107 protein-coding genes, 2 tRNA genes and 2 riboswitches (1 of these 111 running past the window's edge) are annotated in these 115343 nt (G+C 40.1%); of the genes, 89 read left to right on the top strand and 20 right to left on the bottom strand.

Going from position 1 to position 115343, the window contains the following annotated elements:
• Together larA and VAHSUH02_RS08205 are read left to right on the top strand one after the other, a co-directional pair.
• Nucleotides 1-342: the final stretch of a nickel-dependent lactate racemase gene (larA, locus tag VAHSUH02_RS08210; protein ID WP_038149074.1), read on the top strand. It extends 933 nt beyond the left edge of the window; the window shows 342 of its 1275 coding nt (coding positions 934-1275); its start codon lies beyond the left edge, outside the window; its stop codon occupies nt 340-342.
• A 60-nt stretch (nt 343-402) separates the two neighbouring features.
• Nucleotides 403-1200, top strand: a complete 798-nt coding sequence (locus VAHSUH02_RS08205; RefSeq protein WP_005384667.1) for a sulfite exporter TauE/SafE family protein — start codon at nt 403-405, stop codon at nt 1198-1200.
• A gap of 284 nt (nt 1201-1484) precedes the next feature.
• Here VAHSUH02_RS08205 and VAHSUH02_RS08200 read toward each other — a convergent pair whose 3' ends face one another.
• Together VAHSUH02_RS08200 and VAHSUH02_RS08195 are read right to left on the bottom strand one after the other, a co-directional pair.
• A complete protein-coding gene (locus tag VAHSUH02_RS08200) occupies nt 1485-1577 on the bottom strand; it encodes a type II toxin-antitoxin system YafQ family toxin (protein WP_369759942.1) in 93 nt (30 codons plus the stop codon).
• An 18-nt stretch (nt 1578-1595) separates the two neighbouring features.
• Entirely contained in the window at nt 1596-1877 is a 282-nt protein-coding gene (locus tag VAHSUH02_RS08195) for a type II toxin-antitoxin system RelB/DinJ family antitoxin (protein ID WP_005378172.1), read from the bottom strand.
• A 525-nt stretch (nt 1878-2402) separates the two neighbouring features.
• Between VAHSUH02_RS08195 and VAHSUH02_RS08190 the strand changes: the two genes are divergently transcribed.
• The 4 genes from VAHSUH02_RS08190 (at nt 2403) to VAHSUH02_RS08170 (ending at nt 7755) form a co-directional block, all read left to right on the top strand.
• The gene (locus VAHSUH02_RS08190) at nt 2403-5225 is read left to right on the top strand and encodes an FAD-binding and (Fe-S)-binding domain-containing protein (RefSeq protein WP_038149073.1); all 2823 of its coding nucleotides are present in this window, start codon (nt 2403-2405) and stop codon (nt 5223-5225) included.
• Nucleotides 5226-5477: 252 nt separating this feature from the next.
• Entirely contained in the window at nt 5478-6104 is a 627-nt protein-coding gene (locus VAHSUH02_RS08185; RefSeq protein ID WP_038149072.1) for a tetratricopeptide repeat protein, read from the top strand.
• Between the two features lie 51 nt (nt 6105-6155).
• Nucleotides 6156-6569 carry a hypothetical protein gene (locus VAHSUH02_RS08180; RefSeq protein WP_005384662.1) on the top strand — a complete coding sequence of 138 codons (414 nt, stop codon included), beginning with the start codon at nt 6156-6158 and terminating at the stop codon, nt 6567-6569.
• A gap of 286 nt (nt 6570-6855) precedes the next feature.
• Nucleotides 6856-7755 (top strand): DUF3829 domain-containing protein, encoded by a 900-nt coding sequence (locus VAHSUH02_RS08170; protein WP_005384658.1) that lies wholly within the window; start codon nt 6856-6858, stop codon nt 7753-7755.
• Nucleotides 7756-7856: 101 nt separating this feature from the next.
• Here VAHSUH02_RS08170 and rarD read toward each other — a convergent pair whose 3' ends face one another.
• Nucleotides 7857-8753, bottom strand: coding sequence for an EamA family transporter RarD (gene rarD, locus VAHSUH02_RS08165; protein WP_038149071.1), 897 nt, complete (start codon nt 8751-8753; stop codon nt 7857-7859).
• 202 nt (nt 8754-8955) lie between these two features.
• A riboswitch (cobalamin riboswitch) is annotated at nt 8956-9131 on the top strand.
• Between the two features lie 283 nt (nt 9132-9414).
• On the opposite strand from rarD, the gene VAHSUH02_RS08160 reads away from it, so the two are divergent.
• The 7 genes from VAHSUH02_RS08160 to VAHSUH02_RS08130 all read left to right on the top strand — a co-directional run bounded on the left by VAHSUH02_RS08160 (nt 9415) and on the right by VAHSUH02_RS08130 (nt 18230).
• A complete protein-coding gene (locus tag VAHSUH02_RS08160; protein ID WP_005384655.1) occupies nt 9415-11577 on the top strand; it encodes a methylmalonyl-CoA mutase family protein in 2163 nt (720 codons plus the stop codon).
• A gap of 4 nt (nt 11578-11581) precedes the next feature.
• Nucleotides 11582-13771: a methylmalonyl-CoA mutase gene (gene scpA / locus VAHSUH02_RS08155; protein ID WP_005378012.1), complete on the top strand. Its 2190-nt coding sequence runs from the start codon at nt 11582-11584 to the stop codon at nt 13769-13771.
• On the top strand, nt 13764-15017 hold the full coding sequence (meaB, locus tag VAHSUH02_RS08150; RefSeq protein WP_005384654.1) for a methylmalonyl Co-A mutase-associated GTPase MeaB: 1254 nt from the start codon (nt 13764-13766) through the stop codon (nt 15015-15017). The genes scpA and meaB overlap by 8 nt, the downstream gene beginning before the upstream one ends.
• A 180-nt stretch (nt 15018-15197) precedes the next feature.
• Nucleotides 15198-16088: a DUF3829 domain-containing protein gene (locus VAHSUH02_RS08145; protein WP_005378072.1), complete on the top strand. Its 891-nt coding sequence runs from the start codon at nt 15198-15200 to the stop codon at nt 16086-16088.
• Between the two features lie 318 nt (nt 16089-16406).
• Nucleotides 16407-17012, top strand: coding sequence for a MotA/TolQ/ExbB proton channel family protein (locus VAHSUH02_RS08140; RefSeq protein WP_005378212.1), 606 nt, complete (start codon nt 16407-16409; stop codon nt 17010-17012).
• Nucleotides 17009-17413, top strand: a complete 405-nt coding sequence (locus VAHSUH02_RS08135) for an ExbD/TolR family protein (protein ID WP_005378118.1) — start codon at nt 17009-17011, stop codon at nt 17411-17413. Before VAHSUH02_RS08140 ends, VAHSUH02_RS08135 begins: the two co-directional genes overlap by 4 nt.
• Before the next feature lie 61 nt (nt 17414-17474).
• Nucleotides 17475-18230, top strand: a complete 756-nt coding sequence (locus VAHSUH02_RS08130; protein ID WP_005381157.1) for an energy transducer TonB — start codon at nt 17475-17477, stop codon at nt 18228-18230.
• Nucleotides 18231-18381: 151 nt separating this feature from the next.
• Here the strand turns inward: VAHSUH02_RS08130 and VAHSUH02_RS08125 are convergent, their stop codons facing one another.
• Nucleotides 18382-18789, bottom strand: coding sequence for a hypothetical protein (locus VAHSUH02_RS08125; RefSeq protein WP_005384652.1), 408 nt, complete (start codon nt 18787-18789; stop codon nt 18382-18384).
• 234 nt (nt 18790-19023) lie between these two features.
• Between VAHSUH02_RS08125 and purB the strand changes: the two genes are divergently transcribed.
• From purB to VAHSUH02_RS08085, 8 genes are all read left to right on the top strand, one after another.
• The gene (purB, locus tag VAHSUH02_RS08120) at nt 19024-20319 is read left to right on the top strand and encodes an adenylosuccinate lyase (protein WP_005384651.1); all 1296 of its coding nucleotides are present in this window, start codon (nt 19024-19026) and stop codon (nt 20317-20319) included.
• A gap of 563 nt (nt 20320-20882) precedes the next feature.
• Complete coding sequence (locus VAHSUH02_RS08115; RefSeq protein ID WP_005384649.1) at nt 20883-22034, top strand: MFS transporter; 1152 nt, start codon at nt 20883-20885, stop codon at nt 22032-22034.
• A 413-nt stretch (nt 22035-22447) separates the two neighbouring features.
• Entirely contained in the window at nt 22448-22666 is a 219-nt protein-coding gene (locus tag VAHSUH02_RS08110) for a hypothetical protein (protein WP_005384648.1), read from the top strand.
• Nucleotide 22667: 1 nt separating this feature from the next.
• Nucleotides 22668-22940: a helix-turn-helix domain-containing protein gene (locus VAHSUH02_RS08105; protein WP_005381259.1), complete on the top strand. Its 273-nt coding sequence runs from the start codon at nt 22668-22670 to the stop codon at nt 22938-22940.
• Nucleotides 22941-23025: 85 nt separating this feature from the next.
• Entirely contained in the window at nt 23026-24309 is a 1284-nt protein-coding gene (locus VAHSUH02_RS08100) for an adenylosuccinate synthase (protein ID WP_005381154.1), read from the top strand.
• A 218-nt stretch (nt 24310-24527) separates the two neighbouring features.
• Nucleotides 24528-24872, top strand: coding sequence for an ArsR/SmtB family transcription factor (locus tag VAHSUH02_RS08095; protein ID WP_005377990.1), 345 nt, complete (start codon nt 24528-24530; stop codon nt 24870-24872).
• Nucleotides 24873-24874: 2 nt separating this feature from the next.
• Nucleotides 24875-26275 (top strand): DNA polymerase IV, encoded by a 1401-nt coding sequence (dinB, locus tag VAHSUH02_RS08090; RefSeq protein WP_248841647.1) that lies wholly within the window; start codon nt 24875-24877, stop codon nt 26273-26275.
• Nucleotides 26276-26365: 90 nt separating this feature from the next.
• Entirely contained in the window at nt 26366-26650 is a 285-nt protein-coding gene (locus VAHSUH02_RS08085) for a hypothetical protein (protein ID WP_005381175.1), read from the top strand.
• An 85-nt stretch (nt 26651-26735) separates the two neighbouring features.
• Here VAHSUH02_RS08085 and VAHSUH02_RS08080 read toward each other — a convergent pair whose 3' ends face one another.
• Nucleotides 26736-27620 carry a hypothetical protein gene (locus tag VAHSUH02_RS08080; RefSeq protein WP_005384644.1) on the bottom strand — a complete coding sequence of 295 codons (885 nt, stop codon included), beginning with the start codon at nt 27618-27620 and terminating at the stop codon, nt 26736-26738.
• 104 nt (nt 27621-27724) lie between these two features.
• Here VAHSUH02_RS08080 and VAHSUH02_RS08075 point away from each other — a divergent pair.
• Nucleotides 27725-27801 (top strand) — tRNA-Arg (locus VAHSUH02_RS08075).
• 28 nt (nt 27802-27829) lie between these two features.
• Nucleotides 27830-28198 (top strand): hypothetical protein, encoded by a 369-nt coding sequence (locus VAHSUH02_RS08070; RefSeq protein ID WP_005384643.1) that lies wholly within the window; start codon nt 27830-27832, stop codon nt 28196-28198.
• Between the two features lie 56 nt (nt 28199-28254).
• Here VAHSUH02_RS08070 and VAHSUH02_RS08065 read toward each other — a convergent pair whose 3' ends face one another.
• Nucleotides 28255-28731: a hypothetical protein gene (locus VAHSUH02_RS08065; protein ID WP_038149068.1), complete on the bottom strand. Its 477-nt coding sequence runs from the start codon at nt 28729-28731 to the stop codon at nt 28255-28257.
• A 273-nt stretch (nt 28732-29004) separates the two neighbouring features.
• On the opposite strand from VAHSUH02_RS08065, the gene VAHSUH02_RS08060 reads away from it, so the two are divergent.
• The 10 genes from VAHSUH02_RS08060 to VAHSUH02_RS08015 all read left to right on the top strand — a co-directional run bounded on the left by VAHSUH02_RS08060 (nt 29005) and on the right by VAHSUH02_RS08015 (nt 39206).
• On the top strand, nt 29005-31809 hold the full coding sequence (locus VAHSUH02_RS08060; RefSeq protein WP_005384639.1) for a DNA methyltransferase: 2805 nt from the start codon (nt 29005-29007) through the stop codon (nt 31807-31809).
• Nucleotides 31810-32384: 575 nt separating this feature from the next.
• Nucleotides 32385-33596 (top strand): ATP-binding protein, encoded by a 1212-nt coding sequence (locus VAHSUH02_RS08055; RefSeq protein ID WP_005384638.1) that lies wholly within the window; start codon nt 32385-32387, stop codon nt 33594-33596.
• 137 nt (nt 33597-33733) lie between these two features.
• Nucleotides 33734-34564: a DUF6630 family protein gene (locus VAHSUH02_RS08050; protein WP_005384637.1), complete on the top strand. Its 831-nt coding sequence runs from the start codon at nt 33734-33736 to the stop codon at nt 34562-34564.
• A 51-nt stretch (nt 34565-34615) separates the two neighbouring features.
• A complete protein-coding gene (locus VAHSUH02_RS08045) occupies nt 34616-35431 on the top strand; it encodes a DUF2262 domain-containing protein (protein WP_005384636.1) in 816 nt (271 codons plus the stop codon).
• Nucleotides 35432-35451: 20 nt separating this feature from the next.
• Nucleotides 35452-35883, top strand: a complete 432-nt coding sequence (locus VAHSUH02_RS08040) for a hypothetical protein (protein ID WP_005384634.1) — start codon at nt 35452-35454, stop codon at nt 35881-35883.
• A gap of 71 nt (nt 35884-35954) precedes the next feature.
• A complete protein-coding gene (locus tag VAHSUH02_RS08035) occupies nt 35955-36635 on the top strand; it encodes a hypothetical protein (RefSeq protein ID WP_005384632.1) in 681 nt (226 codons plus the stop codon).
• A 35-nt stretch (nt 36636-36670) separates the two neighbouring features.
• Nucleotides 36671-37213 (top strand): hypothetical protein, encoded by a 543-nt coding sequence (locus VAHSUH02_RS08030; RefSeq protein WP_005384631.1) that lies wholly within the window; start codon nt 36671-36673, stop codon nt 37211-37213.
• A gap of 25 nt (nt 37214-37238) precedes the next feature.
• Entirely contained in the window at nt 37239-38045 is an 807-nt protein-coding gene (locus VAHSUH02_RS08025; RefSeq protein ID WP_005384629.1) for a hypothetical protein, read from the top strand.
• 38 nt (nt 38046-38083) lie between these two features.
• Nucleotides 38084-38677, top strand: a complete 594-nt coding sequence (locus VAHSUH02_RS08020) for a hypothetical protein (protein ID WP_038149086.1) — start codon at nt 38084-38086, stop codon at nt 38675-38677.
• A gap of 22 nt (nt 38678-38699) precedes the next feature.
• Nucleotides 38700-39206, top strand: coding sequence for a YfbM family protein (locus VAHSUH02_RS08015; RefSeq protein WP_005384625.1), 507 nt, complete (start codon nt 38700-38702; stop codon nt 39204-39206).
• Between the two features lie 150 nt (nt 39207-39356).
• Here VAHSUH02_RS08015 and VAHSUH02_RS09710 read toward each other — a convergent pair whose 3' ends face one another.
• Nucleotides 39357-39887 (bottom strand): hypothetical protein, encoded by a 531-nt coding sequence (locus VAHSUH02_RS09710; RefSeq protein ID WP_005384618.1) that lies wholly within the window; start codon nt 39885-39887, stop codon nt 39357-39359.
• A 144-nt stretch (nt 39888-40031) separates the two neighbouring features.
• Here VAHSUH02_RS09710 and VAHSUH02_RS08005 point away from each other — a divergent pair, with 144 nt between their 5' ends.
• Nucleotides 40032-40325 carry a DUF2695 domain-containing protein gene (locus tag VAHSUH02_RS08005; RefSeq protein ID WP_005384616.1) on the top strand — a complete coding sequence of 98 codons (294 nt, stop codon included), beginning with the start codon at nt 40032-40034 and terminating at the stop codon, nt 40323-40325.
• A gap of 112 nt (nt 40326-40437) precedes the next feature.
• Nucleotides 40438-40935, top strand: a complete 498-nt coding sequence (locus tag VAHSUH02_RS08000; RefSeq protein WP_005378017.1) for an ECF transporter S component — start codon at nt 40438-40440, stop codon at nt 40933-40935.
• Nucleotides 40936-41336: 401 nt separating this feature from the next.
• Here VAHSUH02_RS08000 and VAHSUH02_RS07995 read toward each other — a convergent pair whose 3' ends face one another.
• The gene (locus VAHSUH02_RS07995; RefSeq protein WP_005384614.1) at nt 41337-41717 is read right to left on the bottom strand and encodes a carboxymuconolactone decarboxylase family protein; all 381 of its coding nucleotides are present in this window, start codon (nt 41715-41717) and stop codon (nt 41337-41339) included.
• A 66-nt stretch (nt 41718-41783) separates the two neighbouring features.
• Here VAHSUH02_RS07995 and VAHSUH02_RS07990 point away from each other — a divergent pair, with 66 nt between their 5' ends.
• The 9 genes from VAHSUH02_RS07990 to VAHSUH02_RS07950 all read left to right on the top strand — a co-directional run bounded on the left by VAHSUH02_RS07990 (nt 41784) and on the right by VAHSUH02_RS07950 (nt 48627).
• Nucleotides 41784-42143 carry a MerR family transcriptional regulator gene (locus VAHSUH02_RS07990; RefSeq protein ID WP_005384612.1) on the top strand — a complete coding sequence of 120 codons (360 nt, stop codon included), beginning with the start codon at nt 41784-41786 and terminating at the stop codon, nt 42141-42143.
• Between the two features lie 89 nt (nt 42144-42232).
• Nucleotides 42233-42397 carry a type II toxin-antitoxin system HicA family toxin gene (locus VAHSUH02_RS07985; protein WP_005384611.1) on the top strand — a complete coding sequence of 55 codons (165 nt, stop codon included), beginning with the start codon at nt 42233-42235 and terminating at the stop codon, nt 42395-42397.
• Nucleotides 42398-42464: 67 nt separating this feature from the next.
• On the top strand, nt 42465-42863 hold the full coding sequence (locus tag VAHSUH02_RS07980; RefSeq protein ID WP_005384610.1) for a type II toxin-antitoxin system HicB family antitoxin: 399 nt from the start codon (nt 42465-42467) through the stop codon (nt 42861-42863).
• Between the two features lie 112 nt (nt 42864-42975).
• Complete coding sequence (locus tag VAHSUH02_RS07975; RefSeq protein WP_005378010.1) at nt 42976-43320, top strand: zinc ribbon domain-containing protein YjdM; 345 nt, start codon at nt 42976-42978, stop codon at nt 43318-43320.
• Between the two features lie 99 nt (nt 43321-43419).
• Entirely contained in the window at nt 43420-43932 is a 513-nt protein-coding gene (locus VAHSUH02_RS07970) for a phosphatidylglycerophosphatase A family protein (protein ID WP_005378081.1), read from the top strand.
• Between the two features lie 3 nt (nt 43933-43935).
• Nucleotides 43936-44481: a cysteine hydrolase family protein gene (locus tag VAHSUH02_RS07965; RefSeq protein WP_005381176.1), complete on the top strand. Its 546-nt coding sequence runs from the start codon at nt 43936-43938 to the stop codon at nt 44479-44481.
• A gap of 57 nt (nt 44482-44538) precedes the next feature.
• Nucleotides 44539-44645, top strand: a riboswitch (TPP riboswitch).
• 79 nt (nt 44646-44724) lie between these two features.
• Entirely contained in the window at nt 44725-46029 is a 1305-nt protein-coding gene (gene thiC, locus VAHSUH02_RS07960) for a phosphomethylpyrimidine synthase ThiC (RefSeq protein WP_005378177.1), read from the top strand.
• 162 nt (nt 46030-46191) lie between these two features.
• Nucleotides 46192-46821 carry a superoxide dismutase gene (locus tag VAHSUH02_RS07955; protein ID WP_005378042.1) on the top strand — a complete coding sequence of 210 codons (630 nt, stop codon included), beginning with the start codon at nt 46192-46194 and terminating at the stop codon, nt 46819-46821.
• A gap of 249 nt (nt 46822-47070) precedes the next feature.
• On the top strand, nt 47071-48627 hold the full coding sequence (locus tag VAHSUH02_RS07950) for a DUF438 domain-containing protein (protein ID WP_005381244.1): 1557 nt from the start codon (nt 47071-47073) through the stop codon (nt 48625-48627).
• 74 nt (nt 48628-48701) lie between these two features.
• Here the strand turns inward: VAHSUH02_RS07950 and VAHSUH02_RS07945 are convergent, their stop codons facing one another.
• Complete coding sequence (locus tag VAHSUH02_RS07945) at nt 48702-49895, bottom strand: MalY/PatB family protein (protein ID WP_105112058.1); 1194 nt, start codon at nt 49893-49895, stop codon at nt 48702-48704.
• Nucleotides 49896-50180: 285 nt separating this feature from the next.
• On the opposite strand from VAHSUH02_RS07945, the gene VAHSUH02_RS07940 reads away from it, so the two are divergent.
• Together VAHSUH02_RS07940 and VAHSUH02_RS07935 are read left to right on the top strand one after the other, a co-directional pair.
• Nucleotides 50181-51539 (top strand): NAD(P)-dependent oxidoreductase, encoded by a 1359-nt coding sequence (locus VAHSUH02_RS07940; RefSeq protein ID WP_005381238.1) that lies wholly within the window; start codon nt 50181-50183, stop codon nt 51537-51539.
• 211 nt (nt 51540-51750) lie between these two features.
• Nucleotides 51751-52053, top strand: coding sequence for a helix-turn-helix domain-containing protein (locus VAHSUH02_RS07935; RefSeq protein ID WP_005381161.1), 303 nt, complete (start codon nt 51751-51753; stop codon nt 52051-52053).
• Here the strand turns inward: VAHSUH02_RS07935 and VAHSUH02_RS07930 are convergent.
• Nucleotides 52050-52727: a lactate utilization protein gene (locus VAHSUH02_RS07930; RefSeq protein WP_038149066.1), complete on the bottom strand. Its 678-nt coding sequence runs from the start codon at nt 52725-52727 to the stop codon at nt 52050-52052. The two genes, VAHSUH02_RS07935 and VAHSUH02_RS07930, sit on opposite strands and share 4 nt — an antisense overlap.
• 353 nt (nt 52728-53080) lie before the next feature.
• On the opposite strand from VAHSUH02_RS07930, the gene VAHSUH02_RS07925 reads away from it, so the two are divergent.
• From VAHSUH02_RS07925 to VAHSUH02_RS07895, 7 genes are all read left to right on the top strand, one after another.
• Nucleotides 53081-54295, top strand: a complete 1215-nt coding sequence (locus tag VAHSUH02_RS07925; RefSeq protein ID WP_038149065.1) for an ATP-binding protein — start codon at nt 53081-53083, stop codon at nt 54293-54295.
• Nucleotides 54296-54351: 56 nt separating this feature from the next.
• Nucleotides 54352-55350: a phosphate acetyltransferase gene (gene pta, locus VAHSUH02_RS07920; RefSeq protein ID WP_005378201.1), complete on the top strand. Its 999-nt coding sequence runs from the start codon at nt 54352-54354 to the stop codon at nt 55348-55350.
• A gap of 172 nt (nt 55351-55522) precedes the next feature.
• On the top strand, nt 55523-56317 hold the full coding sequence (locus VAHSUH02_RS07915; protein WP_005384604.1) for a hypothetical protein: 795 nt from the start codon (nt 55523-55525) through the stop codon (nt 56315-56317).
• A 276-nt stretch (nt 56318-56593) separates the two neighbouring features.
• Nucleotides 56594-56950, top strand: a complete 357-nt coding sequence (locus tag VAHSUH02_RS07910) for a winged helix-turn-helix transcriptional regulator (RefSeq protein WP_005384603.1) — start codon at nt 56594-56596, stop codon at nt 56948-56950.
• A gap of 352 nt (nt 56951-57302) precedes the next feature.
• A complete protein-coding gene (locus VAHSUH02_RS07905; protein ID WP_005378070.1) occupies nt 57303-58004 on the top strand; it encodes an MBL fold metallo-hydrolase in 702 nt (233 codons plus the stop codon).
• 104 nt (nt 58005-58108) lie between these two features.
• Complete coding sequence (locus tag VAHSUH02_RS07900; RefSeq protein ID WP_005384602.1) at nt 58109-59344, top strand: DUF445 domain-containing protein; 1236 nt, start codon at nt 58109-58111, stop codon at nt 59342-59344.
• The gene (locus VAHSUH02_RS07895) at nt 59341-60651 is read left to right on the top strand and encodes a DUF445 domain-containing protein (RefSeq protein ID WP_005384601.1); all 1311 of its coding nucleotides are present in this window, start codon (nt 59341-59343) and stop codon (nt 60649-60651) included. The genes VAHSUH02_RS07900 and VAHSUH02_RS07895 overlap by 4 nt, the downstream gene beginning before the upstream one ends.
• 132 nt (nt 60652-60783) lie before the next feature.
• Here VAHSUH02_RS07895 and VAHSUH02_RS07890 read toward each other — a convergent pair whose 3' ends face one another.
• The gene (locus VAHSUH02_RS07890; protein ID WP_005384600.1) at nt 60784-62187 is read right to left on the bottom strand and encodes a sensor histidine kinase; all 1404 of its coding nucleotides are present in this window, start codon (nt 62185-62187) and stop codon (nt 60784-60786) included.
• Complete coding sequence (locus VAHSUH02_RS07885; RefSeq protein ID WP_005378137.1) at nt 62165-62839, bottom strand: response regulator transcription factor; 675 nt, start codon at nt 62837-62839, stop codon at nt 62165-62167. Before VAHSUH02_RS07885 ends, VAHSUH02_RS07890 begins: the two co-directional genes overlap by 23 nt.
• 890 nt (nt 62840-63729) lie before the next feature.
• Between VAHSUH02_RS07885 and VAHSUH02_RS07880 the strand changes: the two genes are divergently transcribed.
• The 22 genes from VAHSUH02_RS07880 (at nt 63730) to VAHSUH02_RS07775 (ending at nt 90397) form a co-directional block, all read left to right on the top strand.
• Nucleotides 63730-65448: an FAD-binding protein gene (locus VAHSUH02_RS07880; protein WP_038149064.1), complete on the top strand. Its 1719-nt coding sequence runs from the start codon at nt 63730-63732 to the stop codon at nt 65446-65448.
• 1 nt (nt 65449) lies between these two features.
• Nucleotides 65450-66412: a succinate dehydrogenase/fumarate reductase iron-sulfur subunit gene (locus VAHSUH02_RS07875; RefSeq protein ID WP_005384576.1), complete on the top strand. Its 963-nt coding sequence runs from the start codon at nt 65450-65452 to the stop codon at nt 66410-66412.
• Nucleotides 66412-67287: a CoB--CoM heterodisulfide reductase iron-sulfur subunit B family protein gene (locus VAHSUH02_RS07870; RefSeq protein WP_005378080.1), complete on the top strand. Its 876-nt coding sequence runs from the start codon at nt 66412-66414 to the stop codon at nt 67285-67287. Before VAHSUH02_RS07875 ends, VAHSUH02_RS07870 begins: the two co-directional genes overlap by 1 nt.
• Nucleotides 67288-67454: 167 nt before the next feature.
• Nucleotides 67455-68201, top strand: a complete 747-nt coding sequence (locus tag VAHSUH02_RS07865; RefSeq protein ID WP_038149063.1) for a BUD32 family EKC/KEOPS complex subunit — start codon at nt 67455-67457, stop codon at nt 68199-68201.
• A 186-nt stretch (nt 68202-68387) separates the two neighbouring features.
• Entirely contained in the window at nt 68388-68981 is a 594-nt protein-coding gene (locus tag VAHSUH02_RS07860) for a DedA family protein (protein ID WP_005378047.1), read from the top strand.
• Nucleotides 68982-68991: 10 nt separating this feature from the next.
• Nucleotides 68992-70629, top strand: a complete 1638-nt coding sequence (locus VAHSUH02_RS07855) for an ArnT family glycosyltransferase (protein WP_005384571.1) — start codon at nt 68992-68994, stop codon at nt 70627-70629.
• A gap of 304 nt (nt 70630-70933) precedes the next feature.
• On the top strand, nt 70934-71887 hold the full coding sequence (locus tag VAHSUH02_RS07850) for an ABC transporter substrate-binding protein (RefSeq protein WP_005384569.1): 954 nt from the start codon (nt 70934-70936) through the stop codon (nt 71885-71887).
• 10 nt (nt 71888-71897) lie between these two features.
• Complete coding sequence (locus VAHSUH02_RS07845) at nt 71898-72650, top strand: ABC transporter permease (RefSeq protein WP_005384567.1); 753 nt, start codon at nt 71898-71900, stop codon at nt 72648-72650.
• An 11-nt stretch (nt 72651-72661) separates the two neighbouring features.
• Nucleotides 72662-73435 (top strand): ABC transporter ATP-binding protein, encoded by a 774-nt coding sequence (locus VAHSUH02_RS07840; RefSeq protein ID WP_105112057.1) that lies wholly within the window; start codon nt 72662-72664, stop codon nt 73433-73435.
• Between the two features lie 165 nt (nt 73436-73600).
• Nucleotides 73601-74392, top strand: coding sequence for a uracil-DNA glycosylase (locus VAHSUH02_RS07835; protein WP_005384561.1), 792 nt, complete (start codon nt 73601-73603; stop codon nt 74390-74392).
• A gap of 31 nt (nt 74393-74423) precedes the next feature.
• Nucleotides 74424-75500 carry a DUF805 domain-containing protein gene (locus tag VAHSUH02_RS07830; RefSeq protein WP_038149062.1) on the top strand — a complete coding sequence of 359 codons (1077 nt, stop codon included), beginning with the start codon at nt 74424-74426 and terminating at the stop codon, nt 75498-75500.
• Between the two features lie 384 nt (nt 75501-75884).
• On the top strand, nt 75885-78101 hold the full coding sequence (locus tag VAHSUH02_RS07825) for a ribonuclease J (RefSeq protein WP_072137532.1): 2217 nt from the start codon (nt 75885-75887) through the stop codon (nt 78099-78101).
• Between the two features lie 194 nt (nt 78102-78295).
• Nucleotides 78296-79255: a DUF2232 domain-containing protein gene (locus VAHSUH02_RS07820; protein ID WP_005384554.1), complete on the top strand. Its 960-nt coding sequence runs from the start codon at nt 78296-78298 to the stop codon at nt 79253-79255.
• 16 nt (nt 79256-79271) lie between these two features.
• The gene (locus VAHSUH02_RS07815) at nt 79272-81293 is read left to right on the top strand and encodes a DHH family phosphoesterase (protein ID WP_005384546.1); all 2022 of its coding nucleotides are present in this window, start codon (nt 79272-79274) and stop codon (nt 81291-81293) included.
• 2 nt (nt 81294-81295) lie between these two features.
• Complete coding sequence (gene rplI, locus VAHSUH02_RS07810) at nt 81296-81742, top strand: 50S ribosomal protein L9 (protein ID WP_005384538.1); 447 nt, start codon at nt 81296-81298, stop codon at nt 81740-81742.
• A 111-nt stretch (nt 81743-81853) separates the two neighbouring features.
• A complete protein-coding gene (gene dnaB / locus VAHSUH02_RS07805; protein ID WP_005384537.1) occupies nt 81854-83215 on the top strand; it encodes a replicative DNA helicase in 1362 nt (453 codons plus the stop codon).
• 233 nt (nt 83216-83448) lie between these two features.
• Entirely contained in the window at nt 83449-84732 is a 1284-nt protein-coding gene (locus VAHSUH02_RS07800; RefSeq protein WP_005384536.1) for a Y-family DNA polymerase, read from the top strand.
• Between the two features lie 47 nt (nt 84733-84779).
• Nucleotides 84780-85103, top strand: a complete 324-nt coding sequence (locus VAHSUH02_RS07795) for a YolD-like family protein (RefSeq protein WP_005384535.1) — start codon at nt 84780-84782, stop codon at nt 85101-85103.
• Between the two features lie 213 nt (nt 85104-85316).
• Nucleotides 85317-87446, top strand: coding sequence for a heavy metal translocating P-type ATPase (locus VAHSUH02_RS07790; protein ID WP_038149060.1), 2130 nt, complete (start codon nt 85317-85319; stop codon nt 87444-87446).
• Nucleotides 87447-87599: 153 nt separating this feature from the next.
• The gene (locus tag VAHSUH02_RS07785) at nt 87600-88553 is read left to right on the top strand and encodes a magnesium transporter CorA family protein (RefSeq protein ID WP_005378032.1); all 954 of its coding nucleotides are present in this window, start codon (nt 87600-87602) and stop codon (nt 88551-88553) included.
• A 148-nt stretch (nt 88554-88701) separates the two neighbouring features.
• Nucleotides 88702-88790 (top strand) — tRNA-Ser (locus VAHSUH02_RS07780).
• Nucleotides 88791-89170: 380 nt separating this feature from the next.
• Nucleotides 89171-90397, top strand: a complete 1227-nt coding sequence (locus VAHSUH02_RS07775; protein WP_038149058.1) for an MFS transporter — start codon at nt 89171-89173, stop codon at nt 90395-90397.
• Nucleotides 90398-90481: 84 nt separating this feature from the next.
• On the opposite strand, the gene VAHSUH02_RS07770 is transcribed toward VAHSUH02_RS07775, so the two are convergent.
• Entirely contained in the window at nt 90482-91465 is a 984-nt protein-coding gene (locus VAHSUH02_RS07770) for a hypothetical protein (protein WP_038149057.1), read from the bottom strand.
• Between the two features lie 130 nt (nt 91466-91595).
• Between VAHSUH02_RS07770 and VAHSUH02_RS07765 the strand changes: the two genes are divergently transcribed.
• A complete protein-coding gene (locus tag VAHSUH02_RS07765) occupies nt 91596-92144 on the top strand; it encodes an SGNH/GDSL hydrolase family protein (RefSeq protein ID WP_005378074.1) in 549 nt (182 codons plus the stop codon).
• 79 nt (nt 92145-92223) lie between these two features.
• Here the strand turns inward: VAHSUH02_RS07765 and VAHSUH02_RS07760 are convergent, their stop codons facing one another.
• A complete protein-coding gene (locus tag VAHSUH02_RS07760; RefSeq protein ID WP_005377971.1) occupies nt 92224-93219 on the bottom strand; it encodes a hypothetical protein in 996 nt (331 codons plus the stop codon).
• Between the two features lie 288 nt (nt 93220-93507).
• On the opposite strand from VAHSUH02_RS07760, the gene VAHSUH02_RS07755 reads away from it, so the two are divergent.
• Together VAHSUH02_RS07755 and addA are read left to right on the top strand one after the other, a co-directional pair.
• Nucleotides 93508-97038, top strand: coding sequence for a PD-(D/E)XK nuclease family protein (locus VAHSUH02_RS07755; RefSeq protein ID WP_005384527.1), 3531 nt, complete (start codon nt 93508-93510; stop codon nt 97036-97038).
• Nucleotides 97028-100849 carry a helicase-exonuclease AddAB subunit AddA gene (gene addA, locus VAHSUH02_RS07750; RefSeq protein WP_005384522.1) on the top strand — a complete coding sequence of 1274 codons (3822 nt, stop codon included), beginning with the start codon at nt 97028-97030 and terminating at the stop codon, nt 100847-100849. Before VAHSUH02_RS07755 ends, addA begins: the two co-directional genes overlap by 11 nt.
• 75 nt (nt 100850-100924) lie before the next feature.
• Here the strand turns inward: addA and VAHSUH02_RS07745 are convergent, their stop codons facing one another.
• Nucleotides 100925-101845: a diacylglycerol/lipid kinase family protein gene (locus VAHSUH02_RS07745; RefSeq protein ID WP_005384520.1), complete on the bottom strand. Its 921-nt coding sequence runs from the start codon at nt 101843-101845 to the stop codon at nt 100925-100927.
• A 201-nt stretch (nt 101846-102046) separates the two neighbouring features.
• Between VAHSUH02_RS07745 and VAHSUH02_RS07740 the strand changes: the two genes are divergently transcribed.
• Nucleotides 102047-102769 (top strand): GntR family transcriptional regulator, encoded by a 723-nt coding sequence (locus VAHSUH02_RS07740; protein ID WP_005384516.1) that lies wholly within the window; start codon nt 102047-102049, stop codon nt 102767-102769.
• Nucleotides 102770-103001: 232 nt separating this feature from the next.
• On the opposite strand, the gene VAHSUH02_RS07735 is transcribed toward VAHSUH02_RS07740, so the two are convergent.
• Entirely contained in the window at nt 103002-103310 is a 309-nt protein-coding gene (locus VAHSUH02_RS07735) for a helix-turn-helix domain-containing protein (protein WP_255308923.1), read from the bottom strand.
• 209 nt (nt 103311-103519) lie between these two features.
• Between VAHSUH02_RS07735 and crcB the strand changes: the two genes are divergently transcribed.
• From crcB to VAHSUH02_RS07705, 6 genes are all read left to right on the top strand, one after another.
• Nucleotides 103520-103897 (top strand): fluoride efflux transporter CrcB, encoded by a 378-nt coding sequence (gene crcB, locus VAHSUH02_RS07730; RefSeq protein WP_038149054.1) that lies wholly within the window; start codon nt 103520-103522, stop codon nt 103895-103897.
• A gap of 99 nt (nt 103898-103996) precedes the next feature.
• A complete protein-coding gene (locus VAHSUH02_RS07725) occupies nt 103997-104971 on the top strand; it encodes a molybdopterin-binding protein (protein ID WP_005384510.1) in 975 nt (324 codons plus the stop codon).
• 178 nt (nt 104972-105149) lie between these two features.
• Complete coding sequence (locus tag VAHSUH02_RS07720) at nt 105150-105521, top strand: hypothetical protein (protein WP_005384508.1); 372 nt, start codon at nt 105150-105152, stop codon at nt 105519-105521.
• A gap of 205 nt (nt 105522-105726) precedes the next feature.
• Complete coding sequence (locus VAHSUH02_RS07715) at nt 105727-106146, top strand: hypothetical protein (RefSeq protein ID WP_005384507.1); 420 nt, start codon at nt 105727-105729, stop codon at nt 106144-106146.
• A 362-nt stretch (nt 106147-106508) separates the two neighbouring features.
• Nucleotides 106509-107933 carry a hemagglutinin repeat-containing protein gene (locus VAHSUH02_RS07710; RefSeq protein ID WP_255308922.1) on the top strand — a complete coding sequence of 475 codons (1425 nt, stop codon included), beginning with the start codon at nt 106509-106511 and terminating at the stop codon, nt 107931-107933.
• Between the two features lie 12 nt (nt 107934-107945).
• Nucleotides 107946-108323, top strand: a complete 378-nt coding sequence (locus VAHSUH02_RS07705) for a hypothetical protein (protein WP_105112056.1) — start codon at nt 107946-107948, stop codon at nt 108321-108323.
• A 207-nt stretch (nt 108324-108530) separates the two neighbouring features.
• On the opposite strand, the gene VAHSUH02_RS07700 is transcribed toward VAHSUH02_RS07705, so the two are convergent.
• From VAHSUH02_RS07700 to VAHSUH02_RS07690, 3 genes are all read right to left on the bottom strand, one after another.
• Nucleotides 108531-108761 (bottom strand): hypothetical protein, encoded by a 231-nt coding sequence (locus VAHSUH02_RS07700; RefSeq protein WP_005378024.1) that lies wholly within the window; start codon nt 108759-108761, stop codon nt 108531-108533.
• 68 nt (nt 108762-108829) lie between these two features.
• A complete protein-coding gene (locus VAHSUH02_RS07695; protein ID WP_005384502.1) occupies nt 108830-109639 on the bottom strand; it encodes a metallophosphoesterase in 810 nt (269 codons plus the stop codon).
• 51 nt (nt 109640-109690) lie between these two features.
• Entirely contained in the window at nt 109691-110461 is a 771-nt protein-coding gene (locus tag VAHSUH02_RS07690; RefSeq protein ID WP_005384501.1) for a DUF4931 domain-containing protein, read from the bottom strand.
• A gap of 109 nt (nt 110462-110570) precedes the next feature.
• Here VAHSUH02_RS07690 and VAHSUH02_RS07685 point away from each other — a divergent pair, with 109 nt between their 5' ends.
• The 4 genes from VAHSUH02_RS07685 (at nt 110571) to VAHSUH02_RS07665 (ending at nt 114644) form a co-directional block, all read left to right on the top strand.
• The gene (locus VAHSUH02_RS07685; protein WP_005384500.1) at nt 110571-111092 is read left to right on the top strand and encodes an 8-oxo-dGTP diphosphatase; all 522 of its coding nucleotides are present in this window, start codon (nt 110571-110573) and stop codon (nt 111090-111092) included.
• A 52-nt stretch (nt 111093-111144) separates the two neighbouring features.
• The gene (gene mutY, locus VAHSUH02_RS07680; RefSeq protein WP_005384499.1) at nt 111145-112245 is read left to right on the top strand and encodes an A/G-specific adenine glycosylase; all 1101 of its coding nucleotides are present in this window, start codon (nt 111145-111147) and stop codon (nt 112243-112245) included.
• 69 nt (nt 112246-112314) lie between these two features.
• A complete protein-coding gene (locus VAHSUH02_RS07675; RefSeq protein ID WP_005384498.1) occupies nt 112315-113496 on the top strand; it encodes a metallophosphoesterase in 1182 nt (393 codons plus the stop codon).
• Between the two features lie 725 nt (nt 113497-114221).
• Nucleotides 114222-114644, top strand: a complete 423-nt coding sequence (locus VAHSUH02_RS07665; RefSeq protein ID WP_005384496.1) for a barstar family protein — start codon at nt 114222-114224, stop codon at nt 114642-114644.
• 175 nt (nt 114645-114819) lie between these two features.
• On the opposite strand, the gene istB is transcribed toward VAHSUH02_RS07665, so the two are convergent.
• Nucleotides 114820-115343 (bottom strand): IS21-like element helper ATPase IstB (gene istB / locus VAHSUH02_RS07660; RefSeq protein WP_105112024.1); only part of this gene is annotated, 524 nt, incomplete at its 5' end.

Below are 115343 nucleotides of genomic sequence, written 5' to 3'. Positions count from 1 at the left end.
GTTATCATCATCGCTGCTTCCTGTAAAGAAGGACATGGGGGACAAGCATTATATGAGGCTTTCAAAAATATGGAAAGCCCTCAAAAAATCCTAGATGATATCCATGGCGTACCGCGTAATGAAACTAAACCATACCAATGGAAAATTCAAATTTTAGCGCGTATTTTGAATCACTATAAGGTTATCGTTGTGACTCAAGATTGCGATCATCAAGTCATTCGCGATATGCACATGACGCCTGCGTCCACATTAGATGAAGCATTGTGCATCGCCCGTGGCATTATGGGCGAGGATGCATCGATTACTATAATCCCTAATGGATCTACAGTGATTGTAGAATAGTTACATCTATTGTATTTGTACAATGGCAAGTTCTTTACGTGGTAGTGTAGGAGTGCGATTATGTCTGATAATATAGTTTTGTTTTACTTATTTTTTATTGTAGTTGGGTTTTTTACCGCTATGTTTGGAACGATAATTGGAGCGGGTGGAGGCCTTGTATTTGTACCATTATTTATGTATTGGTTCCCAGAATGGTCTCCATCTATGATTGTGGGAACATCGCTATTTTCTGTTATGTGTAATGCCATCTCTGGGTCATTAGCATATTTACGGCAGAAAAAGGTGTATGTTAGCGCTGCACTTATATTTAGTATTTCCACATTCCCAGGTGCTATTTTAGGTGCTCGTATGTCTGGATGGTTCACTGGTAATGGATTTATGTTTGCCTTTGGCTGTTTTATGCTATGTGCTTCATTCTTGATTGGTTTTAAGAACTTTGGTAAAAAAGGAGAGCGTAAAGAAGAATCTTTGACTAAAGATCAGGTGACGTACAATAAACCAATCGGTATTGCCATTAGTGTTATCGTTGGTTTCATCTCTAGTATTTTCGGTATCGGCGGTGGGCTAGTACACGTGCCTGCTCTGATTTACATCATGGGATTTCCCACACATTTAGCAACCGCTACAAGTCATGCTATTTTGGCTGTGTCGACTGCCGTTGGTGTTATTACACATCTTATAGAGAATCATATTGTATTTAACATTGCTATCCCTGCCAGTATCGGTGCCATATTTGGGGCCCAAGCAGGCGCTCAAATAGCAAAACGCCTCAGAGCTAAGGCTATCTTGGCACTTATGAGCATCGGCGTATTTGCATTGGCGATTAAATTGATTATTAGCTCTGGGATATTGTTTTAAGTAGGATAGATATTCATATACATTGCTTTTTAAAATTAGTACAGGCCTGTTCTAATTTATATGGAGACCTATATGTGAGGCTTTTAGAATTAGAACACGCCTGTTCTAATTTATAAGAGCACTTAAATATGATGCTTTTACAAATAGAACACGCCTGTTCTATTTTACAAGAGTACCTGTATAGTCTAAACATAAGAAAAATATATAAAAGGGCTGTAACAAAAATAGTTTTACCACATTTTTGTTACAGCCTTTTTGCTGTTTTTCATAGCCATATATGTTGTTTAAAATAAATCTGCATGTGTTCCAGTTCGGAATAGAAATAATTCAAGTACATCTGTATCTTTTCGATAAATTAATAGCCAATCTGGTTCTATATGGCATTTTCAACAATCTTAAGTTTCATTTTCAACATCCTTAAGTAATTCTGCAAAACTACTATACCGTTTGTATTTTTCCGGATGAGCTTTCATAGTTTCATATTCTGCTAAGGCTTGTATTGTTTCTGTATTTGGTTTTGCACGTTTTACTTCGAATGGGATACCATCATGATTTAATGCAGATTTTAAGAACATAGTGATAGCAGATGACATGCTGAGGCCTAAGTCATTAAACAATGCTTCGGCATCTTTTTTTAACAATTCGTCAACTCGTATATTGATATTAGTTGTAGCCATAATTATCACCTCTTTTTACAAATATTATATCAATTTGTAAAACAAAATCAAGCAAAAGCATTTATATGTTTTACAAATATTGAGGCGTGATAATAATAGATTACTATTAAAAATCGAGCAAACAGTAGATCTATTCCTAAAACGCATAACTAATTTATATTGATAATTCCTAATGTGGAATATACAGGATACTAGGAAAATTCACATAAATATTCATATATTGGTGTAGATCTGTATTCATGCTACATACCTCTTAATCCCCATGAATACGCATATTGATAGGGGATACCCATATGGGCTTTCATAAGTGGTTATCATATATTTTTATTGATGTGTGTTCCTAGGAAATGCACTTATTTCTCTGGTAAATGAAATCAACTTTCAACTAAAATACATTTTATATTATGTATCTATAGAATTTATATTTCATATACAATTTATGCATAATGGTAGCGACCGAAATGAGAACGGCGTATACTAGTTATAAAAGAAATTTTCCTAAGGATAGGATTGGAGGCTTTTCAAGTGAGTATATTAGTTAAAGATTATGATCGTTTTGCCAAAGAGGCGCAAGCGATTTGTAAGGATCGTGTTTATACAGACCGTCTGCGCCGTTATGCGTATGGTGTAGATGCATCTTGTTACAGTTATTTACCAAAAGTAGTGGTAAAAGCAGAAAACGAATCCGAAGTACGTCGTCTTATTCGTTTGTGTCAACAATGTGGCACACCATTTACATTCCGTGCGGCGGGCTCTTCTTTGTCTGGTCAATGTTCCAGTGAAGACGTGCTTATCGTTTGTAATGATGGCTTCAAAAAAATGGAAGTTATCGACGATGGCAAAGCATTGCGTTGTGAATGTGGTGTTATCGGTTCCGATGCGAATGATTTGTTAAAACCATATAATCGTAAAATCGGTCCAGACCCTGCAACGCTTGCAACAGCATTGGTAGGCGGTATTTTGAACAATAACTCCTCCGGTATGTGCTGTGGTACTGCACAAAACTCTTATAAAACAATTCGCTCTATTCGCGTTGTCTTATTAGATGGTTCCATTTTGGATACATCCGATAAAAAGAGCATCGATCAATTCCTCAAAGAAAAACCACAAATGGTTGAAGATATTTTGCAATTGCGCAAAGAAATCTTGGCTGATGAAGAGTTGACTCATTTGATTCATCACAAATATAAAATCAAAAATACTACAGGTTACGGTTTGAACTCCCTTGTAGATTTTGAAGATATCATCGATATTATCAATCACTTGTTCATCGGTTCCGAAGGTACATTGGGCTTTGTATCTGAAATCGTGTACAACACTGTTGAAGATGTACCTCACAAAGGTTGCGGTCTCATGTTCTTCAGCACATTGAACGACGCATCTCTTGCCGTTGTAGCCTTGGCTAATATGGGCCGTGAAAAGGTTGTTGCTGCTGAAATGATGGACTATCAATCCTTAAAAGCAGTTCAAACTCTAGATAATGTACCTGATTTCGTTCGTGAAGTTCCAGAAGGTACAAGTGCTATCTTATTCCAAACTGAAAGCTATTCTAAAGAAATTGTTGATGAAAACTTGGCTTTCATTAAAGAACAATTGAAAGACATTCCAACAGCTATTCCAAGTCTTTATTCTCAAGATCCTAAAGAATACGATTCCTGGTGGGCAATCCGTAAAGGTATCTTGCCAATCGTTGGTGGTCAACGTAGAAAAGGTACTACTGTTATCACAGAAGACGTTTGCTTCCAAATCGAAGACTTCACTAAGGGCATCGAAATGCTTACTGAATTATTCCACAAATACGATTTCGTTGATGGTGGTGTAATCTTCGGTCATGCGTTGTCTGGTAACGTTCACTTTAACATTACTCCTGATTTCAGTGACCCTAAAGATACTAAGAACTTTGGTGATTTGGTAAAAGAAATGTCCGAACGCGTATCTGGTTTTGGTGGTTCTTTGAAAGCCGAACATGGTACAGGCCGCATGGTGGCACCTTTCATCGAAATGGAATGGGGCCGCAAAGCGTACGAAATCAACCGTCGTATCAAAGCTATCTTTGACCCTACTCGCATCTTGAACCCTGATGTTATGATTACTGACGATCCAGATGTGTACAAGAAAAATCTTAAAGCACAATGTGTTATCGATGATGCTTTCACAATCTGTATGGAATGCGGTTTCTGTGAAAAGAACTGCCCTAGCCGTAATTTGACATTGACACCACGCCAACGTATCGCATTGTTGCGCGAAACTAAACGCCTTGAAAATGAAGGCAATTTCGCTGTTGCAAACGAACTTAAAAAAGGTTATGAATATTTCGGTGTTGAAACTTGTGCTGCATGCTCCATGTGTAAAGGTCTTTGCCCATTTAGCATCGATACTGCACAAATCGCATTATCCATGCGTCGCATCGATCCTCCAGCACCTGGTTTGGCTAAGAAAATTTACGACAACTTCTCCAGTACTCTTGAAATGTGCCGTGCCGGTGTAAGCCTTGAAGGCATTGCTGGTGCTATTATCACACAAAAAGCAATTTCCAAAATCACTGAAGGTTTACATGGCGTAACTGGCGTAACACCTTATGTACCTAAAACAACACCTAAGGCTAACCGCTATAAATTGAAAAACCGCATTAAACCTACTAACTTTGAAAAGGTTGTATACTTCAGTACTTGTGCGAACCGTGCGTTCCGTCAAAACCAAGGTTATGATGATCAACGCAGCTTGCAACAAGTTGTTGAAAGCCTCTGCAATAAGGCTCAAATCGATATTATCTATCCTGAACATATCGAAAACCTCTGCTGCGGCTTGAGCTTTGAAAACTACGATGACGTACATGAACGTGCTGTAAAAGATTTACACGATGCGTTGATGAAAGCATCTCAAAATGGTAAATATCCAATCGTTATTGACCATAGTGCATGCTTTAACCATGCCTTCAAACATATGCCAGATTTAGAAATTAATGATATTTCTGAATTCTTATGCAAATTCGTAGTACCTCGCCTTGATATTACAAAATGCGATGAACGCGTTCTTGTTCATAAACAATGTAAAATCAAAGTATTGGGCAAATCTCAATATATTGAAGACTTGGCACGCCTCTGCTCTGACCATGTATTTAATATCAAATCCTTTGCGTGTGATGGCTTTGCCGGTCAAAAAGGTTTCTTCACACCAGAACTTAATAAATGTGCTACAAAAGACCTTGCTAGTGAAGTTGCCGAATACGGTGCTACACTTGGCGTAAGCTCTAGTTCTACATGTGAAATTGGTCTTGGTGAAAGCGGCGGTATCCCATTCGTAAGCGTTGCATACTTGTTGGATCGTTGCTCTAAGGCTAAAAAATAAGGAATATTCAAAAATTTAATAGACTAAATAAAGTGCTAACATTTTTATATGATGTTAGCACTTTGTTTTGTTGGCGTGTTTGTATTTATTGTTAGATATTTATTTTCTAATAAATATGGTATACTATATTTATTAGTAGAGTGTATGAAATTACCTACAATACAACAAATAAAGGACGAGTGGCAGCTCGTCCTTTTTCTTATATTATTACGCTATGCATCTTGGAGATTATTTAAGAATGGAATATATGATATGAAAAGAATTTTGCCTATACTTGCATTACTTATATTTATTAGTGGTTGTGGAGTAAATCAGAATACAAATAATAGTAATACAGAAAGCAATGCTAAAAGTTCTAGTATATCCACTCAAGACAGTAGCAAAATGACTAATCTAGATAGCCACTTAACTGTCGCTAAGCAAGCCCTATCGTCTGGTGATTATAATAAAGCCATCGAGGAGGCAACAGCTTCTATTAAGGATAATCCAAATAATGCAGACGCTTATTCGGTTCGTGGCTTTGCTACGGCTTTAAATGGAGATACTACTAAAGGCATAGCAGATACTAAAAAGGCTTATGATTTAGATCCTAATAATGTGGCTAATTACTATAATATGGCCATGGTCTATAAGCTACAAGGCCAATTAAATGAGTCTAAACAATGGTTTGAAAAGGTATTAGAAAAGGACCCTAGCAATACTTGGTCTGTATATGGTATTGCTACCATTTATGCAGACCAAGGAGATGATACTAAGGCCCTTGATTGGCTTGAAAAAGCAATTAAAATTGATCCTTCTGTAAAGGCGGTTGCTGCTGAACAAGATCATTTTGAACGGTTTCATAATAATGCGCGATTTAAAACATTAGTAGGATTATAGTCTTATAAAACTCGAAAAGACTAGATTATTGATAGTAATGGGATTGTCACAATGGATAGTAAACAGATGATTCGCCTTATTTTAAAAGTGGTAGGATTTATATATTGGTTTGTTTTTCTATACCTTGGTGGTCTAATGGTCATGGACTGGTCAGGGTTTATGTCACAACATAATATAGAAACACCTCTATTCCTTACATACTTAGTGTTTGTAGGTTGTTTTGTAACGCCGTATATTATGCTGTACTGGAAGAAGCTGAATCCTAATGCGAAAGCTCCATTTTTGGTGCGCCATCTCTCCGAATATATGGCGCGATTAGAGGATCGTCATAGTATATGGTTTGATGTATTATATGTACTAAAATTATTGCTCTATTTCGTAATAATTCTGTGGATGCTTTGTATCATATTACTCACCTTAGCAGTTATTGCGTGGACAGTACTCCTAATTTTGCTGAGTAATTAATGATGTGAATTTACATTGTTTTCTCTACTAACGCTTCTTGTAAAAGCTGGGAGAAATTGATACCTTTCGCTAGGGCTCTATCGTTAAGCCACGCAGGAATGGTTAAGGTTTTCTTTACGGATTTACTATTTTTAGCTAAATCAATATCTGTTTGCACTAATGTAGGATAGGTTGTATCTGTACACGTATAAAACCATTGTTAGGAGTTATTTCTTATTATTTATAATAGGTATATAATTAGAATATATAAACTAAGCTGTATATTGATGAAAGGAGAGAATTCATCATGAAACCACTTGGCAAAAGGATGGCAATGGCTGTGTTGTGTGCACTAACGCTGACATCACCTTTGTTTTTGAGCGGTTGTAGTATGTCAGAACTATGGCAAGGGACTGAGCAGAGCCGCAAGGAGATTGCACAGCGGTCGGAACAGAATCAGGTACAATTATTTAATCAATATGTGAAAGCCATAAGCCGATATAATCGCATGGCTGTTATGTTTGATTATGCGAATACACCGACGATTAATGATTTAAAAGCAGGTAAGCATTTAACTGTATTTAATACACCGAACTTTAAACAGTTACAAAAAGAATTAGAAGAAGCTAAGCAAGTCGGTATTCCTTATGATGAAATGAAGGAGCCCCTAGATAAGCTGCTTTCAAAATTGAATGAGATTACACCGGTAGCAGAAGAACTGGATGCATACTATAAATCTAAAGGATACACCACAGATAACTATGCTAAGGAACAGCAATTAGGTCCAAAGTATGTACAGTTGTATGAGCAATTTGTGCCTATCTATGCAGATTTTGATAATTTAATGCATAAAATCAACCTTGATCGATTACAACAGCGGTTACAAGAATTGCGCGATGCAGGTAAGAAAAATGCAGCCGCAGCACAAGAGGTTCATTTGAGACTTACCGCTGTTCTTGAAAAGTTAGATAGTGAAAAACAACCGGATGTGAATGCCATGAATCAAGAGTTACAAGCTATCGGCGATTTGTCTAATGGCATTACTAACTCTAACTATGACACTGTTAAGACCTCTGTAAACTCTACAATCGGTGCTATCCGGACTTATATGGGTTCGAAACAAGATAAGGACTATACTCGTATGATTGAGGCTTATAATCATTATATTTCTAATATGAATACGACAAATATGAATGAATTAGATTAATAAAGATCTGAGTTTATTTACGTTAGACACGTGTAAAGCGAACACATAAAAAGCTGTATTGAATGAGAATCTCATTTGATACAGCTTTTTTGTAATGTATTCTATTTTTTTATCTTAATACGTGTCGTCATTTGATTGGATAGAGTGAACAATACGAGTGCCACCCAGATGCAGCCGAAGGCTATTAGCTGTGCTGTACCAAAGCTTTCACCAAAGTAGAAGATGGCCAAGAAGAAGCCCATGGTAGGAGATAGGTATTGTAAAAATCCGAGAATGTTTAGTGGCAATAGGCGGGCACCGTACGAAAAGAGGATGAGCGGAATCGATGTGGTAAGGCCCGCACCGATGAGGAGGAGACCGGTCGGCGTTAGGTTTTCGATAAAGGTCCACGAGGTGGTGTCTATAGCCGCTAAATACCATAATGCTATCGGTGTGACGAGCCATGCCTCGAAGGCGATGCTCGAAAATGGATGGATGGTGAGACGTTTTTTTACGGCCCCGTATAGGCTAAAGGTTACGGCTAGGATGATAGAGACGATGGGCAATGTACCTAGTTGAACAGTCATGATGGCCACACCTAAGAATGCAATGGCAATACTCAGCTTTTGTGGCCATAGTAATCTTTCTTTATAGATTAGGATGCCCAGCAATACGTTGAGCAATGGATTGATATAATAGCCAAGGCTCGTGTCGAGTACGTGTTGGTTCGTAACGGCCCAAATGTAGGTGAACCAGTTGATGCTAATAAGTATAGCAGCCAGTAATAGTAGGCCTAATTGTGTAAGATGGGTGCGTAAAATTTGTATGTCCATACGCAGTTGTTGGCGCCCTGTGGCGATGACGAGGAAGAACATCCAAAATCCGGACCAGATGATGCGGTGCGATAATACGGAAAAGGATGATACTTGGTTTAAAAGCGCCCAATAGAGGGGCAGCAAACCCCAAATTAAACAGCACAACAATGTGGTGCTGAGACCTTTTTTGTTTATTTCGTTCATAATACGACCTCCCACTAGTAGAATTATTATAACATGGTGGTAGTATAGCAGTAGCGAATTATAGAGGTGATTTCTCTAAATTGCACCTATGCATTTTTATCATTCTATATATGCGTTAGTTATAACTTTAAATTTGCTACTTATGATTAACTGTTATGTTCATTGACTTTGTGCATATTTTTACACTATATTGGACTTAGAACAACGAATATAGAGAATAGGTGTCGCAAGACTTAATAGAGAAATCGGTACAAGCCGATGCGGTCCCGCCACTGTAAGGACGAGCCTGCTTTCATACATGTCACTGGAGCAATCTGGGAAGGCGAAAGCAAGGTGTTGAGCCCGAGCCAGGAGAACTGCCTATTTGATAATCACCGTTATGTACCTACGAGCGATAGGAAGGGGATTGAGGTATACTTTTTACAATAGTTTTAGTGTACCATTCAATATGTAACCTAACGTGTCACTCTCGGGTGGCACGTTTTTTTATTTGCCACGCTAGAGGGTCGTTCATATATGGCATAGGCTTAATAGTTTGACTGGAGATTCATCATCATGATGGACATATATTTGGCACCTATGGAACTCATATACGAAGCAACTCACTGGTACGGTGCGCTGTTCCCCCTGTATGGTTTCAAGTTGAAAAGGAGGCACATATATGTCTGACAAAAAGACTTCAAAGGACACTGAACGCGATTTACTGGCGCCTGTATCCTTTGATGAGTTTGAGAAACCTACGTATGAACGATGGCAGGCTGAGGTTGAAAAGGCGTTAAAGGGTGGCGATTTCCATAAAAAAATGTTCACCAAAACCTATGAAGGTATTACGTTACAACCTATCTATACACCTGCATTGCATCAGGACAAGATTCCAAAGGGCGTTTATCCTGGCGCTGGCGAGTTCCTACGTGGCACGAAAGCAAGCGGCTATATCAAAGATTCTTGGGGCGTATCTCAATATGTGGATGAGTCCTTACCGAAGGATGCCAATCATGCAAGTTTATACGAAATTGTGAAAGGCGGCACTATTCACAACATTCGTCTTGATGACGCGACACGCCATGATCAAGATGTGCAAGTAGGCGCATCTGTTGGTGTAGGCGGTACATCCTTGTCTACGATGGACGATTGCAGCCAATTAATTGAACGATTTAATCTTAAGGAAAATCCTTTATATATTGAAACTGGCGCATCTGCAGCGATTTTGCTCGGTATGTTGTCGGCTACTGTGAAAGCTTCTAAAAAGCAAACATCCGATTTGAAAGGTCTCATTGGTGCAGATCCTATCGGCGTGTGGGCTAAAGACGGTGCATTGCATATGTCTTTAGATACTGCTTTTGATGAAATGGCACATACTGTTGTATGGGCCAAGGATCAAGCACCTGAGCTTAAAACAGTGCTTGTATCCGGTGATGTATACGCTAATGGCGGTGCTAACGATGTGCAAGAGGTTGCCTATGCATTGGCAACAGCTGTTTGCTACGTGCGGCAATTGGCACAACGCAACATCGATATTCATACCATTGCTAAGAGCATGATGTTTACATTCTCCTTGGGTGCAAACTTCTTCATGGAAATTGCTAAATTGCGTGCGTTGCGCGTGCTTTGGGCTCGTATTATGGAGGCCTTTGGCGCTGATGAAAGCGATCGTGCCGTTCATGTACACGGTAGAACATCTGCTTTCACAAAAACCGTATACGACCCATATGTAAACTTGTTGCGTAATACAACACAAGCATTCTCTGGTGTTGTAGGTGGTCTCAATAGTCTTGAAGTTTCTCCATTTGATCAACCAATTCGCAAATCCGATGAATTCTCTCGTCGTATTGCCCGTAACATTCAAGTCATGTTGCAAACTGAATTCGAATTGCGTCAACCAGTTGACCCTGTAGGTGGTTCTTGGTATGTAGAAACATTGGCAGCGGAACTATGCGAAAAAATTTGGGATGAATTCCAAACTATCGAGTCTAAAGGTGGCATTATCGCTGCCTTGAAGGAAGGTTATCCTCAAGCGCAAGTTAAAACAATTCTTAATGAACGCTTTAAAAACCTTGCATTCCGTAAGGATGTAGCGGTTGGTAATAACATGTACGCTAATATGACGGAAGAATTGCTTGATCCAAAACCTGAAAATCAAGAAACATTGCGTCAAAAACGGGTAGCTCATCTTGAAGAATACTTGGCTGGTGCAGATCAAGATGCTCTTGTAAAAGCACAAGCTACGTTAGAAGCAAGCACAACAGAACCAGGTGCATTGATTGGCCTTATCGAATTGGGTGCATTACACAAAATGACAATTCGCCAAATTCGCAGTGCTTTAGAGGCGGGCGATATTTCCTCTGAAACTATCGAACCAATTACTGCACATCGCTGGACGGAACAATTTGAAGCCCTTCGTATGCGTACGGAAAATTATAAACAACGCACAAAAGATAATGTGAAGGTATTCTTGGCTAATATGGGCCCTATTCCTCAACATAAACCTCGTGCAGACTTCTCCACAGGCTTCTTTGAAGTAGCGGCATTCGAAGTAATCAAAAATGATGGTCATGAAACAACGGCTGATGCGGCAAAAGCGGCTCGTGAAAGTGGCGCCGATGTGGTAGTTATCTGTTCTACAGATGATACGTATCCTGAATTGGTTCCACCACTTGCGAAAGAATTGAAAGAAACTATGCCGAATGTAACGGTTATTTTGGCAGGGGCACCTTCTAAGGACCTAGAGCCTGTATATCGTGAAGCAGGTGTAGATGATTTCATCTCTGTTCGCGCAAACTGCTACGCTATTTTAAATACGTTACAAGATAAGAAAGGGATGTGAGCTCATGTTTAAAAATCCAGACTTCTCCTCTCTTGGCTTGGGATCTCAGTCTGCCACATCGCGCGATGCATGGCTTGCTGAACTTAAAAAAGAAACAGGAAAAAGCTTTGAAGACTTATATAACACGACAATGGAGCAAATCCAATTAAAACCTCTCTATACAGAGATGGATTATGAAGGGATGACACACCTTGACTATATGGCTGGTGTACCTCCATTCTTGCGTGGACCTTATTCCACAATGTACGTAACTCGTCCTTGGACAGTGCGTCAGTACGCTGGTTTCTCTACAGCCGAAGAATCCAATGCGTTCTATCGTCGTAACTTGGCAGCAGGCCAAAAAGGGTTGTCTATTGCCTTTGACCTTGCTACTCACCGTGGTTATGACTCCGACCATCCTCGCGTAGTGGGCGACGTTGGTAAAGCGGGCGTTGCGGTAGACTCCATCCTCGATATGGAAATTCTATTCTCTGGTATCCCTCTTGACCAAATGTCCGTATCCATGACAATGAACGGCGCCGTATTGCCTGTTATGGCATTCTACATCCTAGCTGGTGAAGAACAAGGTGTTGATAAAAAGGTTATGGCCGGTACAATCCAAAATGATATCTTGAAAGAGTTCATGGTACGTAATACCTATATTTACCCTCCAGCTACGTCCATGCGCATCATCGGTGATATCTTTGCGTATACATCCCAGAACATGCCTAAATTCAACAGTATCTCTATTTCTGGCTACCATATGCAAGAAGCGGGTGCAACGGCGGATATCGAATTAGGTTATACATTGGCTGACGGCCTTGAATACATCCGTACCGGTGTAAATGCAGGTCTTCATGTTGACCAATTCGCACCTCGTTTGTCCTTCTTCTGGGCTATCGGCAAAAACTACTTTATGGAAGTGGCTAAAATGCGTGCGGCTCGTATGTTGTGGGCTAAGATTATTAAGAGCTTCGGTTCTGAAAATCCTAAATCTATGGCTCTTCGTACACATAGCCAAACATCTGGTTGGTCTCTTACAGAACAAGATCCATTCAACAACGTGGCTCGTACATGTATGGAAGCGATGGGCGCCGCATTGGGCCATACGCAATCCCTACATACGAATGCGCTTGATGAAGCCATCGCGTTACCTACAGACTTCTCTGCACGTATTGCGCGTAATACACAACTTTACATCCAAGATGAAACTAAGGTATGTAAGGTTATCGACCCATGGGGCGGTTCCTACTATGTAGAAGCATTGACTGACGAATTGATCCGTCGTGCCTGGGGCCATATCCAAGAAATCGAATCCCTTGGTGGTATGGCGAAAGCGATTGACACGGGTCTTCCTAAGATGCGTATCGAAGAGGCGGCAGCTCGTCGCCAAGCTCGTATCGACTCTGGTCGTGAAGCTATCGTCGGCATCAATAAATATCGTCTAGATAAAGAAGATCCATTGGATATCCTCGATGTAGATAATACAGCTGTACGGGAAGCGCAAATCCGTCGTCTCGAACAATTGCGTGCTAACCGTGATGAAGACAAGGTTCAATCCTGCCTCGAAGCGATTACAAATGCTACCGAATCTGGTGAAGGCAACTTGCTTGCCCTTGCACTTGAAGCAGCTCGTGCTCGTGCATCTTTGGGCGAAATTTCCTTTGCTGTTGAAAAAGTTTGTGGCCGTCATAAAGCGGTTATCCGCTCTATTTCCGGTGTATACTCCAGCGAATATGAAGATGATGATGTAATCAAAGAAGTACGTCAAATGGCAGATGACTTTGAAGAACTCGAAGGTCGTCGCCCTCGTATCATGATTGCTAAGATGGGCCAAGACGGTCATGACCGCGGTGCCAAAGTTATTGCTACATCCTTCGCGGATATGGGCTTTGACGTGGATATCGGACCTTTGTTCCAAACTCCAGAAGAAACAGCACAAGATGCGGTGGATAATGACGTTCACATCGTCGGATTTAGTTCTCTTGCAGCAGGTCACAAAACATTGTTACCTCAACTTGTAGAAGAACTCAACAAGCGAGGTCGTGGAGATATTTTAGTTGCCATCGGCGGCGTAATCCCTGCTCAGGACTATGAGTTCCTACGCGAACATGGCGCAGTGGCTATCTTTGGCCCTGGTACAGTTTTGCCAGTAGCGGCGAAAAAATTACTAGAAACATTGACTAGCCACGTTCAAGACGAAGGCAATGACTGATAATAAACGGTCTACTCCGGATGAATTGCGCAATGCACAGGACGCTACTTTTACCACTGGTGAAGGTAAGGCGCCAGAATTAGGTGTAAAAAACGCAAGCGCCGAGGGTAGTACCTACCGTCCCGACTGGGTGCCAGAAGATGCGAAAAAAGATGATACCTTTGCGTGTCACGTGATGAAAGGCGTCAAGGAAATGCACGACGGCCTCTTGTCTAGCTCCACTCATCTGGCTCCGTCGGTACGTCCCGTACAGCGGCGAAAGAAGTTAACTGTCGCTGATTATGTACGCGGTATCGAGCAGGGGGACCGCGTTATACTTTCACGGGCTATTACATTAGTAGAAAGTAATAATAAGGACCATTTCAAACTAGCTCAACAAGTATTGCAAGCCGTATTGCCTCGTACGGGCAAGGCGTTGCGCATCGGTATTACTGGTGTGCCTGGGGCCGGTAAAAGTACATTTATTGAAGCCTTTGGTAATATGCTCATTGAAGCTGGTTACAAGGTTGCCGTACTTGCTGTAGACCCTACAAGCCAAGTCACAAAAGGCAGTATTTTGGGCGATAAAACGCGGATGGAAACGTTGACGAAGCATCCTGAAGCCTATATTCGTCCATCGCCGGCTGGTGGTACACTAGGCGGTGTAGCTCGTAAAAGTAGAGAAACGATGCTACTTTGCGAGGCTGCTGGATATGATATTATTCTTGTCGAAACCGTTGGGGTTGGGCAAAGTGAGGTTACCGTACGTTCTATGGTAGACTTCTTTATGCTCATCGTGCTTACTGGTGCAGGCGATGAATTGCAAGGCATCAAAAAAGGCGTTATGGAATTGGCTGATGCTATTGTGGTCAACAAGGCTGATGGGGATAACCTCAAGCGAGCTCTCATTGCTCGTAGCGATTACGATCGGATGCTACATTACATCCGTCCAGCTACGGAAAAATGGAAAACCCAAGCTTACACATGTTCAGCCGTTACGAAGGATGGTCTCGATGAATTGTGGGATGTAATCCAAGAATTTGCTGAACAAGGTAAAGAAAATGGCGTATTCTTAAAACGCCGTCAAGAACAATCCCTTCGTTGGGTACGCGATATGATTGACGAACACTTGCACAACCTATTCTTTAACAATGTAGTCATTCAAGGTCGTATGGGCGAAGTAGAAGCCGCAGTTTTAGATGGCGAAATGAGTGAATCACAAGCCGTCGAAGAACTCATAGGCGTCTTTGACAAGTCCTTAACATAATCTCTATACATACAGGCATAGTATCTATACTGCTATCGGTTTGTAATCGATAGGAAATGATAGGTACTATGCCTTTTTTTCATGAAATGCATAAGTATGACTTTTGTAAAAATCATATTTAGTATATAATTTAGTTATAGATGTATACTTTATGGGTTATTTTAAAAGGAGAGATTTATTTTGAATCCATTAGCAAAAAAACTGACAACAGCAGTATTGTGTGTAACTGCTCTTACCTCCCCATTATTCATGAGTGGCTGTAGTTTTTCTAAGATTGCCAATGGGGTGCAACAAGGCGCTCAAAAGGCATCGCAACAGGACATTAAAGTGTTCAATAACTATATCGAAGCGATTGGCGATTTTAATAGTTGGTCCGTACGCTTTGGATATGCTATCAATCCGTCCGTTCAAAAACTAAAAGAGGGGCAACATTTAACAAGCTTCATGGCACCACACTTTGATACCTTACAACAAAAGTTGCAAGCTGCTAAAGACGCTGGCGTACCATATGATGATATGAAGGAACCTTTAGACAACGTATTGGCTGTATTAAAGGATATTGTACCAGTAGCCAGTGAATTGGATACGTACTACCAAACTAATTCATATCAAGCAGATAATTATGCTAAGGAACAACAATTAGGACCTAAATACGTTCAACTATATGATCAATTCTATGCAGCATATAATCAGTTAGACGCAGTAGTTCACAAACATAACACAGAAAATCAACAAGAACAGTTGAAAGAACTTAAAGATTCTGGTAAGAAAAATGCTGCGGCTGTTCAAGAAGTTCATTTACGCTTAACGGCTTTATTAGATGGCTTTGAAGAAGGCAAACAAATCGATGTAAATGCAGCTAACCAAGAGTTACAAGGCATTATGGATGTAGCTGGCACCGTTACGAGTCCAGAATATAACACTGCTAAGTCTCAATTAAATACAACGATTGGTAGAGTTCGTACATTCTTAGGTGACCAATCAGCTGATCATTACAATGATATGATTGAATCTTACAATCGCTTCATTGGCAGCATGAATCGCTTGGATATTAATAAACTTGATAAATAATATCTAGCTATGTACGAATCGATTCTGTGCCATTTATGAAAGCCTGCGCTTCATAGCGTGCACAATATAAATAGTACATATAAAAAATTCATACAAAGGTACATAAAATTGCACTAATAAGGGCTACATCAATTAGCATGTCTATTGATGTAGCCCTTTTTCTGTATTTTCTTATACTAGTTAAGATCTTTGTCAGATTGTATGCATCAACTAGTATATTTTTACTCATCTATCGTAAGCCTCATATGTTTTGATGTGTAAAAACGTGGTATAATTATTAGATAAGAGCCTAAAAGAGTGTGGGTTTTGGAGGTTAGTATGAGTAGCATTGCACATTTATTTGTAGCTGGTGGTTTCGTTATGTACCCACTCGTTATCTTTCTAGTTGTTACCCTAATGATTGGTATTGAGCGATTTTTTCTATACCGTAAATTCCGTAAGGACATGCGCCAATTCACGGCTGTCCTAAATAATCATCCAGGCTGGATTATGTTGCCAACCGTATTAGAACGAGATACACAAAATCTAGGCACTCTCTTTGCAAAGGCTTTGCGCAGTGCAAAAAATTACAATGGTTTAGAAAACCGTTTACAAGACTTGGTAGGCTATACCGATGAACGCTTAAAACGTGGCCTTGGGTGGCTTAGCATGATCGTTACCATGGCGCCGTTGCTTGGCTTGCTCGGTACCGTTCTTGGCATGATCCGCGCTTTTGCCGTTGTAGGTGGTGACATTGGGGCTCCAACCATCATAACAGGTGGTGTATCCGAAGCCTTGGTAGCTACTGCTACAGGCCTTACGGTGGCCATCATTGCTCTTGCCTTTCACAGCTATTGTGCAGCAAAGGTGAATGATTTTATCGTAGCCTTAGAACATGAATGTGGCAGCATTCTCGATGCGTACAACGAGGAACATGACCTATGAGACGTCGTACATTAGGAGTGAAAAAAGAACCGACCATCATGATCATCCCTATGATTGATATCGTATTTTTTCTATTGGTATTCTTCATGGTCGGCACTTTATACATGAATACGGAGCAACAAATCCCGTTAAATTTACCATCCACATCGACTTCGACGGCTAAATCCATTGAACCGATTATCATTACTCTCACCACATCGCATAAACTCTATATCGATAACCGCGAAATTTCTGCGGATAATCTGTCCCAAGAGGTACAGGATATCGTGCGGACTACGCCACGACAGGCCTTTGTTATTCGCGCGTCTAAGGACGTGTATTATAACGAGGTCATCGCCCTTCTCGATATGCTGAAAGTAAACGGCGCTAAGTATATTAGTGTCGCTACGGATCGGAAGTGATTCTATGTTTGAATCGCATTATTTTCGACCGTTTTTGATATCCCTGTGCATCAGTATTCTCATGATAACGGGCATGGGGCTTTCACTAAAGGGCATGAGTGGCACTGGTGCAGGCCAAGAGGCAGCTGAGATTAGCTTTGATTTAGCCGATGCTGGTGAAAGCGAACAAGCCGAGGATCATCCGACGGTAACGCCGCCACCAGAGGAGGCAAAACCTCCTACAGATGCACCTGCGTCGGTAGCTCAGAAACAAGAAACGAAACCGCCTGTAAATACCGTAGAACCACAGAAAACTATAGATACAGAACAACCAGCATCGGCTACAAAACGTGAATGGGCTGTTCCAAAGGCCATAGAATCTGAGGCTACTGGCGGTGAGACAGGTGTTGTAACACATCAAAAACAGGAACAACAAAAGAAATTAGTAGGCAATGACGTATCGACGGATCCTAATGCAGAAGGTAATGGTCTCGATAATACAGATAAAGACCTATCGTTTTTTGCGGATGCACTCAATTTGCTGACGCCGGGTCAACGGGCGTGGCTCGAACAATCGGATATTAATCCTACAGAATATTTGCGCCAAGTGAAAGAACAAGGCCAAGCATCATCTGTACGCGGCGAAGCCGTTGTGCGCGTTAACTTTGACGCTAGCGGCAATGTAATCGTCGGCGTTAATACCCCGCGTATCGTAGAGGACTCTGTTCCTCCTGATGTACGAGACGAAGCGATACGTATCATCAAGACGAGCGGTAGTATTGTTAACAAACGTGGACAAGTCGTGTCCTTAGCCATCCCTGTCGTACTAGGACAATAAAGAGGCATACCTCACATACATGGTTGTATGTAAGATATGCCTCTTTTTGTTATGCCTATGATTTGCTAGTTGAGTAATCTCTTGTTCGACTACATGCTATGTTATGAGTCTGTTGCTCAACTACGTGCTATTGTTTGCGTCCGTTGTTCAACTACTTACGTTTTAACGCCGTTTTCGTGCTGTTGAACACCGCATAGTAAATGATGATGCCACCGATGAATAATGTCACTTGCATTTGTGTTGTGTATTGGTCCACACGCCATAGTGCAAAGGCATAGAAGAACATAGTAATGAGCATAATTAAGAAAGCTAGGATACGACGCACATTCGTATGAACCACATTGGATGTAGCGATGCGACCTTTATTGATGACTACATATATAAGAGATACTAAAATATCCACTGCGTATATGCCTAAAATCCAGTTGATAGGCATGTCGTTAAACACGAAGAAGCCGAGGACGATAAAACTGATGAGAAAAAATAATTTCATCAACGTGCTTGCTGTTTGAGATTCCTTCGGTTGTTGTATCCGTTCTTTATGTTGTTTCTTTGCCATGATCTACTCCTATATGTGTATTATTAGTATGTTGATACGATATATCACTTATTTATACATTACTATTATAATAATAAATCACAAAACAATCTATACAAAATAAAATACCGAACATTAAGAAAATCTAATATATATATTATTCGGAAAATTGCGGAAGATTTATTGAACCAAGCTTTTACATATGGTACAATTATTATATAAAAAATCTAGCTTTCACCATGCAAAGGAGACATCATGATACCACGTTATACACGAGAAGAAATGGGCCATATTTGGAGCGAACGCAACGAGTTCGACACAATGTTATTGGTTGAAACATTGGCATCTGAAGCGCAAGCTGAGCTTGGCGTGATTCCGAAGGAAGCAGCTAAAATCATTCGGGAAAAAGGTAATTTTGATGTTGAAAGAATTCACGAAATTGAACGTGAAACAAATCATGACATCATTTCCTTTGTAACTGCTGTGGGCGAATATGTAGGCCCTGAAGCGGCTAAATACATTCATCTTGGCTTGACATCCACAGACGTTAAGGATACTGCACTTGGCTATATGATGAAACAATCTTGCGATATTTTGATTGAAGATTTGAAACAATTACACGCTGTATTGCGCCGTCGTGCTGCAGAATTCAAACATACGCCTATGATTGGTCGTACTCACGGTATTCACGGCGAACCTACTACATTCGGTTTAAAACTTTGCCTTTGGATGGCAGAGGTAGAACGCGATATCGAACGCATGGAACATGCTCGTAAAAGCGTTGCTGTTGGTAAATTGTCCGGTGCTGTTGGTACATACTCCAACATTGACCCATTCGTAGAACAATACGTATGTGAAAAACTAGGCCTTGAACCTGTTAAAATCGCTACTCAAGTCGTACAACGTGACCGTCACGCTGAACTATTGTCCACCATTGCTGTTGTAGGCGGTACATTGGATAAAATCGCTTTGGAAATCCGTCACTTGCAACGCACCGAAGTGCGCGAAGCTGAAGAATACTTTAGCCCTAAACAAAAAGGTTCCTCTGCGATGCCTCATAAACGTAATCCTATCACTTGTGAAAGAATTTGTGGTATGGCTCGTTTATTGCGTGGTTATGCACAATCTGCGTACGAAGACCAAGCTTTGTGGCATGAACGCGACATCTCCCATAGCTCTGTAGAACGCGTTATCTTACCAGATGCAACCATTGCGTTGAACTACATGCTTCACCTAACAATCCGTACCATCGATAAATTGTTGGTATACCCTGAAACAATGCTTAAAAACCTTAACCTTACAGGTGGCCTTGTATTCAGCCAAACAATTTTGACACACCTCGTAGACAAAGGTGCCGTACGTGACGAAGCATACCGTTGGGTGCAAAAACACGCTATGAAACGCTGGCTCGAAGGCAAAGACTTCGCTACAGGTCTAAAATCCGATGAAAACATCAAAAAATACATGACCGACGAAGAAATCGATGCATGCTTCGATCCGTATAAACTATTGAAACACGTAGATACAATAATGGCTCGTTTCGGCCTATAATTCTACCGGTACAGGACGGGCACCCTCCTCAAAGCCTCCACCGCCTTAATCTGTCCCCTTCGGGGACAGGGCAAAGTCGTTTTGAGAAGGGTACCCGTCCTTTTTCGCTATAGATTCTATGCCGAAATGAGCCATAAGGAGAAGGACAGAGTCGTTTTCTGAACGGACCATCCTTTTTGCATTAAACCTTCTATGCCGAAAACGAGCCATAGAGCAGACAGGGCAAAGTCGTTTTGAGAAGGGTACCCGTCCTTTTTGGTTTATTGTAAGTGCCGTATTTTCTTACGGTGCTTCATAATTATTAGTAGTTAGAAAGGGGATAGGCTAAGTAAAAAACGACTTTGTGTTTCGCCCTAGAGTGTATTTTGTTATGGGGTTTTTGTTTAGCATGCTTGGTATGGGGATAAGGGCGAAAACGTTTTGAATGATGGATGATGAGGGTTCAAAAAACGACTTTGGCCCTGCGAAGCCCGGAGGGCGTAGTCAGACCCGGCCGGTGGAGTTTTTGGAGCCTCATCATCCATAGCTATAGTTGTTGATTTATCCCAATAAAAGGAGGATACATGAAAAACACCATAAGAAAATACGCACCGCCTATCTTTCATTGCATTAACGATTTCGGTCAAGGTTCTCTCGCTGCATTGATACCGTTTTTTATTGCTAATTTTAATCTCAATTATTATCAATCGGCTTCCATTATTTTCTGTAATACCGTGGTAGCGTCTATTGCTCAGCCCATTTTGGGGTATGTAGCGGATCGATGGCGCGTACCTTGGTTTATTCCGGTAGGCTTTACAGTGACTCTTGTGTCCATTAGCGCTATGGCGCTGGCTACGAACTATGAAATGATTCTTGCTTTGTCTCTTTTAGCTGGCGTAGGGGCAGCGTTATTCCATCCTGAGGCGGCTCTTTTGGTGAATCGCACGCAATCTCATGAAATTGGCAATGCTATGGGGCGCTTTGCGGTTGGTGGCAGCGCTGGTTTTGCCTTAGGGCCGCTCATTGCTGGTGGCGTTTATGTCTTTGGCGGCCAATTCCTCTGGGTGTTTACGGCTATTGCCGCGCTCGGCGTGTTGCTATATCTATATGCGTTCACAGGTCATACTACTGAGGCCGAAGATGCGCGTGAATGTGAAAGCCAAATTAAGGGCACAAATACAGGCATAAACGATTGGGTGAGTTTTACAAAGCTATTTTTCGTCATTGCCTCTCGATCAATTTTGTTCTCCGTATTATCGATTTTTATACCGATTTTATACATTACTGTTATCAATGGCGAAGCCGGTGCATCGAGCTTGGCACTTACTATGTACTTTGCCATGGGGGCTGTCCTCACCTATATGGGTGGTGCATTATCAGATAAGCTAGGCTTTCTAAAAACAGTGCGCTTAGGTAATATTATATTTTTACCATCCGTATTAGTGTTTATCTTCGTACCGAATGCATGGGGATTTTTTGGCGCCATGATACCAATGGCCTTTGGCGTATTCTCGCAATATGGACCTATTACCGTTCTAGGCCAAAAATACCTTGCTAAAAATGCAGGCTTTGCATCAGGCATTACATTGGGGCTTGGCATTACATTAGGTGGACTCGTAGCACCTTATATTGGACATTTAGCAGATATTTACGATGTACAAACAGCGTTGATGACACTGATCCCTGTTGGTGCGTTAGGATTATTAATGAGCTTCTGGTTGAAAGAACCTAAATAAAATAATTGTTATACAGTACAGGCTTGTGCTAATTCTTGGGGACGCATAATATACGTCTTTAAAATTAGAACAGGCCTGTTCTAATTTGTAGGTGGGCCCCTATATCTCTGTTTTTAGAATTAGAACAGGCCTGTTCTAATTTGTAGGGGACCCTATATCCCTGTTTTTAGAATTAGTACAGGCGTGTTCTAATTTTTAGAGGACATGCTAGGCTTATTTTAATTTATTAATTTAATAGGATGAAATGTCAATAGATAGGGGGTGACCAATGGTCACCCCCTATCTATTGACTTATGGTTTGCAGTGGATTATGTTGAAAATATAATGTTGTTTAGCTGATTATGTCTTTACCTGATATATGTTTTAACATATAATTAAGATAAAGATTTCTTCTAGTAAATAGGAGGAATTAAATGGAATCATTTTCTGTAATTTTTTATGAAACACCTAATGGAGAGCAACCAGCAAAGCTGTTTTTAAACGAACTTTCAGAAAAACAACGAGCTAAAACAATTAGGGATTTAAAGTTGCTTGAAAGCTGTGTAACTGTAAAAAAGTCTATGAAAACCCCTAGAAATGCGATTGAATTGGCGTTGAAGTATAAACAAGATTATATTGAAAGGTACACATAATATGGAAACATTAGATCAATATTTAGCTGAGCAATTAAAAAATCCTAAATTTAAAAAAGAATGGGATGAGTTAGAAGATGAGTATCAGATTATTGAAAATATAGTTAAAGCACGTATTGAAGCTCATATGACGCAAACTCAATTATCTGAAGTTACAGGCATTACGCAATCAGATATAAGTAAAATTGAAAATGGGAATGGGAACCCCTCGTTGAAAACATTAAGAAAGATTGCTCATGCCTTTGGCAAGAAGTTAAAGATTGAGTTCGTGTAATCTTTATTTAGTCATTCCGTGCTTTGCTATTATGTTGTATAATAACTATGGATTAATTTGACTTTCACAATTGGAGGACATAGATATGGCAACAAGTATGGTAATCGGCACTCAATGGGGTGACGAGGGTAAAGGTAAAATCGTTGACTGGATTGCGGAACGTGCAGACGTTGTAGTGCGCAGCCAAGGCGGTAATAATGCAGGTCACACTGTTGTAGTAGATGACAAGGCATTCGCGCTTCGTTTATTGCCAAGTGGTATTTTGTACGATGATAAACAAAATATCGTTGGTACAGGCGTTGTTATTGATCCTAAGGTGTTGTTACAAGAAATTGAAGGTCTTGAAAAACAAGGTAAATCTGCTAAATCCCTTCACATTTCTGACCGCGCTCATGTCATCATGCCATACCATATCGCTCTTGATATGGCCGAAGAAGCATCCAAAGGTGATGCTAAAATCGGTACTACTAAAAACGGTATCGGCCCTTGCTATGCTGATAAGGTAAACCGTATCGGCATCCGTATTTGCGACTTGTACGACATGGAAACTTTCAAACAAAAATTGGCGTACAATGTTGAGTTTAAAAACAAAATGCTTACAAAGGTATACGATGCTGAACCTGTTAATTACGATGAAATCTTAGCAGATTACATTAAATATGCAGAGGCTTTGAAACCTTATGTAACTGATACAAATAATGCTGTGTTGAAAGCGATTCAAGAGGACAAAAAGGTATTGTTCGAAGGTGCGCAAGCAACTATGCTAGATCTTGATCATGGTACTTACCCATTCGTAACATCCTCCCATCCAATCGCTGGTGGTGCTTCCACAGGCGCTGGTGTAGGTCCTAACTATTTGAAAAATATTTTCGGCGTTGTGAAAGCTTACGCTACACGTGTTGGTGCAGGCCCATTCCCTACAGAACAACTTAATGAAATTGGTGAAGAGCTTCGTACGCTTGGTCATGAGTTCGGTACTGTAACAGGTCGTCCTCGCCGTACTGGTTGGTTAGATCTTATGGTTGTAAAATACGCAGCAGGTCTTAGCAGCCTTGATTATTTAGCTATTACACGTTTGGATATTCTTGATTCTTTCAAAGAATTGAAAATCTGTGTAGGTTATAAATTAAACGGCAAAAACGTTGAAGGCTTCCCTGCTAGCTTGACAAATCTTGAAGCATGCGAACCTGTATATGAAACATTGCCAGGTTGGGAAACAGATATTTCTGGCATCCGTTCTTATGATGAATTGCCTGAAAATGCGCGTAAATACGTAGAACGTATTGCAGAAGTAACAGGCGTGCCTTTGGGTATCGTATCTGTTGGTCCTAATCGTAACCAAACAATCGATCTTGTTAACGTATTTTAATCTGCTGTAGCAAATTATTATAAAAAATAATAAGCGGAGATTCTTATTAGAGAATCTCCGCTTTTATGCGTATTTTCTATCTCATAAATAAATTTAATTATTTAATTAAAATATTTTAATGAGAATAAAAAGAAAAAAATAGATTTAGTTATAAAAATAGTATATAATAGTATAAAAGTAGATTGATAATTTTTGATGTATATTGAGGAGTTTTTCTTATGGTTGAAGTTTCCTATGAACGTTTGGCAACGATTTTTAAAGCGCTCAGTGATGAAACAAGATTACATATTATAGATATGTTGTCATGTAATGAGTTGTGTGCAGCAGATATTTTGGCAAGTTTTAATTTGTCTCAATCCACATTGAGCTACCACATGAAAATCTTAATTGATGCTGGCGTTGTAAATTCTCAACGTAATGGTCTTTGGACTCGCTATTCCATCAATGAAGATACATTTGGTGACATTTTGGAGATTATTCCACAATTGTACAAAACTAAAGACGAATGCATTTGCGCACAAATCAAATACTGCCGTCTTGATGAACACGAAAAAGACGCGTAATCATGAGACGCTGGATTATGCATGTTGATATGGATGCTTTCTTTGCATCCGTAGAACAACTGGATCATCCTGAATATAAAGGCCACCCCGTTATTGTGGGTGGTCTTTCTTCGCGTGGCGTCGTAGCTACTGCATCCTATGAGGCTCGAAAATTTGGTGTCCATTCGGCCATGCCTATTTCGCGGGCGAAGAAACTTTGTCCGCACGGTATCTACGTGTATCCGAATATGGCTCGCTACAAGGAGATTTCTCAGATCATCCACAAGGTGATGGAGGAATTTACACCTATCATTGAGCCCTTATCTCTGGACGAAGCCTTCTTGGATGTTACGGGTATTACCCATAAATTCACAGGCCCCAAGGCTTTGGGCCGTGCTATTAAGGACCGCGTGTTTGAGGAAACGGGGCTCATCATTTCGGCGGGCCTGGCTCCGAATAAATTCCTTGCTAAACTGGCATCTGACCTAGATAAGCCTGATGGGCTTGTGGTTATTCCTTATGGTAAGGAATGTGAAAGCCTTGCAAATTTGCCCATAAAACGCATATGGGGTGTAGGCCCTAGCACGGAACGTCGCCTTAAAGATGGTGGTTTTACCTTGATAAAGGATGTGCAGGCCTTGTCGGATGAGAAATCGTTAGTGCCTTATGTGGGCAATCAGGCACGGCGTATTTGGGAACTGGCACGAGGCATCGATGAACGGCCTGTAGAACCGGATCGTCAAATCCAGTCTGTCGGTAATGAGGAGACCTATGAAAGCGATGTAGAGGATCCTGCTGCTATCGACTTAGAACTTCATTACTTTGCCAATCGCGTAGCGAAACGATTGCGTAAATATGGTTTGATGGGACATACCGTGTCCATTAAGGTGCGATACAATGATTTTAAAACGGTATCTCGTCAAAAACGGCTCGATTCTGCTACGGACCAAGAACGTATCATTTACGATACATCCGTATTGTTGTGGAATAAGCTCATGCGTGAACGGAGCAATGCTAGACAACGGGAGCCTCGCAATACTAGCCAATCGAATCGCCATGATACTAAGACTTTCACCGACAACGCTAATGATAGACCGATTACGGAGAATCGTGAAATGATGGGCGCCGCACCGTTGCCTCAATTTGATACATCTGTTCTCGATATGCCGCTCAAACCAATTCGGCTCTTAGGTGTGACGGTGAGTGGACTTTCAACAGAAGGGATTGTACAAGACGATTTATTCTCCATTGAAACGGGCGAGAAAGATGAGAAGCTTTCAACCGTGCTAGACTCGTTGGCATCTAAATTTGGTGAAGGGGCCATCATGAGTGGAGCCCTTTGGCGTCGTGCTCACGGCGATGGTGGAGAACGGCGAAAACGGTCGGAATTAAAGGCCGAAATGGATTTAGATAATGAAGAATAAAATTCTTTCAAGAATAGAAACATTCATGATACAATGTACATGTATAGAAATGTGTATACGCATGAAACTATCTGCAAGAGAGGTATAAATATGAGTATATTTCGTGTGGCCATCCATTATGGTGTAAATAGTAACGGGGTTTTATCTTACGATACGGATACAAAAATCGTAACGATAGATTTACCTGAACAAGAATGGATTGATAAGGTCCGTGCATACTTAAACGAAGAACATACTATTGAGAATGCAACAGGTCTCGATACGTATGAACGGGTACAAGTAAAACCTTTAGAATCCTTGGAAAACTTTAAATTAGCTCTTACACGCATGTGGGGTGCTATTGACGTACAAGTCGATTGGAGCCGCCCGGCGTAATTAACATGAGAACCCCTTCGTAGCCATGGTGGTGCTATGAAGGGGTTTTCTTATTGTGGCTATAGTTGGAGTGCGTATTTAAATATTACTCATCAAATTTCTTATTTGTTAGGTCCTGATACATGAGCTTAGCAATTTCATACTGAGGATCGCCGGCTTGTAGTTGGTGTGAAGGTAGTTTAAATACAGCCTCAGCTCTTTCGTCTTTCTTGATATCGATGCCTTTTACATCGTCAGAACGGCTTATGTAAATGGTATGGGTTGTTGGATTTATGAAGTACGCATTTACATCGATGCTGAAAGCTTTATTTTCATCTTTTCTCATGATTGTACGTAAAATCATAGCTGAAATAGCAGTAGTACCATCCTTTTCGCCTAATAGTTGCTTAGATGTGTAGTCTACATAATCTGCATAGACATAAATATCGCCAGGTTTGGCCTTATCATAATCTTGTGTATAGGCTTCTACCAAACGCAAATCGAGTTGCCTACCAAATGGTCGAGAGAACATTTCGCTTTGTAATGTCCGTGTTTCACTAACAGGTGGATAGAACGGTATAGGCGTTAAACCTTTTAGCATATCTGCTCGTGTTTCGTTTTTCCTTTTAGCGCGCCGTTCCGCAGTGACCTTGTCTAAGCGTTCACGCTCCTTTAACATAGCCTTTTCTTGTTCTTCTTTAGATTTATAAGTTTTTACGGATACAACACGGTTACCAGACATAGTGACTGTCGAATAAATTGGTTTACCGTTAGTAGGTTTTCCCTCAGAAGCATCAAGCGTAGATTGTACTATGGCTGGTGTTGCGCTTTCAATTGATTTTCTTAACTCTGGAATATTGGCGTAATCCATATCAACCACAGCAGTATCTGTGCTTTCACTTGGCTGCGCAGGTGTAGCCCCGTACGCGGATGATATAGCTAAGACAGCTAATAGTGAACTGGTAATAATCGATCGTTTACATAGTTTCATTATACATACCTCTTTTTATAAGAACTCTCTAATACTATCAACAGTTGTATTATAGCATAGTTCTTGCGTAGATAGATTTAAAAACGATATAATAAAGTATACATGCGTCTATAGCTCAACCGGACAGAGCGCCAGTTTCCTAAACTGTAGGTTGGGGGTTCGATTCCCTCTAGGCGCACCATTTTATTATATGGGGAGGAGTTTGTGTTATGAAATTAGGGAAAATTATTTTATTGGGAAGTATTTTAAGTTTAAGTTTATTTGCGAATTCTATTGAAAAAGTATCTGCTGAAGATGTATGGGTATTTAGTACTGATAATGGTCGGCATATTGATTATTATGTAGACAGGGATTCTATTAGTGGATTTAAAACTGCAGATATACGTGCTGATGTAAAAATCGTTGCAAACGGAAAACTTATTAATACTGATACATATCATTTTTTCCATGATCAATACATTTGGTTTTATACATTAAATGAGGGTACTGCTAAAGGTCATGCTAATAAGGCTAGTAGTTCCCCAATAGCTGAGAGCGTTCTGAATGTAGTAAGAGAAAAAGGCCATTATAAATTTTAAAAGAAAAGACTTCAGATAAATTACTTATCTGAAGTCTTTTCTTTTAAAATTTAGCTTTAGTGAGCAGAGATGCCTCGAATATAAAAGTCATCATCATATAAACTATAAAATTTCATATGATATGCCATTGCAAATGCCATTTCTGCAGCTGGACGTATACTACCATAATTTGCCCATGGAGAAATTGGCTTAATATATACCCAACTATCATTTCCTGTTGAATCATAATACATTTTTCCTAAATCCGAGTTATAGAAAAATCTTAGATTTTTAATATTTGAGATTGTTATATTTCCTTTGTCTGCATTTTCTACGACTGCTGTGTTTACAGAGATTATATATTGTGGGGGAGCATATTTCTGAACATTTAATGAGCTTCTATCAATATACCAAGCTCGCCCCATGTGTCCATCTACAAGTACAAAGTTTGTATCTCCTCCGAGATAGTCAGGGTATAGACTGGCATGACTTACAGTAAACATACTGATTATAAGTGTTAAGGTTAAAAATAATACTTTTAATAGAGAACGCATAGGATAACCTCCTTTTGAGATGAAGAAAAGATGAAGTATATAAGTTTATATTAATATATTTATTATATTTTCTCAATCATTTTTAGTAGCGAGATTTTAGGTAGTGATAATAATAGTGTTGGAAAGAATATTTTATCAATCTTATACTATTGATAAGTGTACTTATAAATGTATTTTAGATAGACTATAATTTTTGTGATAATATAAAAGTATATAAATTAGATTTTCTAGTATTAATAGAAAATATGTAAAGGGAAATTTAGGGGAATAAAAATGGATCTTACAGTAAAACAGCAAGAGAAAGCAGCTAAAGAATTTGCTAAAAAATGGGAGAATATTGGAGATGAGAAGCAAGATACTCAACGATTTTGGATGGAATTACTTCAAAATGTATACGGAGTAGATAATCCTGCTGATTTCATTGGTTTTGAACAACGTGTTCAGTTAGGTCATATTAGTTATATTGATGCTATGATTCCAGCTACGCATACTATGATTGAGCAGAAAAGTTTAGAAAAAGATCTCAATGCTCCGATTAGACAATCTGATGGCACATTTTTGACGCCAGCAGAACAAGCTAAACGTTATGCAGCTGCATTACCATATAGTGAACGCCCACGATGGATTGTAAGTTGTAATTTTAAAGAGTTTCATGTATTAGATATGGAACGACCTAATGATTCTGCTGAAATTATAGAATTGCGTAAATTAGGAACTGAATTTTATAGACTTAATTTTTTAGTTGATGTTAAAAGTAGTCATATAGAACGTGAGATGGAAATTTCTAAAGGCGCAGGTGAGCTTGTTGCTCGACTATATGATTCGTTATTAGAGCAATATAAAGTCAATCCTTTATTAACAGAAGAAGCCATTTTACATAATATTAACAAGTTATGTGTACGTTTAGTATTTTGCCTATATGCAGAGGATTCGGGACTATTTGGTAAAAAAAGCTTGTTTCATGACTATTTACAAGATTTTCAACCACATCAAGTTAGAAATGCACTGATGGATTTATTCCGTATTTTAGATACAGAAGAGGCTAATAGAAATCCATATGAAAGTGAGACTTTATTAGAATTCCCTTATGTAAACGGAAGTCTTTTTAGTGACCCTGTTGAAATTCCACAATTTTCAGAGAATGCGGTCAACTTGATCTTACAAGATGCATGTAATTTCGATTGGAGTGAGATTTCTCCAACTATCTTTGGGGCTATTTTTGAAAGTACATTGAATCCAGATACAAGACGTCATGGTGGCATGCATTATACCAGTATCGAAAACATCCATAAGTTAATAGACCCATTGTTTTTAGATGAGTTTAGAAATGATTTTAAAGAGGCGATGTCTAGAAAAGATGGAAAAAAGAAAATCCAACTACTAAAGGCTTTACAAGATAAAATGGCATCGAAAACTTTTCTAGATCCTGCAGCGGGATCTGGTAACTTCTTAACAGAATCATATTTATCATTGCGTCGACTAGAGAATGATATTTTAAGAGAGACTATTACGGACTCAGCTGGTACCGGAATATTAGGCTTTGATGAAGAGGAATTTAATCCTATTAAGGTTAGTATTCAACAGTTTTATGGTATAGAAATCAATGATTTTGCTGTATCTGTAGCAAAAACAGCTATTTGGATAGCTGAAGCACAAATGTTTAAAGAGACTGAAGCTATCATTCATAAAGAAATGGATTTCTTACCATTACACAATAATGCGAATATACATGAAGGAAATGCGTTAAGAGTTGATTGGAGAACAATTGTTTCGCCTACAGAATCATTATATATTATTGGTAATCCTCCATTCTCAGGATCAAGAGTACAATCTGATGATGTATCAAGCCAGAAATCAGATTTGGAATATGTTTTTGGGAAAATAAAAGGTCTTGGTAATTTAGATTATGTTACAGCATGGTATAAAAAAGCTGCAGAGCTTATTGAGAATACTAGTGCTAAAGTGGCATTATTATCAACAAATTCTATTACGCAAGGTGAACAGCCCCCGATATTATGGAGTAGTTTGAATCAGCATAATATAAAAATTGATTTTGCATATCGTACATTTAAATGGAGTAGTGAATCAACAAATGGAGCTGCAGTACATTGTGTGATTATTGGTTTTAGCAGTGTAGGTTGCAAGGGGAAAAAATACTTATTTAGTAATGGCATCGTAAAAGAAGTAACAAATATTAATCCATATTTATTAGAGTTACCTAACTTTCTAATTAGCAGTCGGAGTGAGCCGATTTGTGATGTTCCAGAAATTTTACTTGGAAATATGCCAAATGATAATAAGGGTAAATTAAGTAAATTTTCTGATGATGAGAAATCAAATATTGTTCGTCAATATCCAATTGCTGAGAAAATGTTTAAAAAATTTTTAGGTGCAGATGAGTTTATAAATAACAGAAGTCGATGGTGTGCATGGTTGGTAGACATACCTATTAATGAGATTAAATTGGTTAAACCAATATATGATGCAGTAAAGGCGGTTAAACAAGCTAGAGCGACAAGTAGAAGAAGTGCTACAAGAAAATTGGCAGATACTCCAATGCTTTTTGGAGAAATCAGGCAACCGGATAGTTCTTATTTATTAATCCCACGTCACTCATCAGAAAATAGAAGATATATTCCTATAGGTATTGTTGATCAATCTATAATAGCTGGTGATTCAAATTTAATAATGCCTAATGCTACTTTATTTCATTTTGGCATTTTACAAAGTAATGTCCATATGGCGTGGATGAGAGCTTTTGCAGGACGTCTTGAAATGCGATATAGATATTCGGCAAATATTATCTATAATAATTTCCCGTGGCCGAATGTAACTGATGAAAAGGTGAAAAGGATTTCATCTGCAGCAAATCAAGTTTTACTAGCGAGAAATAATCATAAAGAAGCCACATTGGCAGATTTATATGATGATAATATTATGCCAAAAGATTTATTAATAGCCCATAGAAATCTAAATAAACTTGTTATGAATGCATATGGATTTAGCAACAATATACAAGAAGAAGATTGTGTGGCTGAACTGATAAAATTTTATAGCGAAATTATTAGTGATCAATAACTTTAGCACTATATTATCTTTAGTTAATATATTGATAAACTGGGTACATTAGATATTGATGAGATTGGATTGAAAAAAGCTATTGAAAATAGTAATTGTAAAGAAGAGTATAGTGAAATCGCAGAACTTTATGGCTAGTAAATAGTGAGGTATTATGAATAAGCCAATTTATAAGCCGTTTTTTCTTGCATACGTAAGTTTTTGTGAGAAAATATATTTGATTAATTCATAAAATTATAATGGTAAGTGCTCTAAGATTTTTATAAATACTGGATTGTTAATTCTCAATGATAAGATAGCTAATATAAAATTTTAGAGGGATAAAATTCCTAAACTGCGTGTCACTGGTTCGATTCCGGTTAGGCGCACCAGTATAAGCGAATGGGTATAAGGGTTTGATAGACCTTATACCCATTTTTATTATTATAAAAATGGTTCTATGGCGATATAATTAAATTTAGGTTTCAAAGCCTAAATTATAGTATAAAAACATAAAAATTAGGTTTTGAAACCTTAAAGTGATATAATAGATATAGGATTAGGTTTTAAAACCCATTTAGCGAGGAGGTGTGTGCATGTCATTAGTATCGCGACCATATTATTTAGATTTTCTTCGAAGACATAAAGATAGACCTATTATTAAGGTTGTTTCTGGTATACGGCGTTGTGGTAAATCTACGTTGTTTAAGTTGTTTCAAGATGAGTTATTAGCCGATAATGTAACTGCCGAACAAATTATTGATATTAATTTTGAGTTGATGGAGTATGATAAACTAAGAGATTATCGGGCTTTATATGAATACATTAATGAACGGATTATTCCAAGTAAAAAAATGTATCTATTTCTCGATGAAATTCAGCATGTACCATCATTTGAGCGTGTAGTAGATAACTTCTTTGTACAAGATAATGTTGATATATATATTACAGGTTCTAATGCTTATTTTATGTCCTCTGATATGGCTACACTTCTCACAGGTCGCTATGTACAAATTGAGATGCTTCCCTTGTCTTATAAGGAATATGTTGATGCCTATAGTGAAAGTGGGCTTTCACGAATGGTCTTATATGAAAAATATGTAAGTGAAGGCTCATTCCCAGGGCTTTTACATATGTCGGAAAATTGGCAAGGTCGGCAGGATTATTTACAAGGTTTATTTAATACCGTTGTTTTAAAAGATATTGTTGATCGATTAAAAATTGCAGATATTAAATTACTTGAAAGTATTGTGAGATATATTTTCGCCAATATTGGTAGCTTGATTAACCCCACAAAGATTGCGAATTCATTAACAAGCGCAGGTCGAAAGGTAGATAACAAAACTGTAGAACGTTATCTTAGGGGCTTAGAAGATAGTTTACTGTTATATAATACAGAACGATTTGATGTGCGTGGCAAAGAATTATTAAGATTACGTCCTAAGTATTATGTAGTGGATATGGCTTTTAAGCAACTATTACTACCTGATATTAACCGTGATAGGGGTCATGTATTAGAAAATATTGTATACCTTGAGTTGCGGCGTCGAGGATATACAGTATATGTTGGACAATTAACGAAGGGAGAAATCGATTTCGTTGCTCAAAAGCCTGGTGGCATATTAGAGTACTACCAAGTATCAGAAAGTGTATTGGATCCAACTACTAGAGACAGAGAGTTAGCACCATTAGAAGCGGTTAACGATCAGTATCCTAAATTTTTACTCACTATGGATGAGCTCTATAAACCTCATAATTATAATGGAATTCAGCAATGTAATGTATTAGACTGGTTATTAGGGATGTGATAATTCACATCCCTATTTTTGTGTCTATATGTTGTTATGTAAGATACTTATAAATCATGCTATTTAATTTATAAATAATGATATAATAAGATAAAATAGGATATTTGTATACAGTTGTTAAGTAAAGGTGCATCCTTATGAGTTTTTCCAATTGGATTCAAGAAAAATTATTCGACAATTACGAAGAATGGCGTTTGAAGAGTCCCGATTATAATCGAAACGGTTTTAATATAGTAGGTATCGATAATACCTTACAGGCCATACATGATGGATTTATTATGTATATAGAATTATACCCACCTCATGCCATAGATGGATGTACTGCCATGAAAGCACGTGTAGGTAAAAAGCAGGATGCAGTAGATTTATTCTTAGATATAGATGGCAAGACCTATCGTATGGCTGATGTAAGTTATCCTGACGCAGTAAAGATGATGCGGGCTTTTGTGAAAAAACGCAGAGTACCTGATTGTAGTTTGTGTGTAGAAGTAGCGTATCTAGATATAGAGCAGATGAAATCGACATTTACAGAGCTGGCAACGCTATTGCTAGGCAATGCTAAACAAGCTAACTCTTTTATGACTAAGGCAAAGTTAAACTCTATGGAAGACTTAGAAGATAGCTGGTGGAATCTCTATGAGAAACTACAGTCTAAAGGTCGCGCTGTAGAGCTATCTTTAAAAATTGAATTAGAGGATTTTCTTTATCATGTGCAGAAGTTAATACGTAACAAGTCTTTAGATACTAGCGAAAATCTAACTATTGATACAGCAGGATTAGATGAAGAACAATGTATTATGGACTGGTGTGCACATATTAATGCCACATGGAAGACGCATAAGTTAGTAGATATGGATATTGGAACAGATAGCTTTGTACTTATGGTACTTTCAAATGAGGAATTCAAAACAGCCCAAGAATTAGCAAAAGAACTATTACATAGAATCGATGTAGCTGAACGCTCATGATATAACAGAAATTATGATGAGTAGTGTGATTATAATGTAGGAGTGAGTCATATGAGTATTGTACGTCTACCAGAATATGAAGCCGAGTTTGAATCTGAAGTATTTGAGATTTATGCATTGCCGCGCAGTGATGCGAATGGGGCGAGTCCTTATTTAGATAAGTACCATAGACCGCTGGTGTCTACCGATGCTATCCTAGATACTCGGACGGGCGTGCTTGACCGTAGTGAAGGCATTTTGACGTGGATTATTGAGGGCCTTGATGATAGATGGGGTTATTCTTTTGAGCCTCATGGTGTCTATAAATTGTTAGTTAAGAAAGCTAAGCCCTTAGATGATTTAGGCTATATGCGCCCGGCTTGGAATAATCGCTATTATGTGCTTGAGGTGTTAGAGGAACATGCAAAACATAGCGAGTTAGAGGCGTTGTCAGCGTATTTGAAAACCCCTAAATACCTTCATACTGACAGGGGTGACTTCCTATTAAATCGAGAGTATCAATATTACACAGCGAGAATTGATGATTATGCATTCACCCTTGATGTAGACGAGGGTTCTGATGAAAGCTGTACTGTAGCGTTGGCGGCTTTCAATACAATCGATAATTTCAAAGCATTTGAACAGCGAATTAGCACCTATATTAGTGAGACCTTATTAGACCTCGCTAACGATTGGCTCGACAATGATGACCAAGATCCGATTACGGCAGAAATATTTGCCAAGCGTATTACTATGGGCGAATTGGCGTTCCGCAATGATGGCACCATAGAGGTTTATTATGACGATGATGATATTTTCTGGGGACACTGCATCATAGCCAATATTGATGCGGAGGGGAATCCTGTACATGCGGATATTGCAGGATAATCAATTAATGGAGAGTCCTAATGAGAAAATCGGAATTAATGACATTGTGGAATGTTGAGAGCTGGACTGTAGAACCGCATGGCGTTTACTTTGTATCTCGACGATTGGGCACTAATCGCTTAGAGAATGAAGCGCAAGCCTTTCAAAACTTCAATATTAGTTGCACCGATTATACTGAGGCTGAGGTGCTTTCACTACCAATGTGGGAACAATTATATGTTCAATTAGATAAATTAGACCAATTAGCACAGGAAATCATACAAAAGGAAATACCGCAAGAAGAGTCTGTTGTGCTAACACTAACGGATATAATGTTAGATAAATCAGGTTATTACGACGCATTTGCACTAGGTTATGATATAGGTGAATCTCCGGCAGGACATCTATATGTTTTGGTTCCTTTTGATGAAAACTTTACGGCTCAACAAGATGTGATTTACGAAACATTCTAGAGTTATGTTAAAGTGGCGAAATGGGTGTAGTAGCCTAGCTTAAGACATAAAAGGTATACAGGAGAGTGACGATGGAAGGTATGTATAATCTAGTCAAAGATTTCTTTAGTAATAATATGGATTTAAATGATTTATTTGATTCCGAAGCTATCATCTGGATTGATTGGCGCGAGTACGACGAAGATGTAGTGCGCTATTTTAATGATATGATGGATGAGCCTATCGATATTCAAACCGTTAGTAATGGCAAGCCCTATGGTGACGATATTGTGTTACAAAAAGGCGATAAAGAACTGCTAATTCCTTACGGTGATGAGCAAGACCGAGATGTGACCATCAAATATTTCAACGATTTCGTTCAGCCTGATTATGAGGTGCGTTGGTTTGCTGAAAGTCTTGGAAACGATACGCTCGGCTTTACCGTGCTTTCAGTGTCAGAATGGGCGAAATTAAACGATGAATTTGGTGCGGATACGGTTCGCTATTATTTTGAACCTATCGATTTTGAAAGCGACATGTTTAATCTCGGCATGGATGAAGTCTTTGCGTTGCTTGCGTTACGAGAAAATAGTGAAGGCGTTAATACTCAATTTAGTACACAATTAGACTGGATTAGAATTATAAATAAAGAAAAGACCTTGGCTGAACAAAAAGAGAACGGACAAATTGACTTGAAACAATACATGGTCGCTAAAAAAGAACTACAACAGAGTAAGGATGATTTTATTGCCGCTCATGGTCCGATGAAATAACTGGTAATGAGCCGATAGAATAAGAGGTTATCAATATGGACTATTTAGAAGCATTACGAAATGACGCTAAACTAGCTGAAGATTTTGATACGCTATTCGATTTTCGCTTGCTAGATGCGCTGGAGGAACGCGATACCGCTGAGGGTCGATGCACGTTCTCTGTGCCGGGGATGGCATTTGCTGTAGATGGTGCTGGCGGTGAATATCATCTATTGGAGGACGGATCCATAGGTTATTGGAGTAGCGAGGGTGCTGCGGGCCGTTTGGCTGAAAGTATGGATGATTTGTTTCATTTGATCGTTTTTAGTATTTGTTGGCATGATTACTGTGACTCAAGTAAGTATGCTGATGCGGCAACACTTGAAGAATATGGTCAGAATAAGCAGTTGGACATTATCTCTTATTCGCCGATGGAACTTTGGGAACCCATTGTGAAAGCTTTGCATATGTCCATAGACATGAAACTTTCACCTGTTTTACAGAAATTCTATGATGCGGCGCATCGTGAACCTGTATATACCTGCTATTTCCATGAAGATGATGGAACCGTTACAGAATCACAAATGCTGTTTTTCTAGACGTATTGCTTAAAAGGAGAATCATATGGCTATTGATGGAGTAAAAATCATAGATAGTGATGATGGCCATGATATTTATAATTTGATTGTTGAGCGCTATAGAGATGGCACTAGTATTGATACAATTGTTTCGGAGATTTTGGCTGAAGAGCAGAATTTTTGCACTGACGAATTCTATACAGAAATTTATTGGACTGCCGTAGCCTATTCGCTGTGGAAGATAGGTCATTTATCGCAGGATATCAAAGAGAAAGCATTAGATATAATCGCGAAGGGTGCTCATGAGTTTTGGCTAGAAATTGATAGTAAGGCGCTCAAACAACGTCAAAAGGTGTTAGATAGATTAGCTGTACAACTACAAAGTGAAAATCCAAAGCCTCTAAAGGTTCGTAAATCTAAAACAAAGCGAGAACCTCATGTTAAGGTGGGCGACGTATTAGCTGTTAAGTTTGAAAACGAGTATGGAGCTATTTTTGTATCTGATGTGGATCAATCACCGCGGAAAATCGAGTACCATTTGGCCTGTACGCGGCTTTTACAAAAAGAAAAACCTACAATGGAGCAGTTTTTAAATAGTAAAATTGCCTGCCGGAAAGACAATACAAATTTCGCTATCGATACCGACTGTTGGTTTAATCATAAGGACCTAGGCCTATTGCTAGAAAATTTAGAAATCATCGGAACCGTTGAGCTATATCCGTGCAAGCTGTGGAAACTAGCACCAGCAGGCACGTTGGAAGATATCTATGAGGAGATTGCAGATAATCCTAGGCTAGGAAAACTGCGTCTCATAGACACCTATGAACTGGTGAAAGAGGTTATTCAGAAATAATCTTCAGGAGAATGCGTTACTATAAAGGTGTAAATTTAATGGATACTGTGACGAAACAATATATAGAAACTGTGAAAGTCAGTGACATACCTTGGCATCGTTTGACCACAACTTACGGCCGTGCTACAGATTTTCCTACTCATTTTGAGGCGTTGTGGGATATGAAGGACGTTGATGCCATTGATGCGGCAGGTGAAGAGTTGGCACAAAACATTGAGCATCAATCGACTTTATGGCATGCTACGCCCTTTGCGCTGATTTTTCTATTACGTATTTTTAAAAAAGCCGTTGAAGAACAAGGTCATAATGAGGTCGCAAGATATTTAGTAAAAGAATTAGCTGAATTATTCATAATTATTGCTGAGTGTATTAGAGATGGTCTTATGCTAGAACATGCAGATCCACTACCGAGTTTTGCGGATATGCTCAACGAAGAGTATCTTTGGTCTGAAGAATACGATGAAGATGAAGATGTTCTTAGATATGAGGAAGAGGAAGTATTCCCTGCTGATTTATTCTTTAGCTTCTATTACTACTCACTGCAAGTGCTTTTATTTGGTAAGCCATTATTGGATGAAGCTAATGAAGAAGAGGGAAAATTGCTAGAACTACTGACAGAGATTGACCACTAATAATCTATGGAGGGTTTTGACTATGGGACTAATTGCTAATTATAGCTGTTTAAGCGATGTAAATTTAAAAGAGCTTAAAGCCATGGGCTCAGAAGAAGAGGAAATTCTTGAAAGTGTTGAAGAGTGGAATGACGATGATGAGTTATTGCTTGATATCGACAAGATGTGGGATGTACTCCATTTTGTGCTAACTGGTGTAGGCACTGACCATAAAGACGATAAAAATCCTCTTAGCCAAGCGGTACTAGGCGTAATGGCTGTTGAGGATATATCAGACTATGTAGCATATACAGAACACAATCATTTAGCCAATATCATGGCAGCTCTAGATCAATTTGATATTGAAAGTGCACTCGAATCTTTTGATATGACTGCTTGCAAAGAAGCAGAGCTTTATCCAAATATTTGGGACTATGATGAGGAAGAGGAAGAAATTAAAGATGAACTTCTTCATGATTTCGAGCAAATGAAACGATTCTATAAACAAGTGCTCGAAGCTAACGGGCATGTGCTTGTATCGATTTGCTAAGAATATAACAAACCAGTATCCATAAAGCTATTAATGAATACTGGCAATGATTAGTAATTTGAAAGTTTTATGCTAATTGTATTTTGGAAATTTTATTATGGAATCGAGAATAGTTATAAAGGTATAATAATTATTCTCGATGTTATTTATTTAATAGGGTTGTTTTGGTGCTTTAGGATTAAAGTAAAGATTGTAGGTTTTATAAAACGCAAACATTGCTGAATGGTAGACTGGGGATAAAAAGCCCGGTATTTCAGGTTCTTGATGTAAAATTTCGGTAGGCATAAAACTAGAACCATCAAAATTAAAGGCGGAAGTGGAGTTGACTTTATATTTTAGTCCAGTATCCATATTTATTCTATTAGCTAATTCTTGTTTACTCATACCTGATTTCAATAAAGTTCTTATATTATTATCATAATTATAAAAGAATGTTTCGTCTGTTTGCATAATAATATTATGTTGATATGATACTAGGAGCGTATTTGCATTAATTACATAATATGGTGGCGCATATCTTATTGATTTTATACTATTTGTATCTACATACTCTTCTATTTTTTCATCTGAATATACTAAAGTATATTGGTTGGGATTGTTATGAATATCATTTAGTGAAACAGCATGACTAGTGAGTGGTATTAGTATTAATATGATTGGTATTAGTAATAGTCGAAGCATTATAGGATCCTTATTTGATAAAAATAAATTATTTTTCTATGTTTATAATAATTATATCAAATGTGGTTTGTTATGTGCACAGAATGTTAAGTCTTTTGATATTAGTTTGTTCTTGGGAAGATAGTATAAAGATGGTACATAAAAATGGACAAAGCACGTAAAAAGGAATTATTGAAAGACTATAAAGCTAAAGAAAAACAGAATTTTCAAGATAGCTTACCTATGGACGAAGAGTTGTTTTGGAATCTCTTTGACTATGTAGACGAGAAATTAGAGGCGAATGACGGTTGCGACCATAGTTTGACTTTCACAAGAGAATTTTTAGAAACACAAAAGATAGATGTTGAAAGCGTACTAGATTGGATTATCAACGAAGGTGGCGGTTGTGATTGCGAGGTTCTCTACAATGTAGAGGAACGTTTTGAAGAGTACCGTTAATAGTATTTTCTATAGTTAATTCCTTTTATTTACAAGTGTTACCATAAAGGTTTATAGTATAGGCATGTGATGTAATTATTCACATGCCTATTTTCTTTATAAGGAGGACGCTATGCAACACGTTCAAACCCGCAGTACTACATCCGCGTTAGTACTCACAGCCGTATTGATTGCCCTCGCTACATTGCTTACAATGTATACGAAAATTCCAGTACCTGGCATACGCGGCTATTTCAATGTTGGAGATGTCGTTATCATGACATCCGCTTTATTATTAGGTCGAAAATATGGCGCCTATATTGGTGCTATTGGACCAGCGTTAGCTGATTTATTCCTTGGCTACGCAGTCTTTGTACCGATTACCTTCGTGGTGAAAGGCATTGAAGGCTATCTTGTCGGTACTGTCTATAACAATAAGACAACTACCTCTGCTTTGGTAGCAACTGTCGTAGGTGGTATTATTATCGTAGCAGGCTATTTCATCGCCGAATACTTTGTCTTCGATCCAGGCGTAGCCATTGCTAGTATTGTGACCAATACCATCCAAGCCGTTATGAGCGTTATTATTAGCATGATTCTCTATGCTATCTTGCGTAAACGCCTGGGGTAGTAAATTGACAGTCTCTAGAATTCAGACTATATTATAAGTACATAAGATAGTCGACGAGGTTGGGTCGCCCTTTTTCTTTGAAGGGGGTGAAGCCTATGAGTGCCTACGAAATCATTATGATTGTCCTTGGGATTTTAACTGTAGTTATTTCCTTTGGAGCATTGATAGTGCTGATTTGTCGTAATAACGACAAATAGCCCTTCGTTACCAACTGGTAGCTGAAAACGAAAGGCCATTTCTGCATGTTTTATAATGTTTTGGGATGAGCCTGACGGAACCACTCGTCGACTATCTCTTTATTACATTATAATGAGAATGGCGTATATCGTCAATCTCATTATAATATAATGTACATTGAGGGATTCCATCGGAACCCCTCTCTTTTTATTGCAGCTCATTCCTTAATTCAGAACATTTCGTTCTTCAAAGACCGCTTTCACCGTAAACAGTGCGTTCAGCACGCGTGGAAATCCCGCATAGGGGATGCAGTGGGTACAGACCTCTACGATTTGCTCGGGCGCAATACCGACATTGAGTGCCGCATTGGTGTGTATTTTCAGCTGTGCCTCGCAACCGCCCAGCGTTAACAGGGATGCGAGCGTAATCAGTTCCCGTTCCTTGAAATCCAGGTTGGGGCGCGTGTAGATGTCGCCGAACAGTTCGACCAATAAATCGGCTATGGCCGGTGAAATCTCTTGAATTGTGTTATACACCTCCTCGCCGTGCAGCTCGTCAATTTGTTTCAATGTGTTCATACCGATGTTAAAACGTGTTTCTTTCATAATTATTACCTCCGTCTAGACGTATGATATATGCTCGAGTATACTTGAGGTCAAGGTGGTGAAAGTATGAAAATCGGTGAATTTTCAAAATTGGTGGGACTGTCTATTTCTACATTGCGATATTATGAGGATCAAGGGTTCCTTCACATTGAGCGGCAGAACGGTATTCGCAATTATCATGCGGAGGATGTGGGTTTTGTGCAGTTTATTAAACGTTTGAAAGACATGGGAATGCCGCTTGCGAACATCAAGCGATATGCGGACTTGCGGTATGCCGGATCTCATACGGTCCATGAAAGAATGACATTACTAGAAGAGCATTATCGGTTTATTGAGGCCGAAATTAAACGATTGGAAGGCTATAAGAATAATCTAGAAGATAAGTTAGAGTTGTATGAACATCTTTTGAATCAAGATTACAAATAATTGACATACGTATAAATACGTATTAATATATATATAAATCAAAAATATAAAAGGACGGTGATTAAAGTTTGACCACACCAAAAGAGTTAATGAAGGTTTTAACAAAGGATGGTTGGTATATTGATAGAGTTAGAGGTTCACATCATATATTAAAACATCCAACAAAAAATGGGCGAGTGACTATAGCACTACATAAAGAAGATTTAAAACCTAAAACATTACAAACAATCTTGAAGCAAGCGGGGCTTAAATAGCCCCCTATCAAGATAAAATGGTGGAGTTAAGATAATCACAAGCTGAATGTCTAGATAGGAGGAAATAATGAGAAAGGAAATGTACCCAGCTGTATTTAGTACAGACGGTGAAAATGGATATACGGTAAGTTTTCCAGATTTATTAGGCTGCGTAACTGAAGGTGATACTTTATGTGAAGCGGTAGAGATGGCTGAAGATGCACTAGGTATTTATTTATATTCATTGAGTGAGGATGGCGAGGAATTTCCAAAAGCAAGTAATCCAATCGATATTAAATGTAATGAAGGGGAGTTTATAGATTTAGTAAAATGGGACGAAGAAGAGTATTTAAAAAGAACAGATAACAAGGCTATAAAAAAGACTCTCACAATCCCAAGCTGGTTAAATCATAAAGCAGAAGAGAAACAACTTAATTTTTCACAAATTTTACAACGAGCTTTAAAGCAAGAACTAGAACTAATATAGTATAAATATTTATAGATGATGTGCTTAGATTAATTAAATATAAATTTACGAGCGTTTCAAAGAAGGGATAAATGTATAATACTTTCATTATGTAGTGAAAAAGGAGATCTAAATGGCAAATTTACCTAACTGCCCTAAGTGCGGCGATGAGTACACATACGAAGACGGTCATATGTTTATCTGCCCTATGTGTGGCAATGAATGGACAGCGGCTGACGCACAAGCTGCAGCTGAAGCAGGTATCATTCGCGATGCTAACGGCAACGAGCTAGCTGATGGCGATACCGTTGTTGTTGTAAAAGACCTCAAAGTAAAAGGCGCTGGCGTATTGAAACAAGGTACGCGTGTTAAAAACATTCGCCTTATTTCTGATGCGAGCGACGGACACGATATCGATTGCAAAATCGATGGTTTTGGTGCGATGGCATTGAAATCTGAAATGGTTAAGAAAATCTAATCATGGAATCCCTACCGATAGAACATCGGTAGGGATTTTTTCGTGGTATAATCAAGGTATAATGTGTTACGTAAATTTGTATAATTTTGAGGAGCAATTATGATATCTCAGGAGGAATTAAAGGCGTGTACGTATAATTTATTAAAGGAACGAGGCGTTACCGTTCAGGACATTGCAGATATTGTGATGATGATTCAACAACCATATATTCCTGATTTGACGATGGACGAGTGCGTAGAGAGTGTACAGGCCGTACTTGAAAAACGAGAAACACAAAATGCCATTATTACGGGCATAGAATTGGATAGATTGGCGGAGCAGAAGAAATTATCTGAGCCACTACAAAGTATCATGACTCGTGATGAAGCGTTGTTTGGTATTGATGAAATCCTCGCTTTATCCATTGTGAATTTATACGGATCTATTGGATTTACGAACTATGGTTATATTGATAAGGTAAAACCGGGCATTGTTAAAAATCTAGATAGTCAAGTTGATAGTCACTGCAATACGTTTCTTGATGATTTAGTTGGTGCCGTGGCGGCCGCTGCAGCAGGTCGCATTGCCCATAATACGCCGAATCGGGTGCACCATGTCGTTGTGGAGGGATAGAACATGAACGTTTTAGTCGTAATTGATATGCAACATGATTTTGTGGATGGCTCTCTTGGTTCTCCAGAGGCTCAGGCCATCGTGGATACTGTACGTCAAAAAATTGCATCCTTTGATGGACCAGTTATTTTTACACGAGATACTCACGATACTAATTATCTTGAAAGCCAAGAAGGTCAGCATTTGCCAGTTGTGCATTGTGTGAAAGATACGATTGGTTGGCAAATTATGGAGAGCCTCATTACGGCCGCAGAAAAACGCAATACCATCCATCCGTACTTTATCATTGATAAACCTAATTTTGGATCCTCTGAATTGGTTACGCGTTTGCAAGGTATGAATACAGCTGAGCCTATTGAAAGTATAACTTTGGTCGGTGTTTGTACAGATGTGTGCGTTGTGTCGAATGCCATATTGTTGAAAGCTGGCTTGCCAGAGGTTCCTATTCATGTAGATCCTAATTGCTGTGCAGGGGTTACTGAGGAAAGCCATGAAGCAGCATTATTAACTATGCGTCAATGTCAGATTGAAGTAGCTAATGATTTGTAATAGAGGTATAGATTGAAATATTAGTTAAATAGTGATATGCTATACACAATTACATAGCAGAGTATGCAAGGGAGCCTATGAGATAGGCTGAGAAAGGGCTGTTAGCACCTGACCTTTGACCTGATCGGGATCATGCCCGCGTAGGAAGCACGCAAAACCATTCAAGGGTATCGATCATATTATATCGATACCCTTTTTCTTGTGTACAAAGCTAAAAGGTTTTATTCAATAGGAGGACATATTATGTTTTACACTCAATTGGAAGCCGCACAAAAAGGCTTTGTTACGGATGCGATGAAAATTGTAGCAGAAAAGGAACGCATGGATGTAGAGCAATTGCGAGCGCTAGTTGCTTTAGGACAAGTTGTTATTCCCTGTAATAAGAATCATACTTGTATCGATCCAGAGGGCATCGGTAAAGCATTGCGCACGAAAATAAATGTGAATCTTGGCACATCCAGAGACGTTACCGATTATGATAGTGAAATAGAAAAGGTAAATTGGGCGATTCAACTTGGTGCTGAATCGATTATGGATTTATCTACTCATGGTGATACACGTATTTTTAGACGAAAATTAACTAGCGAATGTAAAGCCATGATTGGTACTGTACCAGTATATGACAGCGTTATACATCATCAACGGGATTTGGCAGAACTTACTGCTGAGGATTTCTTAGATACTATCCGTCTCCATGCAGAGGATGGGGTGGACTTTGTAACCTTACATTGTGGTATTACGCGTCAAACTATTGAGCAAATTAAAAAGCATAAACGTAGACTCAACATCGTTAGCCGTGGTGGTAGTCTTATCTTTGCATGGATGAGCATGACGGGTAAGGAAAACCCATTCTATGAACATTTTGATGATATTTTAGATATTTGCCGTGAGTATGATGTAACTATTTCTTTGGGTGATGCTTGTCGACCAGGCTGTTTAGCAGATGCTACGGATGTATGTCAAATTGAAGAACTGGTACGACTTGGTGAATTGACTAAACGCGCTCGAGCTAAAGGTGTGCAAGTGATTATTGAAGGCCCAGGTCATGTGCCACTTAACCAAATTCAAGCGAATATGGAAATTGAGGAAACGCTATGTGGCGGAGCTCCGTTTTATGTGTTAGGCCCATTGGTGACAGATATTGCACCTGGCTATGATCATATAACAGCTGCCATTGGTGGTGCTGTGGCGGGCATGCATGGGGCGTCCTTTCTTTGTTATGTAACGCCGGCAGAGCATTTGGCATTGCCTAATGCAGACGATGTGAAAGAAGGTATTATGGCTTTCAAAATAGCAGCCCATGCAGCGGATATAGCACGTGGCATACCAGGTGCCCGTGATAAGGATGATGCGATGGCTGATGCTAGACGCGTACTAGATTGGGAGGCGCAATATGCGTGTGCACTTGATCCTCAACGTGCTCGCAATATTCGTGAAAGCCGAGCTCCAGAGGAGGGGCATAGTGAAACTTGTAGTATGTGTGGTAAATTCTGTGCTGTTCGTAGCATGAATAAGGCTTTGAATAGCGAATATATTGATATTCTGTAATAAATGTTGGTCATATATTGACGTTTATCTATATAGATAGTACAATATGCAAAGAATGATAATTCATATCAATGAAATACCGATGCAGGTGCATCGAATCGCTTTCACAAGAACGATACTAGTTAAGATATCGTTCGTGCCCTAATTAAAAGGAGGACTATTATGAAACCTTTCGAACTCGCACCATTACCATATGCTTATGATTATCTAGAACCTGTTATCGATGCAGAGACGATGAAACTGCATCATGATAAGCATCACCAAGCGTATGTTAATAATTTGAATGCAGCCATCGCTAAATACCCGGATCTTGCCTATGGTTGCGTAGATTGTATTCTCGGCGATATTGCCAATGTGCCAGAGGATATCCGTCAAGCGGTTATCAACAATGGTGGGGGTCATAAAAACCACACCATGTTTTGGGATATCATGACAAAACCTGATACATCTAAATTGCAAGGCCCTTTGAAGGATGCTATCGATGCTGATTTAGGCGGATATGATGCTTTTGTTGAAAGCTTCTCCCAAGCGGCGGCAACACGATTTGGCTCTGGCTGGGCTTGGCTAGTGGTCAACAAGGATGGCAAACTAGAAGTAACCTCTACGGCTAATCAAGATAATCCTCTTTTGGAAGGTAAAACTGCCATTCTTTGTTTAGATGTATGGGAACATGCATATTACTTGCATTACCAAAATCGTCGCCCAGATTATATTAAGGAATTCTTCCGTGTTATCAACTGGGATGCAGTCGCTGAAAACTACGAAAAAGCATTGCAACCTCATCATCAATAAGATGATTGTTAACGAATAGATGATACATCTATGTCCAATTTATGGATTGATTTGTCATCTATTCGTTATTTTTTTGAATAACTTTCAAAAGTATAGCCATGGATACAGATTTTCTAATCGATATCGTTTATCATAGAATTATAGGTTATTAAAGATGACCTTTCGGAATGTAAATTACCTTATATACGAAAACGTATAGAGGCTACTAACATAAGCAATAAACAATATTTTTGACACGAGGGGATCAAAATGGAAAAGAAATTAGATTTATCAAAATCCGTATATGATTTGGTACAAGAATATCCAGAGGTTATAGATATTATGAAAGGATTGGGCTTCACAGAAATTACCAATAAGGTGATGCTCCATTCCGTTGGCAAAATTATGACTATCCCTAAAGGGGCTAAGATGAAGGGCATCTCTATGATGGATATTGTAGGGGCCTTTATGAAAGCTGGTTTTACATTAGAAGGTGATATGCCCAACCTACACGGTGATGATGTAGCATCTGCTAAGGATGTTCCTGTTGAGGCACCAGCCACTCAAGATGAGGAACCTAAGGCTAGTGAAAATACAGAAGCTAACGCAGAGGATACTGTACCCGATAGCGAACGGGTAGAGCAATTAAAAGGCTTCTTAAAACGCTTAGGTACAGGGGAAGCCCTTGGCGATGTGCGCAAAGATTTTGCCAGCCAATTTAAACATGTAGAAGCCAGTGAAATCATGAAAGCTGAACAAGGCCTTATGCGCGAAGGTACACCTCTAGAAGAGGTACAACAATTATGCGACCTTCATTCCGCTTTGTTCCACGGTTCTACCATTCATGAACAAATGGAAGAAGAGCATGCGAAGGTTGAGGCTGCTTTAGAAGCTCAAGATAAGAAACAAACGGTAACAACGCTTGTAGAAACGATAGGCCATCCGCTCAACCAAATGACGGAAGAAAATAAGGCGCTTAATGATTTGATTGAAGAGCTTCGTCCTAAAGTGGCCGATAAAACGGCAACCGTTGATGATGTAAATAGAGTGCGTCAATTATCCGTTCACTATGCTAAAAAAGGCGATTTGTTATATCCAAAATTAAAGGTGGATTATGCTATCGGTGGCCCATCCATGGTTATGTGGACTGTTGATGGCGATATTCGAGACCAATTGGGTGATTTGGCAAAATCTAGTCAAAGTGTAGATGATTGGTATAGACGTTTTGATGAGCTTCTTACACGTGCTCAAGAAATGATCTACAAAGAACAAAATATCTTGTTCCCTATCTGTGCGGAAAACTTTACAACTCAAGATTGGTACCAAATCTATAAGGATACTGCACAATATGAGGAAATCTTTGGTGTAAAACGCATTGCTTGGCCAGAGGCTGATGCGGCATTAGCTACACAAACTAGAAAATCAAGTGGTGATGACAATACCATCGGTTTAATTGGTGGTACGTTAACTGTAGATCAACTCGATGCTATGCTTAACACAATGCCTATGGAAGTAACTTTCGTTGACCATGAAGACATTAACCGTTATTTTAACGACGGCGAAAAGGTCTTTAAACGCCCTACTACGGCAATCGGTCGCGATGTATTCTCCTGTCATCCACCTAAGGTAGAACCTATCGTGCGCGGTATCATCGATTCCTTCCGTAAAGGGGACCGCGATAATGTGGCCGTATGGCTTGAAAAACAAGGCCGTCCATTCTATGTAAACTACATGGCGGTTCGCGACAAAAATAAGAAATACCTTGGCACATTGGAACTCGTACAAGATATGCAATTTGCAAAGGACCATTTCGCAAGATCTAAATAAGAAATCCTATATACGAAAATATGACAAAAGGCTGCTCTAGAACTGATGCTAGAGCAGCCTCTTTATACGTAGGACTAAGAACGGATATGGTCGATGATGCTGTGCGTAGCTGTTTTGATATTAGCTAGGCTCGTGGCTAAGTTAACTCGTACAAAGGTGGCGTAGTTTTTACCGCCAAACCATTCGCCAAAGCTTGGCGCGATACGGCATTGATGTTCGAATAGGTCGTGCATATCTTCAGGTTTTACATAGGCACCGAAATCTATCCATGCCAAATAGGTGCCGTCCATAGGGCTGATGCGAAGCTTTGGTAGGGCTGAGAGTAGTTCATCGCATAGATATTCGTAGTTTTCGCGGATGACAGCGCATACATCGTCTAGCCACGCCTCTGCCTCTGGATGGGTATAGGCCGCAGTGATAGCCGTTTCTGCGATGACATCTGCATCCGTGTGGTACACTTGCGCCTTATAGGCGTTATATTGAGTGCGTAATGTCTCGTTGGGAATCATCACTTCCGCCTGATGTAAGCTGGCCATGTTAAACGATTTTGACACAGATGACATGGTTATCATATGGTCTGCATAATGACCGTTAGATACGGATAGTGCGGGCGTAAATGGTGTGGAACCGGTAATAAGGTCTTGATGGATTTCGTCGCTTATGATGAGCACATTGTGACGCTGACAAATGCTAAATAATCGGTCCATTTCTTCTTCGGTCCACACGTGTCCCACAGGATTATGGGGATTGCAGTGGATGAAAACCTTCACATCGTTTTGACTAATGGCGGACTCGAATGCATCGTAATCAACAGTATATCCATTGGTCGTCGTGCGATGTAATGGCACTGCAACGATGTGTCTGTTTGCATCATTGGCACGGGCATCGAAGGCTCCGTACACGGGCGTAAGGACTGTAATGGCATCGTTTGGTTTGGTGAAAGCCCCAATACACCACATGATACCGGTAATAACATTGGGGGCGCTAGTGATCCAGTCTTGTTCAATAGTGCAGTTGTGACGGCGTTTGTGCCAATGTATGACAGCTTCTATATAATTTGGATTTGTCATGGTATAACCTAGAGGATTGGTTGTTACATAGTTACAAATGGCCTCTTGTATGCATGGTGGTGTTATAAAGTCCATATCTGCCACCCAGAGTGGTAGTAGGTCGGTGCGACTAAATTTTAAATATTCGCCGTCCCATTTGCGGGAATGAGAACCGCGGCGGTCTATGTAGTATGTTTCAGTAAATTCTGTAGTGTTCATAGGAATACCTCATTTATGTTGCCTTATGTATGTATTATAGCAATAAATGTATATAAAATAAGCATATTGTAGCTCAGCTTCTTGACGGAGCTCGCTTTCACAATTTAAAATGTACTATAGAATAGTGTGTGTCTCACCAGTGACCACACGTCTATCGAATGGTTACAAAAGATAAATGTTAGCAGCATGTGGCGGCGTCCCTATGTGAGAGGGCTCATCGGACAGCTTAGGTGCATGCAACGCTATATAAGTATAGTACTGGATCCTTGTTAGGAGGCATGTGCCATGAGTAACGAATTAAAACCACTTCATTTTGATGCGGATTATACGATGGAGGAGGCGCTCGCTGAGGCGAAACGTTGTCTAAATTGTCCAAAACCTTTGTGCCGCATGGGCTGTCCGATTGAAAACGAGATTCCTCGTTTTATCCAAGCCATCGCGCGCGGTAACTTTGGCTTAGCCAACGATATCTTGGCGGAACGTACAAACTTGCCAGCTATCTGTGGTCGCGTGTGCCCACGCGAAAATCAATGCGAAGGCAACTGCATCATGAATAAGGCTAAGAAACCGCCTATCAACATCGGTAAATTGGAACGTTTTGCTGCCGATTTTGAAAGCATCAATGGATTGCGCAAACCTAAGAAAATTAAACAAGATCTCGGTAAAGTAGCCGTTGTCGGTTCCGGCCCTGCAGGCTTGTCCGTTGCAGGCGACGTAGCAAAACTCGGCTATGATGTCACTGTATTTGAAGGTCAATCCGAACCAGGCGGCGTACTCTTATTCGGTATTCCTGAGTTCCGTTTGTCCAAGTCCGTTGTACGTCGTGAAATCGCCCGTCTTGAAGGCTTAGGCGTTAAATTCGTATGTAATACATTCATCGGCCAAGATAAATCCTTGGATGATCTATTTGCAGAAGGCTTTGATACCATCTTCATCGGTACGGGTACACATATTCCTCAAGAAGTACGTATGGAAAACGATCAAATTACAGGCGTATTCCAAGCAATGTACTTGTTAACAAATGTACAATTGGTAGAAAATGGTGAGCTTGAAGAAAAAGCGATTCCTGTGAAGAAAGGGGACCGCGTTGTTATCATCGGCGGTGGTAACGTAGCGATGGATGCGGCTCGTACATGCGTACGTCTAGGCTGTGAATCTGTCACTGTTGCATACCGTCGTAGCCAAGAACAAATGCCAGCCTTGTTATCTGAATACGAAGAAGCCCGTGCCGAAGGTGTTCAATTCCAATGGTTCGCATCTCCAGTTGGTGTAGAAGGTAAAGACAAGGTAGAAGGCTTTAAATACGAAGTAATGGCCCTTAATGACGATGGTGCGGGTATCCACGGCACAGGTAAATACCAAGTGATGCCTGTCGATAAGATCATCATCGCTGCTGGTCATAAACCTAATGCACGCCTCGTTGGGGAAGGTAACAACCTTCGCGTAGACGAAAAAGGCTATATCATCACATCCGAAGAACCATACGGCATGACAAGCCGTGAAGGTGTATTCGCCGGTGGTGACGTAGTGCATAAACCAGCTACTGTAGTACTTGCGATGCGCGAAGCTAAAAAAGCCGTTGATGGCATGGTTAAATACATGGAAATCAAACGTGCTATGGCTACTGCAGAAGAGAATAAATAAGACTTTTATGTACAAGAATATACATGTATGTATGTTTAAGCATAATTTTATAACATAATATGAATAAAAATCCCTTGCGATATGAATGTATCGCAAGGGATTTTCTATTATATGTCATCACAATTCAAGTTGCTATGGTCCCTCTTAATTGGTTGCCGTATTGTGGAGGCAAAGAGTTGTTATTAAGGATAGTATAGAAAGTGAGGTTTCTATGACGTATGATATCGTATGTAGTGAAACACAGTCAGAAAAGGCTATCCAACACTTAGGCGTTCTCATTCTCTTATGGCGCCGCCACTATCATATAACTCAACAAGAGTTAGCTAAGCGAACGGGATTGTTACAGTCCTATATTAGCGGACTGGAAAAGGGGAATATAGACCCTCGTATATCTACGCTGTGTAGGATAGTCAATGGCTTTGATAATATGCCCTTAGATACATTTTTTGGAGGCCCTGACTTGGGCTTTATCGACTTTCACGGCATAGAACATCGACATATAGAATTTCATTAAAATCCTAAATCCTCGTTGATAATAATAACCTCCATGGTTTGCATGTTGCGCATCTTTTTATAGTAAATGGTTAAGGCATTGCAAATTCTGTCTGGTGATCCACAGTCGTAGCATTTTTCTTCTAGCTTGGCACAAGGATTGAGGGAACTTTTTTTATTTTTTTTGCTGTTCAGTGGTGCCGCCACATTGCGCGCCCGATAGATGGCAGAGGCCAAGTCCGGTGTAATTTTATTGCGACCTAGCACAAAGAATACCTCTTGTGATCCGAATAGAGAGGCCGCTACACGGTTGCCAGTGCCGTCGATATTCACCATCTCTCCTGTTTGTGAAAGGGCGTTTACCGAGGTGAGAAATACATCGCGTCCCATTGTGCGTAACGCAGTATCGCGAAAGCTTTCACCAGGAAGAGGTCGCTGAATATCTGTTATGTCATCGTTGACCTCGGACAAAGCATCATGAACCTTGAGTTCCAATAAGGTGCGTGAATCACCGATAGCTACTCGTTTATGTTGAATGCGAGACTGTAAATAGGCCACCGCATCAGCGCCTGTTTCAAAATAATGGACCACGAAGTTGTTGCGTTCTAAGGCTTTGATGGTTTTCTCTATATCAATGGGGGCATCGTTGATTTGAGGATTGATAAGTGCATTGATTGTTGTGTCTGTGTTGGCCATGAGTCCTCCCATATTACATATAAACTAGTGAGGTAAACAGTATTTTCGAAGTAATACAGTATTTCTATTACTAGTATTGTACTGTTTTATGTGGTGGTTATTCAACATAAGGAGACCCTATTTTTAGGTAAAAGAATGATACTGATAGTATAGAATATTCTTTGTATAAAACATTGGAATAGAATCCATATTTGAACACTAAATAGTAAATCTTTGGAATGAAATCCAATTTTATGATAAAATTAATATAAAGTTGGAATGGAATCCAAAGTTATTAGGTGGTCGATATGATATTTGACAATACTAATAAGAGGGTTCCATCTATGAGAACGTACATAGATGAGGAGGCCCTTATGAAATTAATTCAGCGCCAAGGATATCTAGATTTTTTACGACGTAATCGGAATCGGCCTATTGTTAAGGTTGTCTCTGGTATACGTCGTTGTGGGAAATCTACGTTATTTAGGCTATTTAAGGATGAGCTGTTATCAGAAGGCGTTAAACCTGAACAGATAATATCCATTAATTTTGAAGAACTAGAATATGAGCATTTACGAGAGTATCATGCGCTGTATCAATATATTTTAGAGCGTATGCAGCCTGATGAAATGAATTATATTTTCCTTGATGAAATTCAGCACGTTGATCAGTTTCATCGCGTCGTAGATAGCTTGTTTGTAAAAGAGAATACAGATTTATATATTACAGGCTCCAATGCATACTTTATGTCATCCGATATTGCTACATTACTGACTGGGCGGTATGTGGAAATTCAGATGTTACCACTGTCCTTTAGTGAGTTTTACCATAGCAAATACGATGGTAATCAGTACTCTTTAATTCCTGCCTATGAGTCCTATCTTCGTGAAAGCTCATTCCCTTATACGCAACAATTAGGGGGCGAAGATTTTGATATACAAGAATATCTACGAGGCCTATACAATACCTTATTATTACATGATGTTGTGGCTCGATTGAAGATTAGTGATGTTACAATCTTACAAGATATTGTGAGATATATTATGTCTAACATAGGTAGCTTGCTTTCACCCAATAAGATTGCAAATTCGCTCGTTAGCGCCGGTAGAAAAATAGATAATAAAACGGTAGAACGATATTTACAAGGCTTGCAAGATAGCTTGTTGCTATATAAGGTCAATCGTTATGATGTGCGCGGTAAAGAATTATTGCGTATAAATGCAAAGTACTACTGTGTGGATGCAACATTACGTAATCTATTAGTTGGCAACGCGAGTTGTGATACAGGACATATTTTAGAGAATATCGTTTTTCTTGAACTCATTCGTCGTGGATATACTGTATATATAGGCCAATTAGCTAAGGGTGAAATTGACTTTGTTGCACAAAAAGCGGGTGTTACAGAATACTATCAGGTAAGCGAAACTGTGTTAGATCCTAATACGTTAAATCGTGAGCTCGCACCTCTTAAGGCTGTACAAGACCAATATCCAAAGTTTTTACTTACATTGGATGAATTAAATAAAAATGCAAATTATGACGGAATTCAACAACGAAATGTTTTAGAATGGTTGTTAGAGAGCTATTAAATTGCTATAATAATAGTATTGATATGGCATAAGCCAATGTTAAGGAGGCAAAAATCGTGGATTTAATTCAAAAATTAAAAGACCAAGTAAAACCATTAGGTAAAAAAATCGTGTTGCCAGAATACAAAGATGAACGCGTATTGAAAGCAACTGAAATCATTTTGAAAGAAGGTTTCGTAACACCTGTATTAGTAGGTAACCCAGCTGAAATCGCAGAAGCTGCTAAAGCTGTTGGCGTATCCGTAGAAGGTGCTGAAATCATCGATCCAGCTAACTACGATCGTTACCAAGAAATGGTTGATACATTCGTAGAATTGCGCGCTAAAAAAGGTATGACTCCTGAAAAAGCTGACGCAACTATGAAAGGTGACTGCTTATTCTTCGGTGCTATGCTTGTTCGTCTTGGCGCAGTAGATGGCATGGTTGCTGGTTCCGGTTGCCCAACTGCAAACGTATTGCGTGCTGCATTACAAGTTGTAGGTACTAAACCAGGTCTTAAAACTGTATCTTCTTCCATGTTCATGTTCACAAGCAAAAAAGAATATGGCGACGACGGTATGCTCGTATTCTCCGACTGCGGCGTATTGCCTAACCCAACTAGCGAACAATTGGCTGATATCGCAGAATCCACTGTAGAAAAAGCTCGCAAAGTTGTTGGCATGGCTGACCCTCGCGTATCCATGTTATCCTTCTCCACAAAAGGTTCCGCTTCCACTCCAGAAGTAGACAAAGTGGTTGAAGCTGTTAACATCTTGAAAGAACGCAACGTTGACTTCAAATTCGATGGCGAATTACAATTGGACGCTTCCATCGTTCCTTCCGTAGCAGAAAAGAAAGCTCCTGGTTCCAACGTAGCTGGTAAAGCTAACATCTTGATTTTCCCTGATCTTCAAGCTGCTAACATTGGTTACAAATTGGTACAACGCTTCTCCGGCGCTGACGCTCTTGGCCCATTGATTCAAGGTTTGGCTAAACCAGTTCATGACCTTTCCCGTGGTTGCTCCGCTCAAGACGTTGTAGACGTTGCTGCTATCGCTGCTGTTGAAAGCATCTAATAGCTGCATAACTTCATATATAAACATATGTTGTATATGTTTTGATATGCTGAAAGCTGGCTCTATGAGCCAGCTTTTTTGTGTTTCAATTATGGTTAGTATATAATGAAATTAACAATATATTTTGCGTATATTCATCATCATACTAGTGGAAGTATAGAAGGAGAGAATTATGATTTCTGTATTCGACACAAATCCTGTTACATTTGAAGATAAAGGTCGTACTTTAACAATTAGTTACAATGGTGTACTTTGCAAAAATGCAAATGGACAGATTATAACTGACATTGATTTTGAGGACGTAAATGAGCTATTTCTTACAAGATATTTAAATTCAAATAGTAACTATACGATTAGGTTCAGAGACCATAATTGGAAAAGCATAGAAGGTCAAGATTTAGATACTGACCGTACAGAATCTAATGCTGGTCACAATATCCGCGAAACAAAAGCAATCATTGCCGCTTTTGCTCGAAATAAATTGACAGCGGAATTCCCTGCAAATTTAGATACCCTTCAATTGCCACTTGATTACTCCTACATGGGGAAACGAGAAATCACCATTAAAAATGGTGTTATCTCAAATGGTAAGATTGATATCCCTATTAATGAAATTCGCCGCGTAATATGTGCATCTAATGGTACAATTAGTAAATTGTTAGTCTATAAAGAAGAAAAACCTAGTTCCTTCTTCAAAAAGATTTTCGACAAATGTGATATGAAAATCACCTTGAATGCCATTACGTTGCCATTATTAGAAGCTATCGTAACACGTAACACAGGTCATGGTATCGACTTCAGTCGTGGTAACTGGTTTGATCAAAAGGATTCTAACTATATCATCATTCGCTACCTTGACTCTGGGTTCTTCCTTGAAAAAGACGGTACAGCACCTACAGAATGGCAGAAAACAGCTGCTGAAACAACCGCTAAATTTAACTATGATGTGAAAATATTATTGGGATAACATCTGATAAAATCCGCTAACATAGAAACTTTTGTTCAGGAACTATGTAGCGTAAAAGACTGTATTACTAATATAGTAAATATGAAATAAGATACCGAAAGAACCGCTAGTTTTTACTAGCGGTTCTTTCGTGTATAGAGAATCAGTGTTGAATACTAATTGAAAAAATTTCAAAAAGCTTTGTACCCTAAAAAATGATACTATAAAATGATTGCAATACGATAAATTTGTGATATGATTTGAATAATGTAATATAAACAGAGCAGGAGGATTACAATGGCAGAACAACTCGTAAATATTCATGATTTAGTGGGCAGATGCCCCTTTGCAACGAGTCAAAAGTTATTAGCCGGCAAGTGGTCTTTATTGATTATGCATGAATTATCTGAAGGTCCTGTGCGTTTCCGTGAATTAGAGCGCCGCTTATACCCAATTACACAAGCAACACTTACTAGAGCGTTACGCCAATTAGAGGATGATGGCCTTGTACACCGTGAAGTATACGGCACCATTCCACCAAAGGTAGAATATAGCCTTACCGAAGTAGGTGCAGGCTTTAAAACCGTTCTTACATCTCTTGAAAAATGGGGTAACCAATATATCGACTACATGAAAGCCGCTGACCGCATATAAGAAATGCCAGCGGCATTTCTTATCCCTGTTTCCCTAAAATCAATTTGTATTCTTTATTATACCTAAATGTCTCTAATATACTGAGTTGAGGTAAAGAGTGCCCTGCCAAAACGACTTTTCCCCTTAAAATTAGTTTGTATTCTTTATTATACCTAAATGTCTTTAATATACTGAGAGGAGGAAGGCCCTGTTTTCAAAAAACGACTTTGGCCCTGTCCCGTAGGGACAGACCCGGCCGGTGGAGGCTTTTTGGAAATAGGGCCTTCCTCTACACAAACGTATATAGAAAAATATGGTATAATAAAGAATACGAATGATATAAATTCTCAGTAGTGTAGAGGTATTGATAACGATGTTAGATGTAACATTTCTCGCACACAGCGGCTTCCTCGTAGATGATGGCAAGCGCTGCTATGTGTTTGATTATTATAAGGATCCAAACAATATTGTTTGGCAATTGGCAAAGCGTGGCCGTGAATTGTGGTTTTTTATTAGTCACAGCCATGCAGATCATTTTAATCCGTCTATTACGGAGTTTGATGGTCCTCAAACGCGTTATATTTGCCATCAAGATGTGCCATTAGAAGGTAAGGTAAGAAAATGTATTACCATGCGACCTGGCCAAGATGCAAATCTCGATGATGTAGGGATTCATATGTACGGTAGCACCGACGAAGGTGGTTCTTTCTATGTAAAAACGGATACTGCAAATATCGACTCTGACTCCATATTCCATGCGGGTGACCTTAACTGGTGGCATTGGCTTGGCGATACGCCGGAGAATAATGCGGATGCAAAACGCATGGCTTGGCGTGAATTTAAGGAACTAGACGGTCTATCCGTAGATGTGGCGATGTTCCCTGTAGATAATCGTTTAGAAGATGCCATGGAATGGGGTGCTATTGAATTCTTACGCCGCGTGCAGGTGAAAAAGGCGTTTATTCCTATGCATCTAAATGGTCCACTATGGACGCCATCCGTGTATTTTAAAGCTCTCTTTGGCGATGTTCCTGTATGGGAGCCTCAAAAAGATGGCGATGAATGCACATTCTAAATATACTTTCACAGTTTGTAGTTCGTGAAAGTTCGTGACCTATGTGGTCACTACGTTGTATGGGGAGAGTCTATATACGTAATTGAGTAAGTTAGGATCAAGTGATGATGAAAACTAAACCAGTGGCAACCACCCTGTTGGTTGTCATGGCTATCATATTTTTAATTTCATACCCTCATAGGCACGATGCACTGTGGGCGTTTATCATGCATGTTTCGGGGGCCGCGATGATTGGCGGTTTGGCGGATTGGTATGCAGTGACAGCGCTCTTTACAAAGCCTTTAGGTATTCCTTTCAAAACGGCTATCTTGCCGCGTAGTAAAGAACGGTTAATACAGATTGGCCGGACCATGCTCAGCGAAGAATTACTTCGGGTGCCACAAATGTACTATGCCATCAAACGAGAACGCGTTATGGTGCGTATCATCGAATATGGTATGAGTGATGTAGGGCAAAAACAGATGAGAGAACTCTTATACGGCGTTGGCAATCAGGTATTATCCCATATGGATATTGAGCCGATGCGTAAGGAGATTAATAAGGCTGTTTATAAAGGGGTATCCAATTGGAAGGCCACACCTCTCGTTATTCTATTCGGTCGTTGCATGCTGGAACGCCATACGGCTAGCGTGTTTTGGCTTTATTTTAATCGAACTTGTCAGCGTGTTATCGCGTCAAATCAGGTGTATCCATATTTGTATCGCGTCATGCTAGACATTATGAAAACCTATACTAAGGATTCATTCATGCGTGAACTAGCCATTGCCTTTGGTGGTGATGGGCTTTCACCTGAACGATTAGTTGATACGGTACAGAAAAAAGCAGTTCAGTTTTTACAAGACAACGAAGATATCGATTCGCCATTGGGACGCTATATATGGGGGCAGGCCATCAGATTTTTCAATAATTTGGAAACTAATGAGGAATGGCAGGCTTTCATCGAAGAACATAAGGACCAATGGGTTAAAATGGTCCTCGAAGAATGGGAAGGCAAGCTCATCGATGGGGATACGCTCGATTGGGTGCGCCTCATGGATATTGTGCTCGAACGATTTAACGTGCTCGGCAGTGAAATACTTCTAAATCCTGAGAAACAAGCGCCGTTTGAACGATTCTTCTTGTTGCGTAGCATTCCATGGCTACAAAAATTGAACCCTCTTATCGATCGTGTGGTGGGCGAAGAACTATCTCGTTATTCACCGGACGAGATTACGCACATTATACGCGGTAAAATGTATTATGATTTACAAATGGTTCGTATCAATGGCTCACTTGTGGGGGCCGTCCTCGGCGGGCTGTTCTACGGCGTTACCCTCCTCATTAAGGGGGTGATCGGATGATACGATATATTAAATCGCTTACCTTGAAACAGCGAGCCAATGGGATCTTTGGCTTAATGGTCGTGCTCTACTGTTTTGTTTTTGTAGGCCAGTTTTTCTTTGATGATGAAAGCTGGTACCAGCCGCTCTATTGGGCAGTACAGTCTGCTCTTATCGGTAGTGTGGCGGACTGGTTTGCCGTGACTGCATTATTCCGTAAACCTTTAGGATTTCCGTATCATACGGCTTTGATTCCTCGCAATAAGGAACGCCTGATCAATGGTGTAATTAAGCTGGTGGAAACGAAGATGCTAACGCGAGATCGTTGCCAAGTGCTATTAGGCAAGGTACAATTCGTACCTTTATTTGAAAAATTCCTACTATCTCCGGAGGGACAGCGGGCCGCACGCCTTGTCATTCATCAGGGGTTACATTTGTTATGGAAATCTCAAACAACTGAGGAATGGGCACAGTGGGGGGCTAAGCGCATTCGTGCATTGTTAGAAAAACATTCCCTCGTACCTGTGTTAAAGCATGTCTTGCTCGATTTATGTGAACACAATCGCTATGAAGGCATGGTTGTACAGGTCTTGAATGTGATTCAAGAGCGTATTAACCATCCTGCTATGGTCACCTGGCTTACGGCCGTAGTTGCAGAGGAAGCACATAAGAAAAAACGAAAGGGCTTCCTTTCTGATTTCTTGATTTCCTTGTCCGAGGCCACTGATGTTGTTAATTATCGTGAGATGGCAGAAGCCATTGTAACAGAGGCGTATGCTATGTTGGAAAACTGGAAACGCCCTAATAGCCCTGAGCGGACAGCATGGCTTCGTCAGTGGGTAGAGCCGATTCGCCACATAGAGGAAAATCATGTGGTCTGCGATGCTCTCGATGAGGCTTGGGAACGTTGGATACGAGAACAAGATTGGGAATCTATCATCGAGAACCATTTATGTCCATACGTTGAGGAGTTGCTTGTTGAAGGCGATGAAAATGGCGAAACGCCAGCTCAAGTTCTTGTGAATATCGCCCTTGAACTTTGGAATGTATATGGTCAATCTGAAGATCTTCGCAATCGCATTGAAACTACCCTCCACGATATTGCACGGTATGTGCTAGAACAAGGGTATGATCTCATCGAAACCATCATACGCCAAGTATTAGGCGGACTTAGCACCGATAAATTTATCTACTTTATCGAGTCTAAGGTAGAGGATGACCTCAGCTGGATTCGTATTAATGGTGCCGTTGTAGGTGCCGTAGCTGGCCTTGTGGTATGGAGTTTTCTTGAGTACGTCTATGTACCATTATTAGCTTTACTCGGTTAAATACCTTGTCTAGTTTACAAGTAAATTACAGTATTTACATATACGAAAATAAAACACCCTTCTATATGACGAGTGCTTCTCGTAGTTGAGACTTGTCATATAGAGGGGTGTTTTTATGTACAACGTATTACATTATTCTATTAATGCTTCCGATAGAGGAAGGGTAATGGAGAAGGTAGTAAATACACCTAACTCACTCTTTGCCGTGATTGTACCGTGATGTAAATGAACAACCTTGTCTACGAAATAGAGGCCTAAGCCTATACCGTGATTAGATTTTTTATTTCGTGATTGCTCTGTTTGATACATACGGTTGAAGATTTGTGATAGATTATCTGCCTCGATGCCAATCCCGTTATCGGTAACCTCAATAATCAAATATAGATTATTGCGCTTGGCCGTAATATTGATGGTCGACTTTGTGAATTTAATAGCATTGTCGATAAGATTCGTTACGGCACGACGCAAGGATACTTCGTGGCCCGTAATGATTAAATCACTATCAATATCAGCATTGATGGTGATATGCTTTTCCGCACAAAGTCGAGTGTAGTCATGTATCATGTTTCTTAACATGGTACTTACATCCACAGGGGCTACATTCATTTCATAGTTATTTTCTAACCGTGCTACATCCAATAATTGCGCTACCAGGGATGACATGAATTTTGCTTGCTCTAAAATATGGGTCAAGCCTTCTTGCATTTCCTCTGGTGTTCGCGCATATTTGATGGCGTACTCACTTTCAGCTTGGATAACGGCAATCGGTGTACGCAATTCATGAGATACGTCAGAACTGAATTGCTTTTCCCGATTGGATGAATCTTCGAGGCCGGATAACATGCGGTTGAATGTGGTCGTCAACTCATAGACCTCATCCTTCGCGATTTCCGGCAATTCAATACGACGACTCAAGTCGTTGTTTTTACCAATAACCTTTGCTGTGTGAGTCAGTTTACGCAACGGTTTTAGGCCTTGTTTTATGAATAGATAACCACCGATAGAAGATATGAGCAACGCCACCAAATTGACAAGCAATAAGGCGTATAGGATATCTCCGTTTTTATCCGTAATCTTTTGGCTCGTAATAGCCCGTAAGAAACCTCGGTAATTCGGTGCGTTGATAGGAACATCGTAATAGTAAAATGTCATACCATTAGCTTCGATTTCACCAACCTGTCCAAGCGATAAATTCAATTGATTTGGGAATCCATCCGGTAAATAGCCTTTCGTAATTAATCCATCTTGTGTGTAAACGAGATAGAATGTGCCATCTTCATAAGGCTTAAACTTGCGAATGTCCGTAGACATGATGAGCGTTTGTTGTTGTAATCGATCTCTGATTTCCGTGCTGCGTGCCGTGCCCATATAGTTATAGTAGAAAATGGACATGGAAATTAGAAGGGTAATCAGAAACAAAGTATACCACAACATGATTTTAAAGGTTAGTGGTATGCGATTCCACAGGTGCTTAAATGCACCGGACATAGAATTAAGGTCGTGACCTTGTTCCTTAGTTTTCTGTTTTGAGGACATATCCTACTCCACGAACGGTTTGAATCAATTTCACATTTTCATCCGTGTCAATCTTTTTACGTAAATCCTTAATATATACATCAATTAGATTAGAGTAGCTTTCATAATCGTATTCCCAAACATGATCTAGAATTTGTTGACGGGACAAAACGATATTTTCGTTGCTTGCTAAATAATACAATAAATCAAATTCTTTAGCTGTCAATGTAATCGCTTCGCCATCGCGCTTTACCGTACGTTGCGGAACGTTGATTGTTAAAGGACCAACCTTGATATCATTTTGGGCATGACGTGCGTTACGACGTGCTAACGCATAGATACGAGCTGTTAATTCTTCAAGATCAAAAGGTTTCACAAGGTAATCATCGGCCCCTGTATTGAGACCTGTAACCTTATCTTGTAAGGAATCCTTCGCCGTTAATAATAAAACAGGTGTTGTATTACCTTCGTTACGCATTTGAGCCAATGCGCTAATGCCATCCAATACAGGCATCATGATATCCATAACGATGACATCATAACTAGATGTATTTACATAATCGATAGCTTGTTGACCGTTGAAACATGTATCGACAGTCATATTTTCAGCACGCAAATATTTGGCCGTAATACCATTCAGCATTTCTTCGTCTTCTACAAGTAAAATCTTCATATGTTTGTTCTCCTTATGTATGATTAAATTATATAACTCTCTCTTAATACAACTTAATTACTAATCAGATCCCATTTTGTGAAAGCTGCAACACATTAGTAATTAAATTAATATTAACATATTTAAGTTATATTATATAACTAATTTATCTATTATCATACCTTATACAAACGGAATGAGTGAAAAATGAATGTAATAAATGGTAAAACCCTATATATTCATATTATATATAGCATGTAAGCACCCCTATATAAGTTTTGCCTAGCGTAATTAGATTTCATAAAATGAAGTATATCGAAGATTGCTATTTATGCATAGATAAGAGCGATTTTACTGATTTTGAAAGATGTAAGGAAAATCACAATAAAAACTTATGATAATAGTTATCAAAAGTGAAAAGTATACTAAAATCGAGAGGTTTTAATATATATAAGCCGTTTAAATTCCGTGTATTTTTAGTAGGAATTTAAAAATTTTGATAACAATAAATGACCTTATTGGGGTGGTATAGTCGGTAAAACATAGTATTTATTGGTCTCATATGGTTATCTATAAAGTAAAAAATTCGGAACCGAATCAATATAAATGATATACATAAAAATAAATAGAATTTCCATTTAATATAATCAGAATGTTCAAGATTCATCTACAAAAATGTGAAATGATATAGAGTATCAATTAAAATCATCGAAATTAATTATGCATAATAAGGTTTAGACATACGGTGAAATGCTCTCTATAATTATATGTAAAGCTATAAGAGAAATCGCACATGTGTGAGGTTTTCTCTTTAAGGAAAAATGATTAGGTTATCAAAAATTTTTATAAGGTTTTTGAATCTAGATAGTCTAAGAAATTTTCTCTTTATAGGTAGTTATGAGGAGGTCATTATGGAACAGTTTGATGTTCTAGTAGTAGGTAGCGGTGGCGCTGGTCAACGCGCGGCTCTTGAAGTTGGTCGTCGTAAAGGCTTAACTGTAGCACTTATTACTAAAATTTTCCCAACTCGCTCTGCAACAGCAATGGCGCAAGGCGGTGTAAATGCTTGTTTGAATAACGTAGCAGCTGAAGACACAATCGAAACACATACTTTCGACACAGTAAAAGGTTCTGACTATCTTGGTGACCAAGATGCGATCGAATTCTTCTGCTCTCGTTGTCCAGAAGGCGTACTTGAAATGGACCACATGGGTGCTCCTTTCTCTCGTACTCAAGAAAATAAAATTGCGCAACGTAACTTCGGCGGTCAATCCTATCCACGTACTTGCTACTCTGCGGATAAAACTGGTCACGTTATTTTGCACACAACTTACGAACAATGCTTGAAAGAAGGCGTACACTTCTTACAAGAATGGTACCTTTTAGATCTTGTTAAATCTGCAGACGGTCATGTTGGTGGCGCTGTAGTTTGGAACATGAAAGAAGGTCGCGTAGAACAAATTAAAGCGAAAGCTGTCATCTTGTCCACTGGTGGTGCAGGTCGTATTTTCTGGACTCGTACTACAAACCCATTCCTTTCCACAGGCGATGGCATGGCAGCAGCTTTCCGTGCTGGTAACGGCTTGAAAGATATGGAAATGATCCAATTCCATCCAACTGGTCTTGGTCGTACTGGTATCTTGATGTCCGAAGCGGTTCGTGGTGAAGGTGGTTACCTTCTTAACTCTGAAGGCGAACGTTTCATGAAAAAATATGCGCCAAATAAAATGGAATTGGCATCCCGTGACGTTGTAGCGAAAGCAATCGAAGATGAAATCGCTGCAGGTCGTGGTTTCGGTTCTGGTCTTAACGCATATGTAGTAGCTGACCTTCGTCACTTAGGACCTGAAGTTATTCTCGAAAAACTTCATGGTATCCGTGACTTGGCAATGTGCTTCGAACACTGCGATCCATTGACTCAACCAGTACCTATTCGTCCTACATGTCACTATACAATGGGCGGTATCGACGTAGTGGACTACAAAACTTGTGCATGTGAATTGCCTGGTTTGTTCGCTTCTGGCGAAGCTTCTTGTATCTCCATCCATGGTGCTAACCGCTTAGGTGGTAACTCCTTGGCAGACGGCGTAGTATTCGGTAAAGTATCCGGTGCTGGTGCAGCTGACTATGCTGAAACACATGAACAACCTAACGTAGATGCAGAATTAGCTGCAGCTGCAAAAGCTTGGGAAGCTAAATTCACTGAAGTAACAACTCGTGAAGGCGGTCGCCCAGTTGTAGAAATCCGCGATGCATTGGCTGATGCAATGTGGAATAAAGTAGGTATCTTCCGTAATGAAGATGGTATTACTGAAGCATTAAAAGAAATCGATCAATTGATCGAAGATTACAAAACTTGTTATGTAGGTGACCCTGAACGTACTTACAACATGGCATTCGTAAACTATTGTGAAATCGGTTCTATGTTAACAGTAGCAAAAGCTATTGCAATGGGCGCTTTACACCGTCGTGAATCCCGTGGCGCTCATATTCGTGAAGACCATCCAAAACGTAATGATGAAAGATATTTAAAACATTCTTTGATCAAATTAGGCGCAGACGGTCAATACGAATTAACTGAACGCGACGTAGTGTTCACTAAATACGAACCACAAGAAAGGAAGTACTAAGATGAGACAAATCACCTATCATATCCACCGTTACCAACAAGGTCGCGCGTTTGTACAAACTTTCAAATTCGACTATGAAGCTGACCGTACAATTCTTTGGGGCCTTCAAAAAATTAAAGATACTCAAGATCCAACATTAACATTCTTGGCAGCTTGTCGTTCCGCAGTTTGTGGCGCTTGCTCCATTCGCGTAAATGGCGAAGCAATGCTTGGTTGTGAATCTAAAATTGATGAATTGACAGAACGTTATGGTACAGATGAATTAACTATCGCTCCTATCGGTAACTTCCGTGTAATCCGCGACTTAGTTGTTGATTGGGAATCTAAAGTTGATCGTTTGAAAACAGTTGCTCCTTGGATTTTCCTTAAAGCAGAATTCAACGAAGGCGACAAAATCGTTCGTCAAACTCCAGCTGATTTCAAAAAATTCGTTGCTGGTACAGAATGTATCCTTTGCGGTTGCTGCGCATCTGAATGTAACAAATTGACTGCACGTCAAGACGATTTCTTGGAACCATATGTATTCACTAAAGCTAACCGTTTCGTATTGGATAGCCGTGATGATGCACCTATGGCTCACATTCAACCTGCTTATGACAATGGTCTTTGGAAATGCGTTCACTGCATGAACTGTATCTCCCGTTGTCCTAAACACTTAAAACCTGCTCAAGATATTTCCAACATGCGTAAAGAAGCTACAAAAGCTGGCCTTACAAACAACAAAGGCGTTCGCCATGCAGTTGCTTTCAAAGAAGACCTTTACAAAACTGGTCGTTTGAAAGAAGTTTCTATGAGCTTGAAATCTGACGGTGTTGTAGATTCCGCTAAACAAGCATTCTATGCATTACGTTTGTGGAAACACAGCAAAATTAATCCTTTCGAACTTGTAGTACCTCAAAAACCAGTTAATGGTATTGATGGTGTTCGCAGACTTATGAAAGCAGCTGAGGAGGTAAGCAAATAATGAAATACGCATTTTTCCCAGGTTGCGTTCTTGAAAGCGCTGCCAAAGAAGATTACATGGCAACTGTTGCAGTAGCTAAAAAACTCGGCATCGAACTAGAAGAACTTGACGGTTGGACTTGCTGCGGCGCATCCCACGTTCAAGATATCGCTCCAGAAATTACATTAGCTACAAACGCACGTAACATTGCATTGGCAGAAGAAAAAGGTTTGAACCTTTTAACTGTATGTAACACTTGTACTTTGATGCTTCGTGAAGCTAAAAACGAATTAGACAATAACGAAAAAGAAAAAGAAGAAGTGAACAAAAAATTAGCTCAAATCGGTAAACAATACCGCGGTACAACTGATATCACTCATTTCTTATGGGTATTGATTCGCGATTACGGTTTGGATAAATTGAAAGAAAAAGTTGTTAAACCTTTAACAGGTTTACGTGTAGCTGAATACTATGGTTGCCATATTCTTCGTCCTCAAACTGAAATGGGCTTCGAAGACTATCAAATGCCTACATCCTTAGCAGATTTGATCTCCGCTATCGGTGCTACACCAATCGACTTCTCCCGTAAACTTGATTGCTGCGGTTTCCATGCTGTATACCCTGCACATGATTCCGTAATGCAAATGACTGGCTCCATCAACAAAGATGCAGCTACAGAAGGCGCAGATTGCGTAGTAACTCCTTGCCCACTTTGCCAAATGCAACTTGATATGTTCCAAAAAGAAGCAAAAGAAGTTGTTGGCGGTGGCAAAGATATGCCAATCTTGCACATGTCCCAATTAGTAGGTCTTGCTCTTGGCATCACTCCTGAAGAAATGGGCATGCCTAAACGTCACTTAACTGATACTGCAGCAGTGACAAAATTTGTAGGTTAATTCGTTTTAATTTAGAGTGCCTCAGTTGGCTTATAAAATCTAAATTAAACCTATTATCATAATTACCGTAAAGACCCCCTGGCCTTGGCTAGGGGGTCTTTATTTGATACATATATGGTGTTTATTATATAATAAATAGGTAAGTATTGATGACATTAGGAGGTCTCATGAACGAAGCCTTATTAGAATATATAGACCATAAATTGAATAACGAAGATTTGGGGCGCGTATTCCCAGTCACCTTTCAAGGTAATGAGTATTTTGTAAAACGTGCTGTAGGTAATAACCGGTCATCATGGATCAAACCATCCCCTCGTGCATCCTTTGATCATGAGTTCTATATGATGAACTTTGTGCGTACACAATTACCATTAGCTCCGGAAATTGTAGGCTTTCGAGAAAATTATTTCGTGACACCGAATTATGGTAAGAACTTGACCTACTATGGCCATTTACCGCAGGAGCATCCAGAAGATAGTTCCCTAGAAGATATGGCTGTTCATATTTTTTATGCTTTTGGTAAAGCGCTAGGCATGCTCCACGATTACGGTATCGCTCATGGTCGTCCTGCGTTGCGTGATATCGTATATGATCCAGATGCGGATAGTGTCATGCTCCTCGATTGGGAAAACGCACGCCGCTGGCCAGAATTCACGCCTGCTGGATGGGACTTACTTATTTTCATCCACAGCTATATCCGTGAAGGTGATTTGCCTAATACCTATCTATATGCGGCTATGAATGGTTATAGCTCTGCCCGTTGTGCACGAGAAACTGTTCTTCATGTGAAAGAAGTTTTAAAAAAACGTGACTATCTATTTAAATTCTGTCGCCTGTTGGAACCATTCCATTTTGTAGACACAGAAGCAGCTGTAAAATCCTTTGATTTTAAACAAGGACTAAAAACAGAATAACTGTGTATGACTAGTTAATTCTTGCAAAAACAGAATACTAAGGATGCCCCGAATGGCCCTCCCGTATGGTGAGGGTCATTTTATTATGGTAAAATAGATTGTATACATGGTGATATTTTTACCAGCATTAGTTAGCATTAAAAAATCATAAATCCGGTATAGGGGAGTTATGACGAGGTATAACAAGTGGAATATATTATTTCGTTTATGGAAACGTATGGCTATGCAGCCATGTTTATTGCGATGGTTCTAGAGAATGCGAATATACCGATTCCTAGTGAAATTGTGCTTGGATTTGCAGGGTATTTAATTTCTCAAGGTATATTTGATTTGCATACGACAATGGTCGTAGGTACATTGGCTGGTATCGTTGGATCCATTTTGTCATATTGGATGGGGGAATATGGCGGTCGTCCGTTGTTATTGAAATACGGTAAATATGTATTCTTTAATGAGCATAAATTTGAACTCGCTGAAAAGATGTTTAATAAATATGGTGGAGTAGCTATATTCTTTGGCCGTCTTTTACCTGGTGTTCGTACATTTATCTCCTTCCCAGCTGGCATGGCGCGCTATCCATTGTGGCACTTTATCGTTTGGACCGTACTTGGTACTATTCCTTGGACGATTTTACTCGTATATTTAGGAAAAGTACTTGGAGAAAACTGGAAAGATCTTATTCAGTATAATCATGAATTTTTGCTAGTTGTGATTGTCATCTTTGCTATTGTGGCTGCAGTGCTCGGATTTAAATACTATAAGAATCGCCGTAAATCATAAGGAGGTCACAATGAAATTGTCTCGTTTGACGCCTGTGTTGTTTGTTGTTTGGCTGGTATTCTTTATGGTAGCTAATAATATACTACCTGTAACCGATCCAGTAGAATCGAATTATGCGTTAACTGCTAAGGAAATGGTGTTGTCTGGCAATTGGTTATCGCCACAGATTTATGGGACATATTGGTATGACAAGCCGATTATGATTTATTGGCTGATTGCATTAGCTTTTAAAATCTTTGGTATTGCTGATTGGGTAGTTCGTTTGCCAAGTGCTATATTTGGTGCCTTGTCAGTGGCTACCATGTTTCAAGCTTTACGGACCTTTAGTCGTCGTTGGCTCGCTGGCCTAGTAGGTTCCTCTATCCTTGGTACATCTCTTATGTTCTGGGCTGTTGCTCATGGTGTTATAACCGACATGGTACTGTTATATACGACCTTGATGGTTATGATGTATGCGTACAAAGGCTTGAATGAAAATTCTAGTACGGCCATGATTGTAGCGTATGTATTTTCCGGATTAGGTGTTTTGACAAAGGGGCCCGTGGCACTTGTTTTACCTGGCCTTATTTTGCTCGTTTATGTTGCGCTTTGCCGTTCGAAACAAATGTTGTTTCGCCTCTTTGACTGGAAGGGGATTTTGGCCTTTCTTGTCGTCGCTATGCCGTGGTATGTTTATATGTATAGCGCCCATGGACAAGCTTTTTTGGATGGATTCTTAGGCCTTAACAATGTGACCCGTGCAACACAATCTGAACACCCGGAAGATAATGTGTGGTGGTACTATATCGCTATTTTCCTCGGCGCTTCTTTACCATGGACGGGCGCTGTTATTTATGGCATGATAACGGGCTTTAAACAGCACCATAAGTGGTACGTGTATTGCATGTGTTGGGGCGTGGGTACTGTTCTATTCTATTCCTTGATGGCCACTAAGTATCCTCTATATACATTTATTAGTCTTGTACCTTTCAGTATTCTTGGTACATTAGGGGCTATGAAAGCTCTACGTCCGGGTCGGCCTCGTTATGTCCCATGGATTGTAGTCGGTCCCACACTATTGTTATGGATCGCTTATGTAGGGGCATCTTTCTTTGCACCTTGGGGCTATTATGGATTACTCTATGTTTTGGCAGGCGTATCCATATTAGGGCTGTTATGGTTCTGGTGGACTCGCCAACGGTATCGTTTGCTGAGCATTGTCGTGATCGGAACCATGCTCATTTCCTCGATTGTAGTACTCGAAGGCTTGGTACCTCTTGTTAAACAACGTAGTTCTATCAATCTTATCCCTGTTGTAGATAAGTATAATGGTGATGTGTATTATTACAATGGATACAGCACATCTCTCGTATATTATACTGGACATGAGGTGGTTCGTATTAAGGGTGACAGCAGTCGTTGGGATGATAAGGATACATTAAAACATCGTAGTGCTGAATGGGATAAGAAATACCTTATGGAACAAGTGACAGAGGACGAGTTTATCAAGCGTTTGGCTGAAGGTAAGCAAATCATGGTCATCGTTCCAAAAGGCGAAATTAACCATTTTAAACAGTCTAGTATTGCACCATATGTTGGTGAGTACAGCGAGGCTGGTAGCTCTGAGATTTATATTTTGAATAAACGACAAGCTTATATTGAAGAATAATATATTGTTAATCGTGTTTGTGAAAGTAGCATCAACCGCTCAATGCGGTTGGTGCTTTTTTGCGTATATAATCAAAATATTTAATGTATATATTATGTCCTAATTACTATTTATATTTTTTTAGAAATAAAACCTATTATAGTTATATGTATTATTGACATATTAAAAACATATTGGTATAGTAGGTTATATAATTTTTAGAACGAGGTGTTTTGAAACCTTATTTCATCTAGGTTTTAGAAAAGTGCGGAAATGGCATGTGTCAAAATCGCCCCCTTGTTGTGAGGTAGAAAGAGGGGAAGTTATGAAGAAGACATGGTATCTAATCATCGGAGTGGTCCTCTTGGTTATTGGCGGCATAGCCTATGGCTATCATGAACACCATAAACCAAAGACGGCTCAAGAATTAAAGACTGTACGCGTAGCCTATTTACCAATTACCCATGCATTGCCAGTATTCGCTACAAAAGAATTAGAAACGGCAGATGGTCCTGTACATGTAGAGCTTGTTAAATATGGATCTTGGCCAGAGTTGATGGATGCATTAAATACAGGTAAGGTAGATGCTGCATCGGTACTCGTTGAGCTAGGTGTAAAGGCTCGTGAACAAGGCATTGATGTTCGTGCTGCTGCACTTGGTCATACAGAGGGTAATATTATCATCGTAAATAAGGATATTAACTCCGTTCAAGACTTAAAAGGCAAATCCTTTGCTATCCCTCATAAACAATCTACTCAAAAAATTCTCGTGGATTGCATGCTTGAACAAGCGGGTCTTTCTGAAAAAGATGTACAAATCGTAGAAATGAGCCCTCCAGAAATGCCTTCTGCTCTATCGGTAGGACAAATTGCTGGGTATAGTGTTGCCGAACCATTTGGCTCTCTAGCCCTTGAAATGGGAACTGGGAAGGTCTTTGAAGATCCTGACCATCTCTGGCATGATAATATTTGCTGTGCTCTTGTGTTTAATGGTCAATTCGTCGACGAACATCATGACTTGGCAAAAGCCTTCACAAAAGCCTATCTCGATGCAGGTACATATTTAGACGAGCATCCAAAGGCACAAGAGGAGATTTCCTCAAAGTACATGAAGTTTAATGACTCAGTTATTGAACGTTCCCTCAAAGTGATTGGGTTTAAAGATTTAGCCCTTACAGAGGACCGTTATAATGCACTTGTGCATCACATGACACATATTGATTTAATCAAAAAAGTGCCGACCTATTCAGAGTTTGTAGATACATCATTGTTACCATAGGAGGGGGACCATGAAGAAATATACATATGTGCCAGGTTCATTTATCGCAGCGTGGCTAATTTGGGAGCTAATCGTTCGCCTCGGCGGTTTTAACGAAGCGCTATTGCCAACGCCGTATAAGGTGTTGATCGGCTTTGGTGAACTCATTGGAGACGGTGTCCTCTTTAAGGATATTGCAGATAGTTTAGTACGGTTCTTCATCGGTTACATCATTTCCGTCGTAGCTGGCGTATTCTTCGGCCTTATCTTGGGTTGGTACAAGGGAATTTGGAACTACATCAATCCAATCGTTCAAGTCATTCGACCAATTTCTCCTGTGGCGTGGTTGCCGTTTATCGTTCTCTTCTTCGGTATCGGTCAAGCACCGGCTATCGTTATCATCTTTATCGCAGCATTCTTCCCTGTGCTATTGTCCACCGTGTCTGCTATTCAAAATATCGACCCTGTGTACATCAAGGTAGCGCGCAACTTTGGTATTAAACAGCCAGAACTATTATTTAAAATCGTATTACCTGCCGTATTTCCTGGTATTGCATCGGGCCTTCACATCGCTCTCGGTACGGCGTGGATCTTCCTTGTAACAGGGGAAATGGTAGGCTCCCAAACAGGACTTGGCTTCCTTATTATCGATATGAGAAATAACTTGCGTAACGATCTCTTGATGGTAGCCATTTTGACCATCGGTTTTGTTGGACTTTTACTCGATTGGGGCGTATCCCTCATCGAAAAATGGATTTACAAACGTTGGGGTATTGAGAAATAGGAGGTGGCCTCATGGGTTACATTTCGGTGCGCAATGCACACAAGGAATTTATGAAAGATGGGGAACTACTCACCATTCTTGAAGATATTAATCTAGATATTGAAAAGGGCGAGTTTATTTGCCTCTTAGGCCCTTCTGGTTCCGGTAAAAGTACGCTATTAAATGCTATGGCGGGCTTTGAGCTCGTTACATCTGGTTCCATTACTATCGACGGTGAAGAGGTGAAAGCGCCTCAACTCAGATATGTAACGGTATTCCAAAATTATGGCTTGTTGCCATGGCGTACGGTGGAAAGCAATATTGAGCTTGGCCTTGAAAGTAAAAAAATACCTAAAGAAGAGCGTCCTGCTATCATTGACAAATACGTTAAAATGGTAGGCCTTGACCATGCCCGTAATCGCTACCCTGCAGAACTATCTGGAGGTATGCAACAACGTGTATCTATCGCTCGTGCACTAGCGGTGGATCCAGATATTATCTTTATGGACGAACCACTAGGCGCCCTTGATGCATTAACACGTATCAATTTACAAGACGAAATCTCTCGCATCTGCCGCGAAGAAGGCAAGACGGTTGTATTTGTTACCCACGATATTGAAGAAGCCGTAGTCCTTGCGGACCGCGTTGTAGTACTAGCGGCAAATCCAGGTCGTGTACAAACTATCATCCCTGTAAATATCATCGATAGAACTGATCGCACATCGGCATCCTTTGTTAATATTCGAAACCACATCTTTGAACAATTCCAATTGGCAAAAGAAGACAAAATCGAGTTCTATATTTAGTTATATACACCTTAAAAGAAACACCCAAAAGTTTATACTCTTGGGTGTTTTATAATGGACAAAATTCTAAAATAATGTATATATATTTCTTATGCAATTCGTGTAATTATGATGTATAGTAGATATATATCGGTAATAACATATAAATTTTAAACTGGAGGCTGTATGTCTTTATTTGAGTTAGAGAATACCTTGTCTTTTGATGAATATATAGCAACCTTTGATGCGGAGCGTGTGGCGAAGGTGCACGGTTTTGTAGACTGGCTCGCTCAGTATCAAGGTGGTCTCGTCCATAATCCTTGGGGTGAGGTAAATCCTGATTTAGAGATTGTTACAGATGGTTTTGATGCGGCCCGAGTGCGTCGAGATAATTTGGTAGCCTATTTATTACCGCGCTTAGGTCGAGCTAAGGTATTTGTAGTGGCTGAGGCAGTAGGATATCAAGGGGGACGTTTTAGTGGCATTGCTATTACTTGTGAAAGAATGCTATTAGATAAGCACAAAACCATTCGTGCGAAGGATGTAACGCCGATTCGGTTGGAACGCACTAGTTCGCCTACTAGCTCTTTATTAAAAGGAACACAGCAGAAGGACGGTTTTAACGAACCTACTGACACTGTGGTGTGGAGTGCTATCGTTGAAAAGGGGATAGATCCATATGATACGTTGTTGTGGAATATATTCCCCTTCCATCCTCATAAGGAGGATAATCCATTGACTAACCGTACACCTACGGATAGAGAACAACAACTAGGTTGGGAGTATACAAAACGCTTATTAGATTTACATATAGAATTAGGCGGCGTAGAACCTCTTGTGCTCGCCGTAGGCCAAAAATCTGCAGATACAATGGGAACATTTGGATTGTCTGCTATTGGGTTGCGCCACCCTGCAAACGGCGGTGCTAATCTATATCGTCAGGGCTTTGCGGAGGCTGTAGATACATGCTTAAAATAGTAAACATTTGAGAGTTTTTGGAGAGATACTTATGAAACGTTATTGTGATGCTTGTCGTCATTATTGCGATGAGGCGGCTATGTTTTGCCCTACATGTGGGCAGTATACGATGGCTACAGAGGTGGAGCGCATTGCACCTGAAGGTGATGTAATTTATCCTTTATCCCATTATCAGCTTAGCTATAAGGATACATATCTCTATGTGATGAATAAGTTCATGGATACGGATGGTCGCGCTTCGCGGAGGGAATTCTTACAATTTCTATTGCTGTGGCATGTATGTATGGTTGGTTTGCTCGCTTTTTTCTATGCTATAACCGCTATATTTCAAACGGGACCGTATTTAATCGGTTTAGGTGGGTTCTTAACGGCTATACTATGTTTAGTATCCTTGCTTCCGTTAGGGTCGTTATGTGTGCGCCGACTTCATGATACGGGACGAGGTAGTATGAGCTTGTTGCTGTTCCTCATCCCCTTTGTAGGACCTTTGATTTTGCTTGCCTTGTTATGTCAAAAGGGGCAGCCACAGGACAATCAATATGGTGGTGCGTTGCAGCATATCGTCATAGATAAACGGCTAGCTTCAATTATGAAAGTATCCCCTACGAGTAGTTCGTTAACAACGAGAGTTTTAATTGTTGCGCTTGTAAGTATAGTATGTATATTTGGATTTTCTTTACGAACTATGGGACCGGAAAATGAAGTGTTCCCTTCAGGGTGGTTTACAAATGCCATTGTTGGTGAAGGCAGTGAAGAGGCCGCTCGTGCATCGGTACAAGGATATTTTGATGCGGTAAATAATAAGGACTATGATAAGGCTTTCACGTATGTGATGAACCGAGTTAGGGCCAATCCAGTAGAAAAACAAAAATGGCTCATAGCTATGCAGCAAGGTACAAAAGTGGATATGGTTACCTTGGATGTGGCACGGCTGAGTCGTTCAGGTAGTTTAAAACGTATTGTATTTGAAGCAGATTTACAAACCACAAAGGTTGGCGAAGGCATGGTAGAGGCTAAACCGATGAAGCGATATATTTCTCTTATTGAAGAAAATGGCGCTTGGTATATTGAAGGCTTTTACAAACATTTGCCTGATGATGATAACTAAATATGATGTATAAACACGGTTAGATTTTGTGCGATTATCAGCTCAAATTCGTACAGGATTAATGGAATAGCGTCAACATAAGGGTCCTCTTTTGTTAACGCTATTTTTATGTTACAATAATAGTAACGTATGAAAGCGAGGCTTTCATCAGAACGATCGGATTATAATGAACATTAAACGGTAACGAAGAGAACGTAACGTCGCGGCTGACGCGTTTAATGGTACACTATACTCATTTGCACGAGGCGAATGGACAAAAGGACTTGAACGGTAACAATTAAGTTGCGCTATTTTTGCGCCCATTTGAAAGACGCTGCTGGATAGCGCCTTTTTCGTTTGTCCGTTCCTCTGTAAAGATCAAATTTTAATGATAGGTGAAAATATATGTTAAACAAATTAATGAATAAAATTTTAGGAGGAACTGTGAATACAACAGATAATCAACATACTGCACAAGTGACTGCAGTAGAGACGGCTCCATCTGCTCAAGGTGAGCAAAAAACAACGCGCCGTCGTACCAACACACGTCGACCAGTGGGAGAGCACCGCAATACAGAAGGTCGTCGCACTGGTGAACGCCGTCATACAGGCGAAGCTAGTCAAAATGGCGAAGGCCGTCAACGACGTACGACACATACAAGAACGAACACACGTCGTCAACGTCCAGCAGCAGAGCAAGGCGAACAACAAGGTACAGAACGTAAACCTCGCCAACCTCGTCAAACCCGTACAACTCGAAGCGGTGAAAATACACATCGTACTGAACGAAATGGCGAGAATACTCGTAATACAAGAAATACACGTAATACGCGTACACGTAATACGAATGATAATAATCGTAATGAAAATACTAACAACCGTCGTACGCGCACTAACAACCGTCCGATGACTCGCAACCAAGAGGTTCAATCCGATTTAATTGGTCGTCAACCAGCGGGCTCCAATAAGGGTAAATTTCAAATTATCCCTCTTGGTGGTCTTGGTGAAATCGGTAAAAATATGACCATTTTTCAATACGAGGATGAAATCATCGTTCTTGATGCAGGTCTTGCGTTCCCTAGTGAAGATATGCTTGGCGTAGATATCGTTATTCCTGATATGAGCTATATCATTGAGAATAAGGACCGCGTGAAAGCAGTCGTTATTACCCATGGTCACGAGGACCATATCGGTTCCTTAGCGTACCTTATGAAGGAAATTAACTGCCCTGTATATGCTACAAATCTTGTTTGTGGCTTGATTGAAGGTAAGTTTAAAGAACATAAAGTATCTCCAAAATGCCTTCGTACGATTGCAGCAGGCGATGAAGTGCAAATCGGTCAAGTGAAGGTTGGTTTTATCCAAACTAATCATTCCATTCCTGACTCCGTTGCGGTGTACTTCGATACACCTATCGGTACTGTACTCCATACAGGGGACTTTAAAATCGACCAAACACCAGTTGATGGCAAATTGATGGATATTCATAAATTCGCAGAACTTGGCAACAAGGGCGTACTAGCATTGATGTCTGATTCTACAAATGTAGAAAAACCTGGTTTTACTGGTTCTGAAAGCTCCGTTGGACCTGCTATTAAACAAGCTGTAGGTGCTGCAAAAGGCCGCGTTGTATTGGCTACATTCGCATCTAACGTATCTCGTATCCAACAAGCAATCGATGCGGCGGTTATGTTCAACCGTAAGGTTGTCGTTATGGGTCGCAGTATGGTAAATGTTACAGAAATCGCACAAGAACGCGGTTATTTGAATATTCCACCAAATACGATTATCGACGTAGATGTAATGCACAACTATACAGATGACCAAATCATGATTTTAACAACTGGCTCTCAAGGTGAACCGATGGCGGGCTTATCCCGTATGGCTACAAGCAACCACCGCACTGTAGAATTGGCACCAAATGATACTGTTATTATCTCTGCTACACCAATTCCAGGCAATGAAGGTGCTGTTGGTAGAACTATCGATAACTTACTTCGTCTAGGTTGCCATGTTGTATATGGCAAAGATCGTGGCATCCACGTATCTGGTCATGCGAGCCAAGAAGAGCTTAAAACAATGCTCAACCTTGTGCGTCCAGAATACTTCATCCCGGTTCATGGTGAGTACCGTATGTTACGTCGTCATGGTGAACTTGGTGTGGCCATGGGCGTAGACCCTAAGAAGGTCCTCATCGGCGATAATGGTCAAATCTTTGAATTTGATAAGGACGGTGGCCGTAAAGGTGGCCGTGTACAAGCGGGTGTTATCTTCGTTGATGGCCTTGGTGTTGGCGATGTTGGTAATATCGTTATTCGCGATCGTCAACAATTGGCACAAGAAGGCATGGTTATCGTTGTTATGGCCATGGATACTGCTTCCGGTACCATCATTGCAGGCCCAGATCTCGTATCTCGTGGCTTCGTATATGTACGTGATGCAGAAGAACTTATGCTTGAAGCAGAACGTCGCGTTCATCAAGTATTAGATGATTGTGAAGCACAACGTATCAAGGACTGGACTACAATTAAACAAAACGTTCGCGATGCATTGGGTAAATTCTTCTATGACAAAACACGTCGTAGACCTATGATTTTACCAATCATCCAAGACGTACACTAAATAACATATCCCTCTCAAGCAGGATGCCGTGATTACATGGCGAATAGTCTTGAGGGGGATATCTTTATTATTTTGAGACACCATAAGTAGCGTAGTTGCTGTAATTGTCTACTATATAGGGTATTTGAAGTTACTTTATTAAACTGCTATAATTAAAAGATAACTAGTATTCTTTTAGTGTTGAATGGAGTATTATGAAACAAACAAATACAAGAGCTATGGTGGAAACGGCGTTTTTAGCAGCCATCGTAGTTGTATTAACCGTTATAGGCGCTAGTCTTCCTGTTTTATCTCTGTTAGCTACTATCGTAGCTCCTGCGGCGATTGCTACAGTAGGGATCAGGTGGGGCGTTCGTTATAGCTGCTCTGCAGCTGTAGTAGCCTTTGTCATTGTTTCCATTTTATTGGGACCATTGACAGCTGTAGGAACAATCTTGATGTATGCAGTACCAAGCATTTTTATTGGACTCGGTTTTCGTAAACGTTGGTCCCCTTTAAAATTAATCTTGGTGCCTACGCTAGCATTAGCAGTGACTACTATTATTACACTCTTAGCATCAATGTCTATTATGTCTGTTGATTTACAGACATCTATTCAAAATATTGGTGATGAAGTACAAAATGCATTTATAGACACAGTGAAACAACAATCGCTGCCACCAGAACAGACAGAGCTTTATATACAACAAATACAAGCGAGCTTAGTACAGATTAAAAGGATGCTTATCACTTATGCGTTTTGTGCGTTTGCTGTTACGTCCTATATCTTGGCACGGTTTACAGCATATATTGCAAAACGTACTAATAATCCTGTACAACCATTGCCTGCTATTTCAACCTGGCAAATACCTGTTTGGACGGCTGGTGTATTGGCTGTAGGTCTTATTATTATTTATGGCTCATCCTTTGTTGGTATCAATAATGAGCTGCTTACAACTGTTGGTATGAACATTGCTTTATTTGGCGCCTTTGCTTGTGGCCTTAATGGTATCGCTTCTTTGCTTGGTGTTTTAGAAGGTTATGGTGTATCAAGGGTATTAAAAATTGTTATTATAGCTCTTTTATATGTCATGATGCCAATATCTCTAGTAACGTTTGGTGTTATGGATATGTTTTTAGATTTACGATCTCGTTTCAATCAACGAGGTTATTAATAGAAAGGAGGTTACTATGAAATCCTTTCAACGAAGATGGGAAGCAATGGAATGGACCTTTATTGGTGTCATCGTTCTATTAATCTTAATCATCGCTTATTTAAATTGGCTATTAGCCATATTGTCAGTCATCGTGGTGGTTGCTGTATACTTGATTAATTACAATACCATCCACAATCGTCGTCGCTTAGCACGCGAACAATTTGGTGCTATGATGAAGAATGTGACGCAGGCGGCTAACTTTGCATTACAAAACTTACCGACCGCTATTGTACTTGTCAATAAGCAAGGTACATTGGTATGGAATAATAGTGTATTTGCCGATTGGGTTCCGGTGGACTGGAATAAATTGCAAAAAATGTCCGCTTTGATTCCTGGATTTAGAATTGATAAGATTTGGGGCAAATCGGGGTTCTTGAAAGAGCAATACGGGGATCGCTATTTCCAAGTAGTGTACAAGTTCATCGACCCTCGCGATACAAGACCTGATGCAGATCCTAATGATGAATTGACGGAACATGCAGTTATGGCTTTGTATTTTAAGGATATTACAGCCATTGAAAAGGAACGTATTAAGGCGCAAGAAGAACAGCCTGTATGGGGCATGATTCAAATCGATAATATCGAAGAATTAACGAAGGGCCTCAGCGATAGAGAATATACAAATCTATGGGCGGAAATCAACAATATCGTCGTTGATGAAATCGATAAACACGAAGGTTTCATTCGGAACTTCCAAGATGATATGTACACATTTGCCATTTCTCGGGGCGCTTTGCAAGACATGGAAAACAACGGCTTTAGTGTGCTTGAACGTATCCGTAAATTGCCTTCTCCTCGTCAAGTTCCTGCTACGATTAGTATCGGGATTGGCGAAAATGCAGGCTCTGTTAAGGATGTGTCCGAACGTGCTCGCGCAGCCCTCGATATTGCCTTAGGGCGCGGTGGTGATCAGGTTTGCATTATGGATGGTGAAAGCACCCGCTTCTTCGGAGGCAATACAGCAGGTGTTGAAAAAAATACGCGCGTTCGTGCTCGTGTGGTTAGTCAAGCCATTCATGAATTGATGAATGATTCTGACAAAATCCTTGTTATGGGTCATCAACGTGAGGACTATGATGCATTAGGCGGTGCTATTGGCGTCGTATCAATTGCACGTACTCTTGGTAAAGAGGTGCGATTAGTACTTTCAAAAGAAACAAATGCCATTGATAAAATGGTACATGTTCTTGAGGAAGACGAATTTTGGAAAACTCATATCATAACGCCTGCAGAAGCAAAATTGTGGGCTGATGCGAATACATTGGCCATCGTTTGTGACACGCATAGAACACCGATGGTAGCAGCGCCAGAGGCTCTAGAAGTATCTGAGCGACGCATTGTCATCGATCATCATCGTCGCGCAGCAGATTTTATTGAAAATCCATTGCTTACGTATTTGGAACCAGCTGCATCATCTACGAGTGAGCTCGTAACAGAACTTGTACAATATGCAGGAGTTCCTGTGAAGCTTTCAAAAGCGGAAGCTACAGGTATTTATGCGGGCATCGTATTAGATACGAAAAACTTTAATCAACAAACTGGGGCACGTACCTTCGAAGCGGCAGCGTTCTTACGTCGTGCAGGGGCGGATATTGAACGGGTAAAAGAATTATTTATTGAAACCTTCGATTCTATCCAATTGCGTGCTAAAATGGTATTTGAAGCCAATCGTACCGAAGGTATTGCTATTTCTGTGGCACCAGCAGGTATGAAGGATATGATGGCATTGGCCGCACAAAGTGCGGATATGCTCATCAGCAATGAAGATATTGAAGCAGCATTTGTACTTTACTCACTTAATGATGGCGGTATCGGCGTCAGCGCTCGATCCAAAGGCAAGGTAAATGTACAAGTTGTAATGGAAGCCTTGGGTGGTGGCGGTCACAGAACAGTGGCTGGTGCCCAACTACAAGGTATGACGATAGAGGAAGCGAAGGCGGCTATTCTAGATAAAGCGCTAGAAGCCCTTCATTCCGCTGAAAAAGAGGAGGAATAACAATGAAAGTAGTATTGTTAGAAGATGTAAAAAAAGTTGGTAAAAAAGGCGAAATTGTTGAAGTAAGTGACGCATATGGTCGTAATGTATTGATTAAAAAAGGCCTTGGTCTTGAAGGTACAGCAACTAACGTAAATAATGCGAAACAAAAGCAAGAATCCATCGCTCACAATAAAGCTGTTGCCAATGATGAAGCTAAAATCTTAGCAGCTCAATTGACTAAGGTTGAAGTTACTGTTAAGGTTCGCATGGGTGAAGAAGGCCGCGTATTCGGTTCTGTGACTGCTAAAGATATTTCCGATGCAGCGAAAGCTCAATACAAGGTAGATATCGATAAAAAGAAAATCGAAATTAAAGAACCGTTGAAAACATTAGGTGTTCATGATGTAGTGGTTCGTGTACATCCAGAAATTACGAGCACTATCAAGGTTAACGTAGTCGCTGAATAATCTTCGAATCACCATGCTCACAGAGTGTGGTGATTCTTTTTGTGCATAGAAGAGGCGTGACGCACGCTTTCATAGGGAAGATACTCATATTCTAGTTAAGGGGAGAAGGACATGGACGTACGCATACCACCGCATAATGAGGATGCGGAAAAGGCCGTATTAGGGGCATTGCTAACCGATGGTTCATCATCTGGCGAAGCCATTGATTTGGTAACAAGTATCGTAGATCGTGATGATTTTTATCGTGATACGCATCGGATCATTTATGATGCTATTTTAAATCTTGTAAAAAGTAACAAGACCGTAGATTTCATTACGTTAAGTGAAGAACTAGAACGACGTAAAAAATTGGATACCGTAGGTGGCATTGCTTATATTACATCTCTTGCGAATGAAGCGACAGGCTATAATATTGAAGAGCATGCGCGCATTATTGTAGAAAAAGCACAAATGCGCCGTCTCATAGATGCAGGTAATAAGATTGTCGGTATGACTTATGCTGGCGAGGATGAACCATCCGTCATTATGAATAAGGCGGAACAACTCGTTCTTGATGTAGGCGGTCAAACACAATCAGAATCGACATTTTCTCCCATTGGTGATGTAGTTCTTACGAATATTGATAGACTTAGTAAACTGCAACAACATAAGGGTTCTATTACAGGTGTACCAACTGGATTTAGAGATTTGGATTTCAAGTTAAATGGGTTACAACGGTCGGACCTTATTCTCGTAGCGGCTCGTCCTGCTATGGGTAAGACTGCTTTCACCTTGAACATTGCTCAAAATGTAGCGATGGGGATTAAGCGGACTGTAGCATTCTTCTCTCTAGAAATGTCCAAGGAACAGTTGGTAGGACGTATTTTGTCCTCCGTGGCCGGTATTGAATCAGACAAGTTGCGCAAGGCTGACATGGATCCTAATGATTGGGGGAAGGTGATGGCTGCGGCGGATGAGATGAGTCAAGCCAGCCTGTTTATCGATGATACGCCAGGACTTACGGTGCAGGATATGCGCGCTAAGTTACGCCGCCTCAAGGTAGAACATGGTCTTGATCTTGTTATCGTCGATTATATTCAGCTTATGCAAGGCCGTAGCTCCGGTAAGGGCAGTGAAAATCGACAACAAGAAGTATCTGAAATCTCTCGTAACCTAAAACTGATTGCTCGTGAATTTAATGTGCCTGTTATTGCTTTGTCTCAGTTGTCTCGTAGTGTTGAAAGCCGCCCAGACAAGCGTCCGGTATTATCTGACCTTCGTGAATCTGGTTCCCTTGAACAAGATGCGGATATCGTTATCTTCTTGTATCGCGATAAATACTATGATGAAAACTCTGAAATGGGTGATAAGGCAGAGGTTCTTATCCGTAAACACCGTAATGGTGCAGTGGGGAGTGTAAAACTTCTATTTATTGGCGAGTTAACACGATTCTTAGATACGGTAGACGAAGAAAAAGTTGGCCCTGAACAATAAATGTAATCTGTCGTCGGGGTACATACTTAGAATTAAAAAAAATCAAAGCACAAAGGTATCTATCATTAGACATATGTCTAATGATAGATACCTTTTTTATAGTTAAAATTACCTATATAATAGCAAACATACGTTTGAAAATATTGTGTATTTTTGTTATACTAATGATAGAAATTATGGAAATACTAATTTTTGTGAAAGTCGATACATTAGCGTTTTAAGGAGGTGTTTGTATGGGTTCAGCTGATACAAATCGGATGTATATGTGCATTGATTTAAAGAGCTTTTACGCATCTGTAGAATGTGCCGATTTGGGGGTAGATCCATTTACGACACCGTTGGTGGTGGCCGATAATTCTCGTGGCAAGGGTGCGATTACGTTAGCCATCTCTCCAGCACTTAAGAAACTAGGCGTTAAGAATCGGGCTCGGTTGTTTCAAATTCCTTCTCATATTGAATATATTACGGTAAAGCCACATATGAAGAGGTATATGGAGGCTTCGGCCCAGATTTATGGAACATTGCTAAACTATGTATCACCTGATGATATCCATGTCTATTCCATTGATGAATATTTTATCGATATTACGCCATACATGAAATTATATAAGAAAACGCCTCGTCAATTGGCACAGCTTTTGCTTGATGCGGTCCTCGATGCAACCCATATTTACGCCACTGTAGGCATTGGAACGAATCTATTCCTCGCAAAAATTGCCCTTGATATACTGGCGAAGCATGCGCCGGATTTTATCGGGTATCTTGATGAAAGCCTTTTTAAAGAGCAAATTTGGCATCATCAGCCGATTACAGATATTTGGCAAATCGGCAGCGGTATTGCCAATCGTTTGCGTAAATTTGGCGCCTTTGATTTGCATGGCATCACTCAAGTGCCGGAACATAAATTATATAAGGAATTCGGTGTGAATGCAGAGTTGTTAATCGATCATGCATGGGGCCGTGAAAGCTGTACCATTGCCGATATTCACGCCTATAGACCATCTAAGCATTCTCTTTCACAAAGCCAAATTCTATTGCGCAATTATACGGCTGATGAGGCGCGATTGCCCATGCGTGAAATGGTAGAGTCCTTAGTCCTTGAACTGTTACAGATTAAGGCGGTTACAAAGTGTATTCATGTTCACATCGGCTATGCAGTAGAGGATGTAAAGTCCACTGGTGGATCCAGGACCTTAGCGCATTATACGGACTCATTTCAAGAGTTATGTCCAGCTGTACTAGCCTTGTTTGATAAATATAAACGGCCTCATGAGTTGATACGACGCATTGCCGTTAGCTTTGAAGATTTAGTTAATAAGGCCGCTGTACCGACTGAAATGGACCTGTTTAGTAATGCATTAACGGATACAGCAGAGCAAGAGGAACATATACAGAAAACCATGCTGAATATTAAAGGACGTTTTGGTAAAAATGCTATCCTTCGTGCATCTAGCTTGCAAGAAGAAGGGACTCTGCAGTTTAGAAATACATTGGTAGGCGGTCATAATGGAGAGTAGCTTTTACAATAGGAATTGATGTATTGCGTGAGGGAAGGTATACATTCATGAAACATCGGATGTCGCGCTTGCAACGGGCTAAACAATTTATGCCTTTTGCGGCGTTAAAGGGATTTGAAACATTGCTGGCAGCCGTAGCACGGCCTAAGGAGAATCGTGTAGAGTTATCTGAGGACCAACTAGAGGAATTAAATCGTACAATCCAATCATTGACAGACGGAAATTTTGTGCGAGTCCTATATTACAACGGTCATTGTTATACGGAGTTGCTGGGTGCTATAGAGCTGATAAATAAGACGGCCCATACTATGTCTATAGAGGGGATTGTCATTACCTTTAAAGATATAAAAGAAATCAATCTTTATGAATAGAAATAGTCAAAACTATAACGTAAGAATATAGAATTAGCCCATACGTATAGGTGATACGTATGGGCTGTTTTACGTCTAATTTATTTTGATAATTTTTCTTGACATATCGTATAGATTCTATTAAAATAATATATGAACAAACACTCATATGTTATTTTAATTCATATAGGATGAAAGCTTTCTGTGCTTTCAAATATAGATAAAGGAGATATCATGGAAGAAACATTACTTCTAAAGGATTTAAACTGTCCGAACTGTGGAGCGAAAATCGAAGATCGTATCCGTAAAATGGATGTGGTAGAAACAGCTAATTTTACACTTGCTACACATCAATTAAAATTAACTGGGTCTTGGGAGGACCGTGAGGCTCTTAAGCGTGACATTCAAGACATCTGTGATGCTATCGAAGAGGGCGTAACAGTAGCTGATTACGAACGTAAATCTAAAGCGGCTGTGGATGATGGCCGTGAAAACAATCAGGACAATGACTCTGTAACAATTGCAGTTATCGTAGTAGGTCTATTATTTATGATCTATGATGCATTGACTTCCTTTGTTCCATCCATCGGATTGCCAGAATCTATTGAAACTCCGATTTACTACGTTGCTTATGTACTCCTTGCATTTCCTGTATTGCGTACAGCCGCGCGTAATATCTTAAAGGGTGAAATATTTGATGAAAACTTCTTGATGTCCATCGCTACATTAGGTGCCATCGCTATCGATGCATTGCCTGAAGCGGTTGGTGTTATTTTATTCTACCGTATCGGTGAATTCTTTGAAGAAAAAGCAACAGATCGTAGCCGTACAGAAATCATGAATGCTGTAGATATGCGTCCTCAAGAGGTGCGCGTCATAGATACATGCGGCGGTGGCGAAATTGTAGTTATGTCCCCTGAAAAGGTTGAGGTGGGCTGGACTATTGAAGTTCGTCCTGGCGATTTGATTCCTCTAGACGGTACGATTCTTGAAGGTGAAACTCGCGTCAATACGGCTCCTGTAACCGGCGAACCAGTACCTGTTCGCGCAGAACCAGGTACACAATTGATGTCTGGCTGCATCAATGAAACTGGACGTATTACGATGCGCGTCGATAAGGTTCTAGAAGAATCCATGGTTACTAAAATTCTTGATGCTGTTGAAAATGCAGCTGCATCGAAACCTAAAATCGATAAATTCATTACGCGCTTTGCTCGTGTATATACTCCAATCGTAGTAGCCCTTGCCCTTGCTGTTGCGATTATTCCATCCCTCATTACTGGCGAATGGCATAGATGGATTTATACAGCCTTAACATTCCTTGTTATTTCTTGTCCATGTGCATTGGTGCTAAGCGTGCCACTTGCATTCTTCTCCGGTATTGGTAACGCATCCAAACATGGCATCTTGCTTAAAGGTGGTCGTGTTATCGAAGCATTGGCTAATGTGAAAGCAGTAGCTCTTGATAAAACAGGTACTATTACATCTGGTGAGTTCAAAGTTCACAACGTAGAAACTGTAGGCTCCCATGTAAGTTCTGGTCAATTATTATCCATGGCGGCAGCTATCGAAGCTGTATCTACACATCCAATAGCAACAAGCATTGTTTCTGAAGCAAAAGATCAAGGCCTTACAGTGGAACCTTCCGATTTCGTTCAGGAATTAGCTGGCGAAGGCATGGTAGGTATGGCAGATGGTCAACAAGTACTTGTTGGTAACCGTCGCCTTATGGAACGCTATGATGTACAAGGCTATCCAACAGAACCTGCTGAATACGGTACAGAAGTTCTTGTAGCCGAAGGTAATACATACCTTGGCCGTATTATCATCGCCGATGAAGCTCGTCCAGATTCTGCTGAAGCGATTGCTGATCTTAATCGTCAAGATATTAAAACTGTTATGCTTACTGGTGATGCTGAAGCAAGCGCTAACTATATCGCCAAAGAAACGGGTGTAAGCGCAGTACGTGCTCAACTATTGCCTCAAGATAAATTATCCGTTGTTCAAGATATTCGCTCTGAATATGGTCCTACCATGTTCGTAGGCGATGGCATCAATGATGCGCCAGTTCTTGCTGGTGCTGACGTAGGTGGTGCGATGGGTAGCGGCGCTGATGCGGCTATCGAAGCGGCCGACGTTGTGTTCATGCGTCCATCTTTGACCGCTATTGCACATATTCTTGATTTGTCCAAATCAACATTGCGCGTGGCTTGGCAAAACGTTGTATTCGCCATTGCTGTTAAAATCCTTATCATGTTGCTTGGCATCCTAGGCTATGCATCCATGTGGTGGGCTGTATTTGGCGATACAGGCGTATCCATCCTTTGTATCTTAAACTCTGTCCGCATCTTAAGTAGAAAATAATACTGATAGATAATAAACTGCTCCTACATTGTATTAGGCAATGAGGAGCAGTTTTTCTATGTAAAACTTTCACAAGAGAATTGAATAGTACACCTAAATAGTATATAATTTTAAAGATGAGATACAGTATTTTCGCTCGGAAGGAGGGATAACATGATCACGGTGTACAAGCACATAGAAGAAGAATTAGTAGCCGATTACACGGTATCAGATGCCACAAAAGGTTCATGGGTAAATTTGGTGAACCCAGACCCCGATGAGTTATCCCTTATCAATATCCTGACGGAAATTCCTACAGACGTATTAAAGACCGCTCTCGATATGGAAGAACGTTCTCACGTGGAGTTAGAGGACAATTATATCTTTGTTGTTATCAACATTCCTGTTGTTCGCGGCAATGATATGTACGATACGGTGCCACTTGGTATCTTTTTGACGCCAGATTTCTTTATTACCATCTGTTTAGAAGAATCTGAAGTGCTCTATCCGTTTATTTCTAATCAGATTTCTACGTTCTATACGTATAAAAAGACCCGTTTCTTGTTCCAAATTTTGTATCGCACGGCGACCATGTTCTTGCGTTACTTGCAACAAATCAACCGTCGTACCGACGATATTGAAGTCCAATTGCGTCATACTACAAAGAACAAGGACTTCTTCCAATTGTTGGAATTACAGAAATCCATGACATACTTCACGTCCGCCTTGCGTACGAATGGTACCGTTATGGAACGTTTATTGCGCTTGCGTGGTCACAGTTCCTATAAACATCTTCTCAAGATGTATGAGGAAGATGAGGATCTATTAGAGGACGTTATCATCGAGAATAAACAGGCCATCGAAATGGTTGAAATGTATTCTAATATTTTGATGAACATGATGAACGCCTTTACTTCCATCATTTCAAACAACCTTAATATGGTTATGAAAATGTTGGCAGCCTTGACGATTACCTTGGCCGTACCGACCATTATCTTTAGCTTGTGGGGGACCAACGTGCCATTGCCGTTTCAAAACGATGAAAATGGTTTCTTCGAGGTTGTGGGCATCTCCGTGGCCTGTTCCATCGTGGCCATCATTGGCATGTGGAAAAAAGATCTTTTCTAAGATAATAACTATAATAGATATGCTGAAAGCTGGCTTTAGGCCAGCTTTTTTGTCTCTAATATAAGTAGTTCTACATGGGAGATATCTGAGGTTACTTATATTCAATTGTTGCACACTTCAATACAAATCTGCTATAATATACCATTATGGAGAGGTGTCCGAGTGGTTTAAGGAGCTGGTCTTGAAAACCAGTGACTCCGCAAGGGGCCGTGGGTTCGAATCCCACCCTCTCCGCCATTCAATTTTATACTTATAGTATCAAAAGCAGTACTACTAGACGTATGATTGGCCGCTTGGCTATTGCCACTCTGTGCCTTAACGTTAGTAGTACTGCTTTTTTGTCCTATAACCTCAAATATTAGTATATAAATAACATAAGTAGGATTATTGCTGCTGCTGTACATGAAGGTACAGGTAGTCAGGCTAATAATCCTACTTATGATTTTAAGATAAGTGATATAAATTTATTTGTCAAGAAACGTAGTAAGAGGGAATTCTCCATACTCTATCATATATATTACCCTGTTGTATGATGATAAATAGAAAGAATTTGAAAAATTCTTTCTATTTATAGTATGATAGCTCTATATGTTATTTTTCTATAGAAAGGAGCTCGTATGAGTAGAATTGGTTTCTCGCGAACTCAGATTTTAATTCTTGTCAGCGTATGGCTAACGTTTTTGATTAGCTTTGTTATGCGCTTATCTTGGGCGTCATTGATGCCGATTGTCAATGAAGCATTGAATTTTACACCACAAATGGGGACAACCTATTTATCCGCCTTTTACATGGGGTATGCCATCATGGTATTACCAGGTGGTATCTTAGCGGATAGAATCGGTTATCGTTATACTATATTGGTTAGTTTACTCGCCATGGCAGTCATCACCGCATTGATGAGTACCATTGATAATTATACTTATGGATGGGTGTTGCGTTTCTTATTAGGTATCGTATCCGGTCCTGTACAGGCCTCTTGCTTGAGTGCTATTGGGGATTACTTTGGTTCTAATCAACGTGGCGCAGCCGTTGGTATTTTCATGTCTTGTACATCGCTTGGGGTGGCGACTGTAAATTTATATGCCCCTTATGTAGCAACTAATTATGGTTGGCAAAATGCATTCCTCTTAACAGCTATGTTGCCAGTTCTTATTTTTATACTTAGCTACTTTACAGTTCGTAAGCCAAGTGCTGAAATCCTAGCCCAATGTGAAGCGGAGGCTCATATCGAAGCGGTTCCTGTAGGGGACAAGCCATCCATAAAAGAAAACTTGATTTACGTGTTAAAAAATCGCAATATTCGTTGCCTTGCGTTTGCCGGCTTCTTCGCTACCGGTGCTACATGGGCGGTGGCTCAATGGTCAAACTTGTACATGGTAAAACAACTAGGTGTTAATGCCATCTATGCGGGTCATGTTATGTCCGCTTTTGGCTTAGCTGCACTTATTGCAAAGCCAACCATCGGTATTTTATCCGATATTTTGCCAATTAAGAAAAATCATTTAACAGCACTCGTTATGTTCTTATTTGGACCGGCCTTAATACTCTTTGCGAGCACCACAAACCCAGATATGCTCTTTATTACAGGTCCAATTCTTGGTATTGGCGCATTCATGCACAGTGCGTTGACGAATGCTCTCGTTGTACAATCAGCAGAACCTCACTTGCGAGGTACTACGGCAGGTTTTGTAAACTTATTCAATCAAATCGGTGTTATGTTGGCTCCTATGATTTTAGGTAGTATGCTAACCGCAACTGGTAGCTATAAATCTGCATTGATGACCCTTGCTATTGCACCAGTTATCGGTGCTATTGCCTTGTTCTTTGTAAGACTAAAAAAATAAATTTCGCTTGTGAAAGCCATAAAACAAACCCTCATCGATAACGATGAGGGTTTTCGTGTTTCTAAATGTTTTGGTAAATAATAATTAATGAGGACCTTGACCACCACCATGGCCACCATTCCCGCGACCACCGCCATTACGACCGCCGTTGTCACGATTACCATCGTTGTGATGATTATCGTGATTAGGACTATTAGGTGACATGTCAGCACGACCGCGTCCATGACCATTATCGTTAAGATTCCGGCCATCACGATTCTTGGTATCTCTAAAACCTTGAGGACCAGGAGGTCCTTGTCGATCTGGAAGAGCAATATTTTGATTAGATGGTTGGAATTTACCCATTTGAAGTGCATTTAAATTTGGTGAGAAGCGCCCACGGTCACCTAAGCTATCTGGGTTAGGTCCGCCTACATGACCTGGTTGTAAGCTTGGTTGCATATTAGTCGGAGGTGCAGGCGGTGCTGGTATAACACGATCCATTGGCGTAGAAATAACAGCATCTGTAGGAGGCATGAGACCGAATAATACGGTCCTTGTTTGTTGATCAACTATAGGTGGGAATACTTGTGGTGGAATATATGGATTATCGTATGTATAGGTAATCTTTTCCATCTCTTTAGACGTATTATAGACAAATTCCCCAATGCGTTGTGATGGGCTATTTGGCGCCGCCACATGTTGACCGTAATCCTTTGCTAACCTTTGCTGCGGTAATGTATCGATGGGGTACCCATTTTCTGCATAAAATGTAGGCTTTGATATTTTCCATGCCGTCATCGTCACCGGTGCATTAGGCTGTTGACTGTAAAATGTAAAATTTGTATCGTAGTCTGCGATTACATTATTTTTTGTGTACAAGCTCAACAGTCTAGCCTGTACGGTTTTATAATTAGCAGCAGTCTGTTTCGTATGAATCGAACTAAGGTCGACATACATACGCTCGGTATCGCTAGAATAGGCTAGCTGATATTGAGTGGGCTTTTGCTCTATTTCGTATTGTGATATGGCAAATCCCGATTGCGAGGTACACAATAGGGTTCCCACGAGAGCTAAAAAATATTTCATTATAATTCTCCTCTCCATGTGAAAAAAGTGTACCATAATGTACTTAAAAATACATGAAAATGAGTAACATATTGTACTTTATACATATATATTTTACAATGTAGATGAATTAATGTACAGGGAGGATTTCATGAAAATAATATGTTTTGGAGATAGCATAACCCGTGGATATGATGTGAGACCTGGTCACGGTTGGGTTGAACTCTGTAGTGCCGCACTACCCGCATATCATATGGAAAATCACGGTATTGATGGATTATCAGTACAAGGTTTAATTAATTATTTAGAATCCTGGTGTATCGATAAGTCCTATGAAGATGATCGTTATATATGCATCATGTGTGGCACAAATGATATTTTGCAAAACCGCGATAGTGACTATGTATATAATAAGCTCATTAAGGCTGTTACAATGGCTAGTGAAAAAGGGCATGTTATCATCGGTCTTGAAACACAAATCGATAGTGAAATGGATGGCCTTAATCATGTGGTGGTGGATGTGAACCGTCGTTTACAAGACTATGCCAGAGAACATAATTTAAAAACAATTGATTTTTATACCGTTCTTCATGAAGCGGATCAAATCGGTCAAATCGTATTTGCCGGTGAGGTTCATCCTAACGAACGAGGTTATCGCTTGATGGCCTATAAGGCATTGGAAACATTTACACGATTATAGTAGAAAAGAGCACGTTCCCGTAGGATGTGCTCTTTTCATTATATGTAGTGATCGACATAAGTCGTACACTGGAGGTCTATTATTTTTGTTTGGATGTTTTGTCAGCTGCAGCGTGTGCAGAAGCTGCGATAGCGTAAGCAGTGCCTTTCACAAGTTCATAAGTTTCACCACTGTTACCGGAAACAGTTACAGCTGCTACCGTATCATCAGTGATTGCGAACATAGCTGTTGCGTATGGATGTTGTGCACCATTTGGTACTGTTACGGCACCGGATTTTACAACGATGAAACGACCATTATTGTTGTATACATCATAGTTAGCAGCTTGTTTTACGCCATCATAGCTTTCATTATAAGCAAACAATGTGGATACTTCACCTAATGTTACTTGGCCAGATTGTTGCATAGCGCGTAATTTAGATGCTGCTACGGATGTAGGTTGTGTCATGTTAACAGTAACACGCAAGGATGTGTTATTTACGATTGCTTCTGTAATTACATTTGTTGTAAATACATTGGCGATGCCATTACCAGCACGGTTGTATGTACTAGCAGTTTTTACTTGGTAACCATTTGTATATGCTGGTAAATCGAATGTATAAGAACGACCGTTCAACAATACGTCAAATGCGTTCAATTGGTTATTTCTGTATGTGGATACATAACCGCTGCCACTTTTGCTGAAAGTAAGTGTAGCAGGTGCATCTACAGCTTGTTGTTGTGGTGCGTTAGGGTTTGGAATTGGATCCATGATTTGCATGCCTACAGCTGTTGTTTGTGGAGCCACGAAGATAGGGTCGCCTAAATCTTTAGATACAGGCATTTGTTGGCTCATATCACCTGCTGTATAAGGAACAGCTGGCAATGGGGAATAGTTAGGACGTGGAGGCGTTGCTACATAGCTCGCTTGTTGAACAGGTGCACTGTTTGCAGGTGTATATTGATATTGAGCTTGTTCTGCTGCAGCGCGTTCATAAGCGCGTGCATTAGCGTCCATGGATGCGGCAAAAGCCGAGAAAGATACTGTTGTTGCTGCTAATACGGCGAAAACCGTTGCAATTCGTTTTGTATTCATAATAAAGACTCCTAATCTCACATTTTTACAAATAACACTTCATCTAGACTTCATTATACACGATGAGTATCAATATGTAAATAAAATATAAACAAATTTAACTTTTTTAATTTTTGTAAACAGAATAATGTAAAAATGAGAATTTGTCAAATGCAATTTTGATATTGCATGGTGTACAATAGTATATATATTTATATGTCATATAAGTTATCCATGCTATATATTTTGTCTCAGGGATGATGAAATATAAGCAGAATTACTAAATATAACATCGTTGTGGGAGGTAGTATGAGTATTACCATGTATTATGGTCGCGCTGGATCAGGAAAGACCTGTGCCGTATATGAACGCATTCGGCAGGTCATCACCGAGTGTCCTGGTGACCCTATTATTTTGCTCGTTCCAGAGCCAGCAACTTATCGCGTGGAACGGGAACTTGCGGAATTCATGCCTCAAGGCGGCTTTACGACGGTCCGCGTTGTTGGCTTTGGACGGCTCGCCTATCAGGTGTATCAATCGATAGGCAATGTAAAGGCTCAGCAACAGAGTATATCTCAGTTGGGGAGAACCATGTTGCTAAGCCTTGTGATGAAACGAAAAGGGAATGAGTTAGGTCTATTGTCACAAGCGGCTAAACGGCCGGAGTTTTCATCGGTCTTGCAAGGTTTGTTTTCCGAGTTTCGCTCGTTTCGCATTGGACCTGATGAATTAGAATCTGGTGCGGACCGCGTATCAAATGGGGTGCTACAGAAAAAACTACGGGAATTGGCACTATGCATGTCGGCCTACGAAGAGGAATTGCAGCTTCATGGGCAAATTGATGGGGACCCTATTATGGACCTTGTTCATGCATTGCCACAGTCGCCATTGATGGAAAACTGCCACGTCTTTGTCGATGGATTCCACTGGTTTACACCGGTTCATTTTGAATTATTATACATGCTTTTTGACCTAGCTGTAGAATCGGTAATCACCGTTGATTTACCGGCTGATCCTAAACGTATATTGGCTAATACAGGGCATTACGGCATCTTTAATCGTTCTGTTGAAATTTTAGAAAATCTTTATAAGGAATATGGAAAGAAATTGTCCTTTCAACACTTTACAGGGCATAAAGGGACACCCGTGTTGCAATCCTTAGAGGAAAATTTCTTTCATGGTAAGCGCAATACCACGGATGAACATATACCGCTTGTGAGCGCCTATAATCGAGAACGCGAAGCGGATTGGGTGGCTCGTGATATCCTTTCTTATATTGAAAGCAATCCTAATGCACGCTACCGCGATATATGTATTATGCTGCGTGAATCCGAAACCTATGGCGATACGTTGGAAAAGGTATTTACCCGTTATGGGATACCTCACTTTGGAGACCGTCAACGTCCTATGAATAATCATCCGCTTGGGGAATTGATGACGGATTTGCTCGGTATCGTTAAGCATAGTTATAGTCGTGACATCATGTTCCGTCTATTGAAAACGGATTTGACGCCTCTTAGTCGTGAAGCAGTAGATGAATTGGAAAACTATGTACTCGAATTCGGTATCGACCATCTACAGTGGGAACGGGATAATTGGTCCTATATGCGCCGTGTAACGGGGCTTTCAGACGAGGAACAACCGGATGCACCGAGACATGAGCGCGTGAATGCATCGAGACAGGCCATCATGGATATTTTGATACCTTGGTTTGATTTCGCCGCGTCCAGCGACGCGCATACGGGAGCGGAATGGTGTAAACACATCTACACAGTTCTCGAAGCATTACAAGTGCCTCAACGACTCTATGAATGGTCACTAGAGGCGGAGCGAGATGGCGATTTAGAATCCAAGGCCAGTCACGAGCAAATGTACAATGCGGTTATCGGATTTCACGATGAAATGATGGTCCTCACCGATACGGAAACATTGACGTTGGATGAAATGATAGCCCTCTTAGAAGAGGCCCTCGACAATGTCCATTATTCTATGATTCCGCCGTCCCTCGATCACGTAGTGATTACCACCATAGAACGGGCGTACAGCCAATCGTGGCCTCGGGTCTATGTGATGGGCCTTAATCAAGGCGTATTCCCACAAAACATGGGCGATGAAGGTTTAATCAAGGATAGAGAACGGGAGGCATTGGCTGAAGCGGGCATCGTCCTTGCCGAAGGGGCCTTGCCAAAGGCGTTCAATGAAAACTTTCTTCTCTATCTAGCGATGACGCGGGCTGAAGAGTATTTGACCATATCCTATGCAGGCTCTAATGATGAAGGGGAAGGACTTGAAAGTTCCCTCGTTATTAAACGATTACAATCCCTCGGTTTCTGTACGTCCCCTATAGAGGTTCCTTTTACCATTCAAGACGGCACAGAAGATGAATATTTATGGCGTCCATACCAAAGTCTATCCCTATTATCTGAACGGTGGGGCGCTTTGTTTAGTGGCGTACCTGTATCACCACTGTGGTGGGGCCTCTATAACTGGGCTCGCTATGATGCGGCCTACAGACCACGCTTAGAGGACGTGAGCCGTGGTATTCGAGATAATAATGATGTACCTGTTATTGCACCGGAGTTAGTAAATGGTCTGTTCCTCAAACGGGGTTATATGTCTGGGTCGGTAACGCGCCTTGAAAAATATCGTCAATGTCCGTTTAAATTCTATGCTCAATATGGGTTAAAATTAGAGCCTCGCAAGGTTCGTTCCTTTGGGGCCCCTGAAATTGGTACCTTTTTACATGCCAATTTAGAGCGGTTGGGAACACAATTACTATCCGAGCATAAGCAATGGCGTGATTTAGACGAAACGGCGCAACAAGAATTATGTGCTCGCGTAGCAGCGGATATATTAGAAGAAAACCGTTATGATGAGGATGAAAAGACAGCCTATGATAAGGCTATTGAAGAGCGCGTTGTAAGAACATTACAGAAAACGGTATCGCGCCTTGTTGATTGGTCTAGCCGGTCCTCCTTTGATACGATGTATTTAGAACAGGATTTTGGACGTCCCAATGGATGGGACTCTATTAAGGTATCCCTTGGAGATGATCGCTATTTACGTTTAGTAGGGCAAATTGACCGTATTGATGAATATAATCGTGATGGTCATACGTACGGCATGGTTATCGACTATAAATCGGGTAGTACATCGGTTAATGCACAAGAAATCTATTATGGCCTAAAATTACAATTGATGACCTATCTATTGGCATTAGAATCGGCTTATAAGAAACACCATGATCAACCGATGACACCGGCCGCTGTGGTGTATACATATGTAAAAAATCCACGAACGCCAGCGGGTGAGCCTGTGTCTTATGAAGAGGCCAAAGCCTTGGCGGATACAAATGGGGCCCTTAATAATAAAGGGTATTTTACAGATGATATCGACATGTTGGAAAAGATGGATAAAAATTTGCTCACCTATAAGAGCAAAGGCCCTTATGTGCCCGTTCGTATTACCGGGAAGGGAACCATCCATTCTGGGGATATGAAAATTGTTAAATCCTCCGGCGACTTTGATATCATGTGCCGCTATACGGAATCGATTATGGCGGACACCGGCTCTGCCATCGGTAAGGGTGAATTCCCCATTGCTCCGTATCAGTTGAATAAGGCCATTCCTTGTTCCTACTGCGATTACAAGACGGTGTGTCGCTTTGATACTGAGCGCAATCAATATAATTATTTGAGCGCTCTAAATGAGGCGAACGCCCTTGAAAAAATGCGCCATGCCCTCAATGGTTCATCTGGACAGACTGAGGCTAACGCTGATTTTTGTGAAAGTTCTAATACCGATAGCTCTATGACAGGAGGTGACGACAATGGGCGTTAAATGGACACCGGAGCAGGAATCTGCCATCATGTCCCCAAAGGATAGTAATTTAGGGGCCCAAACCTTGCTTGTCGCCGCTGCGGCTGGTTCTGGTAAAACGGCGGTTCTCGTAGAGCGCATTATTACGCGCTTAAAAGATATGGAGAACCCGTTGTCAGTACAAGAACTGATGGTCGTTACCTTCACAAAGGCCGCTGCCGCTGAAATGAGCGCTCGTATTGGCGTTGCCTTAGCCAAGGCTATGGAATCCACCGATGATAAGGTATTACAAGCACGCCTAGAGCGACAGCTTAATCTATTGCCATCGGCGCATATTTCGACATTGCACTCCTTCTGTCAGTGGGTGATTCGCTCTTATTTCTATAAACTAGATATACCTCCGACGGCTCGCATCGGCAACGAAGCAGAAATGGCTCTCTTAAAACAAGAGGTATTAGAGAATCTGTTGAAAGAGGCTTATGAAAACAATACATATGGTATTTTTGATTTGTCCGACTTCTTTAACGATGATAAGTCCGATGCGGGCTTGCAAGATAAGGTGCTCAGCCTCTATGAATTTGCCATGTCTCAATCGAATCCTGACGGCTGGATGCGCCATGCCGTAGAACCATATGAAGCCGCTCGAGAGCAGGAGTTACGAGATACCTTATGGGGCCGTGCTATGTGGGACGATCAACAGGCCGAAATCAATCGCATTGCAGACCGTATCGAACAGATGGAACCTTTACTTGAAAGCCCTGTAGGGCCTAAGAAATGGGACAAGGTGTACCAAGAACAATTAGCCGCTTTGGCACAATTAAAAGGGGCTGAGACTTGGTCAGATATGGTCGACGTATGCCGTAACTTGGATACCTTTACAAAAGCTAGTTTTACAAGCCTTGGCAAAGCCTTAGAAAAGGGCGAAGTCGATGGTGCGTTAGCAGACGAATTTAAATCGCTAGGCTCTCAAAACAAGGATAGCTTAAAGGGGATGAAAAACGGTCTATTCCATATTGATGAATCCGTTCTGCAACAGCAATTTAAAGACCAATATCCGCTCATTCATAACCTTGTAGAATTGACTATCGCCTTTCACAAAGCCTATGATGAGGCTAAAAAAGAGCAGGGCATTATGGACTTTAGCGATTTGGAACATCTCTGCTTGGCACTCCTTGTGGAACCAGGTACTGAAGATGATCCACAACCATCCGAAGTCGCCCTTGAATTACAGGATACGTTCAAAGAAATCATGGTGGACGAATACCAAGATACGAATGGTGTACAAGAAACCATTATTAACCTCATTTCTCGCGTAGATAATCGGTTCTACGTAGGCGATGTGAAACAGGCGATTTATAGTTTCCGCATGGCGGATAGTTCGCTATTTATGAACAAGTACAATACGTATGGGCTCATGAATGACGCCGTAGAGCGCCGCATCGATTTGGCAAAGAATTTCCGGTCTCACGAAAATATTTTGACTACTACGAATTTTATTTTCTACCAAATTATGACCCAAGAGGCAGCGGAGCTTGATTATGGTGAAAAAGAATCGCTTATACCGGGCCGTATCGTAGAAAAGGCTCCATCCGATTGGGTGGGTGGCGCTGTAGAATTACATCTCTTGGATACGAGTGATACAAATCGTTCTGACGAAGCTGATGGTGATTCCGAAACCGCCAGCGATGAACCGGAGAACAATGAGCGAGAATTGGATTTTATCATCCAAAAAATAAAGGAATTACACGCCTCGAAGAAACAGGTGCAAAATGCGGATGGCTCGTTCCGCCAAATTCAATGGCGCGACTTTGCCGTATTGCGTAGGTCGCTTGCCGGTTGGGGTACGCGCGCCGTAGCAGCCATGCGCCAAGCCGGTATTCCGGCCGTTGTTAATGAACGAGATGGCTATTTTGAGGCACAAGAAATCCAATTGCTCTTGTCCTTGTTACAAATTATCGATAATCCAGAGCAAGATTTGCCGATGGCCGCCGTATTGCATTCTGGCCTTGTCGGTCTCGATGCGAATAAACTAGGGGCGTTACGCCTTACCGGTGACGGTTCTCTCTGGTCTGTTATGCCTATTTACGCAGAACAGGATCAAGATGAACGATTGCTCCAATTCATCGCTCATATCGAGCGTTGGCGCACATTGTCTCGTCGCCATGGCGTGGCGAATCTATTGTGGGATATTTACGAAACCTTGGACTACGTGAACTACGTAGGTGCTATGCCGAATGGCCTCGTGCGGCGCGCTAATGTGATGGCCCTCTATGAACGAGCTAAGGGATTTGAATCCTCCGGATTCCGCGGACTCTTTAGGTTCCTTCGCTTTGTTGAAAGCTTACGCGATAGCAATCAAGATATGGCCGTTGCCAATGTGGTTACCGAAGCGGATGACGTGGTGCGCCTTATGACTATCCATAAGAGTAAGGGCCTTGAATTTCCTGTTGTATTCCTGTCTGGGGTACAAAAGAAATTCAATACCATGGACTTCAATTCACCATTATTGGTCGATAAAAATGGCGGTATCGGATTAAAGGGTTATTATCCAGACATTCGCGTATCCTATCCATCTATGCCGTGGCTCTATTGTAAATCCATCAAATCGGATGCCATGAAAGCCGAAGAACAGCGTATCCTCTACGTTGCATTGACACGGGCACGGGATAAGCTATTCTTGACCGGATATATTAACAAGGAAATCAAAAAGGAAAAGGGCGTTGGCGCTCATATAAAACATGCGGCCTTGACGCAGACTCAAGCATTAGGTGCCGATTTAATCAAAGCTGGTAATTCCTATTTGCATTGGCTACTTATAGCATTCGCTCGTCATCTAGATGGGGGTGCACCGCTTCGCAATATTATTGAACTCGAAGGAGAAACAAACTTTGACTTGCTCGACTGTCAATGTCAGGTAAAGGTAGAGATTCATGATGGTTCTCTTTATGGAGATTTGGATTATAAGGCTGATGTGGATGAAACGACCATCAATACGGTTCGCGCCTTAGGTAAGGTCAATGATGTAGAGTTGCCTGAGGAAATCGTACAGCGCTTTGCTTTCACCTATCCAAATCTTGTAGCATCCAAGACGACGGCTAAGATTTCTGTTAGTGAATTGAAACGACGATTTGCAGAGCGTGATGCGGAGGCTGTATCGGCTACAGATGTATCGCTGCAGCAGAAACCGGTATCATCCGGTGAAACCTCTGATGATACTACTGATGAGGCTGGGGTAGTAGATACTAGCATCCCTGCTATTAGTGAAACAGAACTGGCCGATTCCGTATTTGGTCGTAAACCACTGGCTATTGCTGACGCTGAGGAAATCGTAACGGGTGCGCAATGGGGCACATTGATGCATGAAGCGATGCAATGGTTACCTGTTAAAAAGTATACGCAACAATCTATGACAGATATGCTCGATTCATTGCAAGCAGAAGGCAAGTTTAGCGATGAAGAACGGAGCCTGTTAAGCGACCGTAGCTTATATGGATTCTTTAACTCTGATCTTGGCCAGCGTCTCATTGCTTCAAAACGAGTGGAACGAGAATTGCCATTTAGTATGCTCTTTGAAGGTAATCGGGTATATCCAGATGTAGAGAACGGGGAACGTCTATTCTTACAAGGTATCATCGATACGGCCTTTGTAGAAGATGATCAATGGGTCCTCGTGGACTATAAGACGGACCGCGTTAAGAGTGGAGACGAGCTCATTCGTCGCTATAAAATACAAATGGACCTCTATAAAGAGGCCCTAGAACGATTGACAGGCATGCCTGTGAAAGCTAGTTATATTTATAGCTTCCGCTTACATGAAGCAGTTCTGTTGTAAGCACATATAAGACAATCTACTTAGCATAATACGAACCACCTTTACTGGATTGCCAGCAAAGGTGGTTCGTATCACTTAGAGAAGCGGTTTTTTCTTTTGATGTTTTGTCGGTGCAAATACTTTGAGGACCCGTGGTAATACCTCGAGGTCTACAGGCATATACGGACCGGCATCACCATCCATATTGGTTGGTAAATTATCTACATTGCTCAATAGTTCGATATGAGCTTTTCTGACCGTCAATGTAGTGGTATTGCTAGAGTTATAGATGGCGCCGCTTAGGATAAGAGGAAGAACCTTGAAGATATCGAGGATAAAGTATTCCTTAAAAATAACGAGGCGCATATACCCATCATCTACGGAGGCCTCTGGCATAAAGCGTTCAAAACTGGAAACTACATTGGTAAGTAGAGCCAGTACAAGAGGCGATTTACAGATGAAATCATCATCTTCCGTTTGAATGCGGTATGTATAGTCCTTTGTGGTGAAGAGGGCTTGACCGGCGCGTAAGAAGTAGGCTAATGGACCTAAGATACGCTTTTCTTTTGGCGTTACCTCTTCGATGACCTTTGGAATGACACCGGCTGCAATATTATTGCAGAAGTATTTATCATTGCAGCGACCAATATCGATGGAGCGAACTTGGTTGATATCGAGGCGGCGAATTGCCTCTAATGGTCGTTGTGGAATGCCGAGAGCACGAGACATATCGTTAACGGTTCCTACCGGAATAAAGCCAAAGGTTGCTTTGAAACCGCCTTGGGCGATACCGTTTACCGTTTCGTTAACGGTACCATCGCCACCCATGCAGAAAACGGCGTCAAAACCATCCTCACAAGCGGCCTTTGCAAAACGGGTTGCATCGTCGGCACCGGTGGTAAATTTAACTTCAATTATGTCAAAAAGGGTGCTCAATTTCCACTGTAAATCAAGGGCGTATCGGCGTGCTGCACCGCCGCCAGATACAGGGTTAATGATAACCAAACAACGACTCATAGGGGTAACTTCCTCACTTTTTAACTGTGACTATCTTGAAATTGACAGTCATATGTACGGGACTTATAATTATAGAGTATACAATTATTATATATACATGTGTTCGTATATAAAAATGCTTACATTCTATTATACTCATTTTAGGCGTTCATTGAAAGTATGAAAGCGTGTAAACATTAGAGGGGACCTAAGGCTAGAAATATGACAAAAGACGTGAAGGGTACAAAAGAACCAAAAGATGTGTATCATTTTTCCGCTGTAGATTCAATTGAACGATTGCCTTTAAGTGAACAAGTTTATGTGACTTTGAAACAGGCTATTTTAACAGGGGAGCTATTACCGCAAGAAAAACTAAATGAAGTTAAGATCGCAGAACAGCTCAAAGTCAGTGCAACACCAGTTCGCGAAGCTTTCAGAAAATTAGCAAAAGATAATCTTGTTGTTATCGTGCCATGGAAGGGTGTTACCGTTAAGGCGGATACACCAGAAGAAATCGTGGCGCTGTATCAATGTCGCGAAGTTATGGAAGGTTTGGGGGCGCGTTTGTGTGCTCGTCACGCTACGCCAGAACAAGTGGCAGAGCTTAAGGAATTATGCAAGGAAATGCATGCCATTGAGGACGCTACGGCACGGGTAGAGGTTAATAGCCGATTCCACAGCATGATTGCTCAATTCTCGGGCAATGATCGCGTTGTTGATTACTTAGCCGATTTCCGTGAACGAGTAAATCGCGATATGTATTTGAGTTCCTTCAATGCAGTGCGCACACACGATTGTGACGATGAACATGATCACATCGTAGATGCCATTGAACGTCACGACGAAGTGGCCGCAGAAAATGCGATGCGCAAGCATATCAATAATGCATTTATCTTTAAGCGGGCTAATGCGGAGTTACAAGATAAGAAATTGAACGAAGTATAATAACTACATAGACATAGTAAAAAGGACCCTAGATAGGGTCCTTTGTTTTGCAAAGTCATATATAAGATATTGTAAGGGGTTTATCTTTTATATATGTTGTACGTCTTAAGTAGGAATTATTTTAATTTTATTAATCTAATTTTTGGAAGGTTATATAATGTTGTTTTTGTTGAATATAAGAGAGTGTAATAAGGAATAAATTTTGTCTCTATTCATGAATGAAGTCTATAGATTAGAGACGTTTTTTTAGTTCCAAAAAGCGCTGGTGTGCTAGTCGGAAAAATTCGACTCTTTCATAATGTTTGGAAAGATGTCTATTACAGGATTTATAGTCTTGCGTACGAAGATGTAGCAATTGACTCGTAGAAATATTGAGGCAATAAGCAATTTTAAATACTACCTCGATGGATACGCCTGATATTCCGTATCCACATTCTAATTTACTCAAATAGCTGCGACTAATGCCCACGACATCGGCCAATTGTCGTTGTGAAATGCCCATCGATGTTCGCAGGGTAGAGATTTTGTGACCCAAGCACATGTATTGTTGCTGGAATTTTGGGTCCTGATAGTGATTCCGTCGGTAGGCAGGCATTGTAAGTGTAGGATCCTTCATAAGACCTCCTTTCTGATCCCTACCTTGTGCTTTTAGTATACTTAGCAAATACATTGTTGACTAATACGTAATATGTGATAATTATTATGTATATATGATAATTACACGAAATGTTAATTTTATGGAGATCTATTATGGAAAAATATATAGCTATCGCCTGCGGCGGTGCTCTTGGTGCACTAGCGCGAACAGTGGTAGGGGAATGGGTAATGGCGCGGTTAGGGCCTTATCCTTTTGGCACCATTACAGTTAATTTAATCGGGTGTTTAATCATCGGTATCATCTTAGGTGCCTATCTTTGTAGACCCGACTGGCCTCAATGGTTTCGGTTCTTCTTAGTCGTTGGTGGACTGGGTGCCTTTACCACATTTTCTACATTTGCCTTTGAGCTTTTACAGCTCTTAACATCTGGTGATGTTACAGATGTTCTATTCTATGGGACGGTGCAAATCCTCGGCGGTTTAGCCCTTTGTGCCATCGGTATGTGGATTGCTAAACTCGTATGTGCGTAAATGCATATTAGCAGCTATCGTTCATATGATATAGTAAATGTATTGCTATATATTACGCTTGATATACATGAAATAGAATATATATTGAAAGGTTAGATTATGAAAGAAATAAAAGTACAAGATGCAGTTGGACATGCATTGGTACACGATATTGTACGCATCGTCATTGGCGAGGTGAAAGATACACCATTCCGCCGAGGACATGTAATTACCAAAGAAGATGTACCTAAATTACTCGATCTTGGTAAAGAACATATTTATGTAATGGAGCCAGAAGATGAAGGGTTTCTCCACGAAGAAGACGTGGCCCGTGCCTTGTATGCTATCGCAAAGGGAAACTATATGCACGATGGTCCCATGGCACAAGGCAAAATTGAGGCCATTGCCGATGTGGATGGCTTACTCAAGGTCGATGTAGATAAACTATACGCTATCAATAGCATCGGCGAATTGACCATCGTTACGAAATTGAATAATACGCCTGTGAAAGCGGGCGATAAAATCGCTGGTATGCGTTGTATTCCTTTATTGCTAGAAGAACAACAAGTAACAGCAGCTCAAAAAATTGGTGGACCTATCTTAACTATTAAACCATTTGTGCGCAAAACAATGGGCATCATTACAACTGGTTCTGAAGTATTTGAAGGACGCATTAAAGATGCTTTCACACCTATCATCGAAGAACGTTGTGCAGAATTTGGGGTCAAAAAAATCGCCCATGAAATCGTGACGGATAACACGGACGATATTGTGGCGGCTATCGACAAGGTGAAAGCGGCGGGGGCAGACATCATATTCTGTACCGGCGGCATGAGCGTAGATCCCGATGATTTAACACCAGGGGCCATTAAACGCTACGCAGATTGCGTAGTGACATACGGATTACCTGTACTGCCAGGCTCTATGGGGTGCATTGCATACTGTGCAGACGGAACACCAATTTTAGGCGTACCAGGTGGTGTATTGTTTAGTAAACCAACGGCATTTGATGAAATCGTGCCTCGCCTCATCGCAGACGATGAAATTACAAAAGAAGATTGTATCTGTATGGGGCATGGTGGGTTCTTAGGATAAGAAGTTACAATGATCAATGAAATGCTTATAGAAAAATGGGTATTTACAAATGAATTTATGATTATTTATTATTATTAAAAACAGTATGTAGCAGTATGCAATATAAAGGACTTTTAGTGATGAAGTTAAAAACAATTTACTCTGTTTTTTGGTACTTATTTTTAGGCTGCTCTTTTATATGGCTAATTTGTGGATTAAGCTACAATTTTTTTATAATGATAAAGTTGAGCAGTCTAGAGTAGAACTGACGCAAGCTTTAAATGCATATTTTCCTCGAGAACAATATATGATTACTAGTGAAGTATATGAGGCGAACAGAAGAACTCTTTTATCAAAAGGCTTAGCAATTAAAATAAGGAAAGATTCATTACATAAAGATATAAAATTAATAAAACCTATAAGTGGGAATTGGACGTTAGTTGACCAAACTAAGAATCGTTATGTATATGAAAATGAATTATATAGAGTATATGTAACAAAGGATCCATTAAATGATGGATATATTGTAGTGTTAGCACGTAATAATTGGTTAGAACTATTGCATTTATAATTAAATTGGTTTTGATTAATATACCCTTTATTTAGTAGATTGCTTTTAACTAGAGGGCCTACTATAAAAAAGAAAGAATGTCGTGTCTGTAGCAATAGAGGTCATTAGAATTGGTGACAAACGACCATCTGGATTTGGGTTTTCCTATAGTATAAATGGAGAACATTCAGTTAAAAAATATTCCTAAAAATTAATGTGAGGATATATGGATAGAAATTATTTTAAATTGAATAGGATACCTTTTGCAGTTAAACTCTATGTTGGTTTTGTCTTATTTGTATCCATACTAATGGGACTTATTTATTTTCATGCGTATATTAATAGGCCTGAGCAGATGCAAAGTCTTCAATTATATGAACAAAAGTTAGAAACTATATCCTCAAAAAAAATAAATGAGAAGTATTATGCATCTGGTAGAGCATCTCAAAATAATAATATTGAAATTACATATGACTCTGTTACAATTGACGATGTTAAAGAGATACTTTCAAAACAAAATATAGGTTGGAACGAGATAAGCAAAAATCGTATAGTTGGACACGATTATGATGTTAATGTTTATATCGAACTATTTAAAGAACGAGGTTCTAATAAAGTGATTTTAATATTACAAAAAAGAAACTAGAATTTTCTTACGATAACAAATGATTTGTATTACTTATTGATATTTATACTAGTCATATATGTTTAGTATAGGGAGATTTTTATATTAGATATAATTTCCGTGTATGCTAAGAAAATATCGTTAATGAAAAGGGCACCAATTCAATTATTGGTGTCCTTTCGAGTTATTCATTATAATTTTGTTTCCATAGCATTAGAAGATATTCTTTAGGCTGTAGTTAATTACGATGAGTGAAACCAGGGTGGTACTCTTGTTAGCGATAGTACTGTACATATTACAGCTCGTGATGCCAAGGACAGTGGTATTCATGTAACTGGTGAAACAGTACAAGCAAAAAACTAGTATTAGATAGTGCTAGTGATATCAACCTTGTAGCGGGCAAAAATACTGTCGATGTTAACAATACCTATAAAAGTTCTGGTTGGAGTGTCGGTGCTGGTATTAGTTTGACTGGTGGCGGACTTCTCGATATTAATGCGAGTGACAATATGGCTCGTCAAAATGGCGATACCCATCAAGAAAGCTATGTACCAACGACGATTAAAGCAGCACAATTAGCACAACTTAAAGCAAAGCGTGATACTACTATTATTGGCTCTACTGTATCTGGTAAGAAAGTTGAAGTTGATACAGGTCGTGATTTACATATTCAAAGCTTACAAGATGTAGATAACTTTAAAGAACACAGTAAATCTGCTGGCTTCTCTGTTTCTTCTAAACCTAATTTCAAGAATCCAACTGGTAGTATCAATGCGAGTGTAGGACGTATTGATAGTAAATGGAAAAGCGTGACCCATCAGGCAGGTATTTATGCTGGAGAAGATGGCTATGATAAGATTTATAACAGCATTGGTCTAGTTCCAAACTTAGGCATAGAATCTAAAGGTAAAGCCAGCTCGACTACTCAATCTGCTATTTCTGATGGTATACTAACAGTAGATGGTAAAGAAATTGATACTAAAATCATTAACACCAATACCGAAAATACCTTGCATCAACTAGATAAGATTTTTGATAAAAAGAAAATTGAAGAACGTCAGGAATTGGCACGTCTATTCTCTAAAAATGCGTTTGAACAACTACATAACTGGCAACCAACAACCAAAGATGGTAAAGTCACCAAATCTATTGCACATGGCATCATTGGTGAAGTAGCAGCGCGTATGGCGGGTAATACACTTGGTAGTGGTTTTAAAGCTACTATGACTAATGAGTTGCTAATTGGCGAAATAAAGAAAGTAGCTAAACATGATCCAGCCGTAGCACAATGGTTGAGTGCTGCGGTAGGTGGTGTAGTTAATAAGGCTAGTGGTGAAAATGTAAACGTAGGAGCGGGAGTTTCATCTTATGCGACTAAGTGGAATGAAAACGATAAAAGCATAGGTGGAATTTGGGTTGATAAGAGTTTTGATGTAGTTAATATAGGACAAGCTGCTACTGCGGGAGCTTTAGATTTTAAATCCGGTGTTGGTGCCGGTTCAGCTTTAAATGCAGGGGCTACATTTTTAGAAGATAGTAATCTTGATAAGTATTCAATGCGAGATGCTAGAGCACGTGTTTTAGAGGATCTTGTAGCAGTTCCTACTTCTATTAGTGCCGGTGTGTATACTTCTGAACTTAGTGGTAGTCCTGCAGTTGGTGTTGCTGTATCACATGCTATTGATCAAGGTGTTAATGCTTATCAGGATGTTCATCATCCTCCTAAAAATGCAGAGGAAAGAAAAGCAGATAATATTGAGTTTACAGATGAAGTTACTCAAGATGGTTTCGGTGGTGTAAAAGATTAGTGAGGAGAGATTATGAACGCTGGACGTATCTTATGTAGTATTTTACTTGGTATGTATACAATATATATTATACGGAATAATACAATAACTATTGCAGGCGCAAATACTAAGAGAAGTCTTCTTCTTACGATGATACAATTAGGTCAATTATTAACGCTTGAATTAATGGTTATTTTTGGGGGGAGGATTTTACATAGTTTTTCTATTTTTTCGTTAATACTTGCGGTCCTTCTTTGGGGAGAAATGTTTGCACTAAAGCAAAATCTCAATGAATATTTTATGTGCAAAGAGGGGAAAAGATATGGAATTAGTATTATAGGTATAGGTCGAATTGCTGTGTCTGTAGCACAGAGTATTCTTTTAATCTTTCTTGGAATCTCTAGTTGGTAAAATTTAATAAGCGCTAAAGTTAATAATGTAATATTTTAGTATTTAAAGCAGATAGTTGATTACTCACAATCAACTATCTGCTATTCGACGTACAACAAAATGGATGCTCCCTGTAAAATGCAGGGAAGCATCCACGAGTTTAGGCTTGTAAATAATATGTGTCCAGCAAAATAGGTACATATCACATTTGGCAGAGATTTTTTACTATTAAAATGATTTTTTACCCAATGTAGGGTGGCTACACCGTTTCAATGTTAGCGTATCAATCATATGAACAGCTTCGTCCAATGTAAGGTCCTCTCGTTTTGTAGGTGTTTCGAGAACTGCTAACGGATGGTCGGTGCCTACTTCGCCGGATGGCAAGTAGATATATTCTTGATTGATTGTATCGCCAAAGATATAGCCTGCTTGTAAATGCTCTTTATGAATGCGGCTCATGATGCTCCTTTATAAATGTATGATGTACATTTGAATAGTATGTCAGTTATGCGTTTATAGGGACTCAATTACAATATTTTTTGTATTTTAAATTCTGCATAGTCTGCAGAAACGAGTTCTAATTTAGTATTTCCATATGTAGATGGAATTCGTTTGAATGAAATCTGGTCATGTAAATGGCCAAATATACATATATCTACATGATAGCGCTCCATAAGGTCTGTAAAGCCTGATGGGGCGTTGTTTTCGTTGAATGGTGGATAATGTAACAGTAAAATACGTGTTACAGGTAGTGGTTCGCTGGTATTCTTTGTTTCAGCATATTTTTTTTGCAATGCTTGGATAGCGTGCTCCATTTCTTGTAATGCCGCTTCGGTACGCAAGATTTCTCTATCATAGATAGATTGATCTGTATCCGGCTCAAAGCTAGCATCATCAGGGCAAATATAGCCACGGGTGCCACCAAAGGCTAAGATGCATTGATGTTCGGTAGACTGGCTTTCACCAGTAAGCGTATTAACCTGAGTGGTGAGATTGATGATACGGGCCGTACCGTGGCCTTGTAAAAAGGTAATAGCATCGCCCATAGCATTTTTCATTTTGTTTGCCGATGACCACCAATAATCGTGGTTGCCGCGAATCATAAATTTTTGCCCCGGAAGGCTAGCGATTTCGTTGAGGTCGTAGAGTGCTTCATCGAGGCGCAAAGCCCAGCTCATGTCGCCTACAAGAAAGATAATGTCTTCATCGGTGACGGTGGACAGCCAATGTTCTTTTATACGTTGCCAATGATTGTCCCAGTGGGGACCGAATATGTTCATCGGCTTCGTAGGTGGATTGCCCGATAGATGAAGGTCTCCAATGGCGTAAATGTTCATATATGTCCTTACTAGAGTCCTCTAACCTACGGAACTCGTAGCAGAGGGTTCTTATTTCAATTCAAAATAGGGTGTAATATTCTGTAAAATTTTCGCAGCTCGTTCATCATTGCACGTTTGTGGAATTTTATAACCCACGTAGAGCGGCGTTGTGATATAGCGCGGAATTACCTTGATATATTCGTAACCATCTTCTAGTTGATAGAAAAAATAGTTATAGGATTGGGAAAATTTTGCCAAGCTATCTAGTACATAGCGTATGGTCTGTTGTAAGCGCATGGCGATGGAGCGGACAGGCGCATCAGGTTTATACCGCAAATTGTATTCAAAGAATCCAATAATAGGGTGTTTGGATAAGGTGATGCGGATATCTTGATCTTCGTGTAATAGCCAACCATTCATATTCTTGACCGTAATGTCCTCGTGGTAATCGTAATTGCGTAAGCCTATAATTTGGCTGTGCGGATGTCGAATGGAACCGCCCGACATGGGGCCATGGTTTTTAAAGAATAGAACGGATTTATATTCCTTTGTAGCAATCGTTTCATGCCATTTATCTAGACCGAATTGAATGATCCGTGTTGCATCATCAACGGAAAGGGTGGATAGTTCGCCTTGGTCACCTTCTGTTTCAACGATGACCGTAGGCCACGTATCCTGTAAAACAGGATATTTATTCATGAGCCATATGATATGACCATCTTGAGCCAGAATATCTGTTAACTTTGACCGGTCGCAGAATGGACAGCGCACACTTGCGTCACGCATATTTACAGGCTTTGTACGCCCTAGTGCAATGTCAAATATAAGTGGTTCGTTCATGGTGCGCCTCCTTTCATATCATACCTTTAATCATACCATAAATGACAGTATTACACATGAAATAATGGTATAATATATTAATAATCTTTACCAAATTATAGGAGGTCTTATGAAACCTACAACCTTGGTATTTCCCATAGATGAACAACATAGAATTTTGCTAGGCCGTAAAAAACGCGGCTTTGGTGCTGATAAATATAATGGCTTTGGTGGTAAAATCAATGCTGGTGAAAGCTTTCGCCAATGCGCCGTGCGCGAACTATATGAGGAATCGGGCATTCTTGTTAATGCTGCTGATTTAGAGTGCGTAGCCCTTTTTGACTTTCAGTTTCCCTATGATGAAAGTTTAACCCATGTGGGCTATGTATATTTTGTGCGTGTTACCGATGTAAACCCCATTGAATCAGACGAGATGGAACCGCATTGGTTTACATTGGTCGATGTCCCTTATGAGCATATGTGGGAAGGGGACCGTACGTGGCTTCCTATGCTATTAGAGGGCAAGTTGCTAAAGGGACCTATCCGATTTGGTCCAGATAACAGTCATGTTGAGGACATGCGTTTAACAGAGGTCGACACAGTCATGGAAAGTGAATTGTTGGCCCGTATCGATATATATATTAATGAATAGAGTGTAGTGAAAGTATAGGATGTGCTTTCACATATACCTATATTGAGGAACTATGAAAGAGATGAATAACCCCAAGTGGGTGCCACAGTTGTTGGCGTGGTATGATGTAAATAAACGGGATTTGCCGTGGCGTGACTGCGGTGACCCTTATAAGGTGTGGGTGTCTGAGGTAATGAGCCAACAGACCCGCATTGAGGCGATGAAGCCTTATTATGATAATTGGATGCGTTTGTTTCCTACATTAGAAGAGTTGGCAAAGGCCACAGAAGATGAAGTGGTCCATGCTTGGCAAGGCCTTGGTTATTATAGCCGTGCTCGTAATTTGCGACTTGGCGTGCAAGATGTGGTGAACAATTACGGTGGTGTGGTGCCTCATAATCGGAAGGATATGGAATCCTTGAAGGGCGTTGGTTCCTATACGGCTGGCGCTGTGCTATCCATGGCCTATGGCGAGCCAGAGGTGGCCGTTGATGGTAATGTGTTGCGTATCTATGCTCGTTTGTACGGCATATTTGATGATATTTTAGGTACAAAGGGCAAGAAGGCCATAACTGCTATTGTAGAGGATACATTGCCTCATGATAGACCAGGCGATTTTAACCAAGCCTTGATGGATTTTGGTTCAGCCGTATGTATCCCTAAGACGCCACGTTGCGGTGAGTGTCCCATTGTTAATACGTGTTATGCGTATCAACATAATGTAACCGATCAATTGCCTGTGCGTATCAAGAAAACAAAGGTTGTAGATGTGCCTATTTTTGTAGGCATCCTTAGTTATGGCGACTATTATTTACTACATAAACGCCCTAATCGAGGTCTGTTGCGCTCCATGTGGGAATTTCCATCTGTAGAAAATGCGGATTCCTATGATGCGGCAGAATCTGGTTTAACTGAGCTCGTAGGGGCATTGGGCTTTGGTCTATCCTTGCAACCAGTTATTGTGAAAGAATTAACTCATGTATTTTCACATCGCAAATGGTTTATGAAGGCCTTTCGAGGCGATTTGCAGTATACTGGAGACCATACATCAATCGAAACGATACAAACGCAATTACCGAAGGATTGGATGCTTATCAAACGTGAGGAATTCGCCGATTATGCTTGGGCGGGACCTCATGGTAAATTGACAGAATTATGTCCTATTGTAGAATAAATTTATGAGACGAACACTGATTTTGTCTCAATGTATTAGCCATTACTTGATATACAGTTAGGAGCGTATATGCAATTAATTATAAATATTGTGTTTCTCGTGGTGCTAGCCATAGCCTTTCTAGGCTTTTGGGGATTGTACCTCTATTTATGGAAACCGAAAAAACTATGGCCTGCATGGCTGGCTTATATTTTGGTAGTCGCTGGTTGGTTCTGCGCGGTACGATACTATTTCTTATACCAAGTTGATCTATACGGCACGCCTTGGTATGAATGGCTTAACTTGTTTAGAACGGAAAGCTATGGCGTAGTATTCGCCATATTCTTGTGTATACCAGTTTTCATCATATTGGCCTTGATTTATGCACTGGTAAACCGTATCTCCCATAAGGTTCCCGTCGAAGAACGGACAGGACGCCGTGCTTTCTTTAGAACCGTAGGTACCCTTGTACCTTTGGCCACTATGGGTGGCGCTGGTTATGCTGCCTATGAAGGACAACGAGAAATCGTTGTGACCCATGAAAGCTTTGGTTATACCAATCTACCGTCAGGGCTTGCAGACTATAAGATTGTACAACTCAGTGATATCCATATTGGGCCAAGTATCGACCTAGATGACTTTGACGAAATATTGCGATTAACACTATTAGAACACCCAAACCGCGTTGTCATCACCGGTGACCTTATCGATAAGATACAATGGTTACCTGAAGTCTGTGATCGCTTAAAGGTATTTGCAAAACAAATTCCAGATGGCGTAGACTATATCCTTGGCAATCATGAATTCCATCATGATGTCAATAAAATCGTCGATGATATTAAAACAAAAACGCCATTAAACGTACTGATTAATGACAATATCCAAATCATGGGTGGTAAACAACCAGTCTATATTGCTGGCGTATCCTATGACAATGAACGTCGCAAAGAAAACCGTGAAGCCATGATTGATAAGGCCTTGTCCGGTATCCCTAATAATGCCTTTGTTATTCTGTTGGCTCACCATCCAGAATTCTTTGATGAAGCCATCGAACGCAATGTGCCATTAACCTTGTCCGGTCATACTCACGGTGGACAAATTATCCTCTTTGGTATGCCTTGGGTACCGATTGGTACACCATATGTAAAAGGTCGCTATACAGAGAAAAATAGCGTATGTTACGTAAATAATGGATCTGGGCACTGGTTCCCTATTCGTATTAACTGTCCGAGAGAAATTACGGTCATTACGTTCTTTGACGGAGTGGCTTAGGTAGTGGCTTTGCTATATTAATAGCTATAATATTTAAACAATTTTAGATGATTAAAGTTCATAATATAAACGAGGTATTGTATTTTGCATACGATACCTCGTTTTATTATATGAAGTTATATAAGAGTTGTGATATATTAGAAATGAACTTTTAATAATGTTGAGTGCAGAAGCGAGTGTGTTAACAGATGATTCCGTTGTCTATTTATAAAATTGGGCTTCCTGTAGGTTTATTTGCTTATTATATATTTAGGTTGTTCAGAATTTATATTTTAAAAAGTAATATGGAGTTGAAATTTCCCACTCTATATACTCTTTTTTTAGGCTTAGGGATTCCGGCAAGTCTTTTTCTCATAGTGCAAACATTTTTTATTCCTGATTTAGTTGATTACCTTAGTTTACTCTATGTAAATGTAGGTATTTTATTTATTGTTGAAATTATTTCAACATTCAAACTTAAATCCTCAAAAAGCTATTCTAATGCAAAGGTTTTTCGGTATTATTTATATTTCATGACAGCCATATTATTGTGGATGATATTTAATTAAAACGCCACCACGTAGTTGCTATTATGAATGGGCTAGAAAAAACAGATGTATGTAGTTCTTTTTGTTTTTACTTACATAATGTCTGCTCTAATTTTGTTGAAAGTTAATAATCTAATATAGAATTTATCGGATGTAATCAAAGTGTATTTTTAATTTAATAATAGAGGTTACAAGCTAGTGAAAAATATAAATAAATTAACATATGTCTCTTATGACGGATTTATAGAAATGGATAATATACATAATAACTATGATTCTGTTTTAGAGCTTGATTGTAAAGATATAACAACAGAAGATAAGTTCTGGTTTTATTTCGGATTATATTTTAACTTTCCTACACGGGTTGATAATTGGGCTGCTTTTTCCGATTGGATGAGAGATTTAGAATTTTGGGATAAAAGTAAATCTATTCTAATAATCTTTAAAAATATTGATGAGTTATTTTGTAGAAATCTAACATTACAATCCTTAGCTATGTCAGTCTTTTGGGAAGAAGTATTACCATATTGGGAGAATGAAGTAATAAAAGTAACGAGTGGATCGATGCAACCACGTCAATTTGATGTATATTGCGTCATGAGTCAATATGATGATTTTTAGTGCTTTTGCTTGATATAGTATTTTTATCGGTTTTTAATTTACGCAAAAGCAGTAGTTTGATAGAATAGTAGACTTAATTATTGGAATTTAGATGAAGATTAAAAAGTATGAGACAGTTTTTAGTTTGTAAATGTCAATATAAGAATGTACAATTTTGACGATGTACAATGTACAGTTATTCCTTCTGTTGCATATGGTTTCGTAACCGGTATGAATCTCCAGTTATGCTAATCACATGTGCATGGTGAAGTAATCGATCAACAATAGCATTAGCTACTCGCTCATCATGTAAAATGGTAGCCCACTCATCAAAATTAATGTTAGACGTTACGATGGTACTTTTCTTTTCGTACCGTCTATCAATAATTTGAAATAGTAAGTTAGCATCACCTGGTTGTAACGGTAAATAGCCAATTTCATCAATGATGAGTAATTGGTAGCGTGCATAATGCTTGAGCCGAGTTTCTAATCGTCCTTCATCTTTTGCACTCTTAAGGTTTTGAATTAAATCATGGCATTTAATAAAATAGGTGCTTCGTCTGTTACGAGAGCTTTCAATACCTAGTGATGTAGCTAAATGTGTTTTCCCAACTCCGCTAGAGCCAAGAAATACAATGTTTTCAGCTTGTTCCATGAATCCTAATGATGCTAAATCCTTAATTTGCATTTCGTTAATTTGTGGTTGAAATGAAAATTCAA

It is taken from the genome of Veillonella atypica KON (assembly GCF_002959915.1).
In the GTDB taxonomy this organism is placed as follows: Bacteria; Bacillota; Negativicutes; order Veillonellales; family Veillonellaceae; genus Veillonella; species Veillonella atypica.
This window is presented reverse-complemented; position numbering and strand designations above follow the sequence as displayed.

Coding starts and splice junctions, on each gene's coding strand:
- VAHSUH02_RS08205 (WP_005384667.1), top strand. CDS start 403: ATGTCTGATAATATAGTTTTGTTTTACTTATTTTTTATTGTAGTTGGG.
- VAHSUH02_RS08195 (WP_005378172.1), bottom strand. CDS start 1,877: ATGGCTACAACTAATATCAATATACGAGTTGACGAATTGTTAAAAAAA.
- VAHSUH02_RS08185 (WP_038149072.1), top strand. CDS start 5,478: ATGAAAAGAATTTTGCCTATACTTGCATTACTTATATTTATTAGTGGT.
- VAHSUH02_RS08180 (WP_005384662.1), top strand. CDS start 6,156: ATGGATAGTAAACAGATGATTCGCCTTATTTTAAAAGTGGTAGGATTT.
- VAHSUH02_RS08170 (WP_005384658.1), top strand. CDS start 6,856: ATGAAACCACTTGGCAAAAGGATGGCAATGGCTGTGTTGTGTGCACTA.
- rarD (WP_038149071.1), bottom strand. CDS start 8,753: ATGAACGAAATAAACAAAAAAGGTCTCAGCACCACATTGTTGTGCTGT.
- VAHSUH02_RS08160 (WP_005384655.1), top strand. CDS start 9,415: ATGTCTGACAAAAAGACTTCAAAGGACACTGAACGCGATTTACTGGCG.
- scpA (WP_005378012.1), top strand. CDS start 11,582: ATGTTTAAAAATCCAGACTTCTCCTCTCTTGGCTTGGGATCTCAGTCT.
- meaB (WP_005384654.1), top strand. CDS start 13,764: ATGACTGATAATAAACGGTCTACTCCGGATGAATTGCGCAATGCACAG.
- VAHSUH02_RS08140 (WP_005378212.1), top strand. CDS start 16,407: ATGAGTAGCATTGCACATTTATTTGTAGCTGGTGGTTTCGTTATGTAC.
- VAHSUH02_RS08135 (WP_005378118.1), top strand. CDS start 17,009: ATGAGACGTCGTACATTAGGAGTGAAAAAAGAACCGACCATCATGATC.
- VAHSUH02_RS08130 (WP_005381157.1), top strand. CDS start 17,475: ATGATAACGGGCATGGGGCTTTCACTAAAGGGCATGAGTGGCACTGGT.
- VAHSUH02_RS08125 (WP_005384652.1), bottom strand. CDS start 18,789: ATGGCAAAGAAACAACATAAAGAACGGATACAACAACCGAAGGAATCT.
- purB (WP_005384651.1), top strand. CDS start 19,024: ATGATACCACGTTATACACGAGAAGAAATGGGCCATATTTGGAGCGAA.
- VAHSUH02_RS08115 (WP_005384649.1), top strand. CDS start 20,883: ATGAAAAACACCATAAGAAAATACGCACCGCCTATCTTTCATTGCATT.
- VAHSUH02_RS08110 (WP_005384648.1), top strand. CDS start 22,448: ATGGAATCATTTTCTGTAATTTTTTATGAAACACCTAATGGAGAGCAA.
- VAHSUH02_RS08105 (WP_005381259.1), top strand. CDS start 22,668: ATGGAAACATTAGATCAATATTTAGCTGAGCAATTAAAAAATCCTAAA.
- VAHSUH02_RS08100 (WP_005381154.1), top strand. CDS start 23,026: ATGGCAACAAGTATGGTAATCGGCACTCAATGGGGTGACGAGGGTAAA.
- VAHSUH02_RS08095 (WP_005377990.1), top strand. CDS start 24,528: ATGGTTGAAGTTTCCTATGAACGTTTGGCAACGATTTTTAAAGCGCTC.
- dinB (WP_248841647.1), top strand. CDS start 24,875: ATGAGACGCTGGATTATGCATGTTGATATGGATGCTTTCTTTGCATCC.
- VAHSUH02_RS08085 (WP_005381175.1), top strand. CDS start 26,366: ATGAGTATATTTCGTGTGGCCATCCATTATGGTGTAAATAGTAACGGG.
- VAHSUH02_RS08080 (WP_005384644.1), bottom strand. CDS start 27,620: ATGAAACTATGTAAACGATCGATTATTACCAGTTCACTATTAGCTGTC.
- VAHSUH02_RS08070 (WP_005384643.1), top strand. CDS start 27,830: ATGAAATTAGGGAAAATTATTTTATTGGGAAGTATTTTAAGTTTAAGT.
- VAHSUH02_RS08065 (WP_038149068.1), bottom strand. CDS start 28,731: ATGCGTTCTCTATTAAAAGTATTATTTTTAACCTTAACACTTATAATC.
- VAHSUH02_RS08060 (WP_005384639.1), top strand. CDS start 29,005: ATGGATCTTACAGTAAAACAGCAAGAGAAAGCAGCTAAAGAATTTGCT.
- VAHSUH02_RS08055 (WP_005384638.1), top strand. CDS start 32,385: ATGTCATTAGTATCGCGACCATATTATTTAGATTTTCTTCGAAGACAT.
- VAHSUH02_RS08050 (WP_005384637.1), top strand. CDS start 33,734: ATGAGTTTTTCCAATTGGATTCAAGAAAAATTATTCGACAATTACGAA.
- VAHSUH02_RS08045 (WP_005384636.1), top strand. CDS start 34,616: ATGAGTATTGTACGTCTACCAGAATATGAAGCCGAGTTTGAATCTGAA.
- VAHSUH02_RS08040 (WP_005384634.1), top strand. CDS start 35,452: ATGAGAAAATCGGAATTAATGACATTGTGGAATGTTGAGAGCTGGACT.
- VAHSUH02_RS08035 (WP_005384632.1), top strand. CDS start 35,955: ATGGAAGGTATGTATAATCTAGTCAAAGATTTCTTTAGTAATAATATG.
- VAHSUH02_RS08030 (WP_005384631.1), top strand. CDS start 36,671: ATGGACTATTTAGAAGCATTACGAAATGACGCTAAACTAGCTGAAGAT.
- VAHSUH02_RS08025 (WP_005384629.1), top strand. CDS start 37,239: ATGGCTATTGATGGAGTAAAAATCATAGATAGTGATGATGGCCATGAT.
- VAHSUH02_RS08020 (WP_038149086.1), top strand. CDS start 38,084: ATGGATACTGTGACGAAACAATATATAGAAACTGTGAAAGTCAGTGAC.
- VAHSUH02_RS08015 (WP_005384625.1), top strand. CDS start 38,700: ATGGGACTAATTGCTAATTATAGCTGTTTAAGCGATGTAAATTTAAAA.
- VAHSUH02_RS09710 (WP_005384618.1), bottom strand. CDS start 39,887: ATGCTTCGACTATTACTAATACCAATCATATTAATACTAATACCACTC.
- VAHSUH02_RS08005 (WP_005384616.1), top strand. CDS start 40,032: ATGGACAAAGCACGTAAAAAGGAATTATTGAAAGACTATAAAGCTAAA.
- VAHSUH02_RS08000 (WP_005378017.1), top strand. CDS start 40,438: ATGCAACACGTTCAAACCCGCAGTACTACATCCGCGTTAGTACTCACA.
- VAHSUH02_RS07995 (WP_005384614.1), bottom strand. CDS start 41,717: ATGAAAGAAACACGTTTTAACATCGGTATGAACACATTGAAACAAATT.
- VAHSUH02_RS07990 (WP_005384612.1), top strand. CDS start 41,784: ATGAAAATCGGTGAATTTTCAAAATTGGTGGGACTGTCTATTTCTACA.
- VAHSUH02_RS07985 (WP_005384611.1), top strand. CDS start 42,233: ATGAAGGTTTTAACAAAGGATGGTTGGTATATTGATAGAGTTAGAGGT.
- VAHSUH02_RS07980 (WP_005384610.1), top strand. CDS start 42,465: ATGAGAAAGGAAATGTACCCAGCTGTATTTAGTACAGACGGTGAAAAT.
- VAHSUH02_RS07975 (WP_005378010.1), top strand. CDS start 42,976: ATGGCAAATTTACCTAACTGCCCTAAGTGCGGCGATGAGTACACATAC.
- VAHSUH02_RS07970 (WP_005378081.1), top strand. CDS start 43,420: ATGATATCTCAGGAGGAATTAAAGGCGTGTACGTATAATTTATTAAAG.
- VAHSUH02_RS07965 (WP_005381176.1), top strand. CDS start 43,936: ATGAACGTTTTAGTCGTAATTGATATGCAACATGATTTTGTGGATGGC.
- thiC (WP_005378177.1), top strand. CDS start 44,725: ATGTTTTACACTCAATTGGAAGCCGCACAAAAAGGCTTTGTTACGGAT.
- VAHSUH02_RS07955 (WP_005378042.1), top strand. CDS start 46,192: ATGAAACCTTTCGAACTCGCACCATTACCATATGCTTATGATTATCTA.
- VAHSUH02_RS07950 (WP_005381244.1), top strand. CDS start 47,071: ATGGAAAAGAAATTAGATTTATCAAAATCCGTATATGATTTGGTACAA.
- VAHSUH02_RS07945 (WP_105112058.1), bottom strand. CDS start 49,895: ATGAACACTACAGAATTTACTGAAACATACTACATAGACCGCCGCGGT.
- VAHSUH02_RS07940 (WP_005381238.1), top strand. CDS start 50,181: ATGAGTAACGAATTAAAACCACTTCATTTTGATGCGGATTATACGATG.
- VAHSUH02_RS07935 (WP_005381161.1), top strand. CDS start 51,751: ATGACGTATGATATCGTATGTAGTGAAACACAGTCAGAAAAGGCTATC.
- VAHSUH02_RS07930 (WP_038149066.1), bottom strand. CDS start 52,727: ATGGCCAACACAGACACAACAATCAATGCACTTATCAATCCTCAAATC.
- VAHSUH02_RS07925 (WP_038149065.1), top strand. CDS start 53,081: ATGAAATTAATTCAGCGCCAAGGATATCTAGATTTTTTACGACGTAAT.
- VAHSUH02_RS07915 (WP_005384604.1), top strand. CDS start 55,523: ATGATTTCTGTATTCGACACAAATCCTGTTACATTTGAAGATAAAGGT.
- VAHSUH02_RS07910 (WP_005384603.1), top strand. CDS start 56,594: ATGGCAGAACAACTCGTAAATATTCATGATTTAGTGGGCAGATGCCCC.
- VAHSUH02_RS07905 (WP_005378070.1), top strand. CDS start 57,303: ATGTTAGATGTAACATTTCTCGCACACAGCGGCTTCCTCGTAGATGAT.
- VAHSUH02_RS07900 (WP_005384602.1), top strand. CDS start 58,109: ATGATGAAAACTAAACCAGTGGCAACCACCCTGTTGGTTGTCATGGCT.
- VAHSUH02_RS07895 (WP_005384601.1), top strand. CDS start 59,341: ATGATACGATATATTAAATCGCTTACCTTGAAACAGCGAGCCAATGGG.
- VAHSUH02_RS07890 (WP_005384600.1), bottom strand. CDS start 62,187: ATGTCCTCAAAACAGAAAACTAAGGAACAAGGTCACGACCTTAATTCT.
- VAHSUH02_RS07885 (WP_005378137.1), bottom strand. CDS start 62,839: ATGAAGATTTTACTTGTAGAAGACGAAGAAATGCTGAATGGTATTACG.
- VAHSUH02_RS07880 (WP_038149064.1), top strand. CDS start 63,730: ATGGAACAGTTTGATGTTCTAGTAGTAGGTAGCGGTGGCGCTGGTCAA.
- VAHSUH02_RS07875 (WP_005384576.1), top strand. CDS start 65,450: ATGAGACAAATCACCTATCATATCCACCGTTACCAACAAGGTCGCGCG.
- VAHSUH02_RS07870 (WP_005378080.1), top strand. CDS start 66,412: ATGAAATACGCATTTTTCCCAGGTTGCGTTCTTGAAAGCGCTGCCAAA.
- VAHSUH02_RS07865 (WP_038149063.1), top strand. CDS start 67,455: ATGAACGAAGCCTTATTAGAATATATAGACCATAAATTGAATAACGAA.
- VAHSUH02_RS07855 (WP_005384571.1), top strand. CDS start 68,992: ATGAAATTGTCTCGTTTGACGCCTGTGTTGTTTGTTGTTTGGCTGGTA.
- VAHSUH02_RS07850 (WP_005384569.1), top strand. CDS start 70,934: ATGAAGAAGACATGGTATCTAATCATCGGAGTGGTCCTCTTGGTTATT.
- VAHSUH02_RS07845 (WP_005384567.1), top strand. CDS start 71,898: ATGAAGAAATATACATATGTGCCAGGTTCATTTATCGCAGCGTGGCTA.
- VAHSUH02_RS07840 (WP_105112057.1), top strand. CDS start 72,662: ATGGGTTACATTTCGGTGCGCAATGCACACAAGGAATTTATGAAAGAT.
- VAHSUH02_RS07835 (WP_005384561.1), top strand. CDS start 73,601: ATGTCTTTATTTGAGTTAGAGAATACCTTGTCTTTTGATGAATATATA.
- VAHSUH02_RS07830 (WP_038149062.1), top strand. CDS start 74,424: ATGAAACGTTATTGTGATGCTTGTCGTCATTATTGCGATGAGGCGGCT.
- VAHSUH02_RS07825 (WP_072137532.1), top strand. CDS start 75,885: ATGTTAAACAAATTAATGAATAAAATTTTAGGAGGAACTGTGAATACA.
- VAHSUH02_RS07820 (WP_005384554.1), top strand. CDS start 78,296: ATGAAACAAACAAATACAAGAGCTATGGTGGAAACGGCGTTTTTAGCA.
- VAHSUH02_RS07815 (WP_005384546.1), top strand. CDS start 79,272: ATGAAATCCTTTCAACGAAGATGGGAAGCAATGGAATGGACCTTTATT.
- rplI (WP_005384538.1), top strand. CDS start 81,296: ATGAAAGTAGTATTGTTAGAAGATGTAAAAAAAGTTGGTAAAAAAGGC.
- dnaB (WP_005384537.1), top strand. CDS start 81,854: ATGGACGTACGCATACCACCGCATAATGAGGATGCGGAAAAGGCCGTA.
- VAHSUH02_RS07800 (WP_005384536.1), top strand. CDS start 83,449: ATGGGTTCAGCTGATACAAATCGGATGTATATGTGCATTGATTTAAAG.
- VAHSUH02_RS07795 (WP_005384535.1), top strand. CDS start 84,780: ATGAAACATCGGATGTCGCGCTTGCAACGGGCTAAACAATTTATGCCT.
- VAHSUH02_RS07790 (WP_038149060.1), top strand. CDS start 85,317: ATGGAAGAAACATTACTTCTAAAGGATTTAAACTGTCCGAACTGTGGA.
- VAHSUH02_RS07785 (WP_005378032.1), top strand. CDS start 87,600: ATGATCACGGTGTACAAGCACATAGAAGAAGAATTAGTAGCCGATTAC.
- VAHSUH02_RS07775 (WP_038149058.1), top strand. CDS start 89,171: ATGAGTAGAATTGGTTTCTCGCGAACTCAGATTTTAATTCTTGTCAGC.
- VAHSUH02_RS07770 (WP_038149057.1), bottom strand. CDS start 91,465: ATGAAATATTTTTTAGCTCTCGTGGGAACCCTATTGTGTACCTCGCAA.
- VAHSUH02_RS07765 (WP_005378074.1), top strand. CDS start 91,596: ATGAAAATAATATGTTTTGGAGATAGCATAACCCGTGGATATGATGTG.
- VAHSUH02_RS07760 (WP_005377971.1), bottom strand. CDS start 93,219: ATGAATACAAAACGAATTGCAACGGTTTTCGCCGTATTAGCAGCAACA.
- VAHSUH02_RS07755 (WP_005384527.1), top strand. CDS start 93,508: ATGAGTATTACCATGTATTATGGTCGCGCTGGATCAGGAAAGACCTGT.
- addA (WP_005384522.1), top strand. CDS start 97,028: ATGGGCGTTAAATGGACACCGGAGCAGGAATCTGCCATCATGTCCCCA.
- VAHSUH02_RS07745 (WP_005384520.1), bottom strand. CDS start 101,845: ATGAGTCGTTGTTTGGTTATCATTAACCCTGTATCTGGCGGCGGTGCA.
- VAHSUH02_RS07740 (WP_005384516.1), top strand. CDS start 102,047: ATGACAAAAGACGTGAAGGGTACAAAAGAACCAAAAGATGTGTATCAT.
- VAHSUH02_RS07735 (WP_255308923.1), bottom strand. CDS start 103,310: ATGTGCTTGGGTCACAAAATCTCTACCCTGCGAACATCGATGGGCATT.
- crcB (WP_038149054.1), top strand. CDS start 103,520: ATGGAAAAATATATAGCTATCGCCTGCGGCGGTGCTCTTGGTGCACTA.
- VAHSUH02_RS07725 (WP_005384510.1), top strand. CDS start 103,997: ATGAAAGAAATAAAAGTACAAGATGCAGTTGGACATGCATTGGTACAC.
- VAHSUH02_RS07720 (WP_005384508.1), top strand. CDS start 105,150: ATGGCTAATTTGTGGATTAAGCTACAATTTTTTTATAATGATAAAGTT.
- VAHSUH02_RS07715 (WP_005384507.1), top strand. CDS start 105,727: ATGGATAGAAATTATTTTAAATTGAATAGGATACCTTTTGCAGTTAAA.
- VAHSUH02_RS07705 (WP_105112056.1), top strand. CDS start 107,946: ATGAACGCTGGACGTATCTTATGTAGTATTTTACTTGGTATGTATACA.
- VAHSUH02_RS07700 (WP_005378024.1), bottom strand. CDS start 108,761: ATGAGCCGCATTCATAAAGAGCATTTACAAGCAGGCTATATCTTTGGC.
- VAHSUH02_RS07695 (WP_005384502.1), bottom strand. CDS start 109,639: ATGAACATTTACGCCATTGGAGACCTTCATCTATCGGGCAATCCACCT.
- VAHSUH02_RS07690 (WP_005384501.1), bottom strand. CDS start 110,461: ATGAACGAACCACTTATATTTGACATTGCACTAGGGCGTACAAAGCCT.
- VAHSUH02_RS07685 (WP_005384500.1), top strand. CDS start 110,571: ATGAAACCTACAACCTTGGTATTTCCCATAGATGAACAACATAGAATT.
- mutY (WP_005384499.1), top strand. CDS start 111,145: ATGAAAGAGATGAATAACCCCAAGTGGGTGCCACAGTTGTTGGCGTGG.
- VAHSUH02_RS07675 (WP_005384498.1), top strand. CDS start 112,315: ATGCAATTAATTATAAATATTGTGTTTCTCGTGGTGCTAGCCATAGCC.